The sequence below is a fragment of the Kitasatospora sp. NPDC041988 genome (assembly GCF_055588525.1).
In genome coordinates, this window is the sequence record NZ_JBVJCO010000002.1 from 163,256 (window position 1) to 277,419 (window position 114,164).

At 73.1% G+C, this 114,164-nt stretch carries 103 protein-coding genes and 1 riboswitch (1 of these 104 cut by a window edge); of the genes, 75 read left to right on the top strand and 28 right to left on the bottom strand.

The features are described from left to right. Positions 1-245 precede the first annotated feature (245 nt). Positions 246-1,004, top strand: a complete 759-nt coding sequence (locus ACZ6NC_RS03670) for an endonuclease/exonuclease/phosphatase family protein (protein WP_465728583.1) — start codon at positions 246-248, stop codon at positions 1,002-1,004. A gap of 23 nt (positions 1,005-1,027) precedes the next feature. On the opposite strand, the gene ACZ6NC_RS03675 is transcribed toward ACZ6NC_RS03670, so the two are convergent. Both ACZ6NC_RS03675 and ACZ6NC_RS03680 read right to left on the bottom strand, forming a co-directional pair. Beyond that, a complete protein-coding gene (locus ACZ6NC_RS03675; RefSeq protein WP_465728585.1) occupies positions 1,028-1,744 on the bottom strand; it encodes a hypothetical protein in 717 nt (238 codons plus the stop codon). A gap of 10 nt (positions 1,745-1,754) precedes the next feature. Beyond that, on the bottom strand, positions 1,755-2,549 hold the full coding sequence (locus tag ACZ6NC_RS03680) for an alpha/beta hydrolase (protein ID WP_465728587.1): 795 nt from the start codon (positions 2,547-2,549) through the stop codon (positions 1,755-1,757). 219 nt (positions 2,550-2,768) lie between these two features. Here ACZ6NC_RS03680 and ACZ6NC_RS03685 point away from each other — a divergent pair, with 219 nt between their 5' ends. The 3 genes from ACZ6NC_RS03685 to ACZ6NC_RS03695 are packed head-to-tail and all read left to right on the top strand — an operon-like array spanning position 2,769 to position 5,498. Further along, on the top strand, positions 2,769-3,572 hold the full coding sequence (locus tag ACZ6NC_RS03685; RefSeq protein ID WP_465728946.1) for a lysophospholipid acyltransferase family protein: 804 nt from the start codon (positions 2,769-2,771) through the stop codon (positions 3,570-3,572). A 35-nt stretch (positions 3,573-3,607) separates the two neighbouring features. Next, the gene (gene macS, locus ACZ6NC_RS03690) at positions 3,608-4,813 is read left to right on the top strand and encodes a MacS family sensor histidine kinase (protein ID WP_465728589.1); all 1,206 of its coding nucleotides are present in this window, start codon (positions 3,608-3,610) and stop codon (positions 4,811-4,813) included. Continuing rightward, the gene (locus tag ACZ6NC_RS03695) at positions 4,791-5,498 is read left to right on the top strand and encodes a response regulator (RefSeq protein WP_465728591.1); all 708 of its coding nucleotides are present in this window, start codon (positions 4,791-4,793) and stop codon (positions 5,496-5,498) included. Before macS ends, ACZ6NC_RS03695 begins: the two co-directional genes overlap by 23 nt. Before the next feature lie 43 nt (positions 5,499-5,541). Here the strand turns inward: ACZ6NC_RS03695 and ACZ6NC_RS03700 are convergent, their stop codons facing one another. Next, positions 5,542-7,500, bottom strand: coding sequence for an anthranilate synthase family protein (locus ACZ6NC_RS03700; RefSeq protein WP_465728593.1), 1,959 nt, complete (start codon positions 7,498-7,500; stop codon positions 5,542-5,544). Positions 7,501-7,802: 302 nt separating this feature from the next. On the opposite strand from ACZ6NC_RS03700, the gene ACZ6NC_RS03705 reads away from it, so the two are divergent. Further along, a complete protein-coding gene (locus ACZ6NC_RS03705) occupies positions 7,803-9,137 on the top strand; it encodes a class II 3-deoxy-7-phosphoheptulonate synthase (protein WP_465728595.1) in 1,335 nt (444 codons plus the stop codon). A 177-nt stretch (positions 9,138-9,314) separates the two neighbouring features. Continuing rightward, positions 9,315-9,593, top strand: coding sequence for a (2Fe-2S)-binding protein (locus tag ACZ6NC_RS03710; RefSeq protein WP_465728597.1), 279 nt, complete (start codon positions 9,315-9,317; stop codon positions 9,591-9,593). A 22-nt stretch (positions 9,594-9,615) separates the two neighbouring features. On the opposite strand, the gene bfr is transcribed toward ACZ6NC_RS03710, so the two are convergent. Then, a complete protein-coding gene (bfr, locus tag ACZ6NC_RS03715; protein WP_465728599.1) occupies positions 9,616-10,095 on the bottom strand; it encodes a bacterioferritin in 480 nt (159 codons plus the stop codon). A 216-nt stretch (positions 10,096-10,311) separates the two neighbouring features. On the opposite strand from bfr, the gene ACZ6NC_RS03720 reads away from it, so the two are divergent. Next, positions 10,312-10,941: a sulfite oxidase-like oxidoreductase gene (locus ACZ6NC_RS03720; protein ID WP_465728601.1), complete on the top strand. Its 630-nt coding sequence runs from the start codon at positions 10,312-10,314 to the stop codon at positions 10,939-10,941. 10 nt (positions 10,942-10,951) lie between these two features. On the opposite strand, the gene ACZ6NC_RS03725 is transcribed toward ACZ6NC_RS03720, so the two are convergent. From ACZ6NC_RS03725 to thiO, 5 genes are all read right to left on the bottom strand, one after another. Then, positions 10,952-12,322 (bottom strand): FAD-binding oxidoreductase, encoded by a 1,371-nt coding sequence (locus tag ACZ6NC_RS03725; protein WP_465728603.1) that lies wholly within the window; start codon positions 12,320-12,322, stop codon positions 10,952-10,954. Positions 12,323-12,454: 132 nt separating this feature from the next. Next, positions 12,455-14,314, bottom strand: a complete 1,860-nt coding sequence (pknB, locus tag ACZ6NC_RS03730) for a Stk1 family PASTA domain-containing Ser/Thr kinase (protein WP_465728605.1) — start codon at positions 14,312-14,314, stop codon at positions 12,455-12,457. 117 nt (positions 14,315-14,431) lie between these two features. Then, positions 14,432-15,229 (bottom strand): thiazole synthase, encoded by a 798-nt coding sequence (locus tag ACZ6NC_RS03735; RefSeq protein ID WP_465728607.1) that lies wholly within the window; start codon positions 15,227-15,229, stop codon positions 14,432-14,434. A gap of 2 nt (positions 15,230-15,231) precedes the next feature. Then, complete coding sequence (thiS, locus tag ACZ6NC_RS03740) at positions 15,232-15,441, bottom strand: sulfur carrier protein ThiS (RefSeq protein ID WP_396319397.1); 210 nt, start codon at positions 15,439-15,441, stop codon at positions 15,232-15,234. After that, positions 15,438-16,607 (bottom strand): glycine oxidase ThiO, encoded by a 1,170-nt coding sequence (gene thiO / locus ACZ6NC_RS03745; RefSeq protein ID WP_465728609.1) that lies wholly within the window; start codon positions 16,605-16,607, stop codon positions 15,438-15,440. The genes thiS and thiO overlap by 4 nt, the downstream gene beginning before the upstream one ends. After that, a riboswitch (TPP riboswitch) is annotated at positions 16,602-16,714 on the bottom strand. Its footprint overlaps the gene before it by 6 nt. A gap of 233 nt (positions 16,715-16,947) precedes the next feature. Between thiO and ACZ6NC_RS03750 the strand changes: the two genes are divergently transcribed. The 3 genes from ACZ6NC_RS03750 to thiE are packed head-to-tail and all read left to right on the top strand — an operon-like array spanning position 16,948 to position 19,211. Continuing rightward, the gene (locus ACZ6NC_RS03750) at positions 16,948-18,144 is read left to right on the top strand and encodes an NAD(P)/FAD-dependent oxidoreductase (protein ID WP_465728611.1); all 1,197 of its coding nucleotides are present in this window, start codon (positions 16,948-16,950) and stop codon (positions 18,142-18,144) included. A 51-nt stretch (positions 18,145-18,195) separates the two neighbouring features. After that, the gene (locus ACZ6NC_RS03755) at positions 18,196-18,561 is read left to right on the top strand and encodes an Rv2175c family DNA-binding protein (protein WP_465728613.1); all 366 of its coding nucleotides are present in this window, start codon (positions 18,196-18,198) and stop codon (positions 18,559-18,561) included. Further along, entirely contained in the window at positions 18,561-19,211 is a 651-nt protein-coding gene (gene thiE, locus ACZ6NC_RS03760; protein WP_465728615.1) for a thiamine phosphate synthase, read from the top strand. Before ACZ6NC_RS03755 ends, thiE begins: the two co-directional genes overlap by 1 nt. Before the next feature lie 45 nt (positions 19,212-19,256). Here the strand turns inward: thiE and ACZ6NC_RS03765 are convergent, their stop codons facing one another. Beyond that, entirely contained in the window at positions 19,257-20,363 is a 1,107-nt protein-coding gene (locus ACZ6NC_RS03765) for a polyprenyl synthetase family protein (protein ID WP_465728617.1), read from the bottom strand. A 185-nt stretch (positions 20,364-20,548) separates the two neighbouring features. Here ACZ6NC_RS03765 and metF point away from each other — a divergent pair, with 185 nt between their 5' ends. Further along, positions 20,549-21,463, top strand: coding sequence for a methylenetetrahydrofolate reductase [NAD(P)H] (metF, locus tag ACZ6NC_RS03770; protein WP_465728619.1), 915 nt, complete (start codon positions 20,549-20,551; stop codon positions 21,461-21,463). Positions 21,464-21,615: 152 nt separating this feature from the next. Continuing rightward, complete coding sequence (locus ACZ6NC_RS03775) at positions 21,616-22,515, top strand: hypothetical protein (RefSeq protein WP_465728621.1); 900 nt, start codon at positions 21,616-21,618, stop codon at positions 22,513-22,515. A 58-nt stretch (positions 22,516-22,573) separates the two neighbouring features. On the opposite strand, the gene ACZ6NC_RS03780 is transcribed toward ACZ6NC_RS03775, so the two are convergent. Both ACZ6NC_RS03780 and ACZ6NC_RS03785 read right to left on the bottom strand, forming a co-directional pair. Next, positions 22,574-24,070 carry a phytoene desaturase family protein gene (locus tag ACZ6NC_RS03780; RefSeq protein ID WP_465728623.1) on the bottom strand — a complete coding sequence of 499 codons (1,497 nt, stop codon included), beginning with the start codon at positions 24,068-24,070 and terminating at the stop codon, positions 22,574-22,576. 10 nt (positions 24,071-24,080) lie between these two features. Continuing rightward, positions 24,081-24,710 (bottom strand): DUF4126 domain-containing protein, encoded by a 630-nt coding sequence (locus ACZ6NC_RS03785; RefSeq protein WP_465728625.1) that lies wholly within the window; start codon positions 24,708-24,710, stop codon positions 24,081-24,083. Positions 24,711-25,272: 562 nt separating this feature from the next. Here ACZ6NC_RS03785 and ACZ6NC_RS03790 point away from each other — a divergent pair. The 3 genes from ACZ6NC_RS03790 to ACZ6NC_RS03800 all read left to right on the top strand — a co-directional run bounded on the left by ACZ6NC_RS03790 (position 25,273) and on the right by ACZ6NC_RS03800 (position 27,443). Then, entirely contained in the window at positions 25,273-25,833 is a 561-nt protein-coding gene (locus ACZ6NC_RS03790) for an SAV_6107 family HEPN domain-containing protein (RefSeq protein ID WP_465728627.1), read from the top strand. 105 nt (positions 25,834-25,938) lie between these two features. Continuing rightward, positions 25,939-26,691, top strand: a complete 753-nt coding sequence (locus tag ACZ6NC_RS03795) for a methyltransferase domain-containing protein (protein WP_465728629.1) — start codon at positions 25,939-25,941, stop codon at positions 26,689-26,691. 362 nt (positions 26,692-27,053) lie between these two features. Beyond that, a complete protein-coding gene (locus ACZ6NC_RS03800; RefSeq protein WP_465728631.1) occupies positions 27,054-27,443 on the top strand; it encodes a DUF3040 domain-containing protein in 390 nt (129 codons plus the stop codon). 90 nt (positions 27,444-27,533) lie between these two features. Here the strand turns inward: ACZ6NC_RS03800 and ACZ6NC_RS03805 are convergent, their stop codons facing one another. The 4 genes from ACZ6NC_RS03805 to ACZ6NC_RS03820 form a co-directional block, all read right to left on the bottom strand. Further along, a complete protein-coding gene (locus ACZ6NC_RS03805) occupies positions 27,534-30,023 on the bottom strand; it encodes a transglutaminase TgpA family protein (RefSeq protein ID WP_465728633.1) in 2,490 nt (829 codons plus the stop codon). Beyond that, positions 30,020-31,342, bottom strand: coding sequence for a DUF58 domain-containing protein (locus tag ACZ6NC_RS03810; protein WP_465728635.1), 1,323 nt, complete (start codon positions 31,340-31,342; stop codon positions 30,020-30,022). Before ACZ6NC_RS03810 ends, ACZ6NC_RS03805 begins: the two co-directional genes overlap by 4 nt. Position 31,343: 1 nt before the next feature. Further along, positions 31,344-32,309, bottom strand: a complete 966-nt coding sequence (locus ACZ6NC_RS03815) for an AAA family ATPase (RefSeq protein WP_465728948.1) — start codon at positions 32,307-32,309, stop codon at positions 31,344-31,346. Between the two features lie 419 nt (positions 32,310-32,728). After that, positions 32,729-33,271, bottom strand: coding sequence for a beta-class carbonic anhydrase (locus tag ACZ6NC_RS03820; RefSeq protein ID WP_465728637.1), 543 nt, complete (start codon positions 33,269-33,271; stop codon positions 32,729-32,731). 651 nt (positions 33,272-33,922) lie between these two features. On the opposite strand from ACZ6NC_RS03820, the gene rsmH reads away from it, so the two are divergent. From rsmH to ACZ6NC_RS03900, 16 genes are all read left to right on the top strand, one after another. Beyond that, the gene (gene rsmH, locus ACZ6NC_RS03825) at positions 33,923-34,897 is read left to right on the top strand and encodes a 16S rRNA (cytosine(1402)-N(4))-methyltransferase RsmH (RefSeq protein ID WP_465728639.1); all 975 of its coding nucleotides are present in this window, start codon (positions 33,923-33,925) and stop codon (positions 34,895-34,897) included. A gap of 36 nt (positions 34,898-34,933) precedes the next feature. Further along, positions 34,934-35,524: a cell division protein FtsL gene (gene ftsL / locus ACZ6NC_RS03830; protein ID WP_465728641.1), complete on the top strand. Its 591-nt coding sequence runs from the start codon at positions 34,934-34,936 to the stop codon at positions 35,522-35,524. A 67-nt stretch (positions 35,525-35,591) separates the two neighbouring features. Beyond that, positions 35,592-37,823: a peptidoglycan D,D-transpeptidase FtsI family protein gene (locus ACZ6NC_RS03835; protein WP_465728643.1), complete on the top strand. Its 2,232-nt coding sequence runs from the start codon at positions 35,592-35,594 to the stop codon at positions 37,821-37,823. 93 nt (positions 37,824-37,916) lie between these two features. Next, a complete protein-coding gene (locus ACZ6NC_RS03840) occupies positions 37,917-39,482 on the top strand; it encodes a UDP-N-acetylmuramoyl-L-alanyl-D-glutamate--2,6-diaminopimelate ligase (RefSeq protein ID WP_465728645.1) in 1,566 nt (521 codons plus the stop codon). Further along, on the top strand, positions 39,479-40,879 hold the full coding sequence (locus ACZ6NC_RS03845; protein ID WP_465728647.1) for a UDP-N-acetylmuramoyl-tripeptide--D-alanyl-D-alanine ligase: 1,401 nt from the start codon (positions 39,479-39,481) through the stop codon (positions 40,877-40,879). The genes ACZ6NC_RS03840 and ACZ6NC_RS03845 overlap by 4 nt, the downstream gene beginning before the upstream one ends. Continuing rightward, the gene (gene mraY / locus ACZ6NC_RS03850) at positions 40,880-41,941 is read left to right on the top strand and encodes a phospho-N-acetylmuramoyl-pentapeptide-transferase (protein WP_396319373.1); all 1,062 of its coding nucleotides are present in this window, start codon (positions 40,880-40,882) and stop codon (positions 41,939-41,941) included. It begins immediately after the preceding gene. Further along, the gene (gene murD, locus ACZ6NC_RS03855) at positions 41,938-43,374 is read left to right on the top strand and encodes a UDP-N-acetylmuramoyl-L-alanine--D-glutamate ligase (RefSeq protein ID WP_465728649.1); all 1,437 of its coding nucleotides are present in this window, start codon (positions 41,938-41,940) and stop codon (positions 43,372-43,374) included. Before mraY ends, murD begins: the two co-directional genes overlap by 4 nt. Positions 43,375-43,427: 53 nt before the next feature. After that, a complete protein-coding gene (ftsW, locus tag ACZ6NC_RS03860; protein ID WP_465728651.1) occupies positions 43,428-44,804 on the top strand; it encodes a putative lipid II flippase FtsW in 1,377 nt (458 codons plus the stop codon). A gap of 6 nt (positions 44,805-44,810) precedes the next feature. Continuing rightward, positions 44,811-45,917, top strand: a complete 1,107-nt coding sequence (gene murG, locus ACZ6NC_RS03865; protein ID WP_465728653.1) for an undecaprenyldiphospho-muramoylpentapeptide beta-N-acetylglucosaminyltransferase — start codon at positions 44,811-44,813, stop codon at positions 45,915-45,917. After that, entirely contained in the window at positions 45,910-46,686 is a 777-nt protein-coding gene (locus tag ACZ6NC_RS03870) for a cell division protein FtsQ/DivIB (RefSeq protein WP_465728655.1), read from the top strand. Before murG ends, ACZ6NC_RS03870 begins: the two co-directional genes overlap by 8 nt. A 366-nt stretch (positions 46,687-47,052) precedes the next feature. Beyond that, entirely contained in the window at positions 47,053-48,279 is a 1,227-nt protein-coding gene (gene ftsZ / locus ACZ6NC_RS03875) for a cell division protein FtsZ (RefSeq protein WP_465728657.1), read from the top strand. Continuing rightward, complete coding sequence (gene pgeF / locus ACZ6NC_RS03880; protein WP_465728659.1) at positions 48,276-49,010, top strand: peptidoglycan editing factor PgeF; 735 nt, start codon at positions 48,276-48,278, stop codon at positions 49,008-49,010. The genes ftsZ and pgeF overlap by 4 nt, the downstream gene beginning before the upstream one ends. Beyond that, the gene (locus tag ACZ6NC_RS03885; protein ID WP_465728661.1) at positions 49,007-49,795 is read left to right on the top strand and encodes a YggS family pyridoxal phosphate-dependent enzyme; all 789 of its coding nucleotides are present in this window, start codon (positions 49,007-49,009) and stop codon (positions 49,793-49,795) included. Before pgeF ends, ACZ6NC_RS03885 begins: the two co-directional genes overlap by 4 nt. 298 nt (positions 49,796-50,093) lie before the next feature. After that, positions 50,094-50,696, top strand: coding sequence for a cell division protein SepF (locus ACZ6NC_RS03890; RefSeq protein WP_030391444.1), 603 nt, complete (start codon positions 50,094-50,096; stop codon positions 50,694-50,696). A gap of 94 nt (positions 50,697-50,790) precedes the next feature. After that, positions 50,791-51,072 (top strand): YggT family protein, encoded by a 282-nt coding sequence (locus tag ACZ6NC_RS03895; protein ID WP_148645520.1) that lies wholly within the window; start codon positions 50,791-50,793, stop codon positions 51,070-51,072. A 59-nt stretch (positions 51,073-51,131) separates the two neighbouring features. Further along, complete coding sequence (locus tag ACZ6NC_RS03900) at positions 51,132-52,469, top strand: DivIVA domain-containing protein (protein WP_465728663.1); 1,338 nt, start codon at positions 51,132-51,134, stop codon at positions 52,467-52,469. A gap of 161 nt (positions 52,470-52,630) precedes the next feature. Here the strand turns inward: ACZ6NC_RS03900 and ileS are convergent, their stop codons facing one another. After that, positions 52,631-55,759, bottom strand: coding sequence for an isoleucine--tRNA ligase (ileS, locus tag ACZ6NC_RS03905; RefSeq protein WP_465728665.1), 3,129 nt, complete (start codon positions 55,757-55,759; stop codon positions 52,631-52,633). A gap of 622 nt (positions 55,760-56,381) precedes the next feature. On the opposite strand from ileS, the gene ACZ6NC_RS03910 reads away from it, so the two are divergent. The 4 genes from ACZ6NC_RS03910 (at position 56,382) to ACZ6NC_RS03925 (ending at position 59,159) form a co-directional block, all read left to right on the top strand. Then, positions 56,382-56,891 (top strand): TraR/DksA family transcriptional regulator, encoded by a 510-nt coding sequence (locus ACZ6NC_RS03910; RefSeq protein ID WP_465728667.1) that lies wholly within the window; start codon positions 56,382-56,384, stop codon positions 56,889-56,891. Positions 56,892-57,100: 209 nt separating this feature from the next. Beyond that, on the top strand, positions 57,101-57,679 hold the full coding sequence (gene lspA, locus ACZ6NC_RS03915; protein ID WP_465728669.1) for a signal peptidase II: 579 nt from the start codon (positions 57,101-57,103) through the stop codon (positions 57,677-57,679). A 69-nt stretch (positions 57,680-57,748) separates the two neighbouring features. Beyond that, on the top strand, positions 57,749-58,687 hold the full coding sequence (locus ACZ6NC_RS03920; protein ID WP_465728671.1) for an RluA family pseudouridine synthase: 939 nt from the start codon (positions 57,749-57,751) through the stop codon (positions 58,685-58,687). 1 nt (position 58,688) lies between these two features. Further along, on the top strand, positions 58,689-59,159 hold the full coding sequence (locus tag ACZ6NC_RS03925) for a GNAT family N-acetyltransferase (protein ID WP_465728673.1): 471 nt from the start codon (positions 58,689-58,691) through the stop codon (positions 59,157-59,159). Between the two features lie 36 nt (positions 59,160-59,195). Here ACZ6NC_RS03925 and ACZ6NC_RS03930 read toward each other — a convergent pair whose 3' ends face one another. Next, positions 59,196-60,230: a mechanosensitive ion channel family protein gene (locus tag ACZ6NC_RS03930; RefSeq protein WP_465728675.1), complete on the bottom strand. Its 1,035-nt coding sequence runs from the start codon at positions 60,228-60,230 to the stop codon at positions 59,196-59,198. A 165-nt stretch (positions 60,231-60,395) separates the two neighbouring features. On the opposite strand from ACZ6NC_RS03930, the gene ACZ6NC_RS03935 reads away from it, so the two are divergent. After that, positions 60,396-63,248: an alpha/beta fold hydrolase gene (locus ACZ6NC_RS03935; protein WP_465728677.1), complete on the top strand. Its 2,853-nt coding sequence runs from the start codon at positions 60,396-60,398 to the stop codon at positions 63,246-63,248. 73 nt (positions 63,249-63,321) lie between these two features. After that, positions 63,322-64,179 (top strand): ABC transporter permease, encoded by an 858-nt coding sequence (locus ACZ6NC_RS03940; RefSeq protein WP_465728679.1) that lies wholly within the window; start codon positions 63,322-63,324, stop codon positions 64,177-64,179. 40 nt (positions 64,180-64,219) lie between these two features. Here the strand turns inward: ACZ6NC_RS03940 and ACZ6NC_RS03945 are convergent, their stop codons facing one another. Beyond that, a complete protein-coding gene (locus ACZ6NC_RS03945) occupies positions 64,220-65,854 on the bottom strand; it encodes an alkaline phosphatase D family protein (protein ID WP_465728950.1) in 1,635 nt (544 codons plus the stop codon). A 202-nt stretch (positions 65,855-66,056) separates the two neighbouring features. On the opposite strand from ACZ6NC_RS03945, the gene ACZ6NC_RS03950 reads away from it, so the two are divergent. Continuing rightward, complete coding sequence (locus tag ACZ6NC_RS03950; protein WP_465728681.1) at positions 66,057-66,647, top strand: dienelactone hydrolase family protein; 591 nt, start codon at positions 66,057-66,059, stop codon at positions 66,645-66,647. Between the two features lie 56 nt (positions 66,648-66,703). After that, a complete protein-coding gene (locus ACZ6NC_RS03955; RefSeq protein ID WP_465728683.1) occupies positions 66,704-67,867 on the top strand; it encodes a hypothetical protein in 1,164 nt (387 codons plus the stop codon). A gap of 3 nt (positions 67,868-67,870) precedes the next feature. Here ACZ6NC_RS03955 and ACZ6NC_RS03960 read toward each other — a convergent pair whose 3' ends face one another. After that, positions 67,871-69,199 (bottom strand): DUF2252 domain-containing protein, encoded by a 1,329-nt coding sequence (locus ACZ6NC_RS03960; protein WP_465728685.1) that lies wholly within the window; start codon positions 69,197-69,199, stop codon positions 67,871-67,873. 180 nt (positions 69,200-69,379) lie between these two features. Here ACZ6NC_RS03960 and dnaE point away from each other — a divergent pair, with 180 nt between their 5' ends. After that, positions 69,380-72,913, top strand: a complete 3,534-nt coding sequence (dnaE, locus tag ACZ6NC_RS03965; protein ID WP_465728687.1) for a DNA polymerase III subunit alpha — start codon at positions 69,380-69,382, stop codon at positions 72,911-72,913. Between the two features lie 46 nt (positions 72,914-72,959). On the opposite strand, the gene ACZ6NC_RS03970 is transcribed toward dnaE, so the two are convergent. Beyond that, positions 72,960-73,850, bottom strand: a complete 891-nt coding sequence (locus ACZ6NC_RS03970) for a LysR family transcriptional regulator (RefSeq protein WP_465728689.1) — start codon at positions 73,848-73,850, stop codon at positions 72,960-72,962. Between the two features lie 71 nt (positions 73,851-73,921). On the opposite strand from ACZ6NC_RS03970, the gene ACZ6NC_RS03975 reads away from it, so the two are divergent. The 6 genes from ACZ6NC_RS03975 (at position 73,922) to ACZ6NC_RS04000 (ending at position 80,305) form a co-directional block, all read left to right on the top strand. Continuing rightward, positions 73,922-74,821 (top strand): dihydrodipicolinate synthase family protein, encoded by a 900-nt coding sequence (locus ACZ6NC_RS03975; RefSeq protein ID WP_465728691.1) that lies wholly within the window; start codon positions 73,922-73,924, stop codon positions 74,819-74,821. 109 nt (positions 74,822-74,930) lie between these two features. After that, a complete protein-coding gene (locus ACZ6NC_RS03980; RefSeq protein WP_465728693.1) occupies positions 74,931-75,977 on the top strand; it encodes an aspartate-semialdehyde dehydrogenase in 1,047 nt (348 codons plus the stop codon). 268 nt (positions 75,978-76,245) lie between these two features. Beyond that, the gene (locus ACZ6NC_RS03985; protein ID WP_465728695.1) at positions 76,246-77,469 is read left to right on the top strand and encodes an NYN domain-containing protein; all 1,224 of its coding nucleotides are present in this window, start codon (positions 76,246-76,248) and stop codon (positions 77,467-77,469) included. A gap of 128 nt (positions 77,470-77,597) precedes the next feature. After that, positions 77,598-78,596, top strand: coding sequence for an ABC transporter ATP-binding protein (locus tag ACZ6NC_RS03990; protein ID WP_405365864.1), 999 nt, complete (start codon positions 77,598-77,600; stop codon positions 78,594-78,596). Further along, on the top strand, positions 78,593-79,405 hold the full coding sequence (locus ACZ6NC_RS03995) for an ABC transporter permease (protein ID WP_465728697.1): 813 nt from the start codon (positions 78,593-78,595) through the stop codon (positions 79,403-79,405). Before ACZ6NC_RS03990 ends, ACZ6NC_RS03995 begins: the two co-directional genes overlap by 4 nt. A gap of 84 nt (positions 79,406-79,489) precedes the next feature. Then, positions 79,490-80,305, top strand: a complete 816-nt coding sequence (locus ACZ6NC_RS04000) for a hypothetical protein (RefSeq protein WP_465728699.1) — start codon at positions 79,490-79,492, stop codon at positions 80,303-80,305. Between the two features lie 28 nt (positions 80,306-80,333). Here ACZ6NC_RS04000 and ybaK read toward each other — a convergent pair whose 3' ends face one another. Genes ybaK through ACZ6NC_RS04015 form a run of 3 tightly spaced genes read right to left on the bottom strand, consistent with a single transcriptional unit; the run spans position 80,334 to position 83,223 of the window. After that, a complete protein-coding gene (ybaK, locus tag ACZ6NC_RS04005; RefSeq protein ID WP_465728701.1) occupies positions 80,334-80,828 on the bottom strand; it encodes a Cys-tRNA(Pro) deacylase in 495 nt (164 codons plus the stop codon). A gap of 43 nt (positions 80,829-80,871) precedes the next feature. Further along, a complete protein-coding gene (locus ACZ6NC_RS04010) occupies positions 80,872-81,600 on the bottom strand; it encodes an LON peptidase substrate-binding domain-containing protein (protein ID WP_465728703.1) in 729 nt (242 codons plus the stop codon). Positions 81,601-81,642: 42 nt separating this feature from the next. Beyond that, positions 81,643-83,223, bottom strand: a complete 1,581-nt coding sequence (locus ACZ6NC_RS04015; RefSeq protein WP_465728705.1) for an oxidoreductase — start codon at positions 83,221-83,223, stop codon at positions 81,643-81,645. Positions 83,224-83,314: 91 nt separating this feature from the next. Here ACZ6NC_RS04015 and hisD point away from each other — a divergent pair, with 91 nt between their 5' ends. The 8 genes from hisD to hisF all read left to right on the top strand — a co-directional run bounded on the left by hisD (position 83,315) and on the right by hisF (position 89,234). Continuing rightward, positions 83,315-84,622: a histidinol dehydrogenase gene (gene hisD, locus ACZ6NC_RS04020; protein WP_465728707.1), complete on the top strand. Its 1,308-nt coding sequence runs from the start codon at positions 83,315-83,317 to the stop codon at positions 84,620-84,622. Continuing rightward, on the top strand, positions 84,619-85,800 hold the full coding sequence (locus ACZ6NC_RS04025; protein WP_465728709.1) for a histidinol-phosphate transaminase: 1,182 nt from the start codon (positions 84,619-84,621) through the stop codon (positions 85,798-85,800). Before hisD ends, ACZ6NC_RS04025 begins: the two co-directional genes overlap by 4 nt. 6 nt (positions 85,801-85,806) lie before the next feature. Next, positions 85,807-86,400, top strand: coding sequence for an imidazoleglycerol-phosphate dehydratase HisB (hisB, locus tag ACZ6NC_RS04030; protein ID WP_465728711.1), 594 nt, complete (start codon positions 85,807-85,809; stop codon positions 86,398-86,400). Continuing rightward, a complete protein-coding gene (locus tag ACZ6NC_RS04035; RefSeq protein WP_465728713.1) occupies positions 86,397-86,549 on the top strand; it encodes a hypothetical protein in 153 nt (50 codons plus the stop codon). The genes hisB and ACZ6NC_RS04035 overlap by 4 nt, the downstream gene beginning before the upstream one ends. A 97-nt stretch (positions 86,550-86,646) precedes the next feature. Continuing rightward, on the top strand, positions 86,647-87,282 hold the full coding sequence (hisH, locus tag ACZ6NC_RS04040; protein ID WP_465728715.1) for an imidazole glycerol phosphate synthase subunit HisH: 636 nt from the start codon (positions 86,647-86,649) through the stop codon (positions 87,280-87,282). Positions 87,283-87,304: 22 nt separating this feature from the next. Further along, positions 87,305-88,030 (top strand): bifunctional 1-(5-phosphoribosyl)-5-((5-phosphoribosylamino)methylideneamino)imidazole-4-carboxamide isomerase/phosphoribosylanthranilate isomerase PriA, encoded by a 726-nt coding sequence (gene priA / locus ACZ6NC_RS04045; RefSeq protein ID WP_148645547.1) that lies wholly within the window; start codon positions 87,305-87,307, stop codon positions 88,028-88,030. Continuing rightward, positions 88,027-88,467 (top strand): Rid family hydrolase, encoded by a 441-nt coding sequence (locus tag ACZ6NC_RS04050; protein WP_465728717.1) that lies wholly within the window; start codon positions 88,027-88,029, stop codon positions 88,465-88,467. Before priA ends, ACZ6NC_RS04050 begins: the two co-directional genes overlap by 4 nt. Next, positions 88,464-89,234, top strand: coding sequence for an imidazole glycerol phosphate synthase subunit HisF (gene hisF, locus ACZ6NC_RS04055; RefSeq protein WP_465728719.1), 771 nt, complete (start codon positions 88,464-88,466; stop codon positions 89,232-89,234). Before ACZ6NC_RS04050 ends, hisF begins: the two co-directional genes overlap by 4 nt. Before the next feature lie 61 nt (positions 89,235-89,295). On the opposite strand, the gene ACZ6NC_RS04060 is transcribed toward hisF, so the two are convergent. The 3 genes from ACZ6NC_RS04060 to ACZ6NC_RS04070 form a co-directional block, all read right to left on the bottom strand. Then, positions 89,296-90,081: a VOC family protein gene (locus ACZ6NC_RS04060; RefSeq protein WP_465728721.1), complete on the bottom strand. Its 786-nt coding sequence runs from the start codon at positions 90,079-90,081 to the stop codon at positions 89,296-89,298. Between the two features lie 161 nt (positions 90,082-90,242). Beyond that, a complete protein-coding gene (locus ACZ6NC_RS04065; protein ID WP_465728723.1) occupies positions 90,243-90,905 on the bottom strand; it encodes a TIGR03085 family metal-binding protein in 663 nt (220 codons plus the stop codon). Between the two features lie 66 nt (positions 90,906-90,971). Then, a complete protein-coding gene (locus ACZ6NC_RS04070) occupies positions 90,972-91,571 on the bottom strand; it encodes a hypothetical protein (RefSeq protein WP_465728727.1) in 600 nt (199 codons plus the stop codon). A gap of 127 nt (positions 91,572-91,698) precedes the next feature. On the opposite strand from ACZ6NC_RS04070, the gene ACZ6NC_RS04075 reads away from it, so the two are divergent. The 18 genes from ACZ6NC_RS04075 to ACZ6NC_RS04160 all read left to right on the top strand — a co-directional run bounded on the left by ACZ6NC_RS04075 (position 91,699) and on the right by ACZ6NC_RS04160 (position 110,370). After that, positions 91,699-92,172 (top strand): hypothetical protein, encoded by a 474-nt coding sequence (locus ACZ6NC_RS04075; protein WP_465728729.1) that lies wholly within the window; start codon positions 91,699-91,701, stop codon positions 92,170-92,172. A gap of 111 nt (positions 92,173-92,283) precedes the next feature. Further along, positions 92,284-92,661: a phosphoribosyl-AMP cyclohydrolase gene (gene hisI, locus ACZ6NC_RS04080; protein WP_465728731.1), complete on the top strand. Its 378-nt coding sequence runs from the start codon at positions 92,284-92,286 to the stop codon at positions 92,659-92,661. Positions 92,662-92,691: 30 nt separating this feature from the next. Further along, positions 92,692-94,212 carry an anthranilate synthase component I gene (locus ACZ6NC_RS04085; protein WP_465728733.1) on the top strand — a complete coding sequence of 507 codons (1,521 nt, stop codon included), beginning with the start codon at positions 92,692-92,694 and terminating at the stop codon, positions 94,210-94,212. Between the two features lie 34 nt (positions 94,213-94,246). After that, positions 94,247-94,822: a Uma2 family endonuclease gene (locus tag ACZ6NC_RS04090; RefSeq protein ID WP_465728735.1), complete on the top strand. Its 576-nt coding sequence runs from the start codon at positions 94,247-94,249 to the stop codon at positions 94,820-94,822. A 26-nt stretch (positions 94,823-94,848) separates the two neighbouring features. Beyond that, positions 94,849-95,463 (top strand): TIGR02234 family membrane protein, encoded by a 615-nt coding sequence (locus ACZ6NC_RS04095; protein ID WP_465728737.1) that lies wholly within the window; start codon positions 94,849-94,851, stop codon positions 95,461-95,463. A 179-nt stretch (positions 95,464-95,642) separates the two neighbouring features. Further along, complete coding sequence (locus ACZ6NC_RS04100; RefSeq protein ID WP_465728739.1) at positions 95,643-95,885, top strand: HGxxPAAW family protein; 243 nt, start codon at positions 95,643-95,645, stop codon at positions 95,883-95,885. Positions 95,886-95,990: 105 nt separating this feature from the next. After that, positions 95,991-96,431, top strand: a complete 441-nt coding sequence (locus ACZ6NC_RS04105) for a DUF2752 domain-containing protein (RefSeq protein WP_465728741.1) — start codon at positions 95,991-95,993, stop codon at positions 96,429-96,431. A gap of 186 nt (positions 96,432-96,617) precedes the next feature. Further along, positions 96,618-97,424, top strand: a complete 807-nt coding sequence (gene trpC, locus ACZ6NC_RS04110; protein WP_465728743.1) for an indole-3-glycerol phosphate synthase TrpC — start codon at positions 96,618-96,620, stop codon at positions 97,422-97,424. Between the two features lie 10 nt (positions 97,425-97,434). Then, positions 97,435-97,584 (top strand): tryptophan biosynthesis modulator TrpM, encoded by a 150-nt coding sequence (trpM, locus tag ACZ6NC_RS04115; RefSeq protein ID WP_387880437.1) that lies wholly within the window; start codon positions 97,435-97,437, stop codon positions 97,582-97,584. Between the two features lie 47 nt (positions 97,585-97,631). Continuing rightward, entirely contained in the window at positions 97,632-98,939 is a 1,308-nt protein-coding gene (trpB, locus tag ACZ6NC_RS04120; protein WP_465728953.1) for a tryptophan synthase subunit beta, read from the top strand. A gap of 2 nt (positions 98,940-98,941) precedes the next feature. Beyond that, a complete protein-coding gene (gene trpA / locus ACZ6NC_RS04125) occupies positions 98,942-99,751 on the top strand; it encodes a tryptophan synthase subunit alpha (protein WP_465728745.1) in 810 nt (269 codons plus the stop codon). A gap of 190 nt (positions 99,752-99,941) precedes the next feature. After that, on the top strand, positions 99,942-100,202 hold the full coding sequence (locus ACZ6NC_RS04130; RefSeq protein ID WP_465728747.1) for a hypothetical protein: 261 nt from the start codon (positions 99,942-99,944) through the stop codon (positions 100,200-100,202). A 125-nt stretch (positions 100,203-100,327) separates the two neighbouring features. Then, complete coding sequence (locus ACZ6NC_RS04135) at positions 100,328-100,816, top strand: MauE/DoxX family redox-associated membrane protein (protein WP_465728749.1); 489 nt, start codon at positions 100,328-100,330, stop codon at positions 100,814-100,816. Between the two features lie 64 nt (positions 100,817-100,880). Beyond that, positions 100,881-101,744: a DsbA family protein gene (locus ACZ6NC_RS04140; RefSeq protein WP_465728751.1), complete on the top strand. Its 864-nt coding sequence runs from the start codon at positions 100,881-100,883 to the stop codon at positions 101,742-101,744. A gap of 141 nt (positions 101,745-101,885) precedes the next feature. Beyond that, a complete protein-coding gene (lgt, locus tag ACZ6NC_RS04145) occupies positions 101,886-102,881 on the top strand; it encodes a prolipoprotein diacylglyceryl transferase (protein ID WP_465728753.1) in 996 nt (331 codons plus the stop codon). Between the two features lie 148 nt (positions 102,882-103,029). Next, entirely contained in the window at positions 103,030-103,767 is a 738-nt protein-coding gene (locus ACZ6NC_RS04150; RefSeq protein ID WP_465728755.1) for a VIT1/CCC1 transporter family protein, read from the top strand. A gap of 479 nt (positions 103,768-104,246) precedes the next feature. After that, entirely contained in the window at positions 104,247-108,848 is a 4,602-nt protein-coding gene (gltB, locus tag ACZ6NC_RS04155) for a glutamate synthase large subunit (RefSeq protein ID WP_465728955.1), read from the top strand. Continuing rightward, positions 108,841-110,370 (top strand): glutamate synthase subunit beta, encoded by a 1,530-nt coding sequence (locus ACZ6NC_RS04160; protein ID WP_465728757.1) that lies wholly within the window; start codon positions 108,841-108,843, stop codon positions 110,368-110,370. The genes gltB and ACZ6NC_RS04160 overlap by 8 nt, the downstream gene beginning before the upstream one ends. Before the next feature lie 195 nt (positions 110,371-110,565). Here ACZ6NC_RS04160 and ACZ6NC_RS04165 read toward each other — a convergent pair whose 3' ends face one another. After that, the gene (locus tag ACZ6NC_RS04165) at positions 110,566-111,534 is read right to left on the bottom strand and encodes a DUF5937 family protein (protein ID WP_465728759.1); all 969 of its coding nucleotides are present in this window, start codon (positions 111,532-111,534) and stop codon (positions 110,566-110,568) included. 73 nt (positions 111,535-111,607) lie between these two features. Here ACZ6NC_RS04165 and ACZ6NC_RS04170 point away from each other — a divergent pair, with 73 nt between their 5' ends. The 3 genes from ACZ6NC_RS04170 to ACZ6NC_RS04180 form a co-directional block, all read left to right on the top strand. Further along, complete coding sequence (locus tag ACZ6NC_RS04170; RefSeq protein ID WP_465728761.1) at positions 111,608-112,837, top strand: MFS transporter; 1,230 nt, start codon at positions 111,608-111,610, stop codon at positions 112,835-112,837. 79 nt (positions 112,838-112,916) lie between these two features. Further along, positions 112,917-113,783 (top strand): helix-turn-helix domain-containing protein, encoded by an 867-nt coding sequence (locus tag ACZ6NC_RS04175; RefSeq protein ID WP_465728763.1) that lies wholly within the window; start codon positions 112,917-112,919, stop codon positions 113,781-113,783. Positions 113,784-113,861: 78 nt separating this feature from the next. After that, positions 113,862-114,164: the beginning of an aldehyde dehydrogenase family protein gene (locus ACZ6NC_RS04180; RefSeq protein ID WP_465728765.1), read on the top strand. 1,155 nt of this gene lie beyond the right edge of the window; 303 of the gene's 1,458 nt are visible here — the first part of the coding sequence; its start codon is at positions 113,862-113,864; its stop codon lies off the right edge, out of view.

The following is a 114,164-nucleotide window of genomic DNA, read 5'->3' on the forward strand; positions in this document are numbered from 1 at the left end:
CTCACCCCCCCCCCCCCCCCCCCCCTCCCCCCCCCCCCCCCCCCCCCCCCACTGCCCCCCCCCCCCCCCCCCCCTCGCCCCCCCCCCCCCCCGCCGCCGTCGCGTGTTGTCCCGCCCTCGTGCAGTCCCGCCCTCGTGTTGTCCCGCCTTCGTGTTGTCCCGCCTTCGTGTTCCTTTGCCGCCTGGCCGCCCCGCTGCCGTACGGTCGTCAACGGAGCACCACCGGACGCCAGGGGAGGACCGCCATGACGAGTGAACCGACGACAGCCGGCCCGGCCGGGCTGCCGCCGCCCGGGCCGGGGCGGCTGCGGCTGCTCAGCTACAACGTCCGCTCGCTGCGCGACGACCGGCACGCCCTGGTCCGGGTGATCCGGGCCTGCGAGCCGGACGTCGTCTGCATCCAGGAGTCGCCGCGCTACTGGCGGCCGCAGGGCCAGGCGGCCTGGCTCGCCCGGCAGACCGGCACCGTCGTCCTGTCCGGCGGCGGCCGGACCGCCGCCGGGCCGCTGCTGCTCGGCCGCCTCGGGGTCGACGTGCTCGGCGTCCACGACCGGCTGCTGCCCAAGACCCGTGGCCTGCACGCCCGCGGCTTCGCCGGCGCCGTCGTCAGGGTGGCCGGCTCGGTGCCGTTCTCCGTCACCGCCTGCCACCTGAGCCTGGACCAGGCCGAGCGGTACGGGCAGTTCGAGCTGCTGCTCGACCAGCTGCGGATCGCCGAACTCGGCGTGGTGGCAGGCGACTTCAACGAACACCCGGACGGCCCCGGCTGGCGGCTGCTGGCCGGCCGGCTCCAGGACGGTCATGTGGTGGCGCCGTGGGGCGGCGAGTTCACGTCCGTCCCGGAGAACCCCTACCAGCGGATCGACGCCGTCTTCACCACCCCCGGGGTACGCGTCCTCGCCTGTGGCGTCCCGCACGGCCTGCCCGGCGTCACCGAGGCCGACCTGCGGGCCGCCACCGACCATCTCCCGGTGCTCGCCGTCCTGGAACTGCCGGTCGGCTGAGCGGCGGGGCGGGCCGGCATGAGTCAGACGACCGCGCCGCCGTGCGGGTCCTCGGGCTCGTCCTCGTCGCGCTCCTTCATTCGGACCACCAGGGTGACGAAGCCGCCCAGGAAGGCCGTCACCCCGACCCAGGCCGGCCAGCCGGAGACCTCGCGCCAGACGACCGCGTCGAACAGCAGCAGCGCCGGGCCGCCGAGCACGGCCAGCCAGGCGAACTTGGCGGTGACATCGGCGGCGGGCAGCGGCGGCGGCTCCGGCGGGACGAAATGGCCCTCGTCCGTCTCCTCGGCCAGCTCGAAGTCGCGCGGGCCGGAGGAGGCGGCCGGCATCACGGGCTTGGTGGAACGCGCGCGCGGCTGCGGCGCCAGGTCGGAGAGGTCGTCCGGGTCGGCGCGGCGCTCGGCGGCGTCCTTGAAGCCACCCTTCAGCTCGCCTCGCGCCCGGAGGTCCTCGATCTCCGGCCAGTCCGGGTTGTTGAGGTCGACGGGGTCGTCGAACTGGGCGACCAGCGCGGCGAAGATCTCGTCCTGTTCGGCCTGGCTGCGCTCGGGTGCGCGCCGCACCCGGGGCGGCTCGGCGGCGCCGGTGGCGCCCTTGCCGGCGTCCGCACCGGTGCCCGGGCCACGGTTGGCGCCGGTGTCCTTACCGCCGTCGGCGCCCTCGGCGGCGTCGGCCTTCGTGTTCTCCGCGTCCTCGCGGGGCGCCTCGTCCTCGCCGCCCGCCGTGCTGCTCTCGTGCACTTCCGGCCCTTCAGCCTTGGTGATCGTCGGATTCGACCCGGGTGACGCCCGCCGTGTGTGCGGGAGCCAGCCGTCGGATGAAGTCCTGGCTGGCCGCGAATATTTCCGCCGCGTCGTGGTCCAGCGTCGCGACGTGGTAGCTGCGCTGGCACAGCCGCTCCGTCACGTCGGTCGAGGATATCCGGGCCAGCACCAGTTCCGAGTTGGCCGGAGAGACGACGTGGTCCTGCGGACTGTGGAAGAGCAGCACCGGCTGGGTCACCTGCGGCAGCCGGCCCTGGACGTCCTTCCAGAGCCTGGTCAGTGACCAGGCGGCGTGCAGCGGCGTCCGGTCGTAGCCGAGCTCGGCCGAGCCCGGGCGGGCGATGTCATCGGCGATCCCGGGCAGGCTCGGAACCAGGTGACGCAGCACCGGAAGCAGCACACTCGCGGGGTTGTCGGAACGCACCGACGGGTTGACCAGCACCAGTCCCGAGACGGCCGGCCCGTGCAGGGCGGCCAGCCGCAACGCCAGCGAGGAGCCCATCGACAGGGCGAAGACGAAGACCTGCTCGCACTCGGCGGACAGCGCCAGCAACTCCCGCTCGACCTCGGCGTACCAGTCCTCCCAGCGGGTCACCTGCATGTCCTGCCAGCGGGTGCCGTGCCCGGGCAGCAGCGGCAGCGCGACGGTGAACCCGGCCGCGGCCAGCTCCTCGGCCCACGGGCGCAGCGACTGCGGCGATCCGGTGAAGCCGTGGCAGAGCAGCACACCCACCGGTCCGCCCCGGTGGCGGTACGGTTCGGCACCGGGCAGCAGCGGCATGGCGGGCTCCTTCGCGGGCGGGAAACGCTGAGAAGAGGACGCTGGAGAGGGCGGTACGGGAACGGCAGGCTGCGGAAACCGCATCGTCCCATGTGCCTGCCCACGCCGTACACCCCCGCCGGACACCCCGCCGGGGCGGGGCGGGGCGCGGGCGGCCGCCGCGGGGCATTAGGATCGACCGGTCCGCATAACAGGAGGCCCGGGTTGTTCTACCGACTGATGAAGATGATCGTCGCGCCACTGCTTCGGATCTTCTTCCGGCCGTGGATCGAAGGCGAGGAGAACATCCCCGCCGAGGGTGCCGCGATCATCGCGAGCAACCACCTCTCCTTCTCGGACTCCTTCTTCTTCCCCGCGCTGATCAAGCGCCGGGTGACCTTCATCGCCAAGGCCGAGTACTTCAACACGCCCGGCGTGAAGGGCAAGCTGACGGCCGCCTTCTTCAAGGGCGTCGGCCAGCTGCCGGTGGACCGTTCGGGCGTGCGCGGCGCCGGCGAGGCGGCGATCCGCTCCGCGATCGCGGTGCTGGACCGCGGGGAGCTGTTCGGCGTCTACCCGGAGGGCACCCGGTCGCCCGACGGCAAGCTGTACCGCGGCAAGGTCGGCGGCCTGGCCCGCGTCGCCCTGGCCACCGGCGCGCCGGTGATCCCGGTCGCGATGATCGACACCGAGAAGGTGCAGCCGCCCGGCCAGGTGATCCCCAACCTCGGCATCCGCCCGGGCATCCGGATCGGCCGGCCGCTGGACTTCTCCCGCTACCACGGCATGGAGAACGACCGCTTCATCCTCCGTTCGGTGACGGACGAGGTGATGTACGAGATCATGCGGCTCTCCGGCCAGGAGTACGTGGACATCTACGCGACGGCCGCCAAGCGGCAGATCGCCGACGACAAGAAGCGCGCGGACGCCGAGCGCAAGGCGGTCCAGAAGGCCGAGCAGGCCGCCGCCAAGGCCGAGAAGGCCGAGGCGGAGAAGGCGCAGAAGACGGCGGAGCAGGAGCAGAAGGAGAGCGGCCCGGCCTAGGGGTGTGTCTGGCCGCCGGAGGAGGGGCAGGGACGATGACGGACGGCAGCAGAACGGCCGCGGTCGGCGGGGCGGTCGCGGCCGGCGGTATGTCCGTCGAACTGCCGCTCTGGCGGGCCATTTCCTTCTTCCGGGTCCTGGCGCTCTGCTACGCGGCGCTGCGCTTCCTCGACTCGTACCTGGAGTTCCTGCACCCCGTCGCCGGCTGGATCTACCTCGGCGCGCTGACCCTCTGGACGCTGGCCAGCACCCGTGCCTTCGCCGGGCCGCAGCGCTGCACCTGGTACGTGCTCGGCACCGACCTCACGCTCGCCGTCACCGGCATCGTGATGAGCGGTCTGACCGACGACCCGGCCCGGATCAGCCACGGCGCGCCCACCCTGCCCACCATCTGGGCGGCGGGCACCGTACTCGGCTTCGCCGGCAGGGGCGGCTGGCGCTGGGCGGCGGCGGCCGGTTCGGTGATCGGGGTGGCCAACATCCTCGGCCACGGCGGCCCGACCGGCGACAACATCCACAACATCGTGCTGCTGATGGTGGCCGGCTGCGCGATCGGCTACGTGATCGAACTGGCCCGGGCCAGCGAGGCGACGCTCACCCGGGCGCTCCAGGTGGAGGCCGCCAACCGGGAGCGCGAGCGGCTCTCCCGGGACATCCACGACGGTGTGCTCCAGGTGCTCGCGCTGGTCCAGCGCCGGGGCGGCGAGCAGGGCAGCGGCCAGAGCGCCGACTTCGCCGAGCTCGGCCGGCTGGCCGGGGAGCAGGAGCGGGCGCTGCGGGCACTGATGAGCGGCGGCCCGCTGCCGGCCCAGCGTGCACCGCTGGAGCCGCAGGACCTCCGCGCCCTGCTGGGCGCTTACGCGGACGAGCGGATCACGCTCTCCGCCCCCGGTACCCCGGTCCTGCTGCCCGCTCCGGCCGCCGGCGAGCTGGCCGCGGCCGTCGGCGCCGCCGTGGACAACGTCCGCAAGCACGCCGGCTCCGGGGCCCGCGCCTGGATCCTGGTCGAGGACGAGCCGGAGGCCGTCACGGTGAGCATCCGCGACGACGGTCCGGGGTTCGCCCCCGGGCGGCTCGGCGAGGCGGAGCAGGCCGGGCGGCTCGGCGTCTCCCAGTCGATCCGCGGCCGGCTGCTGGACCTCGGCGGCACGGCCGAGCTGTACTCGGTGCCCGGGGAGGGCGTCGAGGTCGAACTCCGCGTCCCGAGGAAGGGTTCTGATGACCGACCAGCCGACGACTGACCGGCCGACGACCGAACAGCAGGCCGACCGGCCGGTGCGGGTCATGGTCGTGGACGACCACCCGATGTGGCGCGACGCCGTCTCGCGGGACCTCGCCGAGGCCGGGCTGGACGTGGTGGCCACCGCCGGCGACGGCGAGGAGGCCGTCCGCCGGGCGCGCGCCTGCACCCCGCAGGTGGTGGTGCTGGACCTCAACCTGCCCGGTCTCTCCGGCGCCGAGGCCTGCCGCCAGGTGGTGGCCCAGGACCCGTCGGTGCGGGTCCTGGTGCTCTCCGCGAGCGGCGAGCACGCGGACGTGCTGGAGGCGGTGAAGTCCGGCGCGACCGGGTACCTGGTGAAGTCGGCCGGCCGGGACGAGCTGCTGGACGCGGTGCGCCGTACCGCCGTCGGCGACGCGGTCTTCACCCCGGGCCTGGCCGGCCTGGTGCTCGGCGAGTTCCGCCGGCTGGCCGCCGAACCCGCCGCGCCGACCGCTCCCGCCGTCCCGCAGCTGACCGCCCGGGAGACCGAGGTACTGCGGCTGGTCGCCAAGGGCCTGTCCTACCGACAGATCGCCGACCGGCTGGTGCTCTCCCACCGCACGGTGCAGAACCACGTCCAGAACACCCTCGGCAAGCTGCAGCTGCACAACCGGGTCGAGCTGGTCCGGTACGCGATAGAGCAGGGCCTGGACGACGAGATCTGAGCGGTACGCCGCGCCGTACGGGCGGCGTACCGCTCGGGGAGCGTCAGCCGCGGACGGCCGCCGCCTCCAGGAGCAGCCCGGAGACGATGTCCACGCCGTCCCGGGTGAGCACCGACTCCGGGTGGAACTGCAGGCCGGCGAAGCCCGGGCCGCGCAGCGCGTGGACGTCGCCGGTCAGCGGGTCGCGCGAGACCTCGACGCCCTCGGCGGCCAGCCGGGCGGCGTCCTCGTCCGAGCAGCGCGCGGTGAACGTGTTGTAGAAGCCCACCGTGCGCTTCACCCCGAACAGGTCGACGCTCTCCTGCGCGCCCTGGAACGGCACGGCCTTGCGGGCCAGCGGCAGCCCGAGGACGTCCGAGAGCAGCTGGTGGCTGAGGCAGACGGCCAGCAGCGGCGCGGTGCGGGCGCCGGAGCGGACGGCGGCCAGCGCGTCGGCGACGATCGGGCGGAGCACGGCCATCTTGGGATCGTCGGCCGCGGCAGGGTCGCCCGGGCCGGGGCCGAGCACCAGCGGGCCGCGGTGGGCGGCGACCCGCTCGCGCAGGCCGAGCTCGTCGAAGCGGACCACGGTGACCCGGTGGCCGAGCGAGGTCAGCAGGTGGGCGAGCATCGAGGTGAAGGTGTCCTCGCCGTCCACCACCAGGGTCGGCTCGGCCTGGGTGACCCTGGCCGGCTCCTGCATCCGCAGCCAGAACGGGGCCAGGTTGGCGCGCCGGGCGTCCAGCGCGGCCTGCACCCGGTGGTGGTCGGCGAGCCGCGGGCCGGAGGGGTTCGGCAGCCGGGCCGGCGCCGGGCGGGCGCCGATCGCGGTGAGCACCCCGGCGGCCTTGGCATGCGTCTCGGCGACCTCGGACTCCGGGTCGGAGTGGCGTACCAGGGTCGCGCCGACCCGGACCACCAGACGGCCGGTGGCCGGGTCGATGTCGGCGGTGCGGATGCAGATCGGGGAGTCCAGCAGCTGGCCGCCGCTGGCGGAGCGGCCGATCAGGGCGAGCGCGCCGGCGTAGTAGCCGCGCCCGCCGCGCTCGTACCGGTTGATCACCCGGGTGGCGTTCTGCACCGGGCTGCCGGTGACGGTGGCGGCGAACATCGTCTCCTTGAGCACCTCGCGGACGTCCAGCGAGGTGCGCCCGCGCAGCTCGTACTCGGTGTGCGCGAGGTGGGACATCTCCTTGAGGCGCGGGCCGAGCACCTGGCCGCCGAGGTCGCCGACGGTGCACATCATCTTGAGCTCCTCGTCGACCACCATGGTGAGCTCCTCCAGCTCCTTGGGGTCGTGGAGGAAGGCGATCAGCGAGTCGAGGTCGGCGCCGCCCGCCGGGTAGCGGTAGGTGCCGGAGATCGGGTTCATCACGACCGTCCCGCCGCTCTGGCGGACGTGCACCTCGGGGGAGGCGCCGACCAGGATGCGGTCGCCGGTGTGCACCAGGAAGGTCCAGTAGGCGCCGCGCTCCTGCCGGAGCAGCCGGCGGAAGAGCGAGAGCGCGAGCGCCGGGGAGCAGTGTCCGTCGGCGGCTCCGCCGGGGGCCTCCAGGGTGGCGGTGAAGTCCCGCCGGATCACGAAGTTGGCGCCCTCGCCGCGCCCGATCTCGTCCTCGATCACCCGGCGGACGATGCCGGCGTACTCCTGGTCGTCGATGTCGAACGCGCCGCCGGACAGCGAGAACGGCAACTGCGGCAGGACGGGCGCCAGTTCGGCCAGGGGGAGGGTGTACTGCTCGGTCACCGAGAGGGCCTGCAGCGGGGTGGCGTCGTCGTGCGCCTCGAAGCCGCGCTCGCGGATCTGCCGGTACGGGATCAGCGCGAGCAGGTCGTGCACCGGGCCGTCGGCCGGGACGCCATCGCGGACCGGCAGGTCGGCCAGCCGCTCGTAGCTGCCGACGGTGCCCAGCAGTACCTCGACGGTGTCCGGGGGGAGCCGGGGGGTGCGGCGGTGCAGCAGGGCGAAGGCGGGGGCGTCCGGGCCGGTCAGTCGGGCGAGCAGGTCGGTGGCGGTGGTCACGGTGGCGGCTTCCTTCCGGGTGGAGGCGGGGGGCGGTGCTGGAGTTCCGCTCCCGGGAGGGCCGTCTGCTCATACGCCGACGGCCGCCCCGGGGGGCGGCCGTCGTGTTCGTCTAGGAACGCGGGATCTGCGGGCCACCCGAGGGGTCGGCCCACCACCAGGAGCAGGTGTGCGGCGCGTTCATGCGTCGAGCGTAGCGGATGCGGCAGGCCGGGTGGGGCCGCCGCACAATTGTCCGGCAGGTGTCTCATCCCTCGGGCAGTGGTCACAAATCGGTTGTCGCACCCCGTAGCCTTGGCCGTGTGACCGTGACAAATCACCCCTGGCAGTCCCTGCCCGCGGCGCAGCAGCCTGAGTGGCCGAACCAAGAGGCTCTGCGCAAGACCCTTGCGGAACTCGCCGCCTATCCGCCGCTCGTCTTTGCCGGCGAGTGCGACCAGCTGCGCGCCCGGCTTGCTGCCGTGGCGCGTGGTGAGGCGTTCCTCCTGCAGGGCGGCGACTGCGCCGAGGCCTTCGACGGCGTTTCGGCCGAGCACATCCGCAACAAGCTGAAGACCCTGCTGCAGATGGCGGCCGTGCTGACGTACGCCGCCTCCGTCCCCGTGGTGAAGGTCGGCCGGATCGCCGGCCAGTACTCGAAGCCGCGCTCCAAGTCGACCGAGACCCGTGACGGTGTGACGCTGCCGGTCTACCGGGGCGACTCGGTGAACGGCTTCGACTTCACCCCCGAGTCCCGCATCCCGGACCCGGAGCGCCTGAAGCGGATGTACAACGCGTCCGCCGCGACGCTCAACCTGGTGCGCGCGTTCACCACCGGTGGTTACGCGGACCTGCGCCAGGTGCACGCCTGGAACCAGGACTTCGTGCGCAACTCGCCGGCCGGTCAGCGCTACGAGCAGCTCGCCCGCGAGATCGACAACGCGCTGGCGTTCATGAACGCCTGTGGCGTGGCGCCGGAGGAGTTCAAGACGGTCGAGTTCTACTCCTCGCACGAGGCGCTGATCCTCGACTACGAGACCGCGCTGACCCGCGTGGACTCGCGCACCGGCGAGCTGTACGACGTCTCCGGCCACATGGTCTGGATCGGTGAGCGCACCCGCCAGCTGGACCACGCGCACATCGAGTTCGCCTCCCGGATCCGCAACCCGATCGGCGTGAAGCTCGGCCCGACCACCTCGGTCGACGAGGCGCTCACCCTGATCGAGAAGCTGGACCCGGAGCGCGAGCCCGGCCGGCTCACCTTCATCACCCGGATGGGCGCGGGCAAGGTCCGCGAGCACCTGCCCACCCTGGTGGAGAAGGTCACGGCCTCCGGTGCGCAGCCGGTCTGGATCTGCGACCCGATGCACGGCAACACCTTCGAGGCCTCCAGCGGCCACAAGACCCGCCGCTTCGACGACGTGCTCGACGAGGTCAAGGGCTTCTTCGAGGTGCACCGCGGCCTGGGCACCCACCCGGGCGGCATCCACGTGGAGCTGACCGGCGACGACGTCACCGAGTGCGTCGGCGGTGGCGACGAGGTGCTGGTCGACGACCTGCACCAGCGCTACGAGACGGCCTGCGACCCGCGGCTCAACCGCAGCCAGTCGCTGGACCTGGCGTTCCTGGTGGCCGAGATGTACCGCGGCGGCCACTGAGCGTGCGAGGGCCGGGCGGCCCTGGCCGGCCCTGATGTGACGAAGGCCCCTCCGGATTCGGGATTCCCGAGCCCGGAGGGGCTTTTTCGTGCCCGGATCGCCGGGTAAGGTGAGGCTTAGTGAGCTAAGGCATGCCTTAGTCAAGATCCACTCCGCCGCACCCCGGGAGAGACCGCGATGTACGTGTGCATGTGTCATGCGGTCACCGAGGCCCAGGTGAAGAAGGCGATCGACGCGGGTGCCAACACCCCGCGCCAGATCGCCAAGGGCTGCAAGGCCGGCACCGACTGCGGCTCTTGCGTCCGGCGGATCCAGGCCCTGCTGGGCGAGCACGGCGCGCGGCCCTGCCCGACCGCCCGGCTCGCCGCCAAACTCGGGCTGGCCGACCCGGAGACCGCGCCGTCGGAGGTCGCGCCGTCGGAAGCAGCCCCGCTCGCGCCGCTGCGCGCGGCCTGACGGCCCGGGGCGCCTGGCGGGCTCAGGACTCCGGCTGCTCGACCAGCTGGGCGATGTAGAGCGCCTCCCCGAGCTTCTCCAGCAGCTCCAGCTGGGTGTCGAGGTAGTCGATGTGGTGCTCCTCGTCCTCCAGGATGGCCTCGAAGATGTTCGCCGAGGTGACGTCGTTCTTGGCCCGCATCACCACGATCCCGCGCTTGAGCCGGTCGATCGCCTCGACCTCGACCTGGCGGTCGGCCTCGAACATCTCCTTGACGGTCTGGCCGATCCGGACATGGAAGAGCCGCTGGTAGTTGGGCAGCCCGTCCAGGAAGAGGATCCGGTCGGTGAGCACCTCGGCGTGCTTCATCTCGTCGAAGGACTCGTGCCGGGTGTACTTGGCGAGCTTGGTCCAGCCGAAGTTCTCCTGCATCTTCGCGTGCAGGAAGTACTGGTTGATGGCGGTCAGCTCGGCGGTGAGCTGCTCGTTGAGGAATTCGATGACCTCTGCGTCGCCCTTCATGGCGCTGCCTTCCTGCTGTGCGTCCGGGAACCTCGGCCGTGCCTGCGGCTGCACGCATCCTGGCACCGCGATGGGACGAAATTCCAGTAAGTTCACACTCAGTAGGACATGTGCCGGAATATCCGATTTGGCGGGCTATTGACCCGTACGGGCGGGCGCACAGCGCCGGAAAGGGGCGCGCGCCGGGCGTTGTCCGCCGTCTGTCACCATGGACCCATGGGTCAGTCCGAACAAGAACCGTTTCCGCCGTCTGACCCGAGGCTCCCTCCGGGGCAGCGCCCGCAACGCGGCTGGCCCGCCCTGCACTACGGTCCGGTGCCCCGCTTCAAGCCACTGACCTGGGACTTCCAGGTGTTCGGTGCGACCGCCTCGGCGGAGAAGCACAGCTGGGACTTCGCCGACTTCAGCGCCCTGCCGCGCACCACCGTCCGGGCCGACCTGCACTGCGTCACCAAGTTCTCGATGCTCGGCAACGAGTGGACGGGCGTGTCGGCTGCCGCCGTGCTCGGCCGGGTGCCCCCCGCGCCCGACGTCACCCACGTCATGGTCTGGGCCGAGTACGGCTACAGCGCCAACCTGCGGCTGGCCGACTTCGCCGACCCGCGGACCGTCTTCGCCACCCACCGCAACGGCGAGCCGCTCACCGCCGAGCACGGCTTCCCCGTCCGGCTGGTCGTCCCGCAGCTGTACGCCTGGAAGGGGCCCAAGTGGGTCCGGGCGGTCGAGTACATGCGGGCCGACCGGCGCGGCTTCTGGGAGGAACGCGGCTACCACAACCTCGCCGACCCCTGGCAGGAGCAGCGCTACTCCTACCAGGAGGAGCCGGGCGACGGGCCGCTTCGCTAGGGCCTGGGGCTCAGGCCCGGATGTTCTGGTTGAGGTGGAACAGGTTGCCGGGGTCGTACCGCTGCTTCAGTTCCACCAGGCGGTCGTAGTTGCCCCGGTAGTTGGCCTCGATCCGGTGCTGGTCGTCGTGGTCCATGAAGCCGATGTAGCCGGCCTCGTCGGAGTGCGGGGCGAGGGCGGCGTAGTAGTCGCGGACCCAGGCGGTGTTGGCCGTGTTGTCGGCCGGGTCCGGCCAGACGCCGGCGATCACGGTGGCGAAGGTCGCCTCCCGGTGGGCGAAGGCCGTCGCGTCGGCGGGCACCCGATGACAGGCGCCGTTGATCGGGTAGATGTGCATGCCCGCGTTGACGGTCGGCACCCGGGGTCCGTACTCGGCGTGGGCCGCGATCGCCTCGTCGGTCAGCTCGACCGCGAACAGGCCCTTCCAGTAGTTCTGCAGTCCCCAGGGCAGCAGCGGGTCGAAGGCGGCGGCGAACGCCGGGTACGGTGCCGGGCCCACGCCCTCGGCCACCACGGGTGCCGCGTCCCGCAGCGGGGCCAGCACCTTCTCGGTGTCCTCCGCCGGCCCGGCCCAGCACGGGAACAGCAGGATGAACGGCTCGCCGACCCGGTCCTCCGGGACGAACGGCAGCGGTGGCGCGCGGTGGAAGCCGGGGAAGAGGCCCAGCTGCTCGGGTGCGTCCTTGATGAATTCGCGGTAGAAGCGCAGCACGTCCGCCACGTGTTCCAGCTCGTAGACGAGGGGGCCGGCCACCACGTCCCTGACCGGGCTCAGCCGGTACTCGAAGGACGTCACCACGCCGAAGTTGCCGCCACCGCCGCGGATCGCCCAGAACAGGTCCGGCTCCTCCGCCTCGCTCACCGTGTGGAACCGCCCGTCGGCGGTCACCACGTCCGCCGAGATCAGGTTGTCGCAGCTCAGTCCGAGCTCTCTGGCCAGGTGGCCGAAGCCGCCGTTGAGGGTCAGCCCGGCGATACCGGTGGTGGAGATGATCCCGCCGGTGACGCCGAGGCCGAACGCGTAACCGGCGGCGTTCAGATCGCCCCAGGTCACGCCGGCCTCGCAGCGGGCGGTCCGCCGTTCGGGGTCGATCCGGACGCCGCGCAGGCCGGAGAAGTCGATCACCAGGCCGTCGTCGCAGGTGCCGAAGCCCGGTGCGCTGTGGCCGCCGCCGCGCACCGCCAGCTCCAGCGAGTGCTCCGCCGCGTACCGGACGGCCGTGATCACGTCCCCGGCGTTGGCCACCCGCACGATCACGGCGGGCCTTCGGTCGATCATGGCGTTGTAGACCCGCCGGGCCTCCTCGTACCCCTCGTCGGCGGGGGTGATCACCGCGCCCCGCACATGCTCCCTCAAGCCGTCGACGGCAGGTCCGCCCATGACGACCACATCCTCGGATACCGGCCGCCGCGCAGCCCCGTCCGGAGGTCCCGGCGCCGCAGCCCTCCCGACTACGGCAGGCGGGGCCGGGCAGGCCTGGTTCCACGCTACGCCGGGTACGCCCGACAGGCCTTAGATGAAGGGGAAGTTGACCGTCACCACGGTGTGCTGCGGACGGCGCTCGCCGGCGGCGGGGGACTGGCTGGAGACCTTGCCGGTGCCGAACAGGTTGACGCCGCTGCTCTGCATCGCGAAGCCGGCGGCCTGGAGCGCCTTGGCGGCGTCGTCCTTGGACATCCCGGTCACGTCCGGGACGGCCACCATGCCCTTGCTGACCACCAGCGAGACCGGCGAGTTCTCCGGCAGCTGCTGCCCGGCCGCCGGCGAGCTGCTGATCACCGCGCCCTCCGGCACGGCGTCGTTGTACGTCTCGGTGACGTTGCCGCGGGCCAGCTGGACGCCGGCCAGCGCGGCGGCGGCCTGGTCGGCCGGTTTGCCGGCCAGCTCCGGCACGGCGATCCGCTTCGGGCCGCGGGAGACGGTGACGCCGACCGCGTCGCTCTTGCGGGCCCGGGCGCCGACCCCCGGGTCGGTGGAGATCACCTGCCCGGCGGGCACGGTCTCGCTGTACACCTCGGTGAACCGCCCGTGCATGCCCGCGCCGTCCAGGATCCGCTGCGCCTCGGCACGGTCCTTGCCGAGCACGCTCGGCACCGACGTGTACAGCGCGCCGGAGAGCGCGTAGGTGGTGCCGCCGACCAGCAGCACCAGGGCCGCCAGCACGGAGGCCCAGATCAGCGGCTTGCGGGGGAGGCGGCGCAGCGGGTCCGGGCGGCGGGTGCGCACCGGCGGCGGTTCGTCGTACGGGCGCGGCTCGGTGAGGAGCTGCTCCATCACCTCCGGCGGGACGTCCAGCACGCTGGTCCGCTCGACCGGCGGCGCGGCGTCCGGCGCGGTGCCCGGCGCGGTGCCCGGTGCGTGGGCCGGTGCGGAGACGGCCGGTGCGGAGACGGCCTGGGCCGTGACGGCGGGCCCGATCACCGAGGTCGGCTCGTTGGTCGGGTACTGGGGGCTGGACAGGGTGGAGGCGGGCGGCTCGGCGTCCAGCTGGGCCGGGGTGAGCGTGCGGCGCACCCGCTGGAGGGCGGCCAGCAGCTCGACCGCGTCGTACGGGCGGGCCTGCGGGTCGCGCGCGCAGGCGCCGGCCACTATGGCGTCCAGCTCGGGGACGACGCTCGGCACGGTCAGCGAGGGTGCGGGGACGTCCTCGTGCAGGTGGCGGTACATGACCTGGACGGGGTTCTCGCCCGTGTGCGGGCGGTGGCCGGTGAGCATCTCGTACAGCAGGATGCCGGCCGCGTAGACGTCCACCCGCTGGTCGGTCCCGTCGCCGGGGCGGATCTGCTCGGGGGCCAGGTAGGAGACGGTGCCGAGGACGGTGCCGGCGGTCGCGGTGGTGGAGGTGGCCGCGCCGTCGGCGGCGTTCAGCACCCGGACCAGGCCGAAGTCGGCGACCTTGACCAGGCCGCCGTCGGTGATCAGGACGTTCTCCGGCTTGACGTCGCGGTGGACCAGTCCGGCCCGGTGGGCGGCGCCGAGCGCGGCGAGCACCGGCTCCAGGATGTCCAGGGCAGCGCGGATGGAGAGCGCGCCGCGGTCGCGCAGGAGGTCGCGCAGGGTGCGGCCGGGGACGTACTCCATGGCGAGGAAAACGTTTCCGCCGTCCGCGCCCTGGTCGAAGACGTTGACCACGTTGGGGTGCGCGAGCCGGGCGACCGCCTTGGCCTCGCGGATGAACCGGCCGGTGAAGCCCTCGTCGCCGGCCAGCGAGGGGTGCATCACCTTGAGTGCCACGACCCGGTCGAGCCGGGTGTCGGTGCCGCGGTAGACGGTGGACATGCCGCCGGCCGCGATGCGCTGTCCGACCCGGTACCGGCCGTCGAGCAGGGAACCGACCAGGGGGTCGTGCAATGCCATGTCCGCCTTGTCCACCCGGCGAGTCTAGTGGCGGCGACGGGCCCGCGGCCCCGGGAGACACCGCTCCCGGGGCTCTCTGTGCCCGGGTTGTGACACCGTCCGGGCCTTCGGGCGGGGATTGCCGGGGACGCCCTAGAACGCCGGGCGCTCGCGGCTGTCCAGGTCGGCGCGGCCGGCCATGGCGGAGGAGGCCTCGGCGTGGAAGCGGCGCGGGATGCGGCCGGCCCGGTGGGCGAGCCGGCCGGCCTCGACGGCGTGCCGCATCGCCTCGGCCATCAGCACCGGGTCCTGGGCGCGGGTCACCGCCGAGGCGAGCATGACGGCGGCGCAGCCCAGCTCCATCGCCAGTGCGACGTCCGAGGCGGTGCCGGCGCCCGCGTCCAGGATCACCGGGACGTTCGCGCTCTCCACGATCAGCTGGAAGTTGTGCGGGTTGCGGATGCCCAGGCCGGAGCCGATCGGCGAGCCGAGCGGCATGATCGCCGCGCAGCCGACGTCCTCCAGCTTCCGGGCCAGCACCGGGTCGTCGTTGGTGTAGGGGAGGACGGTGAAGCCGTCGTCGACCAGCGTCTCGGCGGCGTCCAGCAGCTCGATCGGGTCGGGCAGCAGGGTCCGCTCGTCGGCGATGACCTCCAGCTTCACCCAGTCGGTGCCGAGTGCCTCGCGGGCCAGCCGGGCGGTCAGCACGGCCTCCCCGGCGGTGAAGCAGCCGGCCGTGTTGGGCAGGATGCGGATGCCGTTGCGGGTGAGCACGTCCAGGACGGAGCCCTGGGTGGTGGCGTCGACGCGGCGCATCGCCACGGTCGTCAGCTCGGTGCCGGAGACCCGCAGCGCCTGCTCCAGGATCTCCAGGCTGGGGGCACCGCCGGTGCCCATGATCAGGCGTGAGTCGAAGGTGGTCCCGGCGATGGTGAGCAGGTCGTCAGCCATGGTCATCCTCCCTGCACGGCGGTGAGGATCTCGATCCGGTCGCCGGCCGAGAGCTGCGTCAGCGGCCACGAACTGCGCGGCACCACGGCCTCGTTGAGCGCGGCGGCGACTCCGGAGTTGGCCCGGCTGAGGGTGGCCACCACCTCGGCGAGGGTGGTCGCGGCGGGCACCTGGCGGGGCTCGCCGTTGACGGTGAGGGGGATGTCGCTCATGCGGGGACCTTCGTCGTGAAGCGAGTGGGGGAGAACGGCGCGGCGAGCTCCGGCGTCGTACCGGTGGCCAGGTACTCGGCGACCAGGTCGGCGGTCACCGGGGTGAGCAGCACGCCGTTGCGGTAGTGGCCGGTGGCGGCGACCAGGCCGGGCAGGGCGGTCGGCCCGAGCAGCGGCGCGTTGTCGGGCGAGCCCGGGCGCAGCCCGGCGGAGGTCTCCACCAGGGGCAGTTCGGTGATGCCGGGGACCAGCTCGTGGGCGTCGCGCAGCAGCTCGTACACGCCGCCGGCGGTGACGGTGGTGTCGTACCCCTGCTCCTCCGTGGTGGCGCCGATCACCAGCTCGCCGTTCTCGCGGGGCACCAGGTAGAGGTGCCGGCCGCGGACCACCGCGCGGACGTTGCGGGAGAGGAACGGCCGGTACGCCGCCGGGATCCGCAGCCGCAGGATCTGGCCCTTCACCGGGCGGATCGCCGGCAGCACGCCCTCGGGGAGGCCGGGCAGCAGATGGCTCCGCGGGCCGGCGGCCAGGACGATCTGGTCGGCGGTCACGGTCTCGCCGGTGGCGAGCCGGGCGCCGGTGGCGCGGCCGCCGTCGGCCAGCAGCTCGGTGGCCTCGGCGCGGTGCAGCCGGATGCCGGCCCGCTCGCAGGCGAGGACGAGCGCCTTGGTGAGCCGGCGGCCGTCGACTTGGTGGTCGCCGGTGACGTGCAGGCCGCCGCGGATGCCCGGGGCGAGCATCGGTTCGAGCCGGCGGGCCTCGCGGCCGGTGAGCCACTGCGAGTCCAGGCCGAGCCGCCGGTGGAAGGCGTGCAGCTCGCGCAGCTCCTCGCGGTCGTCCGAGTCGAGGGCGACGGCGAGGGTGCCGCACGGGCGGTAGCCGGTGTCCTGGCCGCCACTGGCCTCGGTGAGCTCGGCGGCGAAGGCCGCGTACCGCTCGTTGGAGGCCATGCCGAGGCGCAGCAGCGGCTCCTCGCCGTACTGGAGTTCGGTGACGGGCGCGAGCATGCCGGCCGCGACCTGGGCGGCGCCGCCGCCGGGCTGCGGGTCGGCCACCACGATGTTCTCCAGCCCGCGCTGGGCGGCGCGCCAGGCGACGGCGAGGCCGATGATGCCCCCGCCGATCACCAGCACGCCGGCGTGGGCGTCCGGTGCCAAGCGTGTCAAAGTCGCTGCTCTCCCTTCGCCGGTATGACCCGGATCAGGTTCGGACGGTCGCAGGCCGTGTCAGCCCGCCTCTCAGCCCGGTTCGCCGGGCTCCCGTGATGGTGCCCCCACCTTAACTCCGGGCGTCCGAGCCGCTGAAGGCGCGTACGAAGGGTGGGACGCGGGCGGGTGGGGGCGCCGGCAGGCCGGGGTGGCGGGCGGCGCCGAAGGCGCGTACGAGGGTGGCGCGGGAGTGGGAAAGGGGGCTGGGGGAAGCGGGAGTGGCCGACGGGGCCGAGGGGCGGGCACGAAAGGTGGGACGCCCCCTGGCGCGCCCGGCGGGCGCCAGTACAGTGACGGCGTGGCAGAGCTGAGCGGGACGGATCAGGTGGTCGTGGTCGGGGCCGGGCTGGCCGGGGCGCAGTGCGCCTCGGGCCTGCGGCGGGGCGGCTGGCAGGGGCGGATCGTGCTGGTGGGCGAGGAGCCGCACGCGCCGTACGACCGGCCGCCGCTCTCCAAGGAGGTGCTGCTCGGCAAGGCCGACGCCACCACCCTGGACATCGACTTCCCGCACCTCGGCATCGAGCTGCTCACCGGCCGCCGCGCCACCGGCCTCACCCCCGGCGTGCTGCACACCGACGGCGGCGACCTGCCGTACGGCGCCCTGGTGATCGCCACCGGCGCCGCCCCGCGCGTCTTGCCGGGCGCCGAGCGCGCACACCTGCTGCACACCCTGGACGACGCGCTCGCCCTGCGTGCCCTGCTCCGCCCGGGCCTGCGTCTGGTGCTGGTCGGTGCGGGCTGGATCGGCGCCGAGGTCGCCACCGCCGCCCGCACGGCCGGCTGCGAGGTGACGGTGGTCGAGGCGGGCCCGGCGCCCGTCCCCGGCGCGCTGCCCACCGAGATCGGCCGGGCGATGGCCGCCTGGTACGCCGAGGCCGGGGTCGAACTGCGCTGCGGCGCCGCCGTCGCGGCCGTCGAGCCGGGCGCGGTGCTGCTGGCGGACGGCTCGCACCTGCCGGCCGACGAGGTGGTGGTCGGGATCGGCGCCCGCCCGGCGACCGACTGGCTGGCCGGCTCGGGCGTCGAGCTGGACGCGGCCGGCGCCGTCCTGGTGGACGGGCGGCTGCGCACCGGCCTGCCCGGCGTGTACGCGGCCGGCGACTGCGCGAGCTACCCCTCCGCCCGGGTGGGCGGCCGGCTGACCGTCCAGCACTGGGACCACGCGCTGCAGTCCGGCGAGGCCGCGGCCGCCTCGGTGCTCGGCGCGGACGCCCCGTACGACCCGGTGCCGTACTTCTGGTCGGAGCAGTTCGGCCGGATGGTCCAGTACGCCGGCCGGCACGGCGACGGCGACGAGCTGGTCTGGCGCGGCTCGCCGGCGGACCCGACCTGGGCGGTGCTCTGGCTGCGCGACGGCGCGCTGCGCGCCCTGCTCACCGTCGACCGCCCGCGCGACCTCACCCAGGGCCGCCGGCTGGTCGAGCGCGGCACGGTGCTGGACCGGGCCCTGGCGGCGGACCCCGCAGTGCCGCTGAAGTCGGCCGTCGCCAGCTGACGGGCCGTCCCTTTGGTGCGCGGTGGGCCGCAGAGGTGGCAGTCTGGTGGCGTGAGTGAGATCGAGAACAAGATTGAAGCCCTGGTCACCGAGTGGATGTACCTGCCCGACATCTCGGAGCAGTGGGGGGTCCGGGTCACCGAGGTGCGTGATCTGGTCAAGAACGGCGGCCTGATCGCCGTCCGGCGCGGCCCGAACAGGTCGCTGCAGGTACCGGCCGCGTTCATCGACGGTCAGGGGCTGGTCAAGCACCTGTCCGGCACCCTGACCGTGCTGCGCGACTGCGGGTACAACGACGAAGAGATCCTGGAGTGGCTCTTCACCGAGGACCCGTCGCTGCCGGGCAGCCCGATCCAGGCGCTCCAGGAGAACCGCGGCACCGAGGTGAAGCGCCGGGCCCAGGCGATGCTGATCTGATGGCCGCGGACACGCTGCGCCGGCGGCTCGCCGACGCCCGGCTCTACCTGTGCACCGACGCCCGCCGCGAGCAGGGCGACCTCGCCGAGTTCCTGGACGCGGCGCTGGCCGGCGGGGTGGACATCGTCCAGCTCCGCGACAAGGGGCTGGAGGCCAAGCAGGAGCTGGCGGCGCTGGAGGTCTTCGCCGACGCCTGCCGCCGGCACGGCAAGCTGCTCTCGGTCAACGACCGCGCCGACGTCGCGCACGCCGCCCGCCCCGAGGTGCTGCACCTCGGCCAGGACGACCTGCCGGTGCCGGCCGCCCGGGCGATCCTCGGCGAGGACGTGCTGATCGGCCGCTCCTGCCACGCCGAGTCCGAGGTGGACGCGGCGATCGCCGAGCCCGGCGTGGACTACTTCTGCACCGGCCCGGTCTGGCCCACCCCGACCAAGCCCGGCCGCCACGCGCCCGGCCTCGGCCTGGTCTCGTACGCGGCGAAGCAGGCCACCGCCCGGCCGTGGTTCGCCATCGGCGGCATCGACCTCGGCAACCTGGACGAGGTGCTGGCGGCCGGCGCGAGCCGGGTCGTGGTGGTGCGCGCCATCACCGCCGCGCAGGACCCGCAGGCGGCCGCCGCCGCGCTCGCCCGGCGGCTGCGCCAGGCCTGACGCCGGCGGCGCCGGACGAGGCCGCTGCCGAGCCCCTGGTACTGCTCAGTACTTGCGGACGGTGGCGGCCTCGGCCAGCGCCAGCAGCACCTCGCGGGCCCGCCCGTCGGCCAGTGGTGCCGCCTCCAGCGCGGCCAGCGACTGCCGCATCAGCTCCTCGATCCGCCGCTCCACCAGCTCGGGCGCGCCGCTGCGCTCGACCAGGGCGCGCAGCCGGGCCACCTCCTCGGGCGCGAGGTCCGGCGCGCCGAGCCGCTCGTCCAGGTGGCGGGCGTCGGCGGCCGGCAGCCCGCGCATCGCGTGCGCGACCAGCAGGGTCCGCTTGCCCTCGCGCAGGTCGTCCCCGGCGGGCTTGCCGGTGACCGCCGGGTCACCGAAGACGCCGAGCAGGTCGTCCCGGAGCTGGAACGCCTCGCCCAGCGGCAGGCCGAACGCGCCGTACGCCTCGACCAGTTCCGGCCGCGCGCCGGCCAGCAGCGCGCCGACCTGGAGCGGCCGCTCGATCGTGTACTTGGCCGACTTGTAGTGCAGCACCGTCTGCGCCCGGTCCAGCGCGCCCGTGTCGGTGGAGTCGCCGGCGACCGGCTCCAGCACGTCCAGGTACTGGCCGACCATGACCTCGGTACGCATCAGGTCGAACATCGGCTTGGCGGCCAGCACCGCCGCCGGGTCCAGGCCCGAGCGCAGGAACAGCTCGTCGCACCAGATCAGCAGCAGGTCGCCGAGCAGCACCGCGGCCGAGGCGCCGTACTGCTCGCGGTCGCCGCGCCAGCCGCTGTCGCGGTGCAGGGCCTCGAAGCGGCGGTGGACCGAGGGCAGGCCGCGCCGGGTGTCGCTGCGGTCCATCAGGTCGTCGTGGACCAGCGCGCTCGCCTGGAGCAGCTCCAGGGCGGCGGCCGCGTTGGCGATGCCCTCGCCGGCCGCCGGGCCGCCGGCACCGCGCCAGCCCCAGTAGCAGAATGCCGGACGCAGTCGCTTTCCGCCGTCCAGCAGGAAGTCGCGCAGCGCCTCGGCCGCGGGCGCCAGCTGCGGGGAGATCTTCCCGAGCAGGGCCGCCTGGCCGTCCATGAAGCCGGCGAGGGCCGCGTTGACGCGCCCGCGCACGTCCTCCACGTCAATGGGGTTGGCCGGCCGGTTGCTGGACGAGGTCACGATGAGGCTCCGGGAGTTTGGCTGGGGGTGCAGCCAGCCTAGCCGGGCGGCCGGGAACAGCTGTACGGACGAGTCTCCGGGGGCTCCGGGGACGGCCGGGCCGGAAGCGGAATGCCGTCCACCACTTGTCTCAATTGGTGGGACCGAGTTGTCCGTGCCCTTCAACCGACGGTTAACCTGCCAACATGGCACTCGGCGTCGCTTCCACCAGAACAGACCGCGCGCTGACGGTCCGCGAGCTTCTGGCGGCCGGCAAGCGATCCTTCTCCTTCGAGTTCATGCCTCCGCGCACCGAGGTCGGCGAACAGCGTCTCTGGGACGCCATCCGCCGGCTCGAACCGCTCGACCCCAACTTCGTCTGCATGACGTACGGGGCCGGCGGCTCCTCGCGCGAGCGCACCGTCAACATGGTCGGCCGGATCGCCACCGAGACCACGCTGACCCCGGTCGCCCACCTGACCGCCGTCGACCACTCGATCGCCGAGCTGCGCAACATCATCGGCCAGTACGCCGACCAGGGCGTGCGGAACGTCCTCGCGGTACGCGGCGACCCGCCCGGCGACCCGATGGGCGAGTGGGTGAAGCACCCGCAGGGGGTCACCTACGCGTACGAGCTGGTGGAGCTGATCAAGGGCATCGGCGACTTCTGCGTGGGCGTGGCCGCCTCGCCGAACATGCACCCGCGCTCGACCGACTGGGACGAGGACATCCGGCACTTCGTGGCGAAGATCCGTTCCGGGGCCGACTACGCGATCACCCAGATGTTCTTCGAGGTCGACGACTACCTGCGGCTGCGCGACCGGGTCGCGGCGGCCGGCTGCGAGACGCCGATCATCCCGGAGATCATGCCGGTCACCAACGCCAAGCAGCTGGACCGGTTCCCGCAGCTGAGCGGTTCGCCCTTCCCGGCCGAGCTGGAGGCCCGGCTGCGCGCCGCCATCGACGACCCGGCGGCCCTGCGCGAGGTCGGCATGGAGCACGCCACCGCGATGTCCGAGCGGCTGCTCGCGGAGGGCGCCCCCGGCCTGCACTTCATCACCCTCAACCACTCGACCGCGACCCTGGAGATCTACCAGAACCTCGGTCTGCACCAGCGCTGAGCTGCGCCGCCGGCCCGGTCGGGCCGGCGGCCGGCAGCGCCCGGCAACGGCCGGAGCCGCCGGGAACGCGATGCGGTACCCCGGCCGTTGAACCGGTACAGTCGCCGCACACGCGCGGCGCGCGCGGGCACGCGACTGGAGGTAGCGGGCGGATGGGCATCGGATACCTGCTGCTGTACGGCGCGTTGGCGGTGGTGGCGCTCTGGCTGGTCGCCGAGCTGCTGCTGCAGAACCGCGCCCCGGTGCACTGGCGGGGCCTCGCCCTGGCCGGCTTCCTCGGGGTGCCCGCCGGGATGGCGATCGGCTCAGTCGTGGTGATCGGCGCCGGCGCGGCCCTCTTCGCCGTCGGCCAGACCCTCGTCACCCTCTCCGTGAAGCGCGGCTACGCGGCCGGCTGGTCGCTGCGCAACGCCGACGGCGGCCTGCCCGGCCCGCTCGCCAAGGTGCCGCTGCTCGGCGCGCTGACCGGCGGAGCGGCGGTGGCCACCGCGGTGGCGGCCGCCCGGATCGGCACGGTCAGCGCGGTCGAGGAGAGCCCCGAACCGGCACCGGCCCCCGAGGACGTCCCCGCCGTCGAGCAGACCGCCGCCTTCGAGATGCAGGAGCTCGCCGCGGACGGCGTCTACGCGCCCGGCTACTACGAGCAGCAGCAGCCCCAGCAGGTGCACCAGGCCCAGCCGGACCCGTACGCCGAGGCCTACCAGGCCGGCTACGACGCCCCGCAGCAGCAGGCCTGGGACCAGAACGCCCAGCAACAGCAGCAGTGGCAGACCCAGCAGCAGCCGGCCTTCGCCTACGACCAGGGCTACGGCGGCTACCAGCAGCAGGCCGTCCAGCCGGACCAGTACGCGGCCTACCAGCAGCAGCCCGACGCCTACGGCACGTACCAGCCGCAGCCCGACCCGTACGGCTACGACCAGCAGGCCCAGGCCCAGCAGCAGTGGCAGCAGCCAGAGCAGCAGCAGCCGCTCCACCCCCAGCAGGGCATCCCGCAGCAGCCGGCCTACGAGTACGGCTACCAGCAGCAGAACACCTGGCAGCAGCAGGGCTGACGCGGGCGCGGCCGCGCACGGGAAGCCGGCCCGGCCGGCTACCCGTACACCGGACGCCTCAGGCCGGGCCGATGAGGTTGGCCGCGATGCAGGCCGACATGCCGACCCGGGCCAGTCCGCCGCCGGGGTGGGCGGCGCCGCCGATCAGGTAGTGGCCGGGGGCCTCCTCGGTCGGGGCCTGGAGGTACTCGCCACGCGAACCGGCCAGCGCGGGCAGCGGGACGGAGCCGAGGAAGGAACCGGTCTCCCGCTCGGTGTCCGCCGGGGTGCGGACCACCCGCCAGAGCACCCGCTCGCCGAGGCCTAGCCCGGCGGCGTCGGCCTGGGCGAGCATCCGGTCGGCGAAGCGGTCGGCCACGCCGGGCCCGGTCCAGTCCAGACCCATCGCCGGGGTCGTGGCGGTGAGCACCACGGCCTCGTGGCCCTCGGGGTGCAGCGACGGGTCGTCCGGGCGCAGCACCTGGACGGTCGGGTGGTCGGTGAGCGGGGTGCCGGGGCCGAAGATCCCGTCCAGCTCGGCCGCCCGGTCCGCCGCGTGCACCACCGTGCGGTGCACGGTGCCCGCCGGGCGCTGCCCGCGCAGGGCGAGGAGGACGACGACGCGGCCGGGGGCGGCGTGGAGCCGCTGCATCGACGACGGCCAGTCGTCCGAGGAGTCGGCCGTGCCGATGAACTCGTGGAACATCACCCGGGCGTCCATCGCGGAGACCACCACGTCGGCGTCGATCCGGCCGGCCGCGGTCTCGACGCCGCAGGCGCGGCCGTCCTTCTCCAGCACCCTCACGACCCGGGTGTCGAAGCGGAACTCCACCTTGCGCTGCTCGCAGCGCCGGTACACCGCGTCGGCCAGCGCGCGGATGCCGCCCCGGACGTGCCAGACGCCGAAGGACTGCTCCATGTACGGCAGCACGGTGGCCCCCGCCGGGGCGGTGCGCGGGTCGAAGCCGAACCGCAGGGCGTGCTCGTGCAGCAGGGCGGTCAGGCCCGGGTGGCCGCCGAGCTCGCGGGCGGCCACGTCGGCGAGGGTCCACGGCCGGGCGCCGAGCAGGCGGGCCAGGCCCTTGCGGGGAGGCGCCGGGTACGGGTCGGTGTGCAGCGGCGCGGGGTCGGCCGGGAGCGGCTCCTCCAGCAGCGGGCGGCGGGTCGCCTCCCAGACCGTGCGGCCGTGGTTCATCACCTCGGCCCAGCGGGCGCCCGAACCGGCGCCGAACGCGGTGTCCAGCGCCTGGATGACGCCGCCGCGGGAGGCGTTCGGCAGCGCCAGATCGGTGCCGTCGGGGAAGACGTGCCGGCTCTCCGGGTCGACCGGGGCCAGCCCGACCAGCTGCTCCAGCGGCTCCTTGCCGGTCTTCAGCGCGAGGTCGCGGTAGACGGCGGGGAGGGTGAGCAGCCCGGGGCCGGTGTCGAAGGCGAAGCCGTCGCGCTCGTACCGGCCGACCATGCCGCCGTACGTCCCGCCCGCCTCGCAGACCGTCACCCGGTGTCCGAGGGTCGCCAGCCGGGAGGCCGCCGCGAGCCCGCTCATTCCTGCGCCGATGATGACGATCCGTGCCATGGCCCGCATCCTATGACCGCAGGACGGACGCCTCCTCCGCCGGTCGGGCGCCTGCCGCGCGGGCGGCCTTGCGCTCGCGGCGGCGGGCCCGGAACCGGCGGATGCGGTTGATCGCGAACCAGACCATGAGCAGGCCGGCGACCAGCAGGACGGCGGCGATCGAGGCGGCCAGCCACGGATGGAAGATCGCCAGGGTGACCAGGCCGGCCACCGAGAGGTCCTCGGCCAGGCTGACCACGATGTTGCTGGCCGGCTCGGGCGAGGTGTTGACCGCCATCCGCAGCGAGGCCTTCACCAGATGGCTGACCAGAGCCGTGGCACCGCCCATCGCCCCTGCCGCGACCTCGGGCAGCGAGCCCGGGTCGGTGCTCGCGATCAGCGCGCCCACGGTGGCCCCCGCGATCGGGCGGATCACGGTGTGGACGGTGTCCCAGAGGCTGTCCACGTACGGGATCTTGTCGGCCACCGCCTCCAGCAGGAACAGCACGGCCGCCGCGGCCAGTACGTCGGTGCGCTCCAGCGCGGGCGGCACCGAATCGGCCCCGGCGAACCGGCCCAGCAGGCCGAGCAGCAGCACCACCGCGTACGCGTTGATCCCGCTCGCCAGCCCGCTGGTGAAGATCAGCGGAACGATCGTCATCCGTTCCTCCTCGGAGTTCCCGCCGGGATCCGCCCGGCTCGCCGTACCGTACCGGGACGCCGGGCGGGTGCCCTCCGGTTCCCTCCCCGGGAGGGCTGAGTACGGATACTCAGACCCACGGTTGAGTAGCTGAGCGGATGGCCTCCGACCTGCGGAGACGGGAGAGTGGTGGCACCGGGTCAGCGGCGCGTCGGGCGCTGCGGGCCCGGGACGGCGGACATGTGCCGTCCGCCGGCCACGGGGGCCGGCGGACGACACCGGCGGGTCCGCACCGGAGCCGGTCGTAGGCCGCGCACCGCCGACACGGGGCGGCGGAGCGGGGTCAGGGGGGACCGGCGACCCGGGGGCTCCGGAGCGCCGGCCGTTGGGGGGACGGCGCTTCGGCGGGTGCGGGGCGGTGGGGCGCGGGCCGGCGGGGGAGCGGCCGGCGACCGCCGCCCGCACGCGTGTCCGTGGTCGGAGCAGGCGTGCGACGCCTCGGGGCCGCATTGTCAGTGGTCCCGTTCACGATGGAGACGCACGGATCATCCGGCCCGTGCGCTGCCTCGGAACGGGGGAGACCATGACCATCAGCCACCCTGAGCCCGTCACCGCCCGCCTCCACTCCGCCGCCGACCGCCCGGGCGCCCACGTTCCTGCCGGCGGGGGCGTCCACCCGGTGCTGCGCCGGGTCACCGCCCCGCCCGCCGCGCTCGACCTGCTCGCCGACGCGCACCGCACCCTCACCCGCTCCCGCGCCCTGGAGGACCCGCTGGAGCGGTACGCCGCCGCCCACCTCGCCGCGCTGCGCACCGTCGCGGCGGTGCTCGCCGTCCGGGGCCGGCCGGAGAAGAGCCCCCGGCGGCGCCGGGCGATCCGCAGCGCTTGGGAGGTGCTGCCCGAGGTCGCGCCCGAACTCGCCGAGTGGGCGGTGTACTTCGCGGCCGGCGCCCGCCGCCGGGCCGCCGCCGAGGCCGGGATCAGGGGCGCCGCCTCGGCTCGCGACGCCGACGACCTGATCCGCAACTCCGCGCTCTTCCTCCGCCTGGTCGAGCGGCTGCTCGGCCTGCACCCGGCGCCGCCCGCCCCACGGCTCCCGCCGGACGACACCGGCGGCACCCACGACCCGGGCGCCCGGCGGTGACCGGGCGCCGGGCGGCGCGGCCCGGCGGCCCGCAGCGGCCCGGCCGCCCGCCCGGTCTAAGGTGGAGGCGTCCTGATCGATCTGCACGTGCCAAGGAGCCCCACCTTGTACCCGACGCGTCCCCGCAGCGCCCTGCGTACCGCCGTGGTGTGGGAGGTGGTGCGGGCCGCCCTGGAGAAGCGGGCGGCCGAGCTGGACCAGCCGGTGCTCGACGTGGTCGACACCGGCGGCGGCACCGGCAACTTCGCTGTGCCGGTGGCCCGGCTCGGCCACCGGGTCACCGTGGTCGACCCGAGCCCCGACGCGCTGTTCGCGCTGGAGCGCCGGGCCGCCGAGGCCGGCGTGACCGACCTGGTCCGCGCCGTCCAGGGCGACACCCAGACGCTGCCCGAGCTGGTCGTGCCCGGCACCGTCGACGCAGTGCTCTGCCACGGCGTGCTGGAGGTCGTGGACGACCCGGCCGAGGCGCTCGGCAGCCTGGCGGGCACCCTGCGCCGCGGCGGCTTCGTCAGCCTGCTGGCCGCCAACCGCAACGGCGCCGTACTGGCCCGCGCACTCGGGGGCCACTTCAACGACGCCCGGACGGTGCTGGAGGCCGCCGACGGCCGCTGGGGCGATGCCGACCCGATGCCGCGCCGCTTCACCGGTGAGGAGCTCGACCGGCTCGCCGTCGGCGCGGGCCTGCGGGTGGACTCGGTGCACGGTGTCCGGGTCTTCGCCGATCTGGTGCCCGGCGTCCTGGTGGACACCGAGCCGGGTGCGCTGGAGGCGCTGCTCAAGCTGGAGGAGGCCGCCGCCGGGCAGCCCGCCTTCCACGCCGTGGCGACCCAGCTCCACCTGCTGGCCACCCTGGCCTGACCCGGGCGGTCGGCACCGTTCGCCGACCGGTCTCCTCCCTCTCTCCTCCGAAGCTCCCCAGGTCCCGGCCGATTCCACCCGGTCGGGCACTTGTCCGGGCCTCACCGCGTTGAGCCCAGTGCGGCCCGGACAGCCTGGAGTGGCCCGGCCCACGCGTGGCCGACCACCCCGTAACGGGCCCGTGGACCGTATGATCTGGGTAAAGCCGGAAAGCATGACAGCCGGATGCATGGGGCATATGGACGACAGGCACGGGCCCCCGCACAGGCGTCCGACCGCGTGTTTTCAAGGCTGATTGGACTTGCCTCCCCGACCGGGGCGGCGGACCGGTCGCACCCGCGACCGACGAGTAGGAGGACTCCGTGCCGCTCTCGGAGCACGAGCAGCGACTGCTCGACCAGATGGAGCGAGCGCTGTATGCCGAAGATCCCAAATTCGCGTCGGCGCTTGAGGGAACCGGGCTGCGCACCTACACCCGTCGACGGGTCTATCTGGCCGTCGGCGGCTTCGTGGTGGGTATCGGCCTGTTGATGGGCGGCATGGTCGTGCCCGACCAGATCTGGGTCAGTGTCGTCGGGTTCCTGGTGATGTTGGGGTGCGCGGTCTTCGCCGTGACGGGCTGGCGTCGCGGTCCGGCCGGCCAGACCGCGGGGCCCCGTCCGGCCGCCGCTCCGCGCCGCAAGGCGGGGATGATGGACCGGGTCGAGCAGCGCTGGCAGCGCCGCCGGGACGAGCAGACCGGCGGTTTCTGAGCCTCCGGGCACGAGGCCTCCGGGTACCACCGTACGAACGCCGCGAGGGCGGGCAGTCGATCCGACTGCCCGCCCTCGGCGTTTCCGGTCTCAGGACGCGGCGCCGTCCCGGCCGCCCGTGACGCCCGGGCCGTCCGAGCCGCCGTCCGGGCCGCCCCGGCGCCGCAGCCGGCCCCAGGCCCGGCGGACCGGACCGGTGACCGCGCCGGCCACCCGGGCCACCCGGTTGCGCACCGTGAGCCGCGCGGCCAGCACCGCTTCGGAGACCTTCCACCAGAGCTGGGCCGAGGACGGCGGCAGCAGCACCGCCCTGGTCCGCCCGGCCCGGCCGGCACCGGCCCGCAGGCCGTCCCGGGCGGTCCGGACGTCCGCCGCCAACGGTGCCGACACCTGGGCGGACCGGGCGTAGAGCACCCGCTCGGTGGCCAGCGCCACCCGGCCGGCGGCGGCCGCCGAGGCCTCGTCGAGCTCGGCGGTCTCGGAGATCCGGCGGGCGGCGGCGCGCGGGGTGCGCGACTCGTCCGGCGGGATGCCGAGGTCCCAGGCGGAGTCGATCAGCTCGTCCCAGGCGGCCAGCACCTGCTCGTCGGTCAGCTCCGCCGGGCCGTCACCGCCGGGCCGGCGCCGCCCGCCCGCGCCGAGCCGTCGGCGGCGCAGCAGCGTCCGCCAGAGCATCGGGGTGAGCAGCAGCGCGATCAGCACCAGGACGGTGGCCAGGGTGGCCAGCACCTGCCAGGAGAGCAGCCAGGACTCGTCCTGGGCACCGACGGCGGTCTTCTTCTGGTCCCCGCACTCACCCATGCGGCGCAGCTTCGCGTCGCAGTCGCTGCTGCTGGAGGGCACCGCGACCGGCCCGGTGCTCTGCGCGGCGGCGGTGGGCGCGGTGGTCGGCGCGGTGGCGGGCGCGGTGACCGGCTCGGTGTAGCGGGGCGCCACGCCGCGGCCCTTGGTGGGCTCGAAGCGCGTCCAGCCGAAGCCCTCGAAGTACAGCTCGGGCCAGGCGTGGTACTTCAGCCCGTTGACCGAGTACCGGTCGCCGCCCTTCGCATCGCCCGGGGTGAAGCCGACCGCGACCCGGGACGGGATGCCCAGGGTGCGGGCCATCGCCGCCATGGTGGAGGCGAAGTGCACGCAGAAGCCCTGGCGGTTGCGCAGGAACTCCACGATCGCGTCGTTGCCGGTGCCGGCCTTGACGTCGGTGCGGTAGCTGAAGTCGGGGCCCGTGAACCAGTCCTGCAGCGCCACCGCCTTGTCGTACGGGGTGGCCGCGTTCTTGGTGACCGACTCGGCCTGCTGCCGGACCACCGGCGGGAGGTCCTTGGGCAGGTCGGTGTAGTGCCCGGCGATCTGGGGCCGGGCGGGCTGCGCCTGGCGCAGCTCCTCGGCGGTGGGCCGGACGTCGTACGCGGTGACCTGGTAGCGCAGGCTCTTGATCGCCTTGTCCTTGGTCGGCTGGACGGTGCCGGTGAGGGTGTCCACCTTCCAGTTGCCGGGGACGGGGACGGTGGCGTTCTTGGCCGGGTAGGGCATCGGCAGCCAGGCGGAGTCCAGATTCTCGGAGACCTGGAAGTCGCCCTGGACCGTCGGGACGTTGAGGTCGCGGAGCCCCTCGGGGGCGGCGAAGTTGCCCTTGAAGTCGGTCGTGCCGGGGTTGCTGAGCTTCCACGCGGCGCCGTCGAACGAGTCCAGCGAACCGGTGCGCAGGTAGGCGGTGTCCGCCAGGCTGCTGTCCATCCGGTAGGTGAGCAGCTCGATGTCGCGGGGCTTGGTCAGCGCGGACTCCAGGGTGACCAGCGGGTCGAGGCTGGTGACGCCCCCGGCGCCGATGCCGCCGTTGGTGCCGCCCTTGGGGCCGCTGTGGATCAGGCCGCCGTCCCAGTGCGGAAGGAACGCCGGCACCAGCAGGGCCAGCGCCAGCGCCAGGACGCCGACCCGCTGGCCGCTCAGGCTGAGCGCGCCGGAGCCCTCGGTGCCGTGCGAGGTCCCGCGGAAGACCCGGCCCCAGCGGGAGACCCGGTCCTGGCCCTCGGCGAAGAGCAGCACCAGGTAGCCGGCGGCGGCGAGCCCGAACCAGACCCAGCTGCCCCGGTCGCCGGCCAGCCCGTTGCCGACCGAGTAGAGCGCCAGCAGCGGCAGCCCGGCCAGCGCCGAGCGCCGGTACGTCACCGCGACGGTGTCGACCGCGATGGCGATCAGCCCGACGGACGTGACCAGGATCAGCCGCAGCCCGGGGTTGGGCGGCGCCGGGATGGCGTACTCCTGGATGTCGTCCAGCCCTTGGCCGAGGACGCTGCTGAGGGTGTCCACCGACGCGGTGCCGGGCAGCATGCCGCCGAACTTGTTGGTGGCGCTCGCGAAGCCGACCAGCAGCAGGACGAACAGGACGAGCAGCTGCCCGAGCGGCACCGTCCAGCGGTAGAAGGGCGTCCGGCGCAGGCCCGCGCCGGCCAGCGCGATCACGGTGATCACCAGGAGGGCGTGGGCGATCCAGCTCCTGCCGGTGAGCAGCGGGGTCAGGCAGAGCGCGGCCAGGGCGGTGGCCAGCGCCGAGTACACGGTCAGTTTGGCCCGGGTGGTCACGCGCCGGCCTCTTCTCGGTAGGGGGAGGGCGACTCGGCCCGCTCGGCGGTCTGCCACAGCTCGGGGGCGGAGTCCCCGGCGCGCACCGGCAGCACCGTCCAGCCGGCCTCGCGCAGCTGCCGGAGCCGGGAGCGGAACTCGTCCCCGCCGGTTTCGGGGGCGAGCATCCGCAGGCCGGACCAGGTGCCGGTGTCGAGCAGGAAGGCCACGGCGCCGCCGGTGCGGTTGCGCAGCCGTGCCAGCCGGGCGGTCTGCGCCTCGTCCAGCTCGCCGAGGACGGCGACCAGCAGGCCCTCGCCGGCGGTGCGCAGCGGCTCCTCGGCGCGGGAGAGCCCGCCGCCGTCGGAGAGGTCGACGACCGCGAGCGCGTCCAGGATCAGGCCGGAGGAGTCGGCGGCGGTGTTGCCGCCGCCGGCGTCCGGGCCGGGGACGCAGTGGCCGGTGTCGGTGAGCAGGCGGGTCTGGTAGCCGCGCTCCAGCAGGTGGACGGCGACCGAGGCGGCGCAGCTGACCGCCCACTCGAAGGAGGAGGCGGGGCCGCTGCCGCGGTGGCCGGCCTCCCGGGTGTCGAGCAGCACGGTGGCACGGGCCTTCTGCGGCTGCTCCTCGCGGCGGACCATCAGCTCGCCGTACCGGGCGGTGGACTTCCAGTGCACCCGGCGCAGGTCGTCGCCGTGCCGGTACTCGCGCAGGATGACGTCGTCGTCGCCGGCCAGCGCCAGGGTGCGGGTGTGGCTCTCGCCCTGGCCGACCCACTCGCCCTTGAGTCGCACGGGCGGCAGGTACTGGACCTGCGGCACCACGGTGAGCACGTCGGAGGCGGCGAAGGAACGGTTCAGCTCGCACATTCCGAACGGGTCGGAGAGCCGCAGCTGGAGCGGCCCGAGCGGGTAGCGGCCGCGCAGGTCGGAGCGGACCCGGTAGGACACCTCGCGGTTCCCGCGCGGCTCGACCCGGTCCAGCACGAACCGCGGGCGCGGCCCGAGCACGTACGGGACCTTGTCCTCCAGCAGCAGCAGGCCGGTGGGCACCCGGGAGACGTTGTCCACCCGCAGGTGGACCCGGGCCTCCTGCCCGGCCACGGCACGGCGCGGGGAGAGCCGGCGGCCGCTGGCCACCCGGTAGCGGGTGTTGGCCAGCAGCAGGGCGGCGGCCAGCGGCAGGGCCGCGAGCAGCACGCCGACGCGCAGCAGCGCGTCCTGGTCGAGCAGGTAGGAGCAGACCACCGCGGTGGCCCCGGCGGCGAGGAAGGAACGGCCCCGGGTGGTGAGGCCGCGCAGACCGGCGCGAAGGCCCGACGGTGCGTCGGACGGCCCCACCTCAGCCCCTCCGGACGGCCGGGCCGCCCTGCGGGCGCGGCAGCGGCAGCCGGGCGACCAGGTCGGCGACGATCTGCTCGGACGTGCGGCGGCTGAGCTGGGTCTCGGCGGTCGGCATCAGACGGTGGGCGAGCACCGGGACGGCCAGCCGCTGGATGTCGTCCGGGGTGACGTAGTCGCGCCCGTCCAGCGCGGCGGCGGCGCGGGCGGCCCGCACCAGGTGCAGGGTGGCGCGCGGCGAGGCGCCCAGGCGCAGCTCGTGGCTGCTCCGGGTGGCACCGACCAGGTCGACGGCGTAGCGCCGGACCGGGTCGGCGATGTGCACGGTGCGCACCAGCTCGACCAGCTTGAGGATGTCGGCGGCGTGCGCGACCGGCTGGAGGTCCTCCAGCGGGCTGGCGCCGGCGTGCACGTCGAGCATGGCGAGTTCGGCCTCGGGGCTCGGGTAGCCCATCGAGATCCGGGCCATGAAGCGGTCCCGCTGGGCCTCCGGGAGGGGGTAGGTGCCCTCCATCTCGACCGGGTTCTGGGTGGCCACGACCATGAACGGCGAGGGCAGTTCGTAGCTGGTGCCGTCGATGGTGACCTGGCGCTCCTCCATCGACTCCAGCAGCGCGGACTGCGTCTTCGGCGAGGCCCGGTTGATCTCGTCGCCGACCACGATCTGGGCGAAGATCGCGCCCGGGCGGAACTCGAAGTCGCGCTGGTGCTGGTCGAAGATGTTGGTGCCGGTGACGTCCGAGGGCAGCAGGTCGGGCGTGAACTGGATACGCCGCACGGTGCAGTCGACGGACCGGGCCAGCGCCTTGGCCAGCATGGTCTTGCCGACGCCGGGCACGTCCTCCAGCAGCAGGTGGCCCTCGGCGAGCAGCACGGTCAGGGCGATCCGGACGGCCTCCGGCTTGCCCTCGATGACGCTCTCGATGTTGGTCCGCACCCGGTCCACGACGGCGGCGAGCTCGGGCAGACCGACCGGGTGGTACCCGGGGTTGCGCTGATCGCCCCCCGGACGACCTTCGAGACCGGCCTGATCGTTGTAGCTCGTCACCCGTACGCTCCCTGGCACGCTGCGCCCGCCTCACCCCGAGGCCGGCCCCCACCCCTGCTTGACGCGGCCCCTCCGGGAGCGGTTCCGTGGGGGATCCGGTGCCGGGGTGCGGCCTGCGGCCTGGCCGCCCCAGGTGGTTCGGGGTCAGACCGGCAGGCGCATTCTCCCCCGGGCGGTGGCCAGAAGTCACCATCTCACCGGCAAGCGCCCGGGGAATGCCCGGCGGAGGCAGCGGCGCACGCGCCGGGGAAGCGGTGCACGGTGCTACCGGAACGCCGCGGCGGGGCCCGGACGGCGCTGGCCGGGCCGACGACGGCGCTGGGGGAGCGGGGACGGGGTCAGGAGATCTCGCGGAGCAGCCCGGTGTGGACGTCGAACACGAAGCCCCGTACGTCGTCGGTGTGCAGCAGGAACGGCGAGGTACGGACCCGCTGCATGGACTGCCGGACGTCGCCGTCGAGGTCGACGAAGGACTCCACCGCCCACTGCGGGCGCTGGCCGACCTCCAGTTCCAGCTCGCGCCGGAAGTCCTCGGTGAGGCCGAGCAGGCCGCAGCCGGTGTGGTGGATCAGCGCGATCGAGCGGGTGCCGAGGGCACGCTGGCTGATGGTGAGCGAACGGATGGTGTCGTCGGTCACGACGCCACCGGCGTTGCGGAGCACGTGCGCGTCGCCGAGTTCGAGCCCGAGGGCGGCGAACAGGTCGAGCCGGGCGTCCATACAGGCCACCACGGCGACCTTCTGGACCGGGCGGGCGTCCATGCCGCCGTCGCGGAAGGTCACCGCGTACTCGCGGTTGGCCGCGACGAAGCGGTCGATGATGTCGGGATCTGTGGAGTCGGCAGCGGCGGTCGGCGTGGGCCGGTCGGGGGTCACTGTCATATCGGAGACGTTAGTGCGATTCGCCCGCCCGTGGTGGAGTCAGGGGCTACAGAGCGGGCAGCTGTGATCGAGTGCATATCCACAACCCGGAGGCCCCGGGGGCCGTTCCGACCGGATTTGTCCGCCGCCCGCACGGGCACCGGCCCGGCCGGGGCGCGCGGAGCCGCCGCGCGACCGGGAGCGGCCGCACCCACGGGTCGCCGGAACGGCCGCGACCTGCGGTGATCCGTACCGCCGCCCGGGTGGTGCGCCGGAGCAGGCCATTGACTGGCGGGGTCTGCGCGATAGAGTTGCGGCGCAGTGGAGCACAACCGCCGGAGCCCGTCAACCGGGCCTTTCCGGCCGGTGCGGCGGCCGACGCGGCCCGTGGCCTCCACCCGCTCCGTGCCACCTGGCGCACCTTCCCCGGTGCCGGGCGGTCACGACCTTCCCCAGAGCGGGCGGGGACCACGGGCCGCGTCCCGGGCCGGTCCAGCTCCCCCCAGGCGCCGGTTCCGGCACGCAGTGGGCCAAAATGGTCGGAGCTCCCGGACATCGGGCTGCTCCGCACCGAGGAAGGGCGCCACCGCGCAACATGAGCGAGCGAAGCGAGCGAATCAAGGAAAGGCGCGCGTGGGCGAATGCCCCTGCCGAGCGAAGCGAGGCGGGCGCATGAGCACCAACGATCCGGCCCCCAAGCACGTCCCCGTGATGCTGCAGCGGTGCATGGACGCGCTGGCCCCGGCGATCTCGCAGCCGGGCGCCGTGGTGGTGGACGCCACCCTCGGCCTCGGCGGGCACAGTGAGGCCCTGCTGACCCAGTTCCCGGACGTCCGGCTGGTCGCGGTGGACCGCGACCCGGCGGCGCTGAAGCTCTCCGGCGAGCGGCTGGCCCCGTTCGGCGACCGGGCCACCCTGGTGCACGCCGTCTATGACGAGATCCCCGAGGTGCTGGAGCGCCTCGACATCCCCCGGGTGCAGGGCGTCCTGTTCGACCTCGGCGTCTCCTCGATGCAGCTGGACGAGGCCGAGCGCGGCTTCGCCTACTCCCAGGACGCCCCGCTGGACATGCGGATGGACCAGACCCGGGGCCTGAGCGCGGCCGAGGTGCTGAACACCTACACCCACGGCCAGCTGGCCCGGATCCTCAAGGTCTACGGCGAGGAGCGGTTCGCCGGGAAGATCGCCTCGGTGATCGTGCGCGAGCGCGAGAAGGAACCGTTCACCACCAGCGCGCGTCTGGTCGAGTTGGTGCGCAACGCCATCCCGGCCGCCACCCGTCGTACCGGCGGGAACCCGGCCAAGCGCACCTTCCAGGCGCTGCGGATCGAGGTCAACGGCGAGCTGGAGGTCCTGGACCGGGCGATCCCGGGCGCACTGGACGCCCTGGCGCTGGGCGGGCGGATCGTCGTGATGTCCTACCAGTCGCTGGAGGACCGTCTGGTCAAGCAGCACCTCGCCGCCGGGGCGACCAGCACCGCCCCGCCGGGGCTGCCGTTCGTCCCGGAGGAGCACCAGCCCTGGCTGAAGCTGATCACCCGCGGGGCCGAGCTGGCCACCGAGGAGGAGATCGAGGAGAACCGGCGCGCCGCGCCCGTGCGGCTGCGGGTGGCGGAGAGGATCAGGGACCGGAGCACCCGGGGCTGACCGGGCTGGGGTGGTCGGAAGGGCGGAGGAGACAGCGTGGGGCCGGTGGCCGGAGGCGGGGCGGGGAGCGCGGTGCTCCCCGGGCAGGGCGGCAGGGCGCGGATCACGGTCCGCCCCGGGCGGCGCCCGGTACGGGGGCGGACGCCGTTCGCGGTCCTGGTGGTGGTCCTGCTCGCGGCCGGGTTGCTCGGCCTGCTGGCGCTGAACACCGCGCTCAACGAGGGCTCCTTCGAACTCTCCCGGCTCCAGCGGCAGACCACCGTGCTCACCGACGAGCAGCAGGGCCTCCAGCACCAGATCGACCAGAACTCCGCGCCGGACGCGCTGGCGCGCCGGGCCGCCGAGCTGGGCATGGTGCCGGCCGGCGGGATGGCCTTCCTGGACGTCCCGAACGGCGGCAAGGTGCTCGGGACGCCCGGCGCGGCCCAGGACAGCCAGCCGGTGAAACGGTCCACCGTCGAACCGTGGCCCGGGAAGCCGCAGCCCTCGCCGAGCGCCCAGCCGGGTGCCGCCGCGCCGACGGCCCCCGCGGCCGGCGGCGACACCACCGTCCAGATCAACCCCGCCGCCCCCGCGCCCGCCGCGCCGCAGCCGGCGCAGACCGCGACCGGGGGTGCGGGCCGATGAACGAGCGTAGCGAGCGGGTCGGTCAGAGGGTGCGCGAAGCGCTCGCCGAGTGCAGCGAGGTGGGCGCATGAGTACGCCACGACAGCCGTCCGGAGGCGGCGGCACCGGCCGTCCCCGGCCCGCCGCCAAGGGCGCCGCGCCGCGCCAGGCCCCGCGCGCCCAGTCCGGCAAGGCACAGCCCGGCCGGCCCCAGGCCGCCAGGCAGCAGCCGGCCAAGCCGCAGCCCGCGCGGTCGCAGCAGCCCCCGAAGGCACAGCCCGCGAAGCAGCCGGCCAAGGCCCAGCCGGCCCGGAGCCAGCAGGGCAAGGCCCCCCGGACGCCGCAGCAGCGCCGCCCCGAGGCCCGCCCGCCGGTCCGCGGCCAGGCGTCCGGCCGGCCGCGTCCGAAGTCCCGCCCGCCGCAGCGCCCGCAGCCCAAGCCGATCCGGCTGGCCGACTCGCGCCGCCGGCTCCGGGTGGTCACCGTGGCGCTCTCCCTGGTGTTCTCGGTCTTCGCCGGCCGCCTGGTCCAGCTCCAACTGCTGGACTCCGACGCGCTGGCCGCCGACGCCAACACCAACCGCTACCTGGACATCCCGATCACCGCCGAGCGCGGCTCGATAACGTCCGCCGACGGCGTGGCGCTGGCCACCACCGTCGACGCGTACGACATCACCGCCGACCCGGCCATGTTCACCCCGGGCTCGGCCGGCATCCCCGACGCACCCGAGCAGGCGGCCGCACTGCTCGCGCCGATCCTCGGCCTGCCCAAGGAGAAGATCGCCGCCGACCTGCGCACCCCCAAGAGCCGCTACAAGCGGCTCGCCGCCCAGCAGACCCCGGACGTCAAGAACCAGATCAGCGACCTCAAGTCGACCCTGGAGAAGCAGGCCAACTCCCGGGCCTGCGTGGCCCAGCGGCGCCTGCTGAACAAGCCCGCGGAGGAGGGCGGGCGGACCAGGCTGGACAACGAGTGCTTCAACCCGCTGGCCGGGGTCTTCAACCGGGACACCCAGAAGCGGGTCTACCCCTCGGACGGGCTGGCCGCCAACGTGGTCGGCTTCGTCAACGCGGAGGGCGAGGGCGCCGGCGGCCTGGAGTCGCAGTACCAGAAGGTGCTGGCCGGCAAGGACGGCCACAGCAGCTACGCCCAGTCCGGCGGCCGGCTGGTGCCGACCGCAGGGGGCTCGCTGGACCCGGCCGTGCCCGGCACCGACCTGCGGCTGACCATCAACCGGGACATCCAGTGGGCGGCCCAGCGTGCCATCACCGACCAGGTCGCCAACGCCGGGGCGGAGAAGGGCTACGTCGTCGTCCAGGACGTGAAGACCGGCCAGGTCCTGGCGATGGCCACCTCACCCGGCTTCAACCCCAACGACCTGAGCAGCGCCAAGTCCTCCCAGCTCGGCAACGCGGCCCTGCAGGACGCCTACGAGCCCGGCTCCACGGCCAAGCTGATGACCATGGCCGCCGTGCTGGACACCGGCAAGGCCACCTGGGACACCAAGGTGACCGTTCCGTACCCGCTGGTCCGCGGCGACGTGGCGTTCAAGGACGACGTCGAGCACCCGACCTGGTACCTGACCCTGGCCGGGGTCCTTGCCAAGTCCTCCAACATCGGCACCATCGAGGCCGCCCAGACGCTCGGCGCGACCCAGCCCGAGGCCAACCAGGTGCTCCACGACTACCTCCGCAAGTTCGGCATCGGGCAGCAGACCGGCCTGGGCTTCCCCGGCGAGACCGCCGGCCTGCTGGACAAGCCGGAGGACTGGAAGGCGTCCAAGCAGTACACCATCCCGTTCGGCCAGGGCCTGTCGGTCAACGCCCTGCAGGCGACCTCGGTGTTCTCCACCATCGCCAACGGCGGGGTGCGGGTCACGCCCAGCATCGTCCAGGGCACCACCACGCCGGACGGCCGGTACACGCCGGCCGCTCCCGGGGCCGAGTCGCGGGTGGTCAGCGAGCAGACCGCGAAGACCCTCACCGAGATGCTGGAGTCCGTCGTCACCGACGAGCAGGGCACCGGCGGCAAGGCGGCCATCCCCGGCTACCGGGTGGCCGGCAAGACCGGCACCGCCAACCGGGTGGACCCGAAGGCCGGCGGCTACCGCGGGTACACCGCGTCGTTCATCGGCTTCGCCCCGGCCGACCAGCCGCGGGTCACCGTCTCCTGCGTCATCCAGGACCCGGTCAACGGCCACTTCGGCGGCCAGCTCTGCGGCCCGGTGTTCAAACAGGTGATGGAGTTCACCCTGAAGACCCTGCAGGTCCCGCCGAGCGGTAGCGAGGCGCCCAACCTGGCCGTCGAGTGGAAGCCGTGATCGACCATGAGCAACCAGCGGGCCGGGCGGGACGACGGCACGGCGCGGGCCCGGTTTGGCCCTGGGCACCCTTCGGCGGATAGCCTTCCCGCCGTGCCGAAACCCGATCAAACCACCGTGAGCCCGCCCCGCCCCGCCCGGGCCGAGGCCAAGCCGCTCGCCGAGCTGGCCCGTCTGCTCGGCCTCGCGCCGGTCGAGGGGGGCCCGGTCACCGGCGTCACCCACGACTCCCGCGCGGTGCGCCCGGGCGATGTGTACGTGGCCTTCCCCGGTGCCAACCACCACGGCGCGGCCTTCGCCGCCCAGGCCGCCGCGGCGGGCGCGGTGGCGCTGCTCACCGACCCGGCCGGAGCCGAGCTGGCGGCCGGTACCGGTCTGCCGCTGCTGGTGGTCGACCGGCCGCGGGCCCGGATGGGCGAGCTGGCCGCCGCGGTCTACGGCCGGCCCTCCGAGCGGCTGCTGATGATCGGGCTGACCGGCACCAACGGCAAGACCACCACGTCCTACCTGGTCGAGGGCGGCCTGCGCGGAGCCGGGCGCCACCCCGGCGTGATCGGCACCGTCGAGATGCGGGTCGGCAGCGAGCGGATCAAGAGCGAGCGGACCACCCCCGAGGCGACCGACCTGCACGCGATCCTCGCCGTCATGGGCGAGCGCGGCGCGGACGCGGTGACCATGGAGGTCTCCAGCCACGCGCTGGTCTTCGGCCGCACCGACGGCGTGGTCTACGACGTCGCGCTGTTCAACAACCTCACCCCCGAGCACCTCGACTTCCACCCGGACATGGAGGACTACTTCCAGGCGAAGGCCCGGCTCTTCCAGCCCGGCAAGTCCCGCCGCGGGGTGGTCAACCTGGACGACCCGTACGGGCGCCGGCTGGTCGCCGAGGCGAAGATCCCGGTCACCTCCTTCTCCGCCACCGGCGCGGCCGAAGCCCACTGGCGGGCGGTGGACGTCCAGCTCGGCCCGGTCGGCTCGACCTTCCGGGTGCTCGGCCCCGACGGCGCCGCGGCCGACGCGGCCGTCCCGCTGCCAGGCCCGTTCAACGTCGCCAACGCGCTGGCCGCGATCACCCTGCTGGTCACCGCCGGGCTGCCGCTGGAGCAGGCCGTCGCCGGGATCGCCGCGGTGCCCGGAGTTCCGGGCCGGCTGGAGCGGGTCGACGCCGGACAGCCGTACGTCGCGGTGGTCGACTACGCCCACAAGCCGGACGCGCTGCAGGCCGTCCTCGGCTCGCTGCGCGAGGTCACCAAGGGCCGGCTGCACGTGGTGGTCGGCTGCGGCGGCGACCGCGACCCGCACAAGCGCGCCCCGATGGGCGCCATCGCCGCCCGCCTGGCCGACACCGCCCTGCTGACCAGCGACAACCCGCGCAGCGAGGACCCGCTGGCGATCCTCGCCACCATGCTGACCGGCGCCGCCTCGGTGCCCGAGGCCGAGCGCGGCGCCGTTCTGGTGGTGCCTGACCGCGCCGAGGCGATCCACCTCGCGGTGGCCCGCGCCCAGGCCGGGGACACCGTGCTGGTGGCCGGCAAGGGCCACGAGCTCGGCCAGTACGTACGAGACGAGATCCGCCCCTTCGACGACCGGGAGGTGCTGCGTGAATCCATCACGCAGACCACGGCCGCCCGGGGCACCGGAGGAGTAGAGCAGCCGTGATCGCACTGACCCTCGCCGAGGTGGCCGCAGCAGTCGGAGGCACCCTGGACGGCGCCGACCCCGACACCCCGGTGACCGGCCCGGTCGAGGTCGACTCCCGCAAGGTGCGCCCCGGCGGCCTCTTCGCCGCCTTCGTCGGCGAGCACGTGGACGGCCACGACTACGCCCGGACGGCGGTCGCGGCCGGCGCCGTCGCCGTGCTCGCCTCCCGCCCGGTCGGCGTGCCCGCCGTCCTGGTCGACAGCGTGGTCGACGCGCTCGGCAAGCTGGCCCGCACGGTGGTCGCCCGGGCCGAGGCCACCACCGTGGTCGCGCTGACCGGCTCGGCCGGCAAGACCAGCACCAAGGACCTGATCGCCCAGCTGCTCCAGCGCCGCGGCGAGACCGTCTACCCGCCCGGCTCGCTCAACAACGAGATCGGCCACCCGATGACCGCGCTGCGGGTCGAAGCCGGCACCCGGCACCTGGTGATGGAGATGGGTGCCCGGCACAAGGGCGACATCGAGTACCTCACCTCGATCACCCCGCCCCGGATCGGCCTGGTGCTGAACGTGGGCACCGCGCACGTCGGCGAGTTCGGCTCCCAGGAGGCGATCGCCGAGGCCAAGGGCGAGCTGGTCGAGGCGCTGCCCGCGGACGGCGCGGCGATCCTCAACGCCGACGACCGCCTGGTGCGCGCGATGGCCTCCCGGACCAAGGCCAAGGTGGTCCTCTTCGGGGAGTCCCCGGACGCCCATGTCCGGGCACAGGATGTTCGCCTGGACTCCACCGGACGGCCATCGTTCACGTTGACCACCCCGGCCGGTTCCGCACCCGTGCACCTGCGCCTGTACGGTGAGCACCACGTCTCGAACGCCCTCGCCGCCGCTGCGGTGGCGGTGGAGCTCGGGATGTCCGTCGACGACACCGCCGAAGCACTGAGCGAGGCGGGTGCGCTGTCCCGCTGGCGCATGGAGGTCGTCGACCGGGCCGATGGTGTCACCGTCGTCAACGACGCCTACAACGCGAACCCCGACTCGATGCGGGCCGCGCTGCGGGCGCTGGTCTCGATGGGGGGGCGTGGCCCGGAGCGCCGCCGGACCTGGGCGGTGCTCGGCGAGATGCGGGAGCTCGGCGAGGAGAGCCTGGCCGAGCACGACGCCATCGGGCGGCTCGCGGTACGGCTGGACGTCACCAAGCTGGTGGCGGTCGGCGGGCGCGAGGCGGCCTGTATGGAACTGGGCGCGAGGAACGAAGGTTCGTGGGGTGAGGAGTCGGTGCTGGTGTCCGACGCGGACGCGGCTGTCGAGCTGCTGCGCAGTCAGCTGCTGCCGGGGGATGTGGTCCTGGTGAAGGCCTCCCGTTCGGTGGGGCTGGAGAAGGTTGCCGAGGCGCTGCTCGCGGACGGTGCTGCGTAAATGAAGCAGATCCTCTTCTCCGGCATGATCGGTCTGATCCTGTCGCTGCTCGGCACGCCGGCCCTGATCAAGCTTCTCGCCCGGCACGGCTACGGCCAGTACATCCGCGACGACGGCCCCAAGGCGCACCACAGCAAGAAGGGCACGCCCACGATGGGCGGCATCGCCTTCATCCTGGCGACGCTCATCGCCTACTTCGCCACCAAGGCGATAACGGGCGAAAGCCCGACGATCTCCGGGCTGCTGGTGCTGTTCCTGACGGTCGGTCTGGGCCTGGTCGGCTTCCTGGACGACTACATCAAGGTCGTCAAGCGCCGCTCGCTCGGTCTGCGGGCCAAGGCGAAGCTGGTCGGCCAGTCGGCGGTGGCCCTCGCCTTCGCCGGCCTGGCGATGCAGTTCGCCGACGACCGGGGGCTCACGCCCGCCTCCGACCACCTGTCCTTCGTCCGGGACTTCAAGTGGTCCATCGGGCCGGTGCTGTTCGTCATCTTCGCCTATTTCATGATCGCCGCGATGTCGAACGGCGTGAACCTGACGGACGGTCTGGACGGCCTGGCCACCGGCGCCTCGGTGATGGTCTTCGGCGCCTACACCTTCATCGGTGTCTGGGAGTACGGCCAGAGCTGCGCGTACACGATCTCCGCCACCGCCAACTGCTACGACGTCCGCGACCCGCTGGACCTCGCGGTGGTCGCCGCCGCCCTGATGGGTTCCTGCTTCGGCTTCCTCTGGTGGAACACCTCGCCCGCCAAGATCTTCATGGGTGACACCGGCTCGCTCGCCCTCGGCGGCGCCCTGGCCGGCCTGGCGATCTGCTCCCGCACCGAGCTGCTGCTCGCGCTGCTCGGCGGCCTCTACGTGATCATCACCCTCTCGGTGATCATCCAGGTCGGCTCCTTCCGGATGACCGGCAAGCGCGTCTTCAAGATGGCCCCGCTGCAGCACCACTTCGAACTCAAGGGCTGGACCGAAGTCCTGATCGTGGTCCGGTTCTGGATCATCCAGGGCCTCTGCGTGGCCGTCGGACTCGGCCTCTTCTACGCGGGATGGGTGACCGGATGACCAACCCCGACTGGACCGGGCTGCCGGTCACCGTCGCCGGCCTCGGCGTCTCCGGGATCAGCGCCGCCCGCGTCCTGCACGGCCTCGGCGCCCGCGTCACCGTCGTGGACGGCGGCGCCGGCGAGGGCCTGCGGGCGCGCGCCGCCGAGCTGGAGGCGCAGGGCATCACCGTCCGCCTTGGCGACGGCGACAGCCTGCCCGAGGGCACCCGGCTGGTCGTCACCTCGCCCGGCTGGCCGCCCAGCAGCCCGCTGTTCGCCGCCGCCGACGCGGCCGGCGTCGAGGTCTGGGGCGATGTCGAGCTGGCCTGGCGCCTGCGCAAGCCGCTGCCGTCCACCGGCGAGCCCGCCCCCTGGCTGGCCGTCACGGGCACCAACGGCAAGACCACCACCGTCCAGATGCTGGCCTCGATCCTCGCCGCCGCCGGCAAGCGCACCGCCGCCGTCGGCAACGTCGGGGTCTCGGTGCTGGACGCGGTGCTCGCCGAGGAGCCGTACGACGTGCTCGCGGTCGAGCTCTCCAGCTACCAGCTGCACTGGGCGCCCTCGCTGCGCCCGTACTCGGCGGCCGTCCTCAACCTGGCGCCGGACCACCTGGACTGGCACGGCTCGATGGAGGCGTACGCCGCCGACAAGGGCCGGATCTTCGAGGGCAACGTCGTCGCCTGCGTGTACAACCTGGCCGACCCTGCCACCGAGGCGCTGGTCCGCGAGGCCGACGTCGAGGAGGGCTGCCGCGCGGTCGGCTTCGGCCTCGGCGCGCCCGGCCTGTCGAACTTCGGCGTGGTCGACGGCCTGCTGGTGGACCGCGCCTTCGTGGCGGACCGGGCCCAGAACGCCGCCGAGCTGGGCTCGGTCGAGGACGTCAACCCGCCGGCCCCGCACAACATCGCCAACGCGCTCGCCGCCGCCGCCCTCGCCCGGGCGTACGGGGTCGACCCGAAGGCCGTCCGCGAGGGGCTGCGGGCCTTCCGCCCGGACGCCCACCGGATCGCCGAGGTCGGCGTGGTCGACGGCGTCACGTACATCGACGACTCGAAGGCCACCAACACCCACGCCGCCGCTGCCTCGCTGGCCGCGTACCGGCCGATCGTCTGGATCGCCGGCGGCCTGGCCAAGGGCGCCACCTTCGACGACCTCGTCCAGGGCGCGGCCGAGCGACTGCGCGGCGCGGTGCTGATCGGTGAGGACCGCGCGCTGGTCCGGGAGGCGCTGGCGCGACACGCGCCGGATGTCCCGGTGATCGAGGCGGCCGAGGGCCAGACTGGCGCGGTGGCGATGACCGAGGTGGTCCGCGCGGCCACGTCGCTCGCCCAATCGGGTGACACGGTGCTGCTGGCGCCGGCCTGCGCCTCGATGGACATGTTCACCAACTACGGCGAGCGCGGCGACCTCTTCGCGGCGGCGGTCCGGGAGCTGGCGGGCAAGCCCTAGCACGACGGGTACACCCTCGGCCGGGGCGAGGCGTACGAAGAGGAGAGCAGGGCGTGGTGGCGGGGCAGGGCAGGGCGGGCGGTACCGGTGCGCCGGAGAAGAGCCCGGCCGATCCGTGGCGGGTGATCTCGGCCACCACGACCGCCTACAAGTCGGCCGGCCCGGTGGCCCGCGTACAGGCCTTCCGGGCCCGCCTGCGGTACACGCTGGACCGGCCGCTGACGCCCTATCTGCTGATCATCGGCTCGACGCTGTTGCTGGTGGTGCTCGGCCTGCTGATGGTCTTCTCCGCCTCGCAGATCCTCGCCCTGGGCCAGCACCGCTCGTCGCAGTTCTACTTCCTCAAGCAGCTGGTCGCGGCGATGCTCGGCCTCGTCCTGCTGATCGGCTTCGCGTCCGTGCCGGTCGCGGTGCTGCGGGTGATCACCTACCCGGTGATGTTCGGGGTGATCGGCGCGCTGGCGCTGGTCGCCGTCCCCGGCATCGGGGTGGAGGTCAACGGCAACCGGAACTGGCTGGATCTGGGCTTCTTCCAGTTCCAGCCGTCCGAGTTCGCCAAGCTCGCCCTGGTGCTCTGGGGCGCCGACCTGCTCGCCCGCAAACAGAAGAACGGCACCCTCGACCAGTGGAAGCACCTGCTCGTCCCGCTGGTCCCGGGCGCCCTGCTGCTGCTGGCGATGATCATGCTCGGCGGTGACATGGGCACCTCGATGATCCTGGTGGCCATGCTGTTCGGCCTGCTCTGGATGGTCGGCGCCCCGCTGCGGCTGTTCGTGGCCACCCTCGGCGTCGCCGTCGTGGTCTGCACCGCCCTGGTGGTGACCGTCCCGCACCGGGCCGAACGGCTCGCCTGCATCGGCGTCACCAAGCTCGACCCGGCCGGCGCCTGTTTCCAGGCCCTGCACGGCATTCAGGCGTTCGGGCTCGGCGGTCTCTTCGGCTCCGGGCTCGGCGCCGGCGTCGAGAAATGGGGCCAGCTCCCGGAGGCGCACACCGACTTCATCTTCGCCGCGACCGGCGAGGAACTGGGACTGGTGGGGACGCTGTCGGTGATCGGTCTCTTTGCGGCACTAGGCTACGCGGGTATCCGTGTGGCCATCGGTACGAAGGACCCCTTCGTCAGGTACGCCGCGGGAGCCGCCACCACGTGGATCATGGCGCAGGCCGTGATCAACCTCGGGTCGGCGCTGGGACTGCTGCCCATCGCGGGCGTCCCGCTCCCGCTGTTCTCCTACGGCGGTTCCGCCATGCTGTCGGCCATGTCCGCGATCGGTGTGCTGCTCTGCCTCGCACGCAGCACCTCGGGCGCGAAGGCGGCCCTGGCCGCCCGGAGCAAGAACTCCCGGATCAGGAGACGACTGGCCCGGGTGCTGCCACGACGACGAACCACAGCGCGCCCGGCCCCGGTGCCGGCGCGCAGGGAGCGGTGAATTTCGGTGCATGTCGTACTCGCCGGCGGGGGGACCGCCGGTCACATCGAGCCGGCCCTCGCCCTCGCGGACGCCCTCCGCAGGCACGACCCGTCCATCGGGATCACCGCCCTGGGCACCGAACGCGGTCTGGAGACCCGGCTGGTACCCGAGCGCGGCTACCAGCTGGAACTGATCCCGGCCGTCCCGCTGCCCCGCAAGCCCACCCCCGAGCTGATCACCGTCCCGGGCCGGCTGCGCGGCACCGTCCGGGCCGCCCAGGAGATCATCGAGCGGGTCAACGCCGACGTCGTGGTCGGCTTCGGCGGCTACGTCGCGATGCCGGCCTACCTGGCCGCCAAGCGGGCCGGCGTGCCGATCGTGGTGCACGAGGCCAACGCCCGGCCCGGCCTGGCCAACAAGATCGGCGCCCGGTACAGCGACTTCGTCGCCGTCTCCACGCCGGACAGCAAGCTGCGCGACTCCCGGTACATCGGCATCCCGCTGCGCCGGACCATCGCCACGCTGGACCGCAACGCGTCCCGCCCGGAGGCCCGGCACTACTTCGGCCTCGACCAGCGGCTGCCCACCCTGCTGGTCTCCGGCGGCTCGCAGGGCGCCCGCCGGCTCAACGAGACCGTCACCGCGATCGCGCCGCGGCTCCAGCAGTACGGCGTCCAGATCCTGCACGCGGTCGGCCCGAAGAACGAGCTGCCGCAGGTGGACGACATCCCCGGGATGCCGCCCTACCGCCCGGTGCCGTACGTGGACCGGATGGACCTCGCCTACGCGGCCGCCGACCTGATGCTCTGCCGGGCCGGCGCCATGACGGTGGCCGAGCTGGCCGCCGTCGGCCTGCCCGCCGCCTTCGTCCCGCTGCCGATCGGCAACGGCGAGCAGCGGCTGAACGCCCAGCCGATGGTCAAGGCCGGCGGCGGCCTGCTGGTCGACGACGCGGAGCTGACCCCGGACTGGGTGCTGCAGAACGTGCTGCCGGTGCTCACCGACCCGCAGAAGCTCTGGGACATGAGCCGCGCCGCCGCCGAGTTCGGCCGCCGGGACGCCGACGAGCTGCTGGTCGGCATGGTGTACGAGGCGATCGAGGCCGCCCGAGGTGGTCGCCGACGTGGCTGACGGCCGGCTCGCCGACCCTCTGGAGGAGGAGCTGGAGGCCGAGGAGTACGCTCCCCGGCTCCGGCTCTCCCGGCGGGGCATCGTGGTGCTGGGCGCGCTCGGCGCCGTGGTGCTCGGCGTGCTGGCCTGGCTGGTGTTCCTCTCGTCGGTCCTGGACGTGCGCAGCGTCTCGGTGCAGGGTGTTCAGGACGACAAGCTGACGGTCGGCCAGGTCCGCGCGGCGATCGGCGAGGTCGGCGACGGCCCGCTGGCCCGGGTGGACCTGGCCGACGTCGAGCGGCGGGTGAAGGCGATCCCGCGGGTGGCCGGGGCCGAGGTCTGGCGCGGCTGGCCGCACACGCTGCAGGTGAAGATCGTCCAACGCAAGGCGGTCGCCGCCGTCAAGGGGGAGGACGGCCAGTTCACCCAGGTCGACGCGGGCGGCGTGAGCTTCGCCACCGAGGCGACCGCCCCCGAGGGGGTGCCGGTGGTCGAGCTGCGGCTCGGTCAGCCGGCCCGGGACGCGGACTCGGTGATCACCCGTTCGCAGTTGGTGCAGGGCGCGGTGGCGGTGGCCGCCGGCCTGCCCGCCGAGGTCCGGCAGCGGGCCGGGGCGGTGCTGGTTCACTCCTACGACGACATCCAGCTGCAGCTCAGCGGGGGTGCGACGGTCCGCTGGGGGAGTCCGGAGCAGACTGATCGCAAGGCCCGGGTGCTGGTGGCGCTGCTGCATCAGAAGGGTACGAACTTCGATGTCAGCGCTCCGGAGGCGCCGGCGGTGTCCGGATGATCCGGTAGGTTCTCTGTCTGGGGGAGGGGTTGACGCGGGTTTCGTGTCGGCCTGACCCTTGGTGGTCACCCCGGTTTCATAAGCTGGTTGATGATCACATAGGCTCAAAAGAAAAAGGGAAGCTCGGCGTGTTCGTTGAAACACGTGCCCGGGGCCACCTAGTGTCCTGTGTCACCAGACTGTGTCCCCTGGTGATGTGACGGGGGCGCAGGACTAACCCTAAAGGTCAAGTTTAGGGTTGGGGTCGGCGGTCGGCATTTCAGACATTCAGTCAGAAACCAGGCTCCCTACCCATCGACATCCGTCGGAACGACACCCCACCGGGAGTCGGGCCGACCCGGAAATTCGAGGCGAGAGGCCTTCGACGTGGCAGCACCGCAGAACTACCTCGCAGTCATCAAGGTCGTCGGTATCGGCGGCGGTGGTGTCAACGCCATCAACCGGATGATCGAGGTCGGTCTCAAGGGCGTCGAGTTCATCGCGATCAACACCGATGCGCAGGCCCTCCTGATGAGCGACGCCGACGTCAAGCTCGATGTGGGCCGTGAACTCACCCGGGGCCTCGGCGCCGGCGCCAACCCCGAGGTCGGCCGGAAGGCCGCCGAGGACCACCGCGAGGAGATCGAGGAGGTCCTCAAGGGGGCCGACATGGTCTTCGTCACCGCCGGCGAGGGCGGCGGCACCGGCACCGGCGGCGCGCCCGTCGTGGCCAACATCGCCCGCTCGCTCGGTGCGCTGACCATCGGCGTGGTCACCCGCCCCTTCACCTTCGAGGGCCGGCGTCGCGCCAACCAGGCGGAGGACGGCATCGCCGGCCTGCGCGAAGAGGTCGACACCCTGATCGTGATCCCCAACGACCGGCTGCTGTCCATCTCGGACCGCCAGGTCAGCGTGCTGGACGCGTTCCGCTCCGCCGACCAGGTGCTGCTCTCCGGCGTCCAGGGCATCACCGACCTGATCACGACCCCGGGCCTGATCAACCTCGACTTCGCCGACGTCAAGTCCGTCATGTCGGACGCCGGCTCGGCGCTGATGGGCATCGGCTCCGCCCGCGGGGAGGACCGCGCCAAGGCCGCCGCCGTGATGGCGATCTCCTCGCCGCTGCTGGAGGCCTCGATCGACGGCGCCCGCGGCGTCCTGCTCTCCATCTCCGGCGGCTCCGACCTCGGCCTGTTCGAGATCAACGAGTCCGCCCAGCTGGTCAGCGAGGCCGCGCACCCCGAGGCCAACATCATCTTCGGTGCGGTCATCGACGACGCGCTCGGCGACGAGGTCCGTGTCACCGTGATCGCCGCGGGCTTCGACGGCGGCCAGCCGCCGGCCATCGTCCGCGACCCGGTGGTCAAGGCCGGCCAGTCGGCCCCGGCCGCCACGTCGGCCCCCGCCCCCGAGCGCCCGGCGACCCGGCCCTCGTACGGGAGCATCGGCTCGGTGACGGCCCGCCCGGAGGGTGAGACCGCCGGCTCGCCGCGTTCGGCCGAGGCCCCGTCCACCGCGACCGCGGCCCCGGTGCCCCCGCAGGTGCAGCCCGCCCGCCAGCCGTTCGTGGAGAGCCCCGCGGAGGAGCTCGACGTCCCGGACTTCCTTAAGTGATCGATCGCACGTCCCGCAACGGTGCTCACTTCGCCTTCACCACCCGGTGGGGCGGGGTGAGCACTTCGCCGTACGGGGGACTGAACCTCGGCGGCGCGGTGGGGGACGACCCGGCCGCCGTCCGGGAGAACCGGGCAATCGCGGCCCGCTCGCTGGGGCTCGACCCCGCGGACGTGGTCTGGATGAACCAGGTGCACGGCGCGGACGTCGCCGTCGTGACGGAGCGCCAGCCGGCGGGGGAGGCCCCGAGGGTGGACGCGGTGGTCACCGACCGGCCGCTGGCGCTGGCGGTACTGACCGCCGACTGCACCCCCGTCCTGCTGGCCGACCCGGTGGCGGGCGTGGCGGGGGCGGCCCACGCGGGCCGGCCCGGGCTCGCCGCAGGAGTGGTGCCGGCGGTGGTCGCGGCCATGGTGGAGCTGGGCGCCGAGCCGGGGCGGATCACCGCCGCGATCGGGCCCGCGGTCTGCGGCCGCTGCTACGAGGTGCCGGCCGGGCTGCGCGCCGAAGTCGCCGGGCTGGTGCCGGCCGCGTACGCCGAGACCTCCTGGGGCACGCCTGCCCTGGACCTGCCGGAAGGAGTGGCGGCTCAGCTGGCCGCTGCGGGAGTCACCGAGTTGGTGCGATCATCGGTCTGCACCCTCGAATCCTCCGATCACTACTCCTACCGCCGCGAGCAGCGCACGGGCCGGCTCGCGAGCTACGTCTGGTTGGGCTCTGAGATCTCATGACGAACGACATCTACGGACCGTTCCCGGGCGGTCGGGAATTCCTCGCGGCTCTGACGGAGGGCCAGCGGGCCCGGTTCGAGGAACTCGGGACCAACCTCGACGTCGTCGAGCGCCGGATCACCGACGCCTGTGCGGCCGCCGGGCGGCCGCGTGACGAGGTGAGGCTGGTCGTCGTCACCAAGACCTACCCGGCCGAGGACACCGCGCTGTTGGCCGCACTGGGCGTCACCGACGTCGCGGAGAACCGCGACCAGGACGCCGCTCCCAAGGCGGAGCAGTGCAGAAACCTTCCGCTGGACTGGCACTTCGTCGGCCAGCTGCAGACCAACAAGGTCCGCTCGGTGGTCCGGTACGCGAACCATGTGCACTCGGTGGACCGGCTGCGGCTGGTCGAATCGCTCTCCGCGGCGGTGCGGGCGGCCGAGCGGCCGGAGCTCGGGTGCCTGGTCCAGGTCGCGCTGGAGAAGGAGCAGGGCGAGGGCGAGGGTCGGGCCGGGGTCGCCCCGGCGGAGGTCGAGGCGCTGGCCGACGCGATCGCGCAGACGCCCGGGCTCCGGCTGGACGGTGTGATGACCGTCGCGCCGCTCGCCGGACCGCTCGCCGGAGACCCGGGCCGGGCGTTCGAGCGGCTGGCGGAAATCGCAACCGCCGTACGGACGGCCCATCCTGCTGCCACCATGGTTTCCGCAGGAATGAGTGGTGATCTGGAGCAGGCCGTTGCTGCCGGGGCGACACATGTGCGCGTCGGAACGGCGGTACTCGGAGTGCGGTCACCCCTCGGGTAACGTCACCGGGTAGTAGATCAGACTGCAGGACAAAATAGGACAGAAACTAGCAGCTTTCCAGAGCGCTAGCGAACCGTGGATCGCAGCTCCGCGGCCCCCACCCACGACTTCTGACCGGCCGCCGGCCTGACGGGCAGTCGTGGGCGGGTCGCGGAATCCGCAGGCAGGGTCGTACGGCCTGGCCGCCGGGACGGAGCCGGTCCGCAGAGCGAGCGGAGCGAGCGACCATCGGAAGGTGCGCGTTCGCGAAGCAGCCACCGAGCGCAGCGAGGTGGACATGAGCGGAGGAGACAGGAGCATGGCCGGCGCAATGCGCAAGATGGCGGTCTACCTCGGCCTCGTGGAGGACGAGACGTACGACGGTCAGGGGTACGACCCCGACGACGACTACGACGCGGACCCCGAGCCGATTCGCACCGGGCGGACGGAGGACATCCCCCGGCCGGCCTCTCCGGCGCCCGCCCCGGTCTCCTCGATCACGCCGCAGCCCGTGCCGGCCGCGGTCCCGATCCGGCAGGAGACTCCGAGGATGGCCCCAGTGTCGTCCATCACACCCGAACGCCGCCACAACCTGGAGAAGAGCGCCCCGGTGATCATGCCCAAGGTAGTGAACGAACGAGAGCCCTACCGCATCACCACGCTGCACCCCCGGACCTACAACGAGGCCCGTACCATCGGGGAACAGTTCCGTGGCGGGACCCCGGTGATCATGAATTTGACCGAGATGGACGACACTGACGCGAAGCGCCTCGTAGACTTCGCCGCTGGACTCGTCTTCGGTCTGCACGGCAGTATCGAGCGCGTGACACAGAAGGTGTTCCTGCTGTCGCCTGCTAACGTCGATGTCACGGCGGAGGACAAGGCTCGGATCGCCGAGGGTGGGTTCTTCAACCAGAGCTGACCCGGCCACGACTTTACGTGTGGATCTGATCGACAGTGAGTTAGCGACAGGCAGCAGGGCCCAAGGGCCGAGAACGCGGGGAGAGGGAAGCGCGATGGGGATCGTGTGGGCGGTGCTCTATTACGCGCTGACCGTCTTCCTGGTGTTCCTGCTTGTGCGGCTGGTGATGGACTGGGTGTTCCAGTTCGCGCGTTCGTGGCGGCCCGGCAAGGCCATGGTCCTGGTCCTGGAGGCCACGTACACTGTCACGGATCCGCCGCTCAAGCTTCTTCGGCGGTTCATCCCGCCGTTGCGTCTCGGGGGCGTGGCGCTCGACCTGTCCTTCTTCGTACTGATGATCATTGTGTATGTCCTGATCTCGCTTGTGCGGCCCTAGTCGTAGGTGAGCGATGCGACAGGATGCCGGTGTGCCGACGATCACGTTGAGGTGAAGAGATGCCATTGACCCCCGAGGACGTTCGGAACAAGCAGTTCACGACCGTCCGCCTGCGCGAAGGCTATGACGAGGACGAGGTCGATGCCTTCCTCGACGAGGTCGAGGCGGAGCTGACCCGCCTTCTCCGCGAGAACGAGGACCTGCGCGCCAAGCTGGCCGCCGCGACCCGTGCCGCCGCGCAGAACCAGGCCAACATGCGCAAGGAGCCGCCGCAGGACTCGCGTCCCGGCGCCCCCGTGCCGGCCGCCATATCCGGCCCGCCGGTCCCCGGCCAGCAGCAGGGTCCCGGCCCGCAGCAGATGGGTGGCCCCGGCGGTCCGCAGCAGATGGGCGGCCCGCAGCAGCAGCAGCAGATGGGCAACCAGCCTCTCGGCCTGCCGTCCGGCGCCCCGCAGCTCCCGGCCGGCCAGGGTGGCCCGATGGGCGGCCCGCAGCAGCAGATGAACCAGACCATGGGCGGCCAGCAGCAGCTGGTCCAGCCGATGGGCGGTCAGATGCTCCAGCCCATGGGCGGCCCCGGTGGCCCGCAGCAGATGGGCAACCCGATGGGCCAGGGCATGGGCCAGCAGCAGATGCAGCAGATGGGCGGCCCCATGGGCGGCCCGCAGCAGCAGCAGATGGGCGGCCCGCTCGGCGCCCCGATGCAGCAGCAGGGCCCCGGTGGCGACAGCGCGGCCCGCGTGCTGGCGCTCGCCCAGCAGACCGCCGACCAGGCGATCTCCGAGGCCCGTTCCGAGGCCAACAAGATCGTCGGCGAGGCGCGCAGCCGGGCCGAGGGCCTTGAGCGCGACGCCCGGGCCAAGGCCGACGCCCTGGAGCGGGACGCGCAGGAGAAGCACCGCGTCGCGATGGGCTCGCTGGAGTCCGCGCGGGCCACGCTGGAGCGCAAGGTCGAGGACCTGCGGGCGTTCGAGCGTGAGTACCGCACGCGTCTGAAGTCCTACCTGGAGACCCAGCTGCGCCAGCTGGAGTCGCAGGCGGACGACTCGCTCGCCCCGCCGCGCATCCCGGCCACCGCTTCGCTGCCGCCGGCCGCGTCGTCGATGGCTCCGGCCGGTGCGTCCGCGATGAGCAGCGGTGCGCCGAGCTTCGGTGGCAACCAGCCGTCCTTCGGTGGCAACCAGCCGTCGTTCGGTGGGCAGAGCTCGTTCGGCGGCAACTCCGGAGCGCCGAGCTTCGGCGGGCAGGCGTCGGGCGGCAACTCCGGTGCGCCGCAGATGCAGCCGGCCGGGATGACGCAGCCGATGGCGGCCGTCCGTCCGCAGCCTCCGCAGCCGATGCAGCAGGCGCCGGCGCCGATGCGCGGGTTCCTCATCGACGAGGACGGCGACAACTAAGCGGTACGCAGTACATCGAGGGCGCCCCCTCCGTGACCTCCGGGTCACGGTGGGGGCGCCCTCGTCTGTCCGGGGAACGGGCCGGGAACGGTGGGGGAGCGGGTGGGGGAACGGCGAAGCCGCCGTCACCGGGGAGGTGGCGGCGGCTTCGGCGGTTCGGTTCAGGCCTTGCGGAGCTGGAAGGCGAGGCCGAGGCTCTCGTCGGAGAAGATCTCGGACTCCCAGTCGGCGGCACCGGCGGCGAAGTCGGTGGCCAGGACCTCGTCGGCGACCAGGGGGCCGTGCTCGGCGATGGCCTCGGCGGTCTCCTCGGTGGTGGCGCGCCAGCGCAGGACGATCCGGTCGGCGACGTCCAGGCCGGAGTTCTTGCGGGCCTCCTGGATCTGGCGGATCGCGTCGCGGGCGACGCCCAGGCGCTTGAGCTCCGGGGTGATGGCCAGGTCGAGGGCGACGGTGGCGCCGGACTCGTTGGCGACGGCCCAGCCCTCGCGCGGGGTCTCGGTGATGATCACCTCGTCGGGCGAGAGGGAGATCCGCTCGCCGTTCAGCTCCACCGAGGCGGTGCCGGTGGCCCGCAGGTCGGCGGCGAGCACGGCGGCGTCGGCGGCGGCGACCGCCTTGGCGACGTCCTGCACGCCCTTGCCGAAACGCTTGCCGAGCGCACGGAAGTTGGCCTTGGCGGTGGTGTCCACCAGCGAGCCTCCCACCTGCGCCAGCGACTCCAGGGTGGAGACGTTGAGCTCCTCGGCGATCTGCGCGCGCAGGTCGGCCGGCAGCTCCTCCCAGCCCTGGGCGGCGATCAGCGCCCGGGAGAGCGGCTGACGGGTCTTCACGCCGGACTCGGCGCGGGTGGCCCGGCCCAGCTCGACCAGGCGGCGGACCAGCGCCATGTGGCGGGAGAGGTCGGCGTCGATCAGCGTCTCGTCCGCCTCCGGCCAGGTGGCGAGGTGGACCGAGGCCGGGGCGTCCGGGGCGACCGGGACGACCAGGTCCTGCCAGACCTGCTCGGTGATGAACGGGGTGAGCGGGGCCATCAGGCGGGTGACCGTCTCCAGCGCCTCGTGCAGGGTGGCGAGCGCGGCGGCGTCGCCCTGCCAGAAGCGGCGGCGGCCACGGCGGACGTACCAGTTGGAGAGGTCGTCGACGAAGCCGGAGAGCAGCTTGCCGGCGCGCTGGGTGTCGTACGCCTCGAAGGCCGAGTCGACCTCGCGGACGAGGGTGTTCAGCTCGGAGAGCACCCAGCGGTCCAGCTGCGGGCGGTCGGCCGGGGCCGGGTCGGCCGCCGAGGGGGACCAGCCGGAGGTGCGGGCGTACAGGGCCTGGAAGGCGACGGTGTTCCAGTAGGTGAGGAGGGTCTTGCGGACCACCTCCTGGATGGTGTTGTGGCCGACCCGGCGGGCCGACCAGGGCGAGCCGCCGGCCGCCATGAACCAGCGGACCGCGTCGGCGCCGTGCTGGTCCATCAGCGGGATCGGCTGCAGGATGTTGCCCAGGTGCTTGGACATCTTGCGGCCGTCCTCGGCCAGGATGTGGCCCAGGCAGACGACGTTCTCGTAGCTGTTCTTGTCGAACACCAGGGTGCCGACGGCCATCAGCGTGTAGAACCAGCCGCGGGTCTGGTCGATCGCCTCGGAGATGAACTGCGCCGGGTAGCGCTTCTCGAACAGCTCCTTGTTCTGGTACGGGTAGCCGTACTGGGCGAAGGGCATCGAGCCCGAGTCGTACCAGGCGTCGATCACCTCGGGCACCCGGGTCGCGGTGCCGGAGCACTCGCGGCAGGCGAAGGTGACGTCGTCGATGAACGGGCGGTGCGGGTCGAGGCCGCTCTGGTCGGTGCCGGCCAGCTCGGAGAGCTCGGCCAGCGAGCCGACGCAGGTGAGGTGACCCTCCTCGCAGCGCCAGATCGGCAGCGGGGTGCCCCAGTAGCGGTTGCGGCTGAGCGCCCAGTCGATGTTGTTGTTCAGCCAGTCGCCGAAGCGGCCGTGCTTGACCGTCTCCGGGAACCAGTTGGTGGCCTCGTTCTCGCGGATCAGCGCGTCCTTGACGGCGGTGGTCCGGATGTACCAGGACGGCTGCGCGTAGTAGAGCAGCGCGGTGTGGCAGCGCCAGCAGTGCGGGTAGCTGTGCTCGTACGGCAGGTGGCGGAAGAGCAGGCCGCGCTCCTTGAGGTCCGCGACCAGGGCCTCGTCGGCCTTCTTGAAGAACTGGCCGCCGATCAGCGGGACCTCGGGGGCGAAGGTGCCGTCGGCGAGCACCGGGTTGACCACCGGCAGGCCGTAGCGGCGGCAGGTCGCCAGGTCGTCCGCGCCGAAGGCGGGGGACTGGTGGACGATGCCGGTGCCGTCCTCGGTGGTGACGTAGTCGGCGTTGAGGACGTAGTGCGCGTTCTCGATCTCGACCAGGTCGAACGGGCGGCGGTAGGCCCAGCGCTCCATCTCGGCGCCGGTGAACGACCGGCCGGTGACCTCCCAGCCCTCGCCGAGGGCCTTGGCCAGCAGTGGCTCGGCGACGACCAGCTGCTCGTTGCCGTCGGTGGCCACCACGTAGGTGACCTCCGGGTGGACGGCGGCGGCGGTGTTGGAGACCAGGGTCCACGGGGTGGTCGTCCAGACCAGCAGCGAGGCCTGGCCGGCCAGCGGGCCGCCGGTCAGCGGGAAGCGGACGAAGACCGACGGGTCGACCACGGTCTCGTAGCCCTGGGCCAGCTCGTGGTCGGACAGGCCGGTGCCGCAGCGCGGGCACCAGGGGGCGACGCGGTGGTCCTGGACCAGCAGGCCCTTGTCGAAGATCTGCTTGAGCGACCACCAGACGGACTGGACGTAGGACGGGTCCATCGTCCGGTAGGCCTCGTCGAGGTCGACCCAGTACCCCATGCGGGTGGTCAGCTCGGTGAAGGCGTCGGTGTGGCGGGTCACCGACTCGCGGCACTTGGCGTTGAACTCGGCGATGCCGTACGCCTCGATGTCCTGCTTGCCGGAGAAGCCGAGCTCCTTCTCGACGGCCAGCTCGACCGGGAGGCCGTGACAGTCCCAGCCGGCCTTGCGGGCGACGTGGTAGCCCTTCATCGTCCGGTAGCGGGGGAAGACGTCCTTGAAGACGCGGGCCTCGATGTGGTGGGCGCCGGGCATGCCGTTGGCGGTCGGCGGGCCCTCGTAGAAGACCCACTCGGGGCGGCCCTCGGACTGCTCCAGGCTGCGCTGGAAGACCTTGTTGTCCTGCCAGAACGACAGGATCCGGTGCTCCAGGGCAGGCAGGTCGACCTGCGCGGGAACGGGGTTGTAGGTACTCATCGCGGGCGTCTACCTCCGGCGGATGCGTGGACGGGATCCGACGGAGGGACGAGACGGCATGCCGCCCCGCGGTACCACCCTCCTTGGCCGCGGTGCTGTCTGCGGCCCTCTTGTTTGGGCTTGCTGCCGGGTCTAGTGGGCCGCGGCGTACTGCCTGGGCCGTTCTTCCGGCGGCTCCGGGGTGATCTTCCCGCCGTGCACGCCCCCGGGCTCGCACCGTCCCCGGGTCGCTGGTGGCTGCGTACGTCGGTACTCGTCCCATCTGCGCCTTGCAGGCCCAGTGTATCGGCCGCCGCAAGTCGGTTCCGTCCGTCGCTGCGGCTGTCACCGGAGCGGCCCCCGAGAGGTGGTTAGGCGGGAGTGATCTGGGCACAACTCTGGTCAGCGCTCGGGGCGGGGCGGCTGTGGCGGCTGCCTGGGTGGGATCATGATGAGGCGCCGGTATGTCATGTTGTGACCGGTTTTGATGGGGATTATCGTTCCGGCACTGGAAGCCGCCGGGAACCGGCGGCTCGATTCGTTCGTAGATGGGGTCGAAGCCATGGCTGAGAAGGCAACCGGCGCGGGTACCGCCACCAAGCGGACACGCAAGGCCGTGGCAGGCGAACCAGGGGAGGGGACCGTGACCACTACCGCACGGCACAAGACCAGCAACGACACCGCCTTCGTGGCTCCCGGCCGCACCCGCACCGCGGCCGCCACCGCGGCCCGTGGCGGCGGCGCCGAATCGGTGGACCCGGCCGAGCTTCCCGTCCGCCCGGGCGAGGACCCGTGGACCTCGGAGGAGGTGCGCGAGCTGCACGCCGAGCTGATCAGCGAGCTGGACCGGCTGCAGAACGAGATCGACGCCGCCGAGGCCGCCATCACCGGGCTGATGCGTGACTCCAACGACGGAGCCGGCGACGACCAGGTGGACGCCGGTACGAAGAACATCTCGCGGGAGAGCGAGCTGGCCCTCGCCAACAACGCCCGGGACAGCCTCGCCCAGACCGAGCACGCCCTCGTGCGGCTGGAGGGCGTCGGCTTCGGCATCTGCGAATCCTGCGGGCAGGCCATCGGCAAGGCCCGGCTGCAGGCCTTCCCCCGGGCGACGCTCTGCGTCCAGTGCAAGGCCAAGCAGGAACGCCGCTGACCGGGACGACGCGGGGGGTCGGGCTTGCCGTACGCTCGACCCCGTAACGTCGCCCGACCGGCCCGGGTCGGTGACCAGCGGCCCACTCTCCCCCCCGCCTTCGACCGGGGGGATCCCCATCGGCAGCGGAGCGGATCATCAGTACGCAAGGTTCCCCCCAGACGCGGGACGAAGCCGTCCCCACCCCCGCCGAAGCCGTGGAGGAGGCCGTGGCCGAGCCCGGTGAGGTGACCGCCGTACCGGCGGAGCAGGAGGCGCCGAAGGGACGGCGGCGGATCGGCGTCCTGCTGACCGTCGCGCTGGTCGCCTTCCTGATCGACCTGGGGACCAAGCTGCTGGTTGTGGCCAGGCTCGAGAACCATGCGGCGATCAAGGTGATCGGCGACGTGATGACCTTCCAGGTGATCCGCAACTCCGGGGCCGCCTTCGGCATGGGCCAGGCGCTGACCATCGTCTTCACCGTGATCGCCTCGTCCGTCATCGTGGTGATCTGGCGGATCGCCCGCCGCCTCTACAGCCTCCCGTGGGCGATCGCGCTCGGGCTGCTGCTCGGCGGCGCCCTGGGCAACCTCACCGACCGGCTGTTCCGCGCGCCGAGCGCCTTCCGCGGCCACGTGGTGGACTTCATCTCCGTCCAGCACTTCGCGGTCTTCAACCTCGCCGACTCGGCGATCGTCTGCGGCGGCATCCTGGTCGTCCTGCTCTCCTTCCGCGGCAGCAACCCGGATGGCACCGTCCACCAGCAGGCCGAGAAGAGCGGGAAGGCCGACAGCGGCAAGGGCGAGTAGGACGCCCGGGCCCAGGGGCGGGACCGGACGGGTCAGGGGCCGGGCCCCGCGTCCGGCATACTCGTACGGGTGAGTACCGCAGCGCAGATCCGCAGCCTCCCCGTACCCGACGGCCTGGAGGGCGAGCGCCTCGACGCCGCCCTCGCCCGGATGTTCGGCTTCTCCCGGACGAAGGCCGCCGAGTTGGCCGCCGACGGCAAGGTGACGCTCGACGGCGCCGTGGCCGGCAAGTCGGACCGGGTGACCGCCGGCTCCTGGCTGGAGGTCGAGATCCCCGCCCCCGCCGCGCCCGTGCAGATCGTCGCCGAGCACGTCGAGGGCATGCGCATCGTCCACGACGACGAGGACATCGTGCTCGTCGACAAGCCGGTCGGCGTCGCCGCGCACCCCAGTCCCGGCTGGACCGGCCCGACCGTCATCGGCGGCCTCGCCGCGGCCGGCTACCGCATCTCCACCTCCGGCGCCGCCGAGCGCCAGGGCATCGTGCACCGGCTCGACGTCGGCACCTCCGGCCTGATGGTGGTCGCCAAGTCCGAGCGCGCGTACACCGACCTCAAGCGGCAGTTCCACGACCGGGTGACCGAGAAGAAGTACCACACGCTGGTGCAGGGCCACCCCGACCCGATGAGCGGCACCGTGGACGCGCCGATCGGGCGCCACCCCAGCTCCGACTGGAAGTGGGCGGTCACCCGTGACGGCAAGGCGTCCGTCACCCACTACGACCTGATCGAGGCCTACCGCGCCGCCTCGCTGCTGGACATCAAGCTGGAGACCGGCCGCACCCACCAGATCCGGGTCCACATGTCGGCGCTGCGCCACCCCTGCGTGGGCGACCTCACCTACGGCGCCGACCCGACGCTGGCCAAGCGGCTCGGGCTCACCCGGCAGTGGCTGCACGCGGTCTCGCTGGCCTTCGAGCACCCGTCGGACGGCGAGTGGGTGCAGTTCGGCAGCGAGTACCCGGCGGACCTCCGCAAGGCGCTGGACATCATCGCCTCGGAGAGCTGACATGAGCTCCTTCGCGGTACGGATCCGGGTGGCCGAGGGCGAGGACGACCTGGCGCTGGTGCACGGCGTCCGGCGCGAGGTGTTCATCGTCGAGCAGGGGATCGCCGAGGAGGAGGAGTGGGATCACCTCGACCCCACCTCCGAGCACCTGCTGGCGGTCGGGCCGGCCGGCGAGCCCCTGGGCACGGCCCGGCTGATCCACGGCGCGCAGGCGCTGGAGCTGACCGGCGGGACGGAGGGGCGGGTGCTGCTCGGGCGCCTCGCGGTCGTGAAGGCGGCGCGCGGGACCGGGCTGGGCGCCGAGCTGGTGCGGGCGGTCGAGGCGGCCGGGCGCGGGCGCGGGGCGCGTGAGGTGGAGCTGCACGCGCAGGTGCAGGCGCTGGGGTTCTACGAGCGGCTCGGGTACGCGGCGGAGGGGCGGGTCTACGAGGACGCGGGGATCCCGCACCGGACGATGACGCGGGTGCTGTAGGCCGCGGACGCCCCACCGTTAGGACATGTCGGGGCGCTAGGACACGTCGGGGCGCTCTCCCACGCGCAGGCGGGGGAGGGCGCCGGGGTGTTCGTCGCGGAGGTAGGCGATGAGCTGCTCGCGGATGTCGAAGCGGAGCCGGGCGGCGTCGTCGGGGTTGCGGGCGGTCATGGTGGCGCGGACCACGAGGGTGCTCGGGGTGGTGTCGGTGACCTGGAGGGCCCACTCGGCGCCGTCCCAGAGCGGGTTCTGCGCCAGCCGCTCGTGCAGGGCGGTGCGGAGGCGGTCGACCGGGGTGGTGTGGTCGAGGTGGAGGACGACCGCGGCGAGCAGGCCAGGGTCGCGGCGGGTCCAGTTCTCGAAGGGCTTGTTGACGAAGTAGGAGACCGGGACGATCAGCCGCCGGTAGTCCCAGAGCCGCACCACCAGGTAGGAGAGGGTGATCTCCTCGACGGTGCCCTGATGGCCGTCGACGACCACGGTGTCGCCGATCCGGACGGTGTCGCCGAAGGCGATCTGCAGGCCGGCGAAGAAGTTGCCCAGGGTGCCCTGGAGCGCGATGCCGGCCACGATGCCGAGGATGCCGGCCGAGGCGAGCAGGCTGGCGCCGATGGTGCGCATCGCGGAGAAGGTCAGCAGCATCACGGCGACGGTGACCACCACGATCACCGCGCTGGCCACCCGGCGGAGCATGCTGATCTGGGTGTGCACCCGCTGCACCCGGGCCTGGTCGTCGGCGACCGTCTCGTACCGGCTGAGGAGCGCCTCCAGGGCGGCCGCCACCACCCGGACGGTGAGCCAGCCCAGGGCGGCCAGCAGGAGGAGCAGCTCCGCGTGGTGCACGTTGTCGTCGTGCAGGTCGAAGATCCGCTCCAGCGGGCCGGTCGCGAGCAACAGGGCCGAGAGGACCACGAGTTGCAGCGGGATGCGGCAGCGGCGCAGCAGCGGCCAGACCGGGGCGTCGGGGTTGTCGGCGGCGACGCGCTGGAGCACCTGGTCGACGATCCAGCCGATCACCAGGGTGGCGGCGACGATGGCGAGCAGGGTGAACAGCGGCCGGAGCACGGGCACCTCGTCGTCGGTGGGCCTTCGCGGGCTTCGCGGTGGCAGGGCGGGACGTGCGTACGATACCCGGGCGTAGTCGGGTGAATCGGGCGAATCGATGCGGTCCGGCCCGCGGATGTCCCGGGCGGCCTTATCGGACGCCTACCGGCCCGGCGGATACGATCACCGACCATGGAGCTCGGTGGGGCGTGGCGCCGGTGGCGCGGTCGCGGAACGGCGGCCGGACGGAGGCTGCTGGCCGGCGTGGTGGCCCTGGTGGCGGTGGCCGGCGCAGGTACGGCGGTGGCCGTGGCGGACGGCGGGAAACAGACGGTCCTCCAGGAGGATCGTTTCCTCGGCATGCCGGAGACGCCGGGCAGCGACCGGCAGATCCAGCTGGACACCTCCTTCTTCACCACCGGGACGAGCCCGCGCCCGGCGGTCCTGCTCGGCCACGGCTTCGGCGGCTCCAAGGAGGGCGAGCGCGAGCGGGCCCAGCAGCTGGCCCGGCAGGGCTACGCGGTGCTGACCTGGTCGGCGCGCGGCTTCGGACACTCCGGCGGGAAGATCGGCCTCAACGCGCCCGACCGCGAGGTGCAGGACGTCAAGCACCTCGTCGACTGGCTGGCCCAGCGGCCGGAGGTGCAGCTGGACGGGCCCGGCGACCCGCGGGTGGGCATCACCGGCGCCTCGTACGGCGGGGCGGTGGCGCTGCTCGGCTCCGCCTACGACAGCCGGATCGACGCGGTCGCCAGCCAGATCACCTGGTGGAACCTGGCCGACGCGCTGTTCCCGCAGGGGGTGCGGGGCTCGGGCGCGGTGGACGGGGTGTTCAAGAAGCTCTGGGCCGGGATCTTCTTCACCACCGGCTCCGCTGGGGACCTCGGCCCGTCCGGCGGTGCGCCGCGGCCCACGGCGGGGGCCCGCTCGGGTGGTCCCCAGGACGGCGCGGGGGACGGGACGGTCGGCTGCGGACGGTTCCTGGACGAGCTCTGCCGGATGTACGACCGGGTCGCGACCGCCGGGCACGCCGACCCGGAGGCGGTCGCGCTGCTGGAGCGCTCCAGCCCGTCCTCGGTAGCCGCCCGGCTCAAGGCACCCACCCTGGTCGTCCAGGGCCAACAGGACTCGCTGTTCCCACTCGACCAGGGCGACGCGATCGCCCGGGCGGTCGCGGCCAACGGTGCTCCGGTCGCGGTGGACTGGTTCGCCGGCGGGCACGACGGAGGCACCGACACCAGCGCCCGGGTCGACGACCGGGTGAGCGCCTGGTTCGACCACTATCTGAGGAATACGGGGAACGACACCGGGCCGGCGTTCCGGGTCACCCGCACCGGCGGGGTCGACTCCACCGGCTTCCAGGCCGTGCTGCGCGGCGCCACCGCCGACACCTACCCGGGCCTCGGCGGCACCGGCTCGCGCACCGTCGAGCTGAAGAGCGGCACGGCCGGCGCCGAGCAGACCTTCGCCAACCCGCCCGGCGGCGCCCCGCCGAACATCTCCGCACTGCCCGGCGTCGGCGCGCTCAGCCAGGCCGCCGCCCTGGGCGCCGGGCTCTCACTGGACTTCCCCGGCCAGCACGCCACCTTCGACAGCGCGCCGCTGGACGGCCCGCTGCACCTGACCGGACAGCCCACCGTGCCGATCCGGGTACAGGCCGACAGGCCGGACGCGGTGCTCTTCGCCAAGCTGTACGACGTCGGGCCGGACGGCAAGCAGAGCCTGCCGCAGCAACTGGCCGTCCCGCTCCGGGTGACCGGCGCCGACGCGGCCGGCACGGGGGTCCCCCCGGTCGGAGGCTGGGGGAAGACCGTCACCGTGGCGCTGCCCGCCGTCGACCACACCTTCCCCGCCGGGCACCGGCTGCGGCTGGTGCTGGCCGCCACCGACCTGGCGTACGCCTCGCCCGCCGAGCCGGCCACCTACCGGGCGGCCGTGGCCGGGGCGCTCACCGCGCCGACCGTCGACGGGCTGGTCACCGAGGCGGCGCCGCTGCCCGCGCGGACCTGGATGCTGCCGCTGGCCGCCGTCGCCGTGGCGGCCGCACTGCTCCTGCTGCCGCGGCTGCGCCGTCGCGGCCGGCGCGCCCGCGGGCTCGCGTACGACCCGGCGCTGGCCGGGGTGCCACTGCAGATCACCGGCCTGAGCAAGCGCTACAAGGGCGCCGCCGACCGGTACGCCGTCCGGGAGTTGGGCTTCCGGGTGGAGCAGGGGCAGGTGCTCGGCCTGCTCGGGCCCAACGGCGCGGGCAAGACCACCACACTGCGGATGCTGATGGGCCTGATCCGGCCCGACGAGGGCGAGATAAGGATCTTCGGCCACCTGGTGCGCCCGGGCACGCCGGTGCTCTCGCGGGTCGGCGCCTTCGTGGAGGGAGCCGGGTTCCTGCCGCATCTCAGCGGCCGGGCCAACCTGCGGCTCTACTGGCAGGCCACCGGCCGCCCGGAGGCGGACGCCCACTTGGAGGAGGCGCTGGCCATCGCCGGGCTCGGCGAGGCGCTGGACCGGGCGGTACGCACCTACTCGCAGGGCATGCGCCAGCGCCTCGCCATCGCCCAGGCCATGCTCGGCCTGCCGGACCTGCTGATCCTGGACGAGCCGACCAACGGGCTGGACCCGCCGCAGATCCGCGAGATGCGCGAGGTGATGATCCGGTACGCGGCCGCCGGGCGGACCGTCATCGTCTCCAGCCACCTCCTCTCCGAGGTGGAGCAGAGCTGCACCGACCTGGTGGTGATGGACCGCGGCCGGCTGGTCACCACGGGCGCCGTGGCCGAGATCGTCGGCGCGGGCGAGCTGCTGCTGGTCGGCACCCCGGCCTCGTACGCACCGGAGGAGTTGGCGGCGGCCGCCGACAAGGCGGGCGCGCTGGCCGGTGTCGGCTCGGCGGAGGCGGTCGAGGGCGGGCTGCTGGTGCGGCTGGACGGCATGGCGGCCAGTCAGCTGCTGGCCGAGCTGGTCCGCCTCGGCGTGCCGGTGGAGCGGGCCGGCCCGCACCGCCGGCTGGAGGACGCGTTCCTGTCGTTGATCGGAGGCTCGGCATGAGCGAGCGAGGCGAGCGAATGATCGAGGGGTGCGCGTTGTGCGAAGCGCCTGCCGTGGGAAGCGGGGTGGGCGCGTGAGTACGGTTGTCTCGCCGGACCACGCCGCCGGCTACCGGGCGGGCCGGACGCTGCCGTTGCGGGTCGAGGCGATGCGCCAGCTCCGGCGCCGCCGGACCATGGTGATCGGCGGGGTGCTGGCGGCGATGCCGTTCGTCATCCTGGCCGCGTTCCAGATCGGCGGCACGCCGGGCCGGACCGACCGGACCACCTTCATCGAGCTGGCCACCGCCTCGGGGCCCAACTTCGCGACCACCATGCTCTTCATGGGCACCGGCTTCCTGCTGGTGATCCCGGTCGCGCTGTTCTGCGGGGACACGGTGGCCTCGGAGGCGAGCTGGTCCTCGCTGCGTTACCTGCTGGCCGCGCCGGTGCCCCGGGCCCGGCTGCTGGCGCGCAAGTTCGCGGTGGGGCTGGCGTTCTCGGCGGCCGCCGTGGTGCTGCTGCCGGCGCTCGGCCTGCTGGTGGGCACCGCCGCGTACGGCTGGGGGGACTTGAAGCTGCCGGCCGGGATGAGCCTGTCGGCGGGGGAGGCGCTGCCGCGGCTCGCGCTCGCGGTGGCGTTCGTCTTCCTGAGCGAGGTGGTGATCGCGGCGCTGGCGTTCTGGCTCTCCACCGCGACGGACGCGCCGCTGGGGGCGGTCGGCGGGGCGGTGTTCGCCTCGATCATCACCGGGGTGCTGGACGCCGTCACGGCGCTCGGCGGCCTGCGTGAGTGGCTGCCCGCGCACTGGCAGTACGCCTGGGCGGACGCCCTGCAGCCACAGCTGGAGTGGGGTGGCATGGTGCAGGGCGTCTCGCTGTCGCTCTCGTACGCCGTGGTGCTGCTGGCGTTGGCGTTCCGCGGCTTCGCCCGCAAGGACGTGGTGTCCTGAGGGGTGCGCCTCGGCGGGCGCACCCCTCAGGGCCGGCGGCTCACTTGACGGGCGAGTAGACCCGCTCGATCTGCTGGGTGCCGGACTTGGTGCGGTAGGAGCGCGTCCACGTGCTGGTGGCGTCCTTGCGGGTCCGGTCCGAGAGCACGTAGTAGTCCATCTGCGTCTGGCCCGCGGTGATGTCCAGGACGCCGTAGCCGTGCGAGTCCAGGTCGACCCACTTGATGTGGCGGTTGCCGGCCTTGATGGCCGCGGCGGCCGCCAGCGAGATCGTCTGCGGGGCGACCTTGAGGACGTCGTCGATGTTGTCCGAGGTCACCGAGGTGACCACGAACTCCGTGGCGGCGCTGCCGGACAGCGGGTAGGTGGCGGCCTCGTTCGGGACGTCGGCGGCCCAGGCGGAGTGGATGTCGCCGGTCAGGAAGACGGTGTTGGTGATGCCGTTCGACTTGAGGTGGCCGAGCAGCTCGCGGCGGTCGTGGGTGTAGCCGTCCCACTGGTCGGTGTTGACGGCCAGGCCCTCGCCGGGCAGGCCGAGCAGCTTGGCCAGCGGCCGGAGTATGTAGTCGGGCAGCGAGAAGAACGCGACCGGCGAGATCATCACCTCGTTGCCGATCAGCCGCCAGGTGGTGTCGGACGCGGTGAGCCCGGCCTTCAGCCAGTCCATCTGGGCGCGGCCGGTGAGGGTGCGGTCGGCCGAGTCGACGTCGCCGTTGCCGACCTTGACCTGCTGGGAGCGGAACGAGCGCTGGTCCATCAGGTGCAGGTCGGCCAGCTTGCCGTAGCGCAGGCGGCGGTAGGTGGTGCCGGCGATGGACGGGCGGACCGGCATCCACTCGAAGTAGGCCTGCTTGGCGGCGGCCATGCGGTCGGCCCAGTCGCCCTCGGTGCCCGGGGTGTGGTTCTCGGCGCCGCCGGACCAGGCGTCGTTGGCGAACTCGTGGTCGTCCCAGATCGCGATCGTCGGGACCTGCGCGTGCAGCGCCTGGAGGTCCTCGTCGGTCTTGTAACGGCCGTGCCGGGTGCGGTAGTCGGCCAGGTTCAGGATCTCGTGCGCCGGGGCGTGCGGGCGGACCACGGTGCCGCGGGCGCAGAACTCGCCGCTCTTGTACTCGTAGATGTAGTCGCCGAGGAAGAGGAAGGCGTCGAGGTCGCCGCGGGCCGCGAGGTGGCGGTAGGCGGAGAAGTAGCCGGCCTCCCAGTTGGCGCAGGACGCCACGCCGAAGCGGAGGCGGTCGAGCGCGGCGTCGGTGGCCGGGGTGGTGTGGGTGCGGCCGACCGGGGAGACGGTGGCGCCGGCGGTGAAGCGGTACCAGTACGCGGTGGCCGGTGCCAGGCCGCGGACGTCGGCCTTGACGGTGTGGTCGGAGGCGGCGGTGGCGGTCACCGTGCCGCTCGCCGCGATCCGGGTGAAGGCCTTGTCGGTGGCCAGCTCCCAGCGGACCTCGGTGTCCGGGCCGGTGGCGGAGCCGGGGACGGCCTCGGGGGTCGGGGTGACCCGGGTCCAGAGCAGGATGCCGTCGGGGAGCGGGTCGCCGGAGGCGACACCGTGGAGGAACTGCGGGGCGGTCGCGGCCTCGGCCGCGGTGCCGAGGGTCAGCGGCAGGGCGGCGGCGCCGGCCACGATGGCGGTGGCCTTCAGCACCTGGCGGCGGTGCGGGCGGGCGGCGGTCATGTCATCGACAAGGTCAGTCACGGCCGACAGGCTACCGGTCGGTAATGCTCTGTTCCATATGCTGAACTGACTGTTCGTCGTCGCTTCACCGGCGCGTGACGTCCCGCCACCACCCCGCCACCGCCGCGCAGACGGGCCGCCACCCGGCGGCCATGCGCGATGATGGAGGCGACGCTGCCCACCCTGCAAGGAAGTTCGACCCGTGGCCCAGATCCTGCTCCTCCACTCCGTCTACGGCCTGCGCCCGGCCGTCCACACCGCCGCCGACCGGCTGCGCGCCGCCGGGCACACCGTGCACACCCCCGACCTGTTCGACGGCAGGACCTTCGACGACATCGAGGAGGCCATGGCGTACAAGGAGGAGCTCGGCAGCGACGAACTGCTGCGCCGGGCCGTCACCGCCGCCGCCCCGCTGCTGGGGTCGGGTGCCGCGCTCGTCTACGCCGGCTTCTCCCTCGGCGGCTCGCTCGCCCAGAACCTCGCCCTCGCCGACGAGCACGCGCGCGGCCTGCTGCTCCTGCACGGCACCTCCGACATCCGGGAGGACGCGAGCACCTCGGTCGCCGTCCAGCTGCACGTCGCCGAGCCGGACCCGTTCGAGTCCGAGGACTGGCTGAACGCCTGGTACCTCCAGCTGCGCAAGGCCGGCGCCGACGTCGAGGTCCACCGCTACCGGGGCGCCGGGCACGTCTACACCGACCCGGAGCTGCCCGACTACGACGCCGAGGCGGCCGAGCAGACCTGGGCCGTCGCGCTGGACTTCCTGACGGAGCTGGACGAGCAGGCGGGCTGAGCACGATGGTGAGCGGGGGGCGTCGGTACGCGCCGGCGGCGACGATGGTCGGGCTGGTGCAGCGCGGTCGGGGGCTCGGGGCGCGGATGGCGGCGGAGGATCCGGCGGCCGTCGCCGAGCTGGTGTACGGATGTGTGCGATGGGACTGGCGGTGGGACCGGCAGACGGACGATCGGCATCTGTATCTGGCGCGGTTGGTGCGGGATTCGGGGGTGCCGCTCGGGCCGGTGGCGGAGATGCTGGCCCTGGACGAGGACACCTGCGAGCGGGCCGCCCGGGTGCTGGAGCTGCTGGCGCTGGGTGGCTCGGCCGAGGCGCGGGAGGCGCTGCGGGCGTACGTCCGGGAGGGGGAGCACTGGAGGGACGTGCTGGAGTCCGTGGTCGACGCATGGCCGGTGGAGTGGTGGGACGACCTGGCGGGCTCGGCGCGGTCCCGGTTGAGCGGGGACGAGCGGGACCTGTGGGGGGAGCCGTGGGGCCGCTGGGGGTTGGCCGCGTCGTGGCCCGAGCACGCGGCCGGTGGGCGGGACCCGGTGCCGGAGGTGGCGAGTGCGCGGCTGTTGGAGCTGCTCGCCGACCCTGACGAGCCGCGGGACCGGAAGGTGACGGCGCTCTGTGCGCTGGACGCCCGGGCGCCGGAGCCGGGCCTGGTTCCGTTGGTGCCGTCGCTGGGAGAAGCGGACGGCGAGCGCGGTCTGCCGCGGCTGCCCGCCGTGGTCCGGAAGCTGGGCGCGCTGGCGATGCCCGCGGCCCGGGAGTGGGCCGCCGCCGGGGCACCCTGGCTGGCCGGGCTCGGGCATCAGGTGCTGGCCGAGCACGGGGAGGTCGAGGACGTTCCGGTGCTGGTCGCCCAGCTGGAGCGGGACTGGGTGGAGCGCACCTGGTGCGGGCCGGTGTACACGGCCCGCGGGCTGGCGAGGTTCGGTGCCGACGCCCGGGACGCAGTGTCGTTGCTGCGGCGGTTCTGGCTGTGGACGCCGCACTCGTACGAGCGCGTGGGTTACCTGGAGGCATTGGCGGAGATCGATCCGACGGGCCTGGACGCGGTGTACGTGGAGTGTCTCTGGGACTGCGAGGACGACGCCCGGCTGCTCGGGGTGCGGCACGCGCCGGACGGGCCGGAGGTGCGGGAGCGGCTGGTGTACCTGCGGGACGACGCGATGGAGGAGCCCGAGGTCAGGGCCGCCGCCGGGGAGCGGCTGGCGGCCCCGACCCCGTAGGGCCTACAGGCCGGGGATGCGGCCGTTGCGGTAGAGGTCCACGAAGAGCTGGTGGTCCCGGCGGGTCCGGTCGCCGTACGCGTGGGCGAACTCGACCAGCGCGGCGGTGAAGCCGGCCTCGTCGCGGGCGATCGCGGCGTCGATGGCGTGTTCGGTGGAGAACGGCACCAGGCTGTGGCCGCTGGAGGACTCGTCGGCGGCGGCGTGCATGGTGGCGGTGGCGCGGCCGAGGTACTCGGTGACGGCGAGCAGGTCGGTCAGCTCGTTGAGGTCCGTCCAGTCGAGGTCGGTGGCGTACGGGGAGACCTCGGCGACGAGCTGGCCGCGGCCGCGCAGGGTGGTGTACCCGAGCCACGGATCGCTGTGGGACTGGAGGGCGCGCTGGGAGATGACCGTGCGGTGTCCCTCGTGCTCGAAGTAGCCGGCGATCGCCGGGTCGGTGACGTGGCGCGACACGGCCGGGGTCTGGCCCTGCTTCATGTAGATGATCACGTCGTTCTCGAGCGCGTCGGTGTGCCCCTCCAGCAGCAGGTTGTAGGAGGGCAGGCCGGCGCTGCCGATCCCGATGCCGCGGCGGCCGACCACGTCCTTGACCCGCAGCGACTCGGGCCGGGTGCGGGAGGCGGGCGGCAGGGTGGCGAGGTAGGCCTCGAAGGCGGCCAGCACCTCGGCCCGGGTGGGCTCGTCCAGCTCGATCGCGCCGCCGCCGGTGCGGAAGCGGCGGTCGTAGCCCTCGACCACGGTCTCGGACTCCAGCAGCGCGACCCGGGTCTGCAGCCGGGCCTGGCGCAGGGTGTCCAGGACCGGGCCGGTCGCGGTGTCCAGGGTGAACGGCGCGGCGTCCCCGGCGGAGACGTGGGCGGCGATCTGGGCCCGGTACGCGGTGGCGAAGGCGGTGACCAGCTGGGTGATCGTCTCGTCGGAGAGCGCCTTGGCGTAGCCGATCAGCGCCAGCGAGGCGGCGAGGCGCTGGACGTCCCAGGTGAAGGCGCCGACGTAGGCCTCGTCGAAGTCGTTGACGTTGAAGACCAGGCGGCCCTCGGCGTTGAGGTAGGTGCCGAAGTTCTCGGCGTGCAGGTCGCCGTGGATCCAGACCCGGCTGGTGCGCTCGTCCAGGAAGGCGGCGCCGTACCCGGCGAAGGGGCCGTCGGCGAGGTCGGCGTAGTAGAGCCCGGCGGTGCCCCGGTAGAAGGCGAAGGCGGAGGCGGCCATCTTCCGGAACTTCACCCGGAAGGCCGCCGGGTCCTTGGCGAGCAGGTCGCCGAAGGCCGTGTCGAAGACGCTCAGGATGGTCTCGGCACGGTGGTCGGCGGGGGGCTGCGGGTGAGGCATATGGAGGGTCCTTCGATGCGGGATGAGGTCTGGCCTGGAGGCTAGAGTAGGAGCGTGAACGTGTGACGTGCTGGTCCGGGCCCCTGGTGAAGCGGCTCGGGCCTCATATGTTTCCAGGACCCTTTGTGACCTGCGCGTTCGCCGGCCAACCAGACAGCACAAGCCTCCGGAGGCCCCGCCTTGAGCGATCAGCCGTACGCGCATCTGCACGTCCACACCGAGTACTCGATGCTGGACGGCGCCGCCCGGCTGAAGCAGCTCTTCAAGGAGGTCGAGCGGCTGGGCCAGACCCATGTCGCGATGACCGACCACGGCAACATGTACGGCGCCGCCGAGTTCCACAAGCAGGCCACCGCGGCCGGCATCACCCCGGTGATCGGCATCGAGGCGTACGTCGCTCCCGAGGCGCGTACCAACACCAAGCGCGTCCTCTGGGGCCAGCCGCACCAGAAGAAGGACGACGTCTCGGCGTCCGGTGCCTACACCCACAAGACCATCTGGGCCCGGAACAGGGAGGGCCTGCACAACCTCTTCAAGCTGACCTCGCGCTCGTACGCCGAGGGCTGGCTGGTGAAGTGGCCCCGGATGGACAAGGAGATCATCTCCGAGCACGCGGCCGGCCTGATGGCCACCACCGGCTGCCCCTCCGGCGAGGTGCAGACCCGGCTGCGGCTCGGCCAGTTCGACGAGGCGCTGAAGTCCGCGGCCGAGTACCAGGAGATCTTCGGCAAGGAGAACTACTTCCTGGAGCTGATGGACCACGGCCTCGACATCGAGAAGCGGGTCCGCGACGGGCTGCTGGAGATCAGCAGGAAGCTGAACATCCCGCCGGTGGTCACCAACGACTCGCACTACACGACCGAGTCCGACGCCGGCGCCCACGACCTGCTGCTCTGCGTGCAGACCGGCAAGAACCTCTCCGACCCGGACCGCTTCCGCTTCGACGGCACCGGCTACTACATCAAGTCGGCCGCCGAGATGTACGGGCTGGACTCCTCCGACGCCTGGCAGGAGGGCTGCCGCAACAGCCAGCTGCTGGTGGCGGAGCGGGTCGACACCGCCGGCATGTTCGAGTTCAAGAACCTGATGCCGCGCTTCCCCATCCCGGAGGGCTACGAGTCCGAGGCGGACTTCTTCAAGGCCCAGGTGTGGAAGGGCATGGACTGGCGCTTCCCGAACGGGTACGACGAGGAGCACAAGAAGCTCGCCGAGTACGAGATGGACACCATCATCCAGATGGGGTTCCCGGCGTACTTCCTCGTGGTCGCCGACTTCATCATGTGGGCGAAGAGCCAGGGCATCGCGGTGGGCCCCGGCCGTGGTTCGGCGGCCGGCTCGCTGGTCGCGTACGCGATGGGCATCACCGACCTCGACCCGATCCCGCACGGCCTGATCTTCGAGCGCTTCCTCAACCCCGAGCGCATCTCCATGCCCGATGTCGACATCGACTTCGACGAGCGCAGGCGCGGTGACGTGATCCGGTACGTGACGGAGAAGTGGGGCTCCGACAAGGTCGCCATGATCGTCACGTACGGCACCATCAAGGCGAAGGCCGCCATCAAGGACTCCTCGCGGGTCCTCGGCTACCCGTACGCCATGGGTGACCGGATCACCAAGGCGATGCCGCCGGACGTCATGGGCAAGGGCATCCCGCTCTCCGGCATCACCGACTCCTCGCACCCGCGCTACGGCGAGGCCGGCGAGATCCGCGGGCTCTACGAGAACGACCCGGACGTCCGCAAGGTGATCGACACCGCGCGCGGCATCGAGGGCCTGATCCGTCAGCCCGGTGTGCACGCGGCCGGCGTCATCATGTCCGCCGAGCCGCTGACCGACCACATCCCGGTCTGGACCCGGCACACCGACGGCGTCACCATCACGCAGTTCGACTACCCCACCTGCGAGGGCCTCGGCCTTCTCAAGATGGACTTCCTCGGCCTGCGCAACCTGACGATCATGGACGACGCCGTCAAGGCGATCGAGAGGAACAAGGGCGTCAAGATCAACCTGCTTGATCTGCCCCTGGACGACAAGCCCACCTACGAACTGCTCGCCCGCGGCGACACGCTCGGCGTCTTCCAGCTCGACGGCGGGCCGATGCGCTCGCTGCTGCGCCTGATGAAGCCCGACAACTTCGAGGACATCTCCGCCGTCCTCGCGCTGTACCGACCGGGCCCGATGGGCGTCAACTCGCACACCAACTACGCGCTGCGCAAGAACGGCCAGCAGGAGATCACCCCGATCCACCCGGAGCTGGAGAAGCCCCTGGAGGAGATCCTCAAGCCGACGTACGGTCTGATCGTCTACCAGGAGCAGGTGCAGAAGGCCGCGCAGATCCTGGCCGGCTACTCGCTCGGCCAGGCGGACCTGCTGCGCCGTGCGATGGGCAAGAAGAAGAAGGAGATCCTGGAGGCCGAGTTCGTCCCGTTCCAGCGGGGCTGCCGCGAGCACGGCTACTCGGACGCGGCGATCCAGGCCGTCTGGGACGTCCTCGTCCCCTTCTCCGGCTACGCGTTCAACAAGGCGCACACCGCCGGGTACGGGCTGGTCTCGTACTGGACGGCCTACCTCAAGGCCAACTACCCGGCCGAGTACATGTCCGGCCTGCTCACGTCCGTCAAGGACGACAAGGACAAGTCGGCGGTCTACCTCAACGAGTGCCGCAAGATGGGCATCCAGGTCCTGCCGCCGGACGTCAACGAGTCGGACTCCGACTTCACCCCGCACGGCGACGAGCTGGTGCGGTTCGGCCTCACCGCCATCCGCAACGTCGGCGGGCCGGTGGTGGATTCGATGATCCGCACCCGGAAGTCCAAGGGGAAGTTCGGCTCCTTCCCCGACTTCCTGGAGAAGGTGGAGTCGGTGGTCTGCAACAAGCGGACCGTCGAATCGCTCATCAAGGCGGGCGCGTTCGACTCGCTCGGGCACACCCGCAAGGGGTTGACCGCGCAGTTCGAGCCGATGATCGACAACGTCGTCGGGGTCAAGCGCAAGGAGGCCGAGGGCCAGTTCGACCTCTTCGGGGGCGACGCGGTCAGCGACGAGCCGAGCTTCGGGCTGGACGTGGTCTTCTCCGAGGAGGAGTGGGACAAGGCCTTCCTGCTCACCCAGGAGCGGGAGATGCTCGGCCTCTACGTCTCCTCGCACCCGCTGCACGGCATCGAGCACCTCCTCGCCGACAAGGCGGACTGCGCGGTGGCCGATCTCGCGGAGCGGCCGGACGGCTCCATCGTCACCATCGGCGGCATCATCTCGGGCCTCCAACGGAAGATGACCAAGCAGGGCAACGCCTGGGCGATCGCCACCGTCGAGGACTTGGCCGGCTCGATCGACTGCATGTTCTTCCCGGCCAGCTACCAGCTGGTCTCCTCCCAACTCGTCGAGGACGCCGTGGTGTTCGTCCGCGGCAAGGTGGACAAGCGGGAGGACGTGCCGCGGCTGATGGGCATGGAGCTGTCCGTGCCGGACCTGACGAACGTCGCGACCCAGCTGCCGATCACCCTCACCATCGCCGAGAGCCGGCTCAACCCGGCGGTGGTGACCCGCCTCGGCGAGGTGCTGGCCCACCACAAGGGCAGCACCGAGGTGCACGTCCACCTCCGGCGCGGCAACAGCACCACCGTGCTGCGGCTGGACCGGCACCGGGTGAAGTCCGACCCGGCGCTGTTCGGGGACCTCAAGCAGCTGCTCGGGCCGAGCTGCCTGGCGAACTGAGACCGGATGGGGCCTGTACGGGCCGTGGCTCCGGGGGTCTCAAGCCCTAGGCCGCCGTCCCGCCGAGCCCGGGCGGGACGGCCGTGTGCAGGGCCGAGACGAAGGCCGAGATCGCCGGATGCGAGCCCGCGCCCGCACGGAAGGCGGCGCGGGTGCGGCGGTACATCGGCAGCCGGGTGAGGACGACGCCGGGCGGGGTCTGCGCGGTGCCCAGGTGGGGGACCAGTGCCACGCCCTGGCCGGCCGCCACCAGGGCGAGCACGGTGGCGAAGTCGTCGATCTGGTGCCGGATGCGAGGCGCGAAGCCCGCGCTCTCGCAGGCCCGGACGGCCATGCTGTGGCAGAGCGTCCCGCGCGGCGCCATGATCCACGGCGACGAGCGCTGCTCGGCGACCGTGCCCGCCGTCCGCGCCGCCAGGTACATCGGCTCGGTGAAGACCGGACGGGTCACCGCCAGGCCGGGCTCCGGCTCGGCGGGCACGAGGTCGTACTCGTGCACCAGCGCGACGTCCAGCTCGCCCGCGCGCAGCGCCGCCGCCACGGCCGCCGGGTCCACCTCCGTCACCATCGGCTCCAGCCCGGGGTGCCAGCCGGCCAGCTCGGCGAGGAGCGCGGGGACGATCGCCCGGGCCGCCGACGGGTAGCTGCCGATCCGCAGTGGGCCGGCCAACCCCTCACGGGCGTGGGCGAGTTCGGCGTCCGCCTGTTCCAGCCGCTCCAGCACCGCCTCGGCATGCCGGACCAGATTGCGCCCGGCCGGCGTCAGCGCCACCCGGCGGCCGGTGCGCTCCAGCAGCGGGACGCCGGCCTCCTTCTCCAGGACAGACAGCTGCTGGGAGACCGCCGAAGGGCTGAACGAGAGCGCCTCGGCGACGGCGGCGATGGTGCCGAGATGGGCGAGTTCGCGCAGCAGGCGCAGGCGTCGGACATCGAGCATCGGCTCAGCTTACGAGAAGCGTCACAAATGTGAACTGGACCTGCGGGATCGGGGCCCGCAGGATCGTGGGCATGGAACACACGGTTCTCAAGGGCATCTACGTCCCGCTGGTCACCCCGTTCGCCGCCGACGGCTCGGTGGCGCTGGACGCGCTGGAGAAGCTGGCCGGCTCCGTGGTGGACGACGGCGCGGCCGGGCTGGTCGCACTCGGCACCACCGGGGAGCCGGCCACCCTGAGCGCGGACGAGCGGCGCGCGGTGACCGAGGTCTGCGCGGCCGTCTGCGCCGAGCGCGGTGCACAGCTGGTGGTCGGCTCGGGCGGATCCGGCACCGGGGCGGCCGCCGAGGAACTCGCCGGTCTGGCCGCCCGGGTGCCGGGGGTGGCGGCCGCGCTGGTCACCGTGCCGTCCTTCGTGCGCCCGGGCGAGGCCGGGACGGTCGCACACTTCCGGGCGCTGGCCGCGGCGAGCCCGGTGCCGCTGGTCGCGTACCACATCCCGTACCGGACCGGGCAGCAGCTGACGGTCGGCGCACTGCGTCAACTCGCCGCCGTGCCGGGCGTGGTGGGCGTCAAGTATGCGACCGGCGGGCTGGACCAGGACGCCGTGGAGCTGCTGGCCGACCCGCCCGCGGGGTTCGCCGTCCTGGCGGGGGAGGACGCCTTCCTCGCGCCGATGCTGGCACTCGGCGCGGCCGGCGGCATCCTGGCCTCCGCCCACCTGGCCACCGCGCGGTTCGTCGAACTGGCCGCCGCCTGGGAGCGCGGGGACGTCCCGCGGGCCCGTGCGCTGGGCCACCGGCTCACCGCCCTGGCGGCCGCCGCCTTCGCCGCGCCGAACCCGGCCGTGGTCAAGGGCGTGCTGCACGCCCAGGGCCGGATCCCCACCCCGGACGTCCGGCTGCCGCTGCTGCCGGCCGGCCCGGCGGAGGTGGCCGCCGCGCTGGAACTGGCGACCGGTCTGGACCAGTAGACGAGGCATGGCCTCTCACACCGTGGAATACCAGGTCGCCCTGCCCGAGTGACAAGGCATGATGGGCGGAGTGCGGCTGTGACCAGCAACATCAAGAGGAGTAGTCGGAATGAAGATCGGCATTGTCGGGGCCACCGGCCAGGTCGGCGGCGTGGTCCGCGAGATCCTGGCGGAGCGCGCAGGACTTCCCGGCGGCTTGGGCCCGGTGGAGCAGCTGCGGCTGTTCGCCTCGGCCCGTTCGGCCGGGCGCACGCTGCCCTGGCAGGGCACCGAGATCACCGTCGAGGACGCGGCCACGGCCGACTACACCGGCCTGGACATCGTGATCTTCTCGGCCGGCGGCGCCACCTCCAAGGTCCTCGCCCCGAAGGCCGCCGCGGCCGGCGCCGTGGTGATCGACAACTCCTCCGCCTGGCGCCGCGACCCCGAGGTCCCGCTGGTCGTCTCCGAGGTCAACCCGCAGGCGATCGCCGACCGGCCCAAGGGCATCATCGCCAACCCGAACTGCACCACCATGGCCGCCATGCCGGTGCTGCGCCCGCTGCACGACGAGGCCGGCCTCGCCGCGCTGGTCGTCTCCACCTACCAGGCCGTCTCCGGCAGCGGCGTGGCCGGCGTGGCCGAGCTGCAGGACCAGGCCTCCAAGGTCGTGGACGGCGCCTCGGCGCTCGCCCACGACGGCTCCGCGGTGGAGTTCCCCGAGCCCAAGGTCTACAAGCGCCCGATCGCCTTCAACGTGCTGCCGCTGGCCGGCTCCATCGTCGAGGACGGCTCCAACGAGACCGACGAGGAGCAGAAGCTCCGCCACGAGAGCCGCAAGATCCTCGGCATCCCCGGGCTGAAGGTGGCCGGCACCTGCGTGCGCGTCCCGGTCTTCTCCGGCCACTCGCTGCAGATCAACGCCCGCTTCGAGCGCCCGATCAGCCCCCAGCGCGCGGCCGAGCTGCTCGCCGCTGCCCCCGGCGTCGAGCTGAGCGAGATCCCCACCCCGCTCCAGGCCGCCGGCCGGGACCCGAGCTACGTCGGCCGGATCCGGGCGGACGAGACGGTCGAGAACGGCCTGTCGCTGTTCGTCTCCAACGACAACCTGCGCAAGGGCGCCGCGCTCAACGCCGTCCAGCTGGCCGAGCTGGTGGCCGCCGAGCTGAAGGGCTGACGCCCCGGTCGCACCCGGCGGACCCCCGTCTCCGGACGGGGGTCCGCTGTGCGTTTACGGGGCCCGCGGGGCCGGGCCGCCTGTTGCCGGACCGCGACATCCACCGAGGTTCGCCGAGCGAACCAGGGGTAAAGGTGACCCAACGATCGGGCGGCCACGGGCTCCCCCTCACCCCACGCGGGCCCGAGCGCCGGGCGGACCGCCGCCCACCCGGTACCGCCGGCCGAGGCGGTGCCCGACCCCGAGGGCGAGCGAAAAGAGGTGCGCGATGGACCGCTGCGTCGTCCTGGTGGACGCCGGATACCTGCTGGGCGCCGCCGCCAGCCTGCTCGCCGGGGATCCGTCCCGCTCCAAGGTCACCGTCGACCACACCGCGCTGATCACCGCCCTGCGGGAGCGCGCCGAGGCCGAGACCGGCCTGCCGCTGCTGCGCATCTACTGGTTCGACGCCGCGCCCGACCGCCGTCCGATGCCCGAGCACCGCCGCCTGCGGGTCCTGCCGCGGGTGACCGTCCGGCTCGGCGCCCTCACCCGGGCCGAGGGCCGCTGGGTGCAGAAGGGCGTGGACGCCGCGATGCACGCCGAACTCTCCGAACTCGCCCGCAACCGGGCCTGCGCCGACGTCGTGCTGATCACCGGCGACGGCGACCTGCTGCCAGGCATGATGTCCGCCAAGGAGCACGGCGTCGTCGTCCACCTCTGGGCGCTCCAGGCCGCCGACGGCGACTTCAACCAGTCCGAGGACCTGGTCGGCGAGGCCGACGAGCGGCGGGTGCTGGACCGGGAGTGGATCGAGGGCTCGTTCAGCCTGCGCGACACCTTCACCGTCTTCCCCGCCCCCGGGCCGCGCCACGAGATCGCCAAGATCCTCGCCGCCCCGCCCGCCGCCCCGCCCGGTGTGGTCCCGGCCCCCGGCGTCCGGCCCGCGGCCGGCCCGGTGCCCGCCGCCGTACCGGTGACCAACGGGCGCCCGGCGGCGGCCGCCACCGCGCTCAAGGTCGTCCCCACGCCCAAGGACATCGCCGGGCGCGCCACCGCCCCGCAGCCCGCCTCCGCCCAGCACCCGACCGGCCCGGTACTGCGCTGGTCCTCCGACCGGGGCTGGGTCGAGCGGCCGGCCGCCGAGCAGGCCGTCACCGCCGGCGACAGCCTGCCCACCCTGGCCCAGCTCACCACCGCCGAACAGCGCTGGGCCGACCGGGAGGAGGACATCACCTCCATCGGCGGCGACGCCCACGAGGTCGGCCAGGTCTTCGCCCGCCGCTGGACCGAGCGGCTCGGCGACGTCGAACGCCTCACCGTGCTCTGGCCCGACTACCCGCGCATCCCGCACCGGGTCGACGGCGAGCTGCTCCGCTACGCCGCCCGGTTCGGCCTGCTCGCGCACAAGGACGACCAGATCGACGAGCACGACCGGTACGCGATCCGGGCCGGTTTCTGGAAGGAGCTGGCCGGCCGCGTGCCCGGCGGGGACCTGGTGGTGGAGGACTAGGGTGTGCCGGTTCCCGCCGGGCACGAATCGTCGGACACGCCCCGGGTGGAGGGCCGGGGGAGTGCCTGGTGCGGGGGAACGGGCCCCCTTGTCCGGTTCACGGGTTCCACGGCGTAAAGTCTTCGATCGTGGACGAGACGGCCGGGCGGGCACCCCAGGATTCCTCGCCGTGCTGTGCCGTACGCGACCTGGTCAAGACGTACCGCTCCGGGCGCGGCGGCCCCATCGACCCGATCAGGGCCAACGACGGCATCACCCTGACCGTCCGCCAGGGCGAGATCTTCGGGCTGCTCGGGCCCAACGGGGCCGGCAAGTCCACCCTGGTCCGCCAGCTCACCGGGCTGCTGCGGCCCGACTCCGGCTCCGTCGAGCTCCTCGGCCACGACATCGTGCGCCACCCCGAGCGGGCCGCCCGGCTGCTCGGCTACCTCGGCCAGGAGTCCACCGCGCTGGACGAGCTGACCGTCGCCCTCGCCGCCGAGACCACCGGCCGGCTGCGCGGCCTCGGCCGGGCACAGGCCCGGGCCGCCGCGGACGAGGTGCTCACCGAGCTGGCCCTGGAGCCGCTCGCCCACCGGCCGCTCGCCAAGCTCTCCGGCGGCCAGCGCCGGCTCGCCTGCTTCGCCGCCACCCTGGTCGGGGACCGGCCGCTGCTCGTCCTGGACGAGCCGACCACCGGCATGGACCCGGTCGCCCGCCGCGCCGTCTGGACCGCCGTCGAGCGGCGCCGGGCCGAGCGGCGGACCGCCGTCCTGCTGGTCACCCACAACGTGATCGAGGCGGAGACCGTGCTCGACCGGGTCGCGGTGGTGGACGAGGGCCGGGTGATCGCCTGCGACACACCGGGCGGGCTCAAGGCGCTGGTCGACGGCGACGTCCGGCTCGACCTGGTCTGGCGGGACGAGGCGCCGCTCGCGGTGCCCGCCGTCGCCGCCCTGGCCGAACGGGCCGAGCGCACCGGCCGCCGCTGGACCGTGCGCACCACCCCCGAACAGGCCCGCGAACTGGTCGCCGCCGTCACCACCGGCCCGGCCTTCGCCGCGCTGGACGACTTCACCCTGGCCACCCCGAGCCTTGAGGACGCCTACCTCAAGCTGGGCGGCCGCCATGGAGGACTAGCCAAGTGACGCTGCTCGCCGCGCCGCCGCAGACCGCTCCGGTCGAGGACGCCGGGCCCGCCCCGCTGGCCCCGGCCGCCCGGCTGCTGCCCGCGCTGGCCGCCGTCTACCGGGCGCAGCTGGCCCGGGCCAAGGTGGCCCGCATCCCGCTGCTATTCGTGGCCACCTTCCAGTCGCTCGGCATCCTGGTGATGATGCGGGGCGTCGTCGACCCCGGGCAGACCGCGGCCGCGCGCTCGGTGGTGGCCGGCTCCAGCGTGCTGGTGGTCGCCTTCGTCGCGCTCAACCTGCTCGCCCAGTACTTCGGCCGGCTGCGGGCCACCGGCGGCCTCGACCACTACGCCACGCTGCCCGTCCCCGCCGCCTCGGTGGTGCTCGGCGCGGCCGCCGCGTACGCCTCGTTCACGCTGCCCGGCGCGCTGGTGACGGCCGCCGCGGGGGCCGTGATGTTCGGGCTGCCGCTGGGGCAGCTCTGGGTGCTGCTCGCCGTGGTGCCGCTGGCCGGTGCGGCGCTCTCCGGGCTCGGTGCGGCCTTCGGGCTGCTCGCTCCCCGGCAGGAGATCGCGACCATGCTGGGGCAGCTCGGCATGTCGGCGGCGCTGCTGCTGGGCGTGCTCCCGGTGGACCACCTGCCGCAGCCGGTGCTCTGGCTGCGCGACCTGCTGCCCTCCACCTACGGGGTCGAGGCCTTCGCCCGGACCTTCGCGGCCGACCCGGACTGGGCGGCGGTGGCGGGGAACCTCGCGGTCTGCGCGGGGGTGGGCGCGGTGTCGCTGGCCGTCGCCACCTGGGCGTACCGGCGGGCCACCACCCGGTAGGGCTTGCCCAGCGGTGTCGTGGGGCCGGTGTCCGCGGTGCGGGTGGCGGGGCCGTTCGGGCGGCCGTCGTGAAACGATGGGCCCGTGACCGTACCGAACACACCTCCGGATCCCCTGCGCGCGGCTGCGGGCACCGACGCGGACACCGCCGGCCAGGGCCCGGCCGCCGCCCCGAACCCGTACGCGCCGCCGCCGGCCCCGGGCACCGCGGGCATCCCGCCCCTGCCGGCCGGCGTGCTCGCCGGCCCGGAGCGGCAGCCGGCGCTGGAGCGGCTGCGGCCCGAGCTGAAGGTCGGCGCGATCACGCTGCTGGTCTGCCTGGTGCTCGGCGTGGCGATGGCCGGGCTCTGGGCGTGGCTGGCGCCGAAGGTGCCCCTGGTGGTCGACGGCAACAAGATCCTCTACGGCGACCCGGAGGGCGAGCAGCGGGCCGGCGCCGACAGCGTCTTCGTGCTGATCGGGCTGGGCATGGGCATCCTGACCGCGCTCGGGGCCTTCCTGGTCACCCGGCGCCGCGGCGGCGGGATCGCGGTCGCGGTCGGACTCGCCGTCGGCGGCCTGCTGGCCTCGGTGGGCGCGTGGTCGCTGGGCCGCCGGCTCGGTCCGAGCAGCGACCTGGTCGCGGAGGCCCGGCGGGTCGGCAACGGCGGGCACTTCAACGCCGACATCGACCTGGGGGCGTACGGGGCGCTGCTGGCCTGGCCGATGGCGGCGATGGTGCTGCTGCTGGCGCTGTCGGCCGCGTTCGGCAAGCGCGAGGAGGACCCGCCGCCGTACTGGGCCGGGCCGTACGGCGCGCTGCAGCCCGTGGACGCGCAGCCGGGCGTACAGCCGGGTGTGCCGCCGGGCGCGGTGGGGCAGCCGCAGGACGCGCTGCCGCAGGAGGATCAGAAGCCCTGACGCCGCGCGCCGGCCCACCGCACCGGGGTCAGCGGCCGATGGGGGCCGTCAGGGCGCCGGTGAGGGTGACCAGGTCGGCGGGGGCGAGTTCGACCTCCAGGCCGCGGCGGCCTGCCGAGACGTAGACCGTGGGGTGGGCGAGGGCGCTGTCGTCGACCACGGTGCGCAGCGGGCGGCGCTGGCCGAGCGGGGAGATGCCGCCGCGGACGTAGCCGCTGCTGCGCTCGGCGGCGGCCGGGTCGGCCATCGCGGCCCGCTTGCCGCCGACCGCCGCGGCGAGCGCCTTGAGGTCGAGCTGGCCGGCCACCGGGACGACGCCCACGGTCAGGACACCGTCGACGTCGGCGACCAGCGTCTTGAACACCCGGTCGGCGCGGACGCCGAGCGCCTCGGCGGCCTCGCCGCCGTAGGAGGCGGCGGCCGGGTCGTGCTCGTAGGCGTGCACGGTGAACGCGACGGCGGCGTGCTCCAGGGCGACCGTGGCGGGGGTGCCCTGACCGCCCTTCTTCGGCTTCTTGGCCATGGTGGAGGTCTCCGGGGACGGGAGGCAGGCCCGGGGAGCGGGCTCAGTTCGGGCTGAACGACTGGCGGGTGAGGTCGACCGCCGGGAGCGAGGGCAGCCAGCTGAGCACGGCCGTCTCACGGCGCAGCAGCTCCAGCTCGCTGCGCAGTCGCTGGGCGGTGTCGGGGCAGGCGAGCAGCCCCTGCTTGACCGGGGTCTCGAACACCGAGGCGGCGGCCACCAGGTAGGAGAGCACCTGCGGGTCGTCCGGCAGCTCCTGGTGGCCGACCGTGCTGGCCTCGCGGGCGCCGGCCAGCCGCTTCTGGTAGGCACGGAAGGCCCGTTCGACGCCGGCGGCGAGGACGTTCGCGCCCTCGCCGGGCTCCTCCTCCATCGGCTCGATCTCGCCGGTCAGGTACGGCCCGCCGGTGTCCACCGAGCGGAGCCGGAACCGGGTGGTGCCGGTGACCAGCAGTTCGTACCGGCCGTCGGGCTGTTCCTGGGCGGAGGCGACGTCGGCGATGCAGCCGACGTGGTGCAGGGCCTCCAGCGGGTCGCCGGTGGCGGTACCGAGGCCGTCGAGAGGTCCGGCCGGGCCGTCGTCGGGGCGGACCGGCGCGACCTCGCGGCCGTCCTTGATGGCGAGCACGCCGAACCGGCGCGGCTCGTCCTCGGGGAGGGCGAGCAGGTCGGCCAGCAGACGGCGGTAGCGCTCCTCGAAGACGTTCAGGGGCAGCACCAGGCCCGGGTAGAGCACGGTGTTCAGCGGGAAGAGCGGCAGCCGTTCTGTCACGGCGGACAGCGTAGTTCCCCGAGCGGTGGAAACGCCCAGGGGTTATCCCCGCTGGAGCATCCGGGTGGCTCCGGCGGCGACGGTGGTGGCGAGGATCCAGCCGACGATCACCAGGCCGGAGGCGACCCACTGGTCGGCGCCGCCGGGGTTCCAGCCCTGCTGGCCGAGGTCGACGACGGGCAGCAGCTGGCCGAGCGCGTACAGCACCGGGTCCCAGTGCGGTCGCTCGTCGGCCTTGAGCGGCTGCAGGTGATGGGTGGCGAAGTAGATGCTGCCGAGGGCCCAGGCGAGCAGCAGCCAGAGCGCGGCCCGGCCGGGGCGGAAGCCGTAGCCGACGGTGACGTCCTGGATCCGGCCCCAGACCCGGGCGGGCAGCGGCAGGGTCTGCCGGCGGCGGCGCTGCTTGGCGTAGAGCACCTCGCGGGCGTCGTCGTCGGCGCCGTCGCGGCGCAGGGCGGCGGCCAGCTGCTCGTAGGACTCGGGCTGGAAGTCCACCGAGGAGCCCTCCAGCCAGGCGATCCGCTGCCGGATGGTGAACGGGACGGCCGGGCGCAGGCACTCGTAGGTGAAGCCGGTCAGGCCGAGGTGCTTGCCCCGGGGCCAGGAGCCGGGGGCGTCGACCAGGTTGCCGACCTTGGCGCGGGAGAGCGAGACGGCGCCGCCGTCCGGGAAGCGGCAGGTGAACCGCAGCTCGGGGGTGTGGATGCGGCGCAGGGCCAGCTCGTCGTCCGGGCCGAGGCGGAACTCGGCGTCGGAGAGCAGGCAGGCGGCCTCGAACCGGCCGTCGGAGAGCCGGACCCGCCCGTGGGCCCGGAACGGGGTGCTGGGGGCGCCGGCCGGCGGTATCTCGCCGTAGCCGGAGCCGTAGTAGGTCTGCGAGCCGTACCAGCCGCCGTCCACCGAGCCGCTGAGGTACAGGGTGTGGCCGACGGTGATCCGGACCAGGTTCAGTGCGGTGTGGTTCTCCGGGACGGCGTGCAGCTGGGCGCCGCGCAGTGAGAGCCGGCCGCCGATCCGGGCGGTGCGCAGGCTGACCTCGCCGCGGGACTCCATCCGGTCGGCCTCGAAGTCCTGGTTGACGGCCATGCCGTCGGCGGAGAGCGCCCGGCCGAACCGGTCGCCGCCCAGCACGGCCTGGTTGAGCAGCAGGTCGGTGCCGATCCGGGCGTCGGTGAGCCGGACACCCTCGGGTATTCGGCAGCGGGCCAGGTGCAGGTCGCCGGAGGTGGCGAGACGGGAGGCCTCCAGGCGGGGGATCAGACAGTTGACGAAGCGCAGCGTGCCGGTCTCGGCCTCGGAGATCAGGATCTTCTGCTCGAAGCGGCAGTCGTGCACCTCGACGTAGTGGCCGATGGTGGCGCCGGCCAGCCGCAGCGGGCCGGTGACGCGGATGCCGGTGAGCTTGAGCGAGGCGACCCGCCCGGGGGCGGCGGTCGGCCCGGCCAGCAGCAGCCGGGAGAGCACCTCGGCGCGGACGGTGCGTTCCGGGCCCCAGGCGGCGCCGCCGAACGGGTCGTCCTGTCCGGCGTCGCCCGTGCGCAGGTCGTAGACCCCGCCCTGCCGGAACGCCTCCCACAAGCCCTGCTCCACCGGCGTCCAGCCGTCCGGTGCCCGCTCCGCCATCGTTCCCCCGTCTCCCCAGGTCGTCTCGCCTTTCGTATCACGGACTGAAATGCGGGGCCGTCGGTTCCGGCCACTCCTTACACTGGGTTGCGTGATCTCTCGAATCGACCTGCGCGGATCCCTCGACGACCCGCGCGACCTGCTGCCCCGTGCCGACTTCGACGTCGCGGCCGCCCTGGAGAAGGTGCGGCCGATCGCCGAGGACGTGCACCATCGCGGGGTCGCGGCGCTGATCGAGATCACCGAGCGGTTCGACGGTGTGCGGCTGGAGTCCACGCGGGTGCCCGCCGGGCAGATCGCCGAGGCCCTGGAGACGCTGGACCCGAAGGTGCGCGCCGCACTGGAGGAGTCGATCCGCCGCGCCCGCCTCGTCCACGCCGACCAGCGCCGCACCGACCACACCACGCGGGTGGTGCCGGGCGGCACGGTCACCCAGCGCTGGGTGCCGGTGGACCGGGTCGGCCTGTACGTGCCGGGCGGCCTGGCCGTCTACCCGTCCTCCGTGGTGATGAACGTGGTGCCGGCCCAGGAGGCGGGCGTCCGGGGCATCGCCGTGACCTCGCCGCCGCAGAAGGCCTTCGGCGGCCGGGTGCACCCGACCATCCTGGCGGCCTGCGCGCTGCTCGGCGTCACCGAGGTGTACGCGGTCGGCGGCGCCCAGGCGGTCGCCATGTTCGCGCTCGGCACCGAGGAGTGCGAGCCGGTCAACATGGTCACCGGCCCGGGCAACATCTACGTGGCCGCCGCCAAGCGCTACTTCGCCGGCCGGATCGGCATCGACTCCGAGGCCGGCCCGACGGAGATCGCCGTCCTCGCCGACGACAGCGCCGACCCGGTGGACGTCGCCGCCGACCTGATCAGCCAGGCCGAGCACGGCCCGACGTCCGGCTCGGTGCTGGTCACCGACTCGGCCGAGCTGGCCGACGCGGTGGAGGCCGAGCTGAAGACGCAGGTCGCCCGGACCAAGCACAGCGAGCGGGTGGCCGAGGCGCTGGGCGGCCGGCAGTCCGGCATCATCCTGGTCGACTCCCTGGAGCAGGGCCTTCAGGTCGTCAACGCGTACGCCGCCGAGCACCTGGAGATCCAGACCCGGGACGCGCACGCCGTTGCCGCGAGGGTCCGCAACGCGGGCGCGATCTTCATCGGCCGGTGGACGCCGGTCTCGCTGGGCGACTACGCGGCCGGCTCCAACCACGTGCTGCCGACCGGCGGCTGCGCCTGCCACTCGTCCGGGCTCTCCGTGCAGACCTTCCTGCGCGGCGTCCAGGTCGTCGAGTACGACCGTGAGGCGCTGGCCGGCATCGCCGCGCACGTCGTCAACCTCGCCGACGCCGAGGACCTGCCCGGTCACGGTGACGCGATCAAGGCCCGATTCGACTGGAGTGTGCCGGGCGCGTGAAGATCGACGACCTCCCCATCCGCGACGAGCTGCGCGGACAGACCCCGTACGGTGCGCCGCAGCTCGACGTGCCCGTCCAGCTGAACACCAACGAGAACCCGTACCAGCTCCCCGAGGAGCTGGTGGCCCGGATCGCCGAGCGCGTCGCCGAGGCCGCCCGCAACCTCAACCGCTACCCCGACCGGGACGCGGTCGAGCTGCGCGAGGGCCTGGCCGCCTACCTGACCAGGACCACCGGCTTCGCCCGCACCCGCGAGCAGGTCTGGGCCGCCAACGGCTCCAACGAGATCCTCCAGCAGCTGCTGCAGACCTTCGGCGGCCCCGGCCGCACCGCGATCGGCTTCGAGCCCTCGTACTCGATGCACGCCCTGATCTCCCGGGGCACCGGCACCGACTGGATCTCCGGCCCGCGCAACGAGGACTTCACCATCGACGTGGAGGCCGCCGTCGCGGCCATCGCCGACCGCCGGCCCGACGTCGTGTTCGTCTGCTCGCCGAACAACCCGACCGGCACCGCCGTCGCCGCCGACACCGTGCTGCGGCTCTACGAGGCGGCGCAGGCCGCCCGGCCCAGCCTGGTGATCGTGGACGAGGCGTACGTCGAGTTCTCGCACCGCGCCTCGCTGCTGCCGCTGTTGGAGGGCCGCCCCAACCTGGTGGTCACCCGCACCATGTCCAAGGCCTTCGGCGCGGCCGGCCTGCGCCTGGGCTACCTGGCCGCCGACGCGGCCGTGGTGGACGCGGTGCAGCTGGTCCGCCTGCCGTACCACCTGTCGGCCGTCACCCAGGCCACCGCGCTGGCCTGCCTGGAGCACACCGACACCCTGCTCGGCTACGTCGGCCGGCTCAAGGCCGAGCGCGACCGGCTGGTCGACGCGCTGCGCGCACTGGGTCTGGAGGTGACCGACTCGGACGCCAACTTCGTCCAGTTCGGCCGCTTCGCGGACACCCACGCCGTCTGGCAGGCGATCCTCGACCGCGGCGTCCTCGTCCGGGACAACGGTGTCCCCGGGTGGCTGCGTGTCACCGCCGGCACCCCCGCCGAGAACGACGCCTTCCTGGACGCCGTCGCCAATGCCCTCCCTCCCTCCTTGCCCGCCATCGGGCAGGAGGGGCCCAGGCCCACCCCCACCCTTGATAGTGCGCGCTCCGCGCGCGCAGCCAGTCAGGAGCTGTAACCCCGCATGACCCGCATCGGACGCGTCGAACGCACCACCAAGGAGACCTCGGTCCTGGTCGAGATAGACCTCGACGGCACCGGCAAGACCGACATCTCCACGGGCGTCGGGTTCTACGACCACATGCTCGACCAGCTCGGCCGCCACGGCCTCTTCGACCTCACCGTGAAGACCGACGGCGACCTGCACATCGACACCCACCACACCATCGAGGACACCGCCCTCGCGCTGGGCGCCGCCTTCAAGCAGGCGCTCGGCGACAAGGTGGGCATCTACCGCTTCGGCAACTGCACCGTGCCGCTGGACGAGTCGCTCGCCCAGGTCACCGTGGACCTCTCCGGCCGCCCCTACCTGGTGCACACCGAGCCGGAGAACATGGCGCCGATGATCGGCAGCTACGACACCACCATGACCCGGCACATCCTGGAGTCCTTCGTGGCCCAGGCGCAGGTCGCCCTGCACGTCCACGTACCCTACGGACGCAACGCCCACCACATCGTGGAGTGCCAGTTCAAGGCGCTGGCCCGGGCGCTGCGCTACGCCGCCGAGCGCGACCCGCGCGCGGCCGGCATCCTCCCCTCGACCAAGGGTGCGCTGTGAGCAAGTCCGCTGTCGTCCTCATCTTCGCCGGACTCTTCCTGGCGGGCGGGGTGATCTCGTTCTGGAAGCAGAAGATTCCGAAGGGCGTCATCGTCGTGCTCGCCATAGGCTCGGTGCTCTGCCTGGCCTCCGGCGTCATGCGCCTCTGACGCGGCCGTACGGAGCCGCTTCGGAACCCGCCGAGTAGCCGCCACGACCGCGCAGTCCCCGAGGCTGTGCGGTCGCCGAGAAGATGGACACCTGAACATGGGCAAGAACGTCGTCGTACTCGACTACGGGTCGGGGAATCTCCGCTCGGCCCAGCGCGCCGTCGAGCGCACCGGCGCGACCGTCACCGTCACCTCCGACTTCCAGACCGCCATGGACGCGGACGGCCTGCTCGTCCCCGGCGTCGGCGCCTTCGAGGCCTGCATGCGCGGGCTGAAGGCCGTCCGCGGTGACTGGATCATCGGCCGCCGCCTCGCCGGGGGCCGCCCGGTCATGGGCATCTGCGTCGGTATGCAGATCCTCTTCGAGAAGGGGGTCGAGCACGGCGTGGAGACGGCCGGCTGCGACGAGTGGCCGGGCACCGTCGAGCCGCTGGACGCGCCGGTCGTCCCGCACATGGGCTGGAACACCGTGGACGCCCCCGAGGGCAGCCGGATGTTCGCCGGCATGGACGCCGACACCCGCTTCTACTTCGTGCACTCCTACGGGGTGCGCAACTGGGAGCTGGAGGTGCACAGCGCGCGGATCAACCCCCCGCTCGTCACCTGGTCCACCCACGGGCAGCCGTTCGTCGCCGCCGTCGAGAACGGTCCGCTCTGGGCCACCCAGTTCCACCCCGAGAAGTCCGGCGACGCCGGCGCCGCCCTGCTGACCAACTGGGTCAACACCCTCTGACGATCTGAGAGTTGTCAACACCATGAGCCGCCTCGAACTGCTCCCCGCCGTCGACGTCCGGGACGGCCAGGCCGTCCGCCTGGTCAAGGGCGCCTCCGGCACCGAGACCTCCTTCGGCGAGCCGCTCGCCGCCGCCCTCGCCTGGCAGAACGCCGGCGCCGAGTGGCTCCACCTGGTCGACCTGGACGCCGCCTTCGGAACGGGCAGCAACCGCGACCTGCTCCGCGAGGTCACCGGCGCGCTGGACATCAAGGTCGAGCTCTCCGGCGGCATCCGCGACGACGAGTCGCTGGCCGCCGCCCTCGCCACCGGCTGCACCCGGGTCAACCTGGGCACCGCCGCGCTGGAGAGCCCCGAGTGGGTCGCCAAGGTCATCGCCGAGCACGGCGACAAGATCGCCGTCGGCCTCGACGTGGTCGGCACCACCCTGCGCGGCCGCGGCTGGACCCGCGACGGCGGCCAGCTCTTCGACGTGCTGGCCCGCCTGGACGCCGAGGGCTGCGCCCGCTACGTCGTCACCGACGTCAACCGGGACGGCACCCTGACCGGCCCCAACCTCCAGCTGCTGCGCGACGTCTGCGCCGCCACCGACAAGCCGGTCGTCGCCTCCGGCGGCGTCTCCTCGCTGGACGACCTGCGCGCCATCGCCACGCTGGTCGGCGAGGGAGTCGAGGGCGCCATCGTGGGCAAGGCACTCTACGAGCAGAAGTTCACCCTCGAAGAGGCCCTGGAGGCGGTTTCAGGATGACGGAACGTCAGATCGTACGCGGCCGGGTCGCCGGATTCTCCCCCTGGGAGGGGGAGTTCGGCTACTCGCGGGCGGTGGCGGCCGGGGACCACGTGCACGTGGCCGGCTCCACCGCCTGGGTCGACGGGAAGATCGAGCACGAGGGCGACCCGTACGGGCAGACCCTCGCCGCCTTCGGCGTCGGCCTCCAGGCCCTGGCCGCGTACGGCCTGACCGCGGACGACGTGGTCCGCACCCGGATGTACATCACCCACGTCCGCGACGCCGACGAGGTGGGCCGCGCCCACCGCGCCCTCTTCGAGGCCGCCCGCCCGGTCGCCACCATGGTGGTGGTCGCCGGACTGATCGACACCCGGATGATGGTCGAGGTCGAGATCGACGCCTACCGCGCCGGGCTCGCAAGCACCATGGAAGCTCTGGAAGGCAAACAGCCGTGACCCTCGCAGTACGAGTCATCCCCTGCCTGGACGTCGACGCCGGCCGAGTGGTCAAGGGCGTCAACTTCCAGAACCTGCGCGACGCCGGCGACCCGGTCGAGATGGCCAAGCTCTACGACGCCGAGGGCGCCGACGAGCTCACCTTCCTCGACATCACCGCCTCCTCGGGGGACCGCGAGACCACCTACGACGTGGTGCGCCGCACCGCCGAGCAGGTCTTCATCCCGCTCACCGTCGGCGGTGGCATCCGCGCCGTCGAGGACGTCGACAAGCTGCTGCGGGCCGGCGCCGACAAGGTCGGCGTCAACACCGCGGCGATCGCCCGCCCGGAGCTGATCCGCGAGATCGCGCAGCGCTTCGGCCGCCAGGTGCTGGTGCTGTCGGTGGACGCCCGGCGCTGCCCGGAGGGCACCGAGACGCCGTCCGGCTTCGAGGTCACCACCCACGGCGGGCGCAAGGGCACCGGCCTGGACGCCGTCGAGTGGGCCGGCCGGGCCGCCGAGCTGGGCGCGGGCGAGATCCTGCTCAACTCGATGGACGCGGACGGCACCAAGGACGGCTACGACCTGGAGATGATCCGGGCCGTCCGCAAGACCGTCTCCGTCCCGGTGATCGCCTCCGGCGGTGCCGGCAAGTCGGCCGACTTCGCCCCGGCGGTGGAGGCCGGCGCGGACGCGGTGCTGGCCGCCAGCGTCTTCCACTTCGGAGACCTGCGGATCAGCGAGGTCAAGAACGCGCTGCGCGAGGCCGGCCACCCCGTACGGTGAGGCGGGCCCCTCCGCTGACGCATCGGGCCCGCCCACGGTCGTGGGCGGGCCATCCGCGTGCTCAGGACTCCTTCGGCGGTTCACCCTTGATCAGGGCGAACGGCGCGCCGAACGGGTCCGCCAGCCAGGCGATCCGGCCGACGTCCGGGACCTGCTCCGGGCCCATCAGCACGGTGCCGCCGGCCGACCGCCCCCGCTCGACCAGCTCGTCCACCACCTCGGTGGCGAAGTACGGCGTCCAGGACGGCGGCTGGCCCTCGCCCATCACCGGGGCGACGCCGCCGAAGCTGGTGGCCCGCTGGTCGCCCTGGGCGGTGGAGAGCACCAGGTACTCCATCCCCGGCGCCGGGAACTTCTCCGAGCGCCAGCCGAAGAGCGTCCGGTAGAACTCGAAGCCGGCGCCCTGGTCGGTGGTGTGCAGCTCCGCCCAGACCAGCGCGTTGTCGGTGGACACCGCGTCCAGGCCCTGGGTGGTGCCCGCCTGCCAGATCGCGAACCGGGCGCCCTGCGGGTCGGTGAGCTGGGCCATCCGCCCGGCCTCCATGACGTCGAACGGCGCGACCCGGACGGTGCCGCCGGCCTGCTCGACGGTCTTGGCAGTGGCGTCGGCGTCCGGCGTCTTGAAGTACGTCGTCCAGGCGGACTGCGCACCCTCCTCGGTGAGCGGCCCGATGGCGGCCACGGTCTTGCCGTCGGCCTGCAGGAAGCCGTAGCCGCCGGCCTCCGGGCCGAGGGCCTGGAACGTCCAGCCGAACACCGCGCCGTAGAAGGCCGCGGCCGCGGCGGGGTCCGGGCTGCCGAGGTCGATCCAGCAGGGCGCTCCGGTGGGAAAGTCGGTGGTGAGCATGGGGTGGTGCTCCTTCGACGGGAAAGGACGGCCGGGCGGGTTCGTGGGGGCGCGGACGCACCCCACCCCGGCCATCTGCGAGTCTGCACCCCACCACCGGCATCCGCAGCCGGGACGCCGCCGACGCGCCGGAGGCCTCCGACCCCGCGCGGGATCTACGGCTACGCGCCGGCCGCGCGCCCGGCGGGCGGCAGCGGGAGCACGTGCCGCAGGGCGGTGACGACGTCCGGCGGGCCGTCCACCGACAGCTCCGTCCGCTCGCCGCGGCCGTAGACGAACAGCAGCAGCTCACCGGGCTCGCCGGTGATCCGCACGGTCGGCGCGCCCGCGGGGCCGACGGTCACGCTCCGCCCGTCCGGGCGGCGCAGCTTCAGCCGGGCGGGGGAGCGGCGGCCCGCCTCCAGCCGCGCCAGCAGCGGCAGCCGGCGCCAGAGCGCCTCGGCCCGCCCCGGCGGCACCGCCTGCGGCTGCCACTGCGGGCCCGCCCGGCGGACGTCCTCGGCGTGGACGAAGTACTCGACGGTGTTGGCGGCCTCGTCGGCGCCGGGCAGGGCGAACAGCGAGAGCAGCGGCGGGCCGGACCGGAACCGCCGCACCAACTCCTCGTATGAGCGCCCGGCGTACCCGCTCTGCACCCGGTGGGTCCAGCCGGCCAGCGGGCCGAGGCGGATGCCCGCCGCGGCGTCCGGCCGGCCCTCCCGGATCACCAGGTGGGCGGCGAGGTCCCGGGTGGACCACCCGGCACAGAGGGTGGGCGCGTCCGGCCCGGCGGCGGCCAGCAGTTCGGCCAGCCGGTGGCGCTCGGCGAGGGCATGGTTCGACATGGCCAAAGCGTAGGTGTTTTACCGGTGAGCCCTGTCACCAACCTCCGTGGTCAGTACACCTGGGCGCTACTTCAGGTGCCCCGTGAGCCTCGTGCCGCCCGGGTGGTTGCTGGCCGTCAGGGTGCAGGTGTAGTCACGCCAGCCCTGCTGGTAGAAGGTCATCGACGGGCCGAACGGGTAGCCGTAGTACGGCCCGCCGCCGCCCTGGCGGGCGTCGGCCGCGGCCTGCGCCTCCTTGCAGCCGTCCCGCATCGCCTTGCTGATCTGGCTGTCGCCGGTCAGCCCGTCCGGCAGCTGCGGGTTGCCGATCGCCTCGCCGTCGTGCTCGCCCTCGCAGGGGCGTGCCTCAGGCTTGGTGACCGACTTGTTGAGCTGCGGGTGGTCGAGGCAGGAGCCGGCCGTGAAGAAGGTGTACGGCACCGCCTTGGTGGGCGTCGGGGTCGGGGTCGGCGTGGGGGTGGGCGTCCGCGTCGGGCTCGGCGTGGTGGCGCTGGGGGCCGGCGGGGGCGGCAGTGCGGCCGGCTTCTTCTCCGGCCAGAGCAGCACGGTGGCCACCACCGCGAGCAGCGCGGCCAGCACGGCCGCGACGGCGAGGACCAGGCCCCGCGACGGACGGGCGGCGCCGGCGTCGGCCGGCTGCCCGGGGGGCGGCTGCTCGGAGGTCATGGCCACGAGGATGGCCCAAGCCGGGGCCGCCCGGCAGGAGGTTGACACAACTCGTACGAGCAGACCGGCTCTGTGTTCGGGTCGGCTAGGCTTCCCCGCGGCACGACACGATCCCAGGAGTAGGCGGATGCGCGTCGGAATCACCGGTCACCGGGGCCTGTCGGGGGGCATCACCGAGATGCTGGTCCGCGGGGACCTCTGGAAGCTGGTCACCACCTTCGGCCCGTACGAACTGGTCGGCGTCACCTGCGCCGACGAGGGCCCGGAGACCTGGTTCGCCAACTCCGTGCTGGAGCACGGCGGCAAGCTGGAGGTCATCGTCCCGGCGGGGGCACCCGTCGTCGGCCGCGCCGACGACGCGCACCGGGGCACCCGGCTGCGGCTGCTGAACGAGGCCAACGCCGTCCACCGGCTGGCCGCCGCCGAGCACGGCGGCCTCGGCGACGACACCGGTCGGGCCATGGTCGGCATGATCGACGAGCTGATCGCGGTCTGGGACGGCGGACCGGGCAGCGAGCCCGCGCGGCTCGCCGAACTGGCCCAGCGGGCCGGGCTGTTCGTGCACCGGATCTGGCCGGCCGGCTGCGAACGGCCGAGCTGAGCGGCCGGGTCGCGCGCCGGCGGGGCGACTCCCCGGCGGTGGCGGCCCGCGGGCCCGGCCGGGATCCGGACGGGGGACCGGCCGGCCGGGCCGGGCTGACACAATGGCCCCATGTCCACCCCCACCACACCCGCCACCCCCGGCTCCACCGCCCTGGACCCCGCGATCGCCGCCCGGCTCAAGCGCACCGACGACGGCCTGCTCCCGGCCATCGCGCAGCAGTACGACACCGGTGAGGTGCTGATGCTGGGCTGGATGGACGACGAGGCGCTGCACCGCACCCTCACCACCGGCCGCTGCACCTACTGGAGCCGCAGCCGCCGCGAGTACTGGGTCAAGGGCGACACCTCGGGCCACGTCCAGCAGGTCAGGTCGGTCGCGCTGGACTGCGACGGCGACACCCTGCTGGTCAGGGTCGACCAGACCGGCGCCGCCTGCCACACCGGCGACCGCACCTGCTTCGACGCCGACGTGCTCCCGCTTTCCTGACCCCTCCTACCCCGTAAGGTGCCGCCCGCCATGGACCTCGAAGCCTTCCGCAAGCTCGCCGTCGACACCCGGGTCATCCCGGTCACCCGCAGGCTTCTCGCGGACGGCCTCACCCCGATCGGCCTCTACCGCAGCCTCGCCGCCGAGCGCCCCGGCACCTTCCTGCTGGAGTCCGCCGAGCAGGGCCGCAGCTGGTCCCGGTACTCCTTCGTCGGCGTCCGCAGCGCCGCCGTGCTCACCGTCGGCGAGGACGGCGACGCCCGCTGGCACGGCGCCCCGCCGGTCGGCATCCCCACCACCGGCGACCCGCTCCAGGTGCTGCGCGCCGCGCTGGAGGCACTGCACACCCCACGGCGCACCGACGACGGCCTGCCCCCGCTCACCGGCGGCCTGGTCGGCTACCTCGGGTACGACATCGTCCGCCGGCTGGAGAAGCTGCCCGACCTCAACCCGGACGACCTGCTGCTCCCCGAGCTGACCATGCTGCTGGCCACCGACCTCGCCGTGCTCGACCACGTCGACGGCACGGTGCTGCTGATCGCCAACGCGGTCAACCACAACGACCTGGCCACCGGTGTCGACGAGGCCTACGTGGACGCGGTGGCCCGGCTCGACGCGATGGAGGCCGACCTGCGGGGCCCGGTCGACCCGGGCCTGGCCACCTTCACCCCGTCCGGCCCCGGCGAGGTCCGCTCGCCGTTCGGCGGTGCGCCGTACCGGGCCGCCGTCGAGGAGGTCAAGGAGCGGATCCGGGCCGGCGAGGCGTTCCAGGTGGTGCCCTCGCAGCGGTTCGAAGCGCCCTGCCCGGCCTCCGCGCTGGACGTCTACCGCGTCCTGCGCACCACCAACCCCAGCCCGTACATGTACCTGTTCCGCTTCCCCGGTCCGGACGGCGGCGCCGAGGGCGGCTTCGACGTGGTCGGCTCCAGCCCGGAGGCGCTGGTCAAGGTGACCGAGGGCGAGGCGATGCTGCACCCGATCGCCGGCACCCGGCACCGCGGCGCCACTCCGCACGAGGACGCCGAGCTGGCCGCCGAGCTGCTCGCCGACCCCAAGGAGCGGGCCGAGCACCTGATGCTGGTCGACCTCGGCCGCAACGACCTCGGGCGGGTCTGCGAACCGGGCACCGTCGAGGTGGTCGACTTCATGCAGATCGAGCGGTACAGCCACGTCATGCACATCGTCTCCACGGTGACCGGCAAGGTCGCCCCCGGGCGGACCGCCTTCGACGTGCTGACCGCCTGCTTCCCGGCCGGCACCCTCTCCGGCGCGCCGAAGCCGCGCGCGATGCGCATCATCGAGGAGCTGGAGCCCACCCGCCGGGGCCTGTACGGCGGCTGCGTCGGCTACCTGGACTTCGCCGGGGACTCCGACACCGCGATCGCCATCCGCACCGCCGTCCTGCGCGGCGGCACCGCGTACGTCCAGGCGGGCGCGGGTGTGGTCGCCGACTCGGACCCGCACGGCGAGGACACCGAGTGCCGCAACAAGGCCGCCGCCGTCCTGCGCGCCGTGGCCACTGCGAATACGCTGCGCACGCCGCTATCGTGAGGACGGCGTCGAGCTGCTGAGGGAGGCGGCGAGGATGACCGCGATGACTACGGCGAGTGCCTGGGACGCCCTTGAGGGCGTGAACCTTCCGAAGGGTTACCGGGTGGAGATCACGGATGGAAGGATCATCATGACGCCGCAGGGGGAGAGCCGGTGGGAGGTGATCCTCAGCGCATCGCCCCAGATCAAGAAGCAACTCGCGGGGCACGGGCGAATCTTGTCGGACGTCATGATCGACTTCCCGTCCACGCTCTTCGGCTATGCCCCCGACTTGGCGGTGATCGCTCCGGGGGCCGAGCACAACAGTCGAGGGCGTTACGAGTGGCACGATGTCGAGGCCGTGCTCGAAGTGGTCTCGCCGTCGAGTCAGGACAAGGACTACGTCACGAAGGTGCGGGTCTATGCGGAGTGCGGGATTCCGATCTACGTGGTGATCGATCCGGCGGACGGGAACTGTACGGTACACACAGCTCCATCCCGCAGTGGGGCGTACCGGGAGGCGGAACGGGTGCCGTTCGGAAACGACCTTTTTCTGCCGCTTGGTGATCGGACGCTCGTGGTGGAGACCGATGAGTTCCCGATCGAGCGGCCCACCCCGGTTGGGGCGTGAGACATCAGTCGGGGGATAGTGGACGGGTGAGCGTTCCTGACCAGTCCCGTGCCGAGACCGAACCCACCCCTGCCGAGGCGAGGCCCGGGCGGCGCACGCTCGGCCTGATGCTGCTGCTGACCGTGCTGGGCGCGGTGCTGGTGCTGACCGCCGTCGGCCGGGTCTGGGCCGAGGGCGTGGCCGGCACCCTGGAGGTGTCCGTCACCGGCGGGAAGATCTCCGAACTGCCCGGCGGGCTGGCGCTGGTGGCGCTGGCGGCGGCGGTCGCGGTGTTCGCGGTGCGAGGCGCCGGCCGGATCGCGGTCGGCCTGCTGACGCTGCTGGCCGGCCTCGGGGCGGCGGCCGCAGCCGCGGCGGGGGCCGGCGACACCGCCGCGCTGGACACCGAGGCGGCCCGCAAGCTCGCCCTCTCCGGCACCACCGCGACCGAGGTCGCCCACACTACCTGGCCCTGGGTGGCCCTGCTCGGTGGGCTGCTGCTGGCGCTGGCCGGGCTGCTCACCGCCCGGTACGGGCGCGGCTGGCCGGCCATGGGCAGCCGCTACGAGGCGCCCACCCGCAAGGCGCCGGCGAAGGCGGCGGAGTCCCCGGCCGACCTCTGGAAGGCGCTGGACCGCGGCGAGGACCCGACCGCGGTCTGAGGCGACGCACCGCGCCGTGCGGCGCCGCACCGGGCGGTGAGGCGCCGTGCCGGGGTGTGACCCGATAGACGAGCACCCGCTTTGGGGTGCCGGTGTGTGGCCCGGCACAATGGAACACGTCAACCCGCCAGGGGCCGGCAGGCCCGGCCGGGCCCCGGAGAGCCAAGGAGCACCATCAGATGGCAGCAGCAGCACACGGTCACACCCCCGCCGCCTGGACCGGCGTGACCATCGCCTTCGTCGGTTTCGCGATCGCGGGCGTCGCGATGATCCTCCCGTCGGTGCTGCTGGTCTGGGCAGGCCTCGCGGTCGTCCTGCTCGGTGGCGTGGTCGGCAAGGCCATGTCGATGGCGGGCATGGGCAGGCAGCCCAGCACCATGGTCTACACCCACGAGGAGCAGGCCGCGCTGGCCACCGCCTGATCTCCCGGCACCTTGTGAACGGCGGGCGTCAACGCCCGCCGTTTTCGTTCCTCCGGTCGGTGTCACGGTGCCCGCCGGGCGTGCCGGGCGGGCAGAATCAGGGGCGTGACCGCCTCTTCCACCGCCTCCGCCCGGCCGCCCGTACTGCGCCGGCTGGGCGCGCCGCTGACCGCCCTGGCCGCGGTGACCGTCCCCACCGTGTTCGTCGCCGTGGTGGACCCGAACGCCCCCGGGCACTACCCGACCTGCCCGTTCCTGGCGTTCACCGGCTGGTGGTGCCCGGGCTGCGGCGGGCTGCGCTGCGTCCACGCGCTCACCCACGGCGACCTCAGCGGCGCGCTGCACGACAACGCGCCCGCGGTGCTGCTGTTCGCCGTCCTGGCGGTGCTCTGGGTGCGCTGGGTGTGGGCGGCGGTGAGCGGCGGTCCGGCGCCGCGGCTCGCGCTCGGCGCGCGGCGCTGGGTGCTGGTGGCGCTGCTCCTGCTGGTGTTCACGGTGGTGCGCAACCTGCCGATCGGGGCCGGGCTGGCACCGCCGCTGGTCTGATCCCGGCCATCGGTGTGAGTACGGTGAAATCGCAGCTCGGAGGGGCCCCGGGGGCGTCCGTACCGCGAGACGCGCGCCGGGTGGATGCGCTGCGCGCCCCCCTTGCCGATACCATCGAAGGGCCGGGGCCCACTGGCCGTCCGGCTCCTCGCTAGCTCAACTAGCAGACATGATGGGGGCGCTTGCGTGAGTGTGCTCGACTCGATCATCGAAGGGGTCCGCGAGGACCTCGCCGAGCGGCAGGCCCGGGTCTCCCTGGACGAGCTCAAGGAGCTCGCCGCCAAGGCTCCGGACGCCAAGGACGGCGTCGCCGCCCTCAGGGGCGACGGCGTGCGGGTGATCTGCGAGGTCAAGCGCTCCAGCCCGTCCAAGGGCGCACTGGCCGCGATCGCCGATCCGGCCGCCCTGGCGTCCGACTACGCGGCCGGCGGCGCCGCCGCGATCAGCGTCCTGACCGAGCAGCGCCGCTTCGGTGGGTCGCTCGCCGACCTGGACGCCGTCCGCGCCGCGGTGGACACCCCGCTGCTGCGCAAGGACTTCATCGTCACCGCCTACCAGCTCTGGGAGGCCCGCGCCCACGGTGCCGACCTCGCGCTGCTGATCGTCGCCGCCCTCGACCAGCCGGCCCTGGTGTCGCTGATCGAGCGCGCCGAGTCGATCGGCCTCACCCCGCTGGTCGAGGTGCACGACGAGGAGGAGATCGCCCGCGCGGTGGACGCAGGCGCGAAGATCATCGGCGTCAACGCCCGCAACCTCAAGACCCTTGAGGTGGACCGCAACACCTTCGGCAACGTCGTCCACGCGATCCCGGACAGCATCGTCAAGGTCGCCGAGTCCGGGGTGCGCGGCCCGCTGGACGTGATCTCTTACGCCAACCTGGGCGCCGACGCGGTGCTGGTCGGCGAGTCCCTGGTGACCGGCAAGGACCCGCGCGCCGCCGTGGCCGACCTGGTCGCGGCCGGTGCCCACCCCGCCCTGCGGCACAAGGACTGACCCCGCCGCCATGAAACTCGCCTCCCGTCTCGCCCCCGGTTGCCGCCCGCGCGGCTGCCGCGCGCCCGCACGCCGGGTGCTGGGCAGGCGGGTGCGCTATGTGATCGGCTGCGAGCCCGGGCAGGTGCAGGGCCGGCGATGGCGCAGGACGCACGGCTGACCAGCCGTTCCGACGTCACTGTCGTCATCTTCCAGAAGGACTTCACCATGTCCGAGAAGGACTACCTGCCCGGCGCCGAGGTGCCGGACGCCCGCGGTTACTTCGGCGCTTACGGGGGCCGCTTCATCCCGGAGGCGCTGGTCGCCGCCGTGGAGCAGGTCGCCGAGGAGTACGAGAAGGCCAAGGCCGACCCGGCGTTCGTCGCCGAGCTGGACGGGCTGCTCAAGGACTACACCGGCCGCCCCAGCCCGCTCACCGATGTGCACCGCTTCTCCGCGGAGGCGGGCGGCGCGCGCATCCTGCTCAAGCGCGAGGACCTCAACCACACCGGCTCGCACAAGATCAACAATGTGCTGGGCCAGGCGCTGCTCACCCGCCGGATGGGTAAGACCCGGATCATCGCCGAGACCGGCGCCGGCCAGCACGGCGTGGCCACCGCCACCGCCTGCGCGCTGTTCGGCTTCGACTGCACCATCTACATGGGCGAGGTCGACACCCGGCGCCAGGCGCTGAACGTCGCCCGGATGCGGATGCTCGGCGCCGAGGTGGTGGCCGTCAAGTCCGGCAGCCGCACCCTCAAGGACGCCATCAACGAGGCGTTCCGCGACTGGGTCGCCAACGTGGACTCCACCCACTACCTGTTCGGCACGGTGGCCGGCCCGCACCCGTTCCCGATGATGGTCCGCGACTTCCACCGGGTCATCGGCATCGAGGCCCGTCAGCAGGTCCTGGACCGGACCGGCCGGCTGCCGGACGCCGTCGTCGCCTGCGTCGGCGGCGGCTCCAACGCGATGGGCATCTTCCACGAGTTCATCCCGGACGCGGGCGTGCGCCTGATCGGCTGCGAGGCGGCCGGCGAGGGCGCCGAGACCCCCAAGCACGCCGCCACCCTCACCAAGGGCGACCCCGGCGTGCTGCACGGCTCCCGCACCTACGTCCTGCAGGACGAGGACGGCCAGACCATCGAGTCGCACTCCATCTCGGCCGGACTGGACTACCCGGGCGTCGGCCCGGAGCACGCCTGGCTGAAGGACACCGGCCGGGCCGAGTACCGCCCGGTCACCGACGACGCCGCCATGCAGGCGCTGCGGCTGCTGTCCCGCACCGAGGGCATCATCCCGGCCATCGAGAGCGCCCACGCGCTGGCCGGCGCTCTGGAGCTGGGCCGCGAGCTCGGGCCCGAGGCCACCATCCTGGTCTCGCTCTCCGGGCGCGGCGACAAGGACATGCACACCGCGGCCGAGTACTTCGGCCTGTACGACGAGGCCGGCGGCAACGCGGCCGCCGACAACGAGGCCGCCGACAACGAGGCTGCCGGTAACGCGGCCGACGGCGCCGGCAACGGGGGTAAGTGACCATGGCTTCGAAGCTCAGCGGCATCCTGGCCGCCGCCAAGGCGGAGAACCGCGCCGCGCTGATCGGTTACCTGCCGGCCGGCTTCCCGAGCGTGGACGGCGGCGTGCGCGCCGTCAACGCGCTGGTCGAGGGCGGCTGCGACATCGTCGAGGTCGGCCTGCCGCACTCCGACCCGGTGCTGGACGGCCCGACCATCCAGACCGCGGACGACATCGCGCTGCGGGCCGGCGTGCGGATCAAGGACGTGCTGCGCACCGTGCAGGAGGTGGCCGGCGCCCACCCCGGGGCGGCGGTGCTGGTGATGACCTACTGGAACCCGGTCGAGCGCTACGGCACCGCGCGGTTCGCCGCCGACCTGGCCGCCGCCGGCGGCGCCGGCTGCATCCTGCCGGACCTGCCGGTGGAGGAGTCCGAGGAGTGGCGCAAGGCGGCGGACGAGCACGGGCTCGACACCGTCTTCGTGGTCGCCCCGAGCAGCAAGGACAAGCGCCTCGCCGAGGTCACCGCGGCGGGCTCCGGCTTCGTCTACGCGGCCGCGGTGATGGGCGTGACCGGCTCCCGCGCCCAGGTCGGCGACCTCGCCGAGGACCTGGTCGCCCGTACCCGGGCCACCACCGCGCTGCCGGTCTGCGTCGGCCTCGGCGTCTCGACCGCCGACCAGGCCGCCCAGGTGGCCGGCTTCGCCGACGGCGTGATCGTCGGCTCGGCCTTCGTCCAGCGGATCCTGGACGCCGACGGTGACGAGCAGGCCGCGCTGGCGGCCGTCCGCACCCTGGCCGGCGAGCTGGCGGAGGGCGTCCGCCGCCGGTAGGCGCACCCGCTCCTGACGGCCCGCCGCCCCCTTCACCGGGGGCGGCGGGCCGTCGGCGTTCCCCGGTGGAACCCGAACGGGTGAACAGTGGCGCTCTGACGCATCAGCGGGGGTTGACCGGCGTTGAGTGGAGGGACGAGTGCACGAACGACGTGCGCGGGGGCGTGAAACGAACGGAAGGGGTCCACCGGTGCCGGGTCTCCAGCGAGCGGTCCTGCTGCGGGCGGCCGCGGCCGTGCTGGCGCTGGGTGCCGCGGTCGGGGCGGACCACACCGTGGTGGGGGAGGCGCTGGCCAAGCGGGGTGCGGAGCGGGCCGAGCGGGAGGCGTACGTGTGCGCGCAGGCGGCCCGGGCGGACGCGGTGGCCAGGGCCGCGCGGTCGCGTCTGCAGGGGCGACCGGCGCTGGGCGACCCGGGTCGCCCGCCCGGCTGCGGCACCGGCAACCGCTAGTGCGGATTCGGACAGAACCTTATAAGCCGTCACTCTTTCGGCTTAATTCCTGAATATGGAGGAACCGCCCTTCATCCCTTACGGTTCATCAGGAAGTGAAGGTGTTTCCCGAGGGGGTTACCTCTATGGCGGCCGGCCCGGCGGTGCGGCGCAGCAGCGTGGAGTGGACGGAGTGGGTCGGCACGGCGGTGCGACTGGGCCTCGCCTTGGTCTGGGGCTGGGCCGGTCTGGCCAAGATCTCCGACCCGGCAGCGGCCGCCCAGGCCGTGCGCGCGTACGAGATCCTGCCCGAGTCGCTGGTCAAACCGGTGGGGTACGCGTTGCCGTTCCTGGAGCTGGCGCTCGCGGCGCTGCTGGTGATCGGGCTGGGGGTGCGGCTGGTGGCCGCGGTCTCCGCGCTGTTGCTGCTCGCCTTCATCGGCGGGATCGCCTCCGCCTGGGCCCGCGGCATCTCGATCGACTGCGGCTGTTTCGGCGGCGGCGGGGCGGTGGACGCCTCGCAGACGGAGTACCTCCAGGAGATCCTGCGCGACACCGGCTTCCTGCTGCTGGCCGGCTGGCTGCTCTGGCGGCCCCGCACCAAGTTCTCCGTGGACGGCTGGCTGGCGACCTGACCGGCAGGCACCCCGCACCCACCCCCGACCCTGGCCCTCCCCCCGATTGTGGATGTCAAGGCAGATGAGCGAGAAGAACCGAGAAGGCAAGCGCACCGCCCGCGAGCGGATGCAGGCGGCGCGGGCGGCCGACGAGGCCCGCGCCCGGCGGAAGAAGAAGCTGCTGGTGGGCGGGGCGGTGCTGGCGGTGATCGCCGCCGCCGTGATCACCGGCGTCGTGGTGCAGAACGAGCGCTCCAAGCCGGAGACCCCGACCGCCGCCCCGGCCGGCACGATCGGGGACAAGAACCTGGTCGTCCCGGTCGGCGCGGCCGACGCCCCGTCCGTCCTCACCGTCTACGAGGACCCGCGCTGCCCCGCCTGCGGCATCTTCGAGCGTGAGTTCTCGCCGACCATCGACCAGCTGGAGGACGCCGGCAAGATCTACACCAACTACCACGTCGTGTCGTTCATCGACCGGGCCGTGCCGGGCAAGGGCTCCAAGTACGGGGCCAACGCGCTGGCCTGCGCCCAGGACGCCGGACACTTCCGCGACTACCACGACGTGCTCTACCGCAACCAGCCGGACGAGACCAACGACGCCTTCGGCGACAAGGCCGTCCTGATCAGCCTGGCCAAGCAGGTCGACGGCCTGGACACGCCCGCCTTCGAGGCCTGCGTCAACGACAACAAGTACGGCGGCTGGGTCTCCGCCGTCCAGCAGGACTTCGACAAGTCCAGCTACAAGTCGACGCCGACGGTGCTGCTCAACGGCCAGCCGATCTACCCGAAGAACGGTACCGAGGAGATCACCCCGCAGAACCTGGTGAAGTGGGTGGACGCCGCCAACCAGGGCAAGCCGCTGGGCACGACCGGCTCGCACGGCCAGTCCCCGGCGCCGACCAGCACCGCCTCGGAGAGCAACAACCCTTCGCCGAAGGCCGGCTGAGAACCGGCCCGGCCGGGCCGCCCGCCGCCGCCCCCTCCCCGTCCGGAGGGGGCGGCGCGCCGCCGCGCACCCTGTTGTTCGGGATCTGTGACCCCTGGGGTGCCCGGGGCGGGCCGCCGACCCTGTAGCGTCGGAGCTGCCATGGATATCGCCTACATTCCCAGCCCGTCGCGGGGTGTCCTCTATCTCGGACCGATCCCGCTGCGCGCCTACGCCTTCTGCATCATCCTCGGTGTCGTCGTGGCCGTCTGGCTCGGCAGCAAGCGCTGGGTCGCCCGGGGCGGTGGCAAGCACACGGTCGGCGACATCGCCGTCTGGGCTGTGCCCTTCGGCCTGGTCGGCGGCCGGCTCTACCACGTGATCACCGACCACCAGCTGTATTTCGGCGAGGGCAAGAACCCCTGGAACGCCTTCAAGATCTGGGAGGGCGGCCTCGGGATCTGGGGCGCGATCGCGCTGGGCGCGGTCGGCGCCTGGATCGGCGCCCGCCGCCGGGGCGTGCCGCTGCCCGCCTACGCCGACGCCATCGCGCCGGGCATCGCGCTCGCGCAGGCGATGGGCCGCTGGGGCAACTGGTTCAACCAGGAGCTGTACGGCCGGGAGACCACGCTGCCGTGGGGCCTGGAGATCGACAAGACGCTGCCCAACGGTGAGGTGGTCACGGGGATCTACCACCCGACCTTCCTCTACGAGTCGCTCTGGTGCGTCGGTGTCGCGCTGCTGGTGATCTGGGCGGACCGCCGGTTCACCCTCGGCCACGGGCGGGCCTTCGCGCTGTACGTGGCCGCGTACACGGTCGGCCGGTTCTGGACCGAGTGGCTGCGCATCGACGAGGCGCACGTGATCCTGGGCCTGCGGCTCAACGACTGGGTGGCGATCGCGGTGTTCCTGTCCGCCGTCGCCTACTTCGTGATCGTCGGGAAGAAGCGGCCCGGCCGGGAGGACCCGGCGAGCATCGACCCGACGGCGACCGACTCGGCGACCGTCCCGGCGACCGACCCGTCCGGTGCCTCCGAGGCGGCGGATGCCTCGGACGGGAGCCCCGCGCCGTCTCGCCCCTCGGACAAAAAGGTGGACGCCGCCCCGGCCGGCGCCGTCCCCGACAGTGCCGACAAGGACGCCAAGAACCTCACCTGACCAGCGATTTCCGTCGCCACCGGCCGCTCTCCCGCGCTTCGCGGAGGGCGGCCGGAGCGCTGTTCGGACAGCCTTACTTTGCTGGAAATGCCCAGCTCCGGCGGACTACGTTCGATTCATCAGACGATCGGACGGAGGCCCGAGAACCGTGAGCGCGACCACCCTTGACCCCGAGGCCGGGCACCACCCCCGCATACCCGCCGCCGGGCACCACCGCGATGTGAACGGCGGCTGGCTGCGGCCGGCCGTGTTCGGTGCGATGGACGGGCTGGTCTCCAACTTCGCGCTGATGACCGGCGTGGTGGGCGGCGCGGTCTCCAGCGGCACGGTGGTGCTGACCGGCCTGGCCGGGCTGGCGGCGGGTGCCTGCTCGATGGCGGCGGGGGAGTACACCTCGGTGGCCTCCCAGCGTGAGCTGGTGCAGGCCGAGATCGAGGCCGAGCGGCTGGAGCTGAGCCGCAACCCGCACGGCGAGCTGGCCGAGCTGGCCGAGCTGTACGTGGCGCGCGGGGTGGAGCCGGCGCTGGCCCACGAGGTGGCCCGCCAGCTCTCGGCCGACCCGCACCGGACGCTGGAGGTGCACGTCCGGGAGGAGCTGGGCGTCGACCCCAACGACCTGCCCTCGCCGTGGGTCGCGGCCGGCTCCTCGTTCGTCTGCTTCGCGGTCGGCGCGCTGCTGCCGCTGCTGCCGTACCTGCTGGGCGCGACCTCGCTGGTGCCGGCGCTGCTGCTCTCCGTGGCCGGTCTCTTCGCGTGCGGTGCGGTGGTGGCCCGGGTGACGGCGCGCACCTGGTGGTTCAGCGGGCTGCGGCAGCTGCTGCTGGGCGGGGCGGCGGCCGGGGTGACGTACCTGCTGGGCTGGCTGATCGGCGGCCACGTCGGGTGAGCGGCCCGGCGCCGGGGTGGTGGGATGCGGGTCGTGGGATGGTACAGCGACCTGCATGATTATGCGACGGATCGCGTGACGTTCCGCACATGGAGGGCGGATGCCGCCTGGCCTAGTCTCATCATTCGGGCCCAGGAGCCGCGGATTCGCATCCTCGGGCCGACTCCGGGAATGGATTCGCAGGCGACCTTGATCGGCTTCTGTAGCCGGGGGATTTCGCCCCTGTTTCGACCGGCCTACCGCCGGGCACAATCGTCGGGACGTGCGCTGTGGCACGTCCCCCCATTGCGCCCTTGACCTGCGCATCCGTCCGCGATGTGGACGCGATATTCCGCTTCCCGGGATCTTGGGCATCATGTAACTTGCACGAAATCGCATCAGGGCCAACGTCGTCCCTACTGCACCAGCTCCCCCGGCCATCGGCCGGGAGGTGCCCCCAACGAATGACGACGACGGGAGAGCCGATGCTGTCTGCATCCATGCACTCCGCCAACGAGCCCCAGGCCGGCGCAGCGCGCCCGCCGTACGCGCTCGTTCCGGATGCGCGACCTGCTGCCCAGGGCCTGTACGACCCGCGAAACGAGCACGACGCCTGTGGCGTCGGCTTCGTCGCCACGCTGACCGGCATCGCCGACCACAAGATCGTCGAGCAGGCGCTGACCGTCCTGCGCAACCTGGAGCACCGCGGCGCCACCGGTGCCGAGCCGGACTCCGGTGACGGCGCGGGCATCCTGACGCAGGTCCCGGACGCATTCCTGCGCTCCAAGGTCTCCTTCGAGCTGCCCGCCGCCGGCGCGTACGCGGTCGGCATCGCCTTCCTGCCGGACGACGACGAGGCCGCAGCGGCCGCCGGCAGCAGGATCGAGGCCATCGCCGCCGAGGAGGGCCTGACCGTCCTCGGCTGGCGCGACGTCCCGGTCACCCCGGACCTGCTGGGCGCCACCGCCCGCAGCGTGATGCCGCGCTTCCGCCAGGTCTTCCTGTCGCAGGGTGAGACGAGCGGCATCGCGCTGGACCGGATCGCCTTCGTCGTCCGCAAGCGCTCCGAGCGCGAGGTCGGTGTCTACTTCCCGTCGCTCTCCGCACGCACCATCGTCTACAAGGGCATGCTGACCACCGGCCAGCTGGAGCCGTTCTTCCCCGACCTGTCGGACCGGCTCTACGCCTCCGCGCTCGGCCTGGTGCACTCGCGGTTCTCCACCAACACCTTCCCGAGCTGGCCGCTCGCCCACCCGTACCGTTTCGTCGCGCACAACGGCGAGATCAACACGGTCAAGGGCAACCGGAACTGGATGACCGCCCGCGAGTCCCAGCTCGCCACCGACCTCATCCCCGGTGACCTGAGCCGGATCTTCCCCGTCTGCACCCCGGACCACTCCGACTCGGCCTCCTTCGACGAGGTCCTGGAGCTGCTCCACCTCGGCGGCCGCTCGCTGCCGCACTCGGTGCTGATGATGATCCCGGAGGCGTGGGAGAACCACGCCACCATGGACCCGGCCCGCCGCGCGTTCTACCAGTACCACTCCAACCTGATGGAGCCCTGGGACGGCCCGGCCTGCGTCACCTTCACCGACGGCACCCAGATCGGCGCCGTGCTGGACCGCAACGGCCTGCGCCCGGCCCGCTACTGGATCACCGAGGACGGCCTGGTCGTCCTCTCCTCCGAGGTCGGCGTGCTCGACATCGAGCAGGAGAAGGTCGCCAGGAAGGGCCGCCTGCAGCCCGGCAAGATGTTCCTCATCGACACCGCGGAGCACCGCATCGTCGAGGACGAGGAGATCAAGTCGGCGCTGGCCTCCGAGCACCCCTACGAGGAGTGGGTCGCGGGCGGCCAGATCCAGCTCGCCAAGCTGCCCGAGCGCGAGCACATCGCGCACACCCACGCGTCGGTCACCCGCCGCCAGCAGACCTTCGGCTACACCGAGGAGGAGCTGCGGGTCATCCTGGCGCCGATGGCGAAGACCGGCGGCGAGGCGCTCGGCTCGATGGGCACCGACAGCCCGATCGCCGCGCTCTCCGAGAAGCCGCGTCTGCTGTTCGACTACTTCGTGCAGCTCTTCGCGCAGGTCACCAACCCGCCGCTGGACGCCATCCGCGAGGAGCTCGTCACCTCGCTGCTGTCCAACCTCGGCCCCGAGGGCAACCTGCTGGCCGCCGAGGCCGCCGCCTGCCGTTCCGTCGGCATCACCTTCCCGGTGATCGACAACGACGAGCTGGCCAAGCTGGTCCACATCAACGCCGACGGCGACCAGCCCGGGCTCAAGGCCGTCACCCTGTCCGGCCTCTACAAGGTCGCCACCGGTGGCGAGGGCCTGGCCGCCCGCCTGGCCGAGATCGCCGCCGAGGCCGACGCCGCGATCGCCGACGGCGCCCGCATCGTCGTGCTCTCCGACCGGCACTCCGACGCCGAGCACGCCCCGATCCCCTCGCTGCTGCTCACCTCCGCGATCCACCACCACCTCATCCGCACCAAGCAGCGCACCCAGGTGTCGCTGCTGGTCGAGGCCGGTGACGTCCGCGAGGTGCACCACGTCGCGCTGCTGATCGGCTACGGCGCCGGCGCGGTCAACCCGTACCTGGCCATGGAGTCCGTCGAGGACCTCGTCGCCCAGGGCACGTTCTTGAATCGTGGGGGCATCGACGGCGTCGAGCCCGAGAAGGCCATCAAGAACCTGATCAAGGCGCTCGGCAAGGGCGTACTCAAGGTCATGTCCAAGATGGGCATCTCCACCGTCGCCTCCTACCGCGGCGCGCAGGTCTTCGAGGCGATCGGCCTCTCCCGGGAGCTGGTCGGCGCCTACTTCGCCGGCACCACCACCAAGCTCGGCGGCATCGGCCTGGACGAGATCGCCAAGGAGGTGGCCGCCCGCCACGCCAAGGCGTACCCGGCCTCCGGCATCCCCGCCGCGCACCGCGCGCTGGACATCGGCGGCGAGTACCAGTGGCGCCGCGAGGGCGAGCCGCACCTGTTCGACCCGGACACCGTCTTCCGCCTCCAGCACTCCACCCGCAACCGCCGGTACGACATCTTCAAGCAGTACACGGACCGGGTGAACGAGCAGTCCGAGCGGCTGATGACGCTGCGCGGCCTGTTCCAGCTGGACGGGCTCGGCCGCGCCCCGATCTCCGTCGACGAGGTCGAGCCGGTCTCCGAGATCGTCAAGCGCTTCTCCACTGGCGCCATGTCGTACGGCTCGATCTCCCGCGAGGCGCACGAGACCCTGGCCATCGCGATGAACCGCCTCGGCGGCAAGTCCAACACCGGTGAGGGCGGCGAGGACCCGGACCGCCTGTACGACCCGGAGCGCCGCTCGGCGATCAAGCAGGTCGCCTCCGGCCGGTTCGGCGTCACCTCCGAGTACCTGGTCAACGCGGACGACATCCAGATCAAGATGGCCCAGGGCGCCAAGCCCGGCGAGGGCGGCCAGCTGCCCGGCCACAAGGTGTACCCGTGGGTCGCCAAGACCCGGCACTCCACCCCGGGTGTCGGCCTGATCTCCCCGCCGCCGCACCACGACATCTACTCCATCGAGGACCTCGCCCAGCTGATCCACGACCTGAAGAACGCCAACCCGGCGGCCCGCATCCACGTGAAGCTGGTCTCCGAGGTCGGTGTCGGCACGGTCGCCGCGGGTGTCTCCAAGGCGCACGCGGACGTGGTCCTGGTCTCCGGCCACGACGGCGGCACCGGCGCCTCGCCGCTGACCTCGCTCAAGCACGCGGGCGGCCCCTGGGAGCTCGGCCTCGCCGAGACCCAGCAGACCCTGCTGCTCAACGGCCTGCGCGACCGCATCGTCGTCCAGACCGACGGCCAGCTGAAGACCGGCCGCGACGTGGTCATCGCCGCGCTGCTGGGCGCCGAGGAGTTCGGCTTCGCGACCGCCCCGCTGGTCGTCTCCGGCTGCATCATGATGCGCGTCTGCCACCTGGACACCTGCCCGGTCGGCGTCGCCACCCAGAACCCGGTGCTGCGCGACCGCTTCTCCGGCAAGCCCGAGTTCGTGGTCAACTTCTTCGAGTTCATCGCCGAGGAGGTCCGGGAGATCCTGGCCGAGCTGGGCTTCCGCTCGATCGAGGAGGCCGTCGGCCACGCCGAGCACATCAACGCCCAGGCCGCGATCGACCACTGGAAGGCCGCCGGGCTCGACCTGACCCCGCTCTTCCACGTGCCCGAGCTGCCCGAGGGCGCGGCCCTGCACTGCACCACCACGCAGGACCACGCGCTCGACAAGGCCCTGGACAACCAGCTGATCGACCTGGCCCAGGACGCCCTGGAGCGCGGCGACGCCGTCCGCATCCAGCTGCCGATCCGCAACGTCAACCGCACGGTCGGCACCATGCTCGGCCACGAGGTGACCAAGCGGTACCGCGGCGAGGGCCTGCCCGAGGGCACCATCGACGTCACCTTCACCGGCTCGGCCGGCCAGTCGTTCGGCGCCTTCGTGCCGAAGGGCGTCACGCTGCGGCTGGAGGGCGACGCCAACGACTACGTCGGCAAGGGCCTCTCCGGCGGTGTGGTCATCGTCCGCCCGGCCCGCGACGCCGCCGCGATCGGCGCCGACGCGCAGAACCACGTCATCGCCGGCAACACCATCGGCTACGGCGCCACCGGCGGCCGCGTCCACCTGCGCGGCAAGGCCGGCGAGCGGTTCGCCGTCCGCAACTCCGGTGCGACCCTGGTCGTCGAGGGCGTGGGCGACCACGGCCTGGAGTACATGACCGGCGGCCGGGTCGTCATCCTCGGCGAGACCGGGCGCAACCTGGCGGCGGGCATGTCCGGCGGTGTCGCCTACGTGCTGGACCTGCGCCCCGCCAACGTGAACGACGGCATGGTGGGCATCGAGGCCCCGACCGCCGCCGACCGCGACTGGCTGCGCGAGACCGTGCAGCAGCACTACGAGGAGACCGGCTCCACCGTGGCCGCCGAGCTCCTGGCCGACTGGGGCGGCGGGGTCTCCCGCTTCTCCAAGATCATGCCGACCGACTACAAGGCTGTGCTCGCCGCCAAGGACGCCGCTGAGCGCGATGGACTCTCCGAGTCCGAGACCACTCGCAAGATGATGGAGGCGGCACGTGGCTGACCCCAAGGGCTTCCTGACCACCGGCAAGCAGCTGGCCGAGCGCCGGCCCGTGGACGTCCGTCTGCGGGACTGGAACGAGGTCTACGTCGAGCGCAGCCTCCTGCCGATCATCACCAAGCAGGCCGGCCGCTGCATGGACTGCGGCATCCCGTTCTGCCACAACGGCTGCCCGCTCGGGAACCTCATCCCCGAGTGGAACGACCTCGCCTACCGCGACGACTTCGTCGGCGCGATCGAGCGGCTCCACGCGACCAACAACTTCCCGGAGTTCACCGGGCGGCTCTGCCCGGCTCCCTGTGAGTCCGCGTGCGTGCTGGGCATCAACCAGGACGCGGTGACCATCAAGAACGTCGAGGTCACCATCATCGACAAGGCCTGGGACCGCGGCGGCGTCACCCCGCAGATCCCGGAGCGGCTGTCCGGCAAGACCGTCGCCGTCGTCGGCTCCGGCCCCGCCGGCCTGGCCGTCGCCCAGCAGCTCACCCGGGCCGGGCACACCGTGGTGGTGTACGAGCGCGCCGACCGCATCGGCGGCCTGCTGCGCTACGGCATCCCCGAGTTCAAGATGGAGAAGCGCCACATCAACCGCCGCATCGAGCAGATGCGCGCGGAGGGCACCCGGTTCCGCACCGGCGTCCACGTCGGCGAGGACATCACCGGGCAGCAGCTGCGCGAGCGCTTCGACGCGGTCGTCGTCGCCGCCGGCGCCACCACCGCCCGCGACCTGCCGGTGCCCGGGCGCGAGCTCAAGGGCATCCACCAGGCCATGGAGTACCTGCCGCTGGCCAACAAGGTGCAGGAGGGCGACTTCGTCGAGCCGCCGATCAGCGCCAAGGGCAAGCACGTCGTCGTCATCGGCGGCGGCGACACCGGCGCCGACTGCCTCGGCACCGCGCTGCGGCAGGGGGCGGCCTCGGTCACCCAGCTGGAGATCATGCCGCGGCCCGGCGACGAGCGCCCCGGCCACCAGCCCTGGCCGACCATGCCGATGACCTACAAGGTCACCTCGGCCCACGAGGAGGCCATCTACGTCCGAGAGACGAAGACGGTGGGCAACCAGGCAGAGGGACCCTCCTCGCCGGAGGCGGGCAAGGAGGGACGCGTCTACGCGGTCAACACCACCCACTTCACCGGCGACGAGGACGGCAACGTCCAGGAACTGCACCTCGTCGAGGTCGAGTTCAAGGACGGCCGGTTCGAGCCGGTGCCCGGCACCGAGCGCGCCATCCCGGCGCAGCTGGTCACCCTGGCCATGGGCTTCACCGGCACGGACGTCCGGAACGGCCTGGTCGAGCAGCTCGGCGTCGAGCTGGACGCCCGCGGCAACGTCGCGCGCGACGGCAGTTTCGCCACCAACGTGGACGGCGTGTACGTCTGCGGTGACGCCGGCCGCGGCCAGTCGCTGATCGTCTGGGCCATCGCGGAGGGCCGCTCGGCCGCCGCCGCTGTGGACAAGTACCTGGGCGGCAAGACCCCGCTGCCCGCCCCGATCCGGCCCACGGACCGCCCGCTGGTGGTCTGACGCCCCGCCCGACCCGCCGGCGGCCCCACCGCCGGCGGGACCGGGCCACCCCCGAACGCCCGGCGCCGCATCGCCGGGAGTACGAGCCGCTGCCCCCGCCAGCGTCGCCGGGCCTACGCGGTGCCCAGGCGCCTGCCCTCTCCCCGACCAGTGGAGGGCGGGCGCCTCTTCGCGTTCCGGACCACCTGCGCGGGATCAACCGCGCAGCAGGAGTTCGGCCGCCTCGGTGCGGGCGTACAGCACCGTACGGCCGGTGCGGTGGCGGGCGGTCAGGCCCGCCCCGCGCAGCGCGGTCAGGTGGTGCGAGACGTTGGCGGCGGACAGGCCGGTGCGGGCGGCGAGTTCGGTGGTCGAGGCGGGCGCGTCGAGCTCGGCGAGCAGCCGGGCGCGGGTACGGCCGATCACGTTGGCCAGGCCCTCCGGCACCGCGGCACCGGACGTCTCCCAGAGCGTGGCCACCCCGCGCGGCGGGTACACCAGGCCGGGCTGCCACGGCGGGTTCTGCTGGGAGTAGACGCCCGGCCAGGCGAAGACGGTGGGGGCGAGGACCAGACCGCGCTCGCCGTCCAGCCGCCGCTGCACGTCCACCAGGCGGTGGGCGATCCGCAGGGTGTCACGCTCCCAGCTCACCTGGGGGTGCAGGTCGGCGAAGAGCGCGGCAGGTCCGCCCACCGACATCTGTCGGGCCCGCCGCAGGATCTCGCCCTCGGTGAGCCGCTGGATGCGCGGCCAGTGCGGGGCGATCGCGGCCGTCCAGTACGCCTGGATCTCGGCCGCCAGCCGGGCCAGCCCCGATTCGGGGTCGGCCCACAACTCGGCGACCAGTGGCGGGAGTTCTCCGTCGATCCGATCGAGGTCGCGGCGGATCACCGTCGGGTCGGTGGTGGCCAGCTCGGCCACCGCCTGCTCGATGGTGAGCGTGGAGTGCACCGGCAACGGGGTCAGGAAGTCGGGCACGTACACCGTGGGCAGCGGGATCAGCTGGGAGAGCAGCTCCCAGCGGACGCCGGCCAGCTGCCGCCGGGCCTGCCGCACCCAGGGCAGGTGGACGCCGTGCCGGCCCGGCTCCTTCAGTACCTCGACGCTGGTGACGACCTCGGACAGCGGTGAGGCCGCGAAGCGCGTCCGGGCGAGGTCCTGGGCCGAGAACTCCCAGACGAGCATGGCGGCCTCCGTCGAGGATTCGATCAGGATGGAATCTCTGTGCAGGGATGATCATGCCCGGGAAGCTCGTGCCATGACCACCGCAACGCTCTCCCCGCTCCGAGACCGTCTCGGTCTGCCCGACACCTCCGGCCGCACCCGGCTGGTCGGCGCCCACCTGATCGACAGCCTCGGCACCGGACTGATCCTCGCCTTCACCCTCGTCTACTTCGCCCGCACCACCGGCCTGGCCGTCGCCGCCGTCGGCGCCGCCGTCACCGCCGCCCGGCTGCTCGCCCTGCCCACCGCGATCGGCGTCGGCCCGCTGATCGACCGGTACGGCGCCCGCGTGGTGGCCGCCGGCGGCAACGCGCTCTCCGCGGTCGCGTTCGGAGGCTTCCTGCTCGCCCAGCAGATCTGGCAGATCGTGCTGGTCTGCCTGCTCGCGCAGATCGGCCACGTCGCGTACTGGACCTCCAGCACCGGCCTGGTGGTGCTCGCCTCCGCCGAGGGGGAGCGCACCCGCTGGTTCGCGCTGGTGCAGACGCTGCGCAACACCGGGATGGGCCTCGGCGGGGCGCTCGGCGCCGTCCTGGTGGCCGGCGACGGCACCGGGGGGCTGCGGCTGCTGGTGGTGCTCAACGCGGCCAGCTACGTCATCGCGACGGCCCTGCTCGTCACCTGGCGGCCCGCGCCCGCACCCGCGCCGCCGCGGGGCGAGGAGCGGACGAAGGAGACCGGCGGCTACCGCGTGGTGCTGCGCGACCGCCGGTACCTGCTGCTGGTCGCCGTCAACCTCACCTTCGTCTTCGGCTCGATGATCCTCAGCATGCTGCTCGCCGTCTACCTCACCGAGGGCCTGCACCGCGAAGCCTGGGTGGCCGGCTCGCTGCTGGTGCTCAACGGCGTCCAGGTCGTGCTCACCGGGAACGTCGTGGCCGGGCGGCTGGAGCGGTTCCGGCCGACCAGGGTGCTCGCCGCCGCCTCGCTCCTCAACGCCCTCGCCTTCGGGGCCTTCGCCCTCGTCGCCGCCGCCCCCGGCTGGGCCGTCCTCGCCGGGCTCTACGTCGCGATGTTCCTCTACAACATCGCCGAGACCATGGCCACCCCCTTCCGCGAGGAGCTCAGCGTCTCGCTCGCCGACCCCGCCCGGCGCGGCCGCTACCTCGCCGTCTACCAACTCTCCTGGAACCTCGGCCAGGCCGTCGCCCCCGCCCTGCTCACCCTCCTCCTCGGCCGCGGCGCCGCCTGGCCCTGGCTGTTCCTGCTGGTGCTGAGCCTGGCCGCGGTGCCCGGACTGCTGCGCCTGGAACGCCTCCGCTGACGGACTGTTGTTTGTCGGTGCCAAGTGGCAGACTGCGCCCGACGGCCGGGGGGCTGCGCGAGGTGCGGAGGTTGACGGGATGAGCATGACTCAGGCAGGCGGGGGTGCCACGGTGCGGCGCCTGCTGCTGGGCTCCCAGTTGCGCAGGCTGCGGGAGGCCAGGGGCGTCAGCCGGGAGGAGGCCGGCTACTCGATCCGCGCCTCGGAGTCGAAGATCAGCCGCATGGAGCTCGGCCGGGTCGGCTTCAAGGAGCGCGACGTCGCCGACCTGCTCACCCTGTACGGCGTCGAGGCCGAACAGGAGCGGGCCTCCGTCCTCGGCCTCGTCCGCGACGCCAACGCGACGTCCTGGTGGCACGCGTACGGCGACGTGCTGCCCGGCTGGTTCCAGACCTACCTCGGGCTGGAGGAGGCCGCCTCCGACATCCGCAGCTACGAGGTCCAGTTCGTCCACGGGCTGCTGCAGACCGCCGACTACGCGCGGGCCGTGATCACGCACGGCGGGCACGTCACCGAGCCGGGCGAGGTCGAGCGGCGGGTCGAGGTCCGGCTGAGGCGCCAGCAGGTGCTCACCGCCGAGCGGGCACCGCGGCTGCTCGCCGTCCTGGACGAGGCCGCGCTGCGCCGCCCCTGGGGCGGGCCGGAGTTGATGCGGGCCCAGATCGACCGCCTGCTGGAGCTGACCGACCTGCCCAACGTGGTGGTCCAGGTGATGCCGCTGGGGTTTGGGGGGCTGCGGGCGGAGGGCGGCGCCTTCTCCGTGCTCAGCTTCGCCGAGCCGGAGCTCGCGGACGTCGTCTACCTGGAGCAGTTCACCACCGCGCTGTACCTGGACAAGCCCGCCGAGGTGGCCGAGTACGCGGGCGCGATGGGCGGCCTCGCGGCGGACGGACTCTCCCCCGATCGGACACGGGAACTTCTCCGCTCCGTACGCCAAGAGCTTTGAAGCATAAGTACGATGAGGCCCGATCAGATCTGATCGAGGAAGGCCCGCGTCTTCCCGAATCGGCATGAGAGGGACCAGATGTCGTACCTTTCCGACTTGGCGCTGCAGTACATCGACGGCGAGTGGCGGGCCGGCAGCGGCTCCTGGGACATCGTCGACGTCGACCCCTACACCGGCGACAAGCTCGCCGGCATCACCGTCGCCACCGTCGAGGAGGTCGACCAGGCCTACCGGGCCGCCGAGCGGGCGCAGAAGGAGTGGGCCGCCACCAACCCCTACACCCGCCGGCTGGTCTTCGAACGCGCACTGCGCATCATCGAGGAGCGCGAGCAGGAGATCACCGAGGCGATCACGGCCGAGCTGGGCGGCACCGCCCTCAAG

Bases quoted from the DNA above. Each gene is read 5' to 3' on its own strand.
- priA (WP_148645547.1), top strand. From the start codon at position 87,305: ATGAGCCGCCTCGAACTGCTCCCCGCCGTCGACGTCCGGGACGGCCAG.
- ACZ6NC_RS03790 (WP_465728627.1), top strand. From the start codon at position 25,273: ATGACCATCAGCCACCCTGAGCCCGTCACCGCCCGCCTCCACTCCGCC.
- murD (WP_465728649.1), top strand. From the start codon at position 41,938: ATGACCAACCCCGACTGGACCGGGCTGCCGGTCACCGTCGCCGGCCTC.
- ACZ6NC_RS03670 (WP_465728583.1), top strand. From the start codon at position 246: ATGACGAGTGAACCGACGACAGCCGGCCCGGCCGGGCTGCCGCCGCCC.
- ACZ6NC_RS03725 (WP_465728603.1), bottom strand. From the start codon at position 12,322: ATGGGCGGACCTGCCGTCGACGGCTTGAGGGAGCATGTGCGGGGCGCG.
- hisB (WP_465728711.1), top strand. From the start codon at position 85,807: ATGACCCGCATCGGACGCGTCGAACGCACCACCAAGGAGACCTCGGTC.
- ACZ6NC_RS03970 (WP_465728689.1), bottom strand. From the start codon at position 73,850: ATGCTCGATGTCCGACGCCTGCGCCTGCTGCGCGAACTCGCCCATCTC.
- ACZ6NC_RS03890 (WP_030391444.1), top strand. From the start codon at position 50,094: ATGGCCGGCGCAATGCGCAAGATGGCGGTCTACCTCGGCCTCGTGGAG.
- ACZ6NC_RS03935 (WP_465728677.1), top strand. From the start codon at position 60,396: ATGGAGCTCGGTGGGGCGTGGCGCCGGTGGCGCGGTCGCGGAACGGCG.
- thiE (WP_465728615.1), top strand. From the start codon at position 18,561: ATGGCCGCGGACACGCTGCGCCGGCGGCTCGCCGACGCCCGGCTCTAC.
- ACZ6NC_RS03985 (WP_465728695.1), top strand. From the start codon at position 76,246: ATGGACCGCTGCGTCGTCCTGGTGGACGCCGGATACCTGCTGGGCGCC.
- ACZ6NC_RS04175 (WP_465728763.1), top strand. From the start codon at position 112,917: ATGAGCATGACTCAGGCAGGCGGGGGTGCCACGGTGCGGCGCCTGCTG.
- ACZ6NC_RS04060 (WP_465728721.1), bottom strand. From the start codon at position 90,081: ATGCTCACCACCGACTTTCCCACCGGAGCGCCCTGCTGGATCGACCTC.
- ACZ6NC_RS03720 (WP_465728601.1), top strand. From the start codon at position 10,312: ATGGGTCAGTCCGAACAAGAACCGTTTCCGCCGTCTGACCCGAGGCTC.
- ACZ6NC_RS03835 (WP_465728643.1), top strand. From the start codon at position 35,592: ATGAGTACGCCACGACAGCCGTCCGGAGGCGGCGGCACCGGCCGTCCC.
- metF (WP_465728619.1), top strand. From the start codon at position 20,549: ATGGCACTCGGCGTCGCTTCCACCAGAACAGACCGCGCGCTGACGGTC.
- ACZ6NC_RS04085 (WP_465728733.1), top strand. From the start codon at position 92,692: ATGGACCTCGAAGCCTTCCGCAAGCTCGCCGTCGACACCCGGGTCATC.
- trpA (WP_465728745.1), top strand. From the start codon at position 98,942: ATGGCTTCGAAGCTCAGCGGCATCCTGGCCGCCGCCAAGGCGGAGAAC.
- ACZ6NC_RS03895 (WP_148645520.1), top strand. From the start codon at position 50,791: ATGGGGATCGTGTGGGCGGTGCTCTATTACGCGCTGACCGTCTTCCTG.
- ACZ6NC_RS03710 (WP_465728597.1), top strand. From the start codon at position 9,315: ATGTACGTGTGCATGTGTCATGCGGTCACCGAGGCCCAGGTGAAGAAG.
- thiS (WP_396319397.1), bottom strand. From the start codon at position 15,441: ATGAGCGACATCCCCCTCACCGTCAACGGCGAGCCCCGCCAGGTGCCC.
- ACZ6NC_RS03780 (WP_465728623.1), bottom strand. From the start codon at position 24,070: ATGGCACGGATCGTCATCATCGGCGCAGGAATGAGCGGGCTCGCGGCG.
- ACZ6NC_RS04165 (WP_465728759.1), bottom strand. From the start codon at position 111,534: ATGCTCGTCTGGGAGTTCTCGGCCCAGGACCTCGCCCGGACGCGCTTC.
- ACZ6NC_RS04090 (WP_465728735.1), top strand. From the start codon at position 94,247: ATGACCGCGATGACTACGGCGAGTGCCTGGGACGCCCTTGAGGGCGTG.
- ACZ6NC_RS04170 (WP_465728761.1), top strand. From the start codon at position 111,608: ATGACCACCGCAACGCTCTCCCCGCTCCGAGACCGTCTCGGTCTGCCC.
- ACZ6NC_RS03785 (WP_465728625.1), bottom strand. From the start codon at position 24,710: ATGACGATCGTTCCGCTGATCTTCACCAGCGGGCTGGCGAGCGGGATC.
- bfr (WP_465728599.1), bottom strand. From the start codon at position 10,095: ATGAAGGGCGACGCAGAGGTCATCGAATTCCTCAACGAGCAGCTCACC.
- ybaK (WP_465728701.1), bottom strand. From the start codon at position 80,828: ATGGCCAAGAAGCCGAAGAAGGGCGGTCAGGGCACCCCCGCCACGGTC.
- ACZ6NC_RS04065 (WP_465728723.1), bottom strand. From the start codon at position 90,905: ATGTCGAACCATGCCCTCGCCGAGCGCCACCGGCTGGCCGAACTGCTG.
- ACZ6NC_RS03885 (WP_465728661.1), top strand. From the start codon at position 49,007: ATGACGAACGACATCTACGGACCGTTCCCGGGCGGTCGGGAATTCCTC.
- ACZ6NC_RS04070 (WP_465728727.1), bottom strand. From the start codon at position 91,571: ATGACCTCCGAGCAGCCGCCCCCCGGGCAGCCGGCCGACGCCGGCGCC.
- ACZ6NC_RS03925 (WP_465728673.1), top strand. From the start codon at position 58,689: ATGAGCTCCTTCGCGGTACGGATCCGGGTGGCCGAGGGCGAGGACGAC.
- ACZ6NC_RS03980 (WP_465728693.1), top strand. From the start codon at position 74,931: ATGAAGATCGGCATTGTCGGGGCCACCGGCCAGGTCGGCGGCGTGGTC.
- ileS (WP_465728665.1), bottom strand. From the start codon at position 55,759: ATGAGTACCTACAACCCCGTTCCCGCGCAGGTCGACCTGCCTGCCCTG.
- ACZ6NC_RS04050 (WP_465728717.1), top strand. From the start codon at position 88,027: ATGACGGAACGTCAGATCGTACGCGGCCGGGTCGCCGGATTCTCCCCC.
- ACZ6NC_RS03775 (WP_465728621.1), top strand. From the start codon at position 21,616: ATGGGCATCGGATACCTGCTGCTGTACGGCGCGTTGGCGGTGGTGGCG.
- ACZ6NC_RS03900 (WP_465728663.1), top strand. From the start codon at position 51,132: ATGCCATTGACCCCCGAGGACGTTCGGAACAAGCAGTTCACGACCGTC.
- gltB (WP_465728955.1), top strand. From the start codon at position 104,247: ATGCACTCCGCCAACGAGCCCCAGGCCGGCGCAGCGCGCCCGCCGTAC.
- hisI (WP_465728731.1), top strand. From the start codon at position 92,284: ATGTCCACCCCCACCACACCCGCCACCCCCGGCTCCACCGCCCTGGAC.
- ACZ6NC_RS03945 (WP_465728950.1), bottom strand. From the start codon at position 65,854: ATGACCGCCGCCCGCCCGCACCGCCGCCAGGTGCTGAAGGCCACCGCC.
- ACZ6NC_RS04015 (WP_465728705.1), bottom strand. From the start codon at position 83,223: ATGGCGGAGCGGGCACCGGACGGCTGGACGCCGGTGGAGCAGGGCTTG.
- mraY (WP_396319373.1), top strand. From the start codon at position 40,880: ATGAAGCAGATCCTCTTCTCCGGCATGATCGGTCTGATCCTGTCGCTG.
- trpB (WP_465728953.1), top strand. From the start codon at position 97,632: ATGTCCGAGAAGGACTACCTGCCCGGCGCCGAGGTGCCGGACGCCCGC.
- ACZ6NC_RS04140 (WP_465728751.1), top strand. From the start codon at position 100,881: ATGAGCGAGAAGAACCGAGAAGGCAAGCGCACCGCCCGCGAGCGGATG.
- ACZ6NC_RS03685 (WP_465728946.1), top strand. From the start codon at position 2,769: ATGAAGATGATCGTCGCGCCACTGCTTCGGATCTTCTTCCGGCCGTGG.
- ACZ6NC_RS04075 (WP_465728729.1), top strand. From the start codon at position 91,699: ATGCGCGTCGGAATCACCGGTCACCGGGGCCTGTCGGGGGGCATCACC.
- ACZ6NC_RS03735 (WP_465728607.1), bottom strand. From the start codon at position 15,229: ATGGCTGACGACCTGCTCACCATCGCCGGGACCACCTTCGACTCACGC.
- trpM (WP_387880437.1), top strand. From the start codon at position 97,435: ATGAAACTCGCCTCCCGTCTCGCCCCCGGTTGCCGCCCGCGCGGCTGC.
- ACZ6NC_RS03975 (WP_465728691.1), top strand. From the start codon at position 73,922: ATGGAACACACGGTTCTCAAGGGCATCTACGTCCCGCTGGTCACCCCG.
- lgt (WP_465728753.1), top strand. From the start codon at position 101,886: ATGGATATCGCCTACATTCCCAGCCCGTCGCGGGGTGTCCTCTATCTC.
- ACZ6NC_RS03680 (WP_465728587.1), bottom strand. From the start codon at position 2,549: ATGCCGCTGCTGCCCGGTGCCGAACCGTACCGCCACCGGGGCGGACCG.
- macS (WP_465728589.1), top strand. From the start codon at position 3,608: ATGACGGACGGCAGCAGAACGGCCGCGGTCGGCGGGGCGGTCGCGGCC.
- ACZ6NC_RS03695 (WP_465728591.1), top strand. From the start codon at position 4,791: ATGACCGACCAGCCGACGACTGACCGGCCGACGACCGAACAGCAGGCC.
- rsmH (WP_465728639.1), top strand. From the start codon at position 33,923: ATGAGCACCAACGATCCGGCCCCCAAGCACGTCCCCGTGATGCTGCAG.
- ACZ6NC_RS04100 (WP_465728739.1), top strand. From the start codon at position 95,643: ATGGCAGCAGCAGCACACGGTCACACCCCCGCCGCCTGGACCGGCGTG.
- hisH (WP_465728715.1), top strand. From the start codon at position 86,647: ATGGGCAAGAACGTCGTCGTACTCGACTACGGGTCGGGGAATCTCCGC.
- ACZ6NC_RS04135 (WP_465728749.1), top strand. From the start codon at position 100,328: ATGGCGGCCGGCCCGGCGGTGCGGCGCAGCAGCGTGGAGTGGACGGAG.
- ACZ6NC_RS03960 (WP_465728685.1), bottom strand. From the start codon at position 69,199: ATGCCTCACCCGCAGCCCCCCGCCGACCACCGTGCCGAGACCATCCTG.
- ACZ6NC_RS03820 (WP_465728637.1), bottom strand. From the start codon at position 33,271: ATGACAGTGACCCCCGACCGGCCCACGCCGACCGCCGCTGCCGACTCC.